The sequence below is a fragment of the Kitasatospora sp. NPDC050543 genome (assembly GCF_044457565.1).
GTDB lineage: Bacteria > Actinomycetota > Actinomycetes > Streptomycetales > Streptomycetaceae > Kitasatospora.
The window spans coordinates 1-115,343 of the sequence record NZ_JBITGZ010000022.1 but is presented as its reverse complement, the minus strand read 5'-3'; the positions used below and the strand labels follow the sequence as shown (position 1 = coordinate 115,343).

99 protein-coding genes, 1 tRNA gene, 1 rRNA gene and 3 pseudogenes (1 of these 104 running past the window's edge) are annotated in these 115,343 nt (G+C 71.4%); 20 read left to right on the top strand and 84 right to left on the bottom strand.

Going from position 1 to position 115,343, the window contains the following annotated elements; translation table 11 throughout:
* The 28 genes from ACIBH3_RS24990 to ACIBH3_RS24855 form a co-directional block, all read right to left on the bottom strand.
* Nucleotides 1–742 carry the 5' portion of a hypothetical protein gene (locus ACIBH3_RS24990; RefSeq protein ID WP_396314293.1) on the bottom strand. The gene continues 335 nt to the left of window position 1, outside the view, so the window shows 742 of its 1,077 coding nt (coding positions 1–742); it begins with the start codon at nt 740–742; its stop codon lies off the left edge, out of view.
* A gap of 102 nt (nt 743–844) precedes the next feature.
* Complete coding sequence (locus ACIBH3_RS24985; protein WP_396314292.1) at nt 845–1,429, bottom strand: hypothetical protein; 585 nt, start codon at nt 1,427–1,429, stop codon at nt 845–847.
* Between the two features lie 417 nt (nt 1,430–1,846).
* Nucleotides 1,847–2,320 (bottom strand): hypothetical protein, encoded by a 474-nt coding sequence (locus ACIBH3_RS24980; protein ID WP_396314291.1) that lies wholly within the window; start codon nt 2,318–2,320, stop codon nt 1,847–1,849.
* A gap of 102 nt (nt 2,321–2,422) precedes the next feature.
* The gene (gene folE, locus ACIBH3_RS24975) at nt 2,423–3,025 is read right to left on the bottom strand and encodes a GTP cyclohydrolase I (protein WP_396314290.1); all 603 of its coding nucleotides are present in this window, start codon (nt 3,023–3,025) and stop codon (nt 2,423–2,425) included.
* Nucleotides 3,022–3,753 carry a 7-carboxy-7-deazaguanine synthase QueE gene (locus tag ACIBH3_RS24970; RefSeq protein WP_396314289.1) on the bottom strand — a complete coding sequence of 244 codons (732 nt, stop codon included), beginning with the start codon at nt 3,751–3,753 and terminating at the stop codon, nt 3,022–3,024. Before ACIBH3_RS24970 ends, folE begins: the two co-directional genes overlap by 4 nt.
* Nucleotides 3,750–4,250, bottom strand: a complete 501-nt coding sequence (locus tag ACIBH3_RS24965; protein ID WP_396314288.1) for a 6-pyruvoyl trahydropterin synthase family protein — start codon at nt 4,248–4,250, stop codon at nt 3,750–3,752. Before ACIBH3_RS24965 ends, ACIBH3_RS24970 begins: the two co-directional genes overlap by 4 nt.
* On the bottom strand, nt 4,247–4,618 hold the full coding sequence (locus tag ACIBH3_RS24960) for a hypothetical protein (RefSeq protein ID WP_396314287.1): 372 nt from the start codon (nt 4,616–4,618) through the stop codon (nt 4,247–4,249). The genes ACIBH3_RS24965 and ACIBH3_RS24960 overlap by 4 nt, the downstream gene beginning before the upstream one ends.
* On the bottom strand, nt 4,615–5,520 hold the full coding sequence (locus ACIBH3_RS24955) for a hypothetical protein (RefSeq protein ID WP_396314286.1): 906 nt from the start codon (nt 5,518–5,520) through the stop codon (nt 4,615–4,617). The genes ACIBH3_RS24960 and ACIBH3_RS24955 overlap by 4 nt, the downstream gene beginning before the upstream one ends.
* A gap of 23 nt (nt 5,521–5,543) precedes the next feature.
* Nucleotides 5,544–6,446, bottom strand: a complete 903-nt coding sequence (locus tag ACIBH3_RS24950; protein WP_396314285.1) for a hypothetical protein — start codon at nt 6,444–6,446, stop codon at nt 5,544–5,546.
* Entirely contained in the window at nt 6,443–7,288 is an 846-nt protein-coding gene (locus ACIBH3_RS24945; RefSeq protein WP_396314284.1) for a hypothetical protein, read from the bottom strand. The genes ACIBH3_RS24950 and ACIBH3_RS24945 overlap by 4 nt, the downstream gene beginning before the upstream one ends.
* 70 nt (nt 7,289–7,358) lie before the next feature.
* Nucleotides 7,359–7,613: a hypothetical protein gene (locus ACIBH3_RS24940; protein ID WP_396314283.1), complete on the bottom strand. Its 255-nt coding sequence runs from the start codon at nt 7,611–7,613 to the stop codon at nt 7,359–7,361.
* A gap of 150 nt (nt 7,614–7,763) precedes the next feature.
* Nucleotides 7,764–8,555 carry a hypothetical protein gene (locus ACIBH3_RS24935; RefSeq protein WP_396314282.1) on the bottom strand — a complete coding sequence of 264 codons (792 nt, stop codon included), beginning with the start codon at nt 8,553–8,555 and terminating at the stop codon, nt 7,764–7,766.
* A gap of 548 nt (nt 8,556–9,103) precedes the next feature.
* Nucleotides 9,104–10,366 carry a recombinase RecT gene (locus ACIBH3_RS24930; RefSeq protein WP_396314281.1) on the bottom strand — a complete coding sequence of 421 codons (1,263 nt, stop codon included), beginning with the start codon at nt 10,364–10,366 and terminating at the stop codon, nt 9,104–9,106.
* Between the two features lie 305 nt (nt 10,367–10,671).
* Nucleotides 10,672–10,983, bottom strand: coding sequence for a hypothetical protein (locus tag ACIBH3_RS24925; RefSeq protein WP_396314280.1), 312 nt, complete (start codon nt 10,981–10,983; stop codon nt 10,672–10,674).
* 138 nt (nt 10,984–11,121) lie between these two features.
* Nucleotides 11,122–11,364 carry a hypothetical protein gene (locus ACIBH3_RS24920; protein WP_396314279.1) on the bottom strand — a complete coding sequence of 81 codons (243 nt, stop codon included), beginning with the start codon at nt 11,362–11,364 and terminating at the stop codon, nt 11,122–11,124.
* Nucleotides 11,365–11,392: 28 nt separating this feature from the next.
* The gene (locus tag ACIBH3_RS24915; RefSeq protein ID WP_396314278.1) at nt 11,393–11,611 is read right to left on the bottom strand and encodes a hypothetical protein; all 219 of its coding nucleotides are present in this window, start codon (nt 11,609–11,611) and stop codon (nt 11,393–11,395) included.
* Between the two features lie 379 nt (nt 11,612–11,990).
* On the bottom strand, nt 11,991–12,698 hold the full coding sequence (locus ACIBH3_RS24910; protein ID WP_396314277.1) for a hypothetical protein: 708 nt from the start codon (nt 12,696–12,698) through the stop codon (nt 11,991–11,993).
* Nucleotides 12,699–12,715: 17 nt separating this feature from the next.
* Nucleotides 12,716–16,192: a hypothetical protein gene (locus ACIBH3_RS24905; RefSeq protein ID WP_396314276.1), complete on the bottom strand. Its 3,477-nt coding sequence runs from the start codon at nt 16,190–16,192 to the stop codon at nt 12,716–12,718.
* A 14-nt stretch (nt 16,193–16,206) separates the two neighbouring features.
* A complete protein-coding gene (locus ACIBH3_RS24900; RefSeq protein WP_396314275.1) occupies nt 16,207–17,040 on the bottom strand; it encodes a hypothetical protein in 834 nt (277 codons plus the stop codon).
* Nucleotides 17,040–20,744: a hypothetical protein gene (locus ACIBH3_RS24895; RefSeq protein ID WP_396314274.1), complete on the bottom strand. Its 3,705-nt coding sequence runs from the start codon at nt 20,742–20,744 to the stop codon at nt 17,040–17,042. The genes ACIBH3_RS24900 and ACIBH3_RS24895 overlap by 1 nt, the downstream gene beginning before the upstream one ends.
* A complete protein-coding gene (locus ACIBH3_RS24890; protein ID WP_396314273.1) occupies nt 20,734–21,003 on the bottom strand; it encodes a hypothetical protein in 270 nt (89 codons plus the stop codon). Before ACIBH3_RS24890 ends, ACIBH3_RS24895 begins: the two co-directional genes overlap by 11 nt.
* A 5-nt stretch (nt 21,004–21,008) precedes the next feature.
* Nucleotides 21,009–21,602: a hypothetical protein gene (locus ACIBH3_RS24885; protein ID WP_396314272.1), complete on the bottom strand. Its 594-nt coding sequence runs from the start codon at nt 21,600–21,602 to the stop codon at nt 21,009–21,011.
* A 770-nt stretch (nt 21,603–22,372) separates the two neighbouring features.
* Nucleotides 22,373–22,939: a hypothetical protein gene (locus ACIBH3_RS24880; RefSeq protein WP_371500304.1), complete on the bottom strand. Its 567-nt coding sequence runs from the start codon at nt 22,937–22,939 to the stop codon at nt 22,373–22,375.
* A 144-nt stretch (nt 22,940–23,083) separates the two neighbouring features.
* On the bottom strand, nt 23,084–23,512 hold the full coding sequence (locus tag ACIBH3_RS24875; RefSeq protein ID WP_396314271.1) for a hypothetical protein: 429 nt from the start codon (nt 23,510–23,512) through the stop codon (nt 23,084–23,086).
* Nucleotides 23,505–23,750, bottom strand: coding sequence for a hypothetical protein (locus ACIBH3_RS24870; protein ID WP_396314270.1), 246 nt, complete (start codon nt 23,748–23,750; stop codon nt 23,505–23,507). Before ACIBH3_RS24870 ends, ACIBH3_RS24875 begins: the two co-directional genes overlap by 8 nt.
* A gap of 110 nt (nt 23,751–23,860) precedes the next feature.
* Complete coding sequence (locus ACIBH3_RS24865; RefSeq protein WP_396314269.1) at nt 23,861–24,331, bottom strand: hypothetical protein; 471 nt, start codon at nt 24,329–24,331, stop codon at nt 23,861–23,863.
* Entirely contained in the window at nt 24,331–24,672 is a 342-nt protein-coding gene (locus ACIBH3_RS24860; RefSeq protein ID WP_396314268.1) for a hypothetical protein, read from the bottom strand. Before ACIBH3_RS24860 ends, ACIBH3_RS24865 begins: the two co-directional genes overlap by 1 nt.
* A complete protein-coding gene (locus ACIBH3_RS24855) occupies nt 24,672–25,214 on the bottom strand; it encodes a hypothetical protein (protein ID WP_396314267.1) in 543 nt (180 codons plus the stop codon). Before ACIBH3_RS24855 ends, ACIBH3_RS24860 begins: the two co-directional genes overlap by 1 nt.
* 2,815 nt (nt 25,215–28,029) lie before the next feature.
* On the opposite strand from ACIBH3_RS24855, the gene ACIBH3_RS24850 reads away from it, so the two are divergent.
* Together ACIBH3_RS24850 and ACIBH3_RS24845 are read left to right on the top strand one after the other, a co-directional pair.
* Nucleotides 28,030–31,020, top strand: a complete 2,991-nt coding sequence (locus tag ACIBH3_RS24850) for a CHAT domain-containing protein (RefSeq protein WP_396314266.1) — start codon at nt 28,030–28,032, stop codon at nt 31,018–31,020.
* A 41-nt stretch (nt 31,021–31,061) separates the two neighbouring features.
* Nucleotides 31,062–31,499, top strand: a complete 438-nt coding sequence (locus ACIBH3_RS24845) for a hypothetical protein (RefSeq protein ID WP_396314265.1) — start codon at nt 31,062–31,064, stop codon at nt 31,497–31,499.
* A 355-nt stretch (nt 31,500–31,854) separates the two neighbouring features.
* Here the strand turns inward: ACIBH3_RS24845 and ACIBH3_RS24840 are convergent, their stop codons facing one another.
* The 11 genes and pseudogenes from ACIBH3_RS24840 to ACIBH3_RS24790 form a co-directional block, all read right to left on the bottom strand.
* Nucleotides 31,855–32,001: an FxLD family lanthipeptide gene (locus tag ACIBH3_RS24840; protein WP_148643543.1), complete on the bottom strand. Its 147-nt coding sequence runs from the start codon at nt 31,999–32,001 to the stop codon at nt 31,855–31,857.
* Between the two features lie 68 nt (nt 32,002–32,069).
* Nucleotides 32,070–33,311 (bottom strand): methyltransferase, FxLD system, encoded by a 1,242-nt coding sequence (gene fxlM, locus ACIBH3_RS24835; RefSeq protein WP_396314314.1) that lies wholly within the window; start codon nt 33,309–33,311, stop codon nt 32,070–32,072.
* Between the two features lie 210 nt (nt 33,312–33,521).
* Nucleotides 33,522–34,070: pseudogene (locus ACIBH3_RS24830) on the bottom strand (glycosyltransferase); the annotation flags it as partial.
* 302 nt (nt 34,071–34,372) lie between these two features.
* The gene (locus tag ACIBH3_RS24825; protein WP_396314264.1) at nt 34,373–34,882 is read right to left on the bottom strand and encodes a hypothetical protein; all 510 of its coding nucleotides are present in this window, start codon (nt 34,880–34,882) and stop codon (nt 34,373–34,375) included.
* A 19-nt stretch (nt 34,883–34,901) separates the two neighbouring features.
* Nucleotides 34,902–35,267 (bottom strand): hypothetical protein, encoded by a 366-nt coding sequence (locus ACIBH3_RS24820; RefSeq protein ID WP_396314263.1) that lies wholly within the window; start codon nt 35,265–35,267, stop codon nt 34,902–34,904.
* A 265-nt stretch (nt 35,268–35,532) separates the two neighbouring features.
* Nucleotides 35,533–36,159 carry an ATP-binding protein gene (locus ACIBH3_RS24815; protein WP_396314262.1) on the bottom strand — a complete coding sequence of 209 codons (627 nt, stop codon included), beginning with the start codon at nt 36,157–36,159 and terminating at the stop codon, nt 35,533–35,535.
* Nucleotides 36,160–36,283: 124 nt separating this feature from the next.
* Complete coding sequence (locus ACIBH3_RS24810) at nt 36,284–36,727, bottom strand: hypothetical protein (protein ID WP_396314261.1); 444 nt, start codon at nt 36,725–36,727, stop codon at nt 36,284–36,286.
* 134 nt (nt 36,728–36,861) lie between these two features.
* Nucleotides 36,862–37,512 (bottom strand): HAD-IA family hydrolase, encoded by a 651-nt coding sequence (locus ACIBH3_RS24805; protein WP_396314260.1) that lies wholly within the window; start codon nt 37,510–37,512, stop codon nt 36,862–36,864.
* Nucleotides 37,513–37,537: 25 nt separating this feature from the next.
* Nucleotides 37,538–38,740, bottom strand: coding sequence for an XRE family transcriptional regulator (locus ACIBH3_RS24800; RefSeq protein ID WP_396314259.1), 1,203 nt, complete (start codon nt 38,738–38,740; stop codon nt 37,538–37,540).
* Nucleotides 38,741–38,921: 181 nt separating this feature from the next.
* Nucleotides 38,922–39,353 (bottom strand): hypothetical protein, encoded by a 432-nt coding sequence (locus tag ACIBH3_RS24795; protein ID WP_396314258.1) that lies wholly within the window; start codon nt 39,351–39,353, stop codon nt 38,922–38,924.
* Nucleotides 39,353–40,666, bottom strand: coding sequence for a phage major capsid protein (locus ACIBH3_RS24790; RefSeq protein ID WP_396314257.1), 1,314 nt, complete (start codon nt 40,664–40,666; stop codon nt 39,353–39,355). Before ACIBH3_RS24790 ends, ACIBH3_RS24795 begins: the two co-directional genes overlap by 1 nt.
* 547 nt (nt 40,667–41,213) lie before the next feature.
* Between ACIBH3_RS24790 and ACIBH3_RS24785 the strand changes: the two genes are divergently transcribed.
* Entirely contained in the window at nt 41,214–41,705 is a 492-nt protein-coding gene (locus tag ACIBH3_RS24785; protein WP_396314256.1) for a hypothetical protein, read from the top strand.
* A 66-nt stretch (nt 41,706–41,771) separates the two neighbouring features.
* Here ACIBH3_RS24785 and ACIBH3_RS24780 read toward each other — a convergent pair whose 3' ends face one another.
* The 8 genes from ACIBH3_RS24780 to ACIBH3_RS24745 all read right to left on the bottom strand — a co-directional run bounded on the left by ACIBH3_RS24780 (nt 41,772) and on the right by ACIBH3_RS24745 (nt 51,441).
* The gene (locus tag ACIBH3_RS24780) at nt 41,772–42,596 is read right to left on the bottom strand and encodes an N-acetylmuramoyl-L-alanine amidase (RefSeq protein ID WP_396314255.1); all 825 of its coding nucleotides are present in this window, start codon (nt 42,594–42,596) and stop codon (nt 41,772–41,774) included.
* 104 nt (nt 42,597–42,700) lie between these two features.
* Nucleotides 42,701–43,861: an HK97 family phage prohead protease gene (locus ACIBH3_RS24775; RefSeq protein ID WP_396314254.1), complete on the bottom strand. Its 1,161-nt coding sequence runs from the start codon at nt 43,859–43,861 to the stop codon at nt 42,701–42,703.
* A gap of 68 nt (nt 43,862–43,929) precedes the next feature.
* Nucleotides 43,930–44,961 carry a hypothetical protein gene (locus ACIBH3_RS24770; RefSeq protein WP_396314253.1) on the bottom strand — a complete coding sequence of 344 codons (1,032 nt, stop codon included), beginning with the start codon at nt 44,959–44,961 and terminating at the stop codon, nt 43,930–43,932.
* Nucleotides 44,962–45,051: 90 nt separating this feature from the next.
* A complete protein-coding gene (locus tag ACIBH3_RS24765; RefSeq protein WP_396314252.1) occupies nt 45,052–45,861 on the bottom strand; it encodes a hypothetical protein in 810 nt (269 codons plus the stop codon).
* Nucleotides 45,862–46,199: 338 nt separating this feature from the next.
* Nucleotides 46,200–46,445, bottom strand: coding sequence for a hypothetical protein (locus ACIBH3_RS24760; protein ID WP_396314251.1), 246 nt, complete (start codon nt 46,443–46,445; stop codon nt 46,200–46,202).
* A gap of 63 nt (nt 46,446–46,508) precedes the next feature.
* Nucleotides 46,509–48,578 (bottom strand): phage portal protein, encoded by a 2,070-nt coding sequence (locus tag ACIBH3_RS24755; RefSeq protein ID WP_396314250.1) that lies wholly within the window; start codon nt 48,576–48,578, stop codon nt 46,509–46,511.
* A gap of 362 nt (nt 48,579–48,940) precedes the next feature.
* Entirely contained in the window at nt 48,941–49,309 is a 369-nt protein-coding gene (locus ACIBH3_RS24750; RefSeq protein WP_396314249.1) for a hypothetical protein, read from the bottom strand.
* Nucleotides 49,310–49,734: 425 nt separating this feature from the next.
* Nucleotides 49,735–51,441, bottom strand: a complete 1,707-nt coding sequence (locus ACIBH3_RS24745; RefSeq protein WP_396314248.1) for a DEAD/DEAH box helicase family protein — start codon at nt 51,439–51,441, stop codon at nt 49,735–49,737.
* Between the two features lie 187 nt (nt 51,442–51,628).
* Between ACIBH3_RS24745 and ACIBH3_RS24740 the strand changes: the two genes are divergently transcribed.
* Entirely contained in the window at nt 51,629–52,126 is a 498-nt protein-coding gene (locus ACIBH3_RS24740; RefSeq protein WP_396314247.1) for a hypothetical protein, read from the top strand.
* A gap of 43 nt (nt 52,127–52,169) precedes the next feature.
* On the opposite strand, the gene ACIBH3_RS24735 is transcribed toward ACIBH3_RS24740, so the two are convergent.
* The 3 genes from ACIBH3_RS24735 to ACIBH3_RS24725 form a co-directional block, all read right to left on the bottom strand.
* Nucleotides 52,170–53,354, bottom strand: a complete 1,185-nt coding sequence (locus ACIBH3_RS24735) for an AAA family ATPase (RefSeq protein ID WP_396314246.1) — start codon at nt 53,352–53,354, stop codon at nt 52,170–52,172.
* Nucleotides 53,355–53,799: 445 nt separating this feature from the next.
* On the bottom strand, nt 53,800–54,948 hold the full coding sequence (locus ACIBH3_RS24730) for a hypothetical protein (protein WP_396314245.1): 1,149 nt from the start codon (nt 54,946–54,948) through the stop codon (nt 53,800–53,802).
* Between the two features lie 71 nt (nt 54,949–55,019).
* Entirely contained in the window at nt 55,020–55,250 is a 231-nt protein-coding gene (locus tag ACIBH3_RS24725) for a helix-turn-helix domain-containing protein (RefSeq protein ID WP_396314244.1), read from the bottom strand.
* A 481-nt stretch (nt 55,251–55,731) separates the two neighbouring features.
* On the opposite strand from ACIBH3_RS24725, the gene ACIBH3_RS24720 reads away from it, so the two are divergent.
* Together ACIBH3_RS24720 and ACIBH3_RS24715 are read left to right on the top strand one after the other, a co-directional pair.
* Entirely contained in the window at nt 55,732–56,703 is a 972-nt protein-coding gene (locus ACIBH3_RS24720; RefSeq protein WP_396314243.1) for a hypothetical protein, read from the top strand.
* Between the two features lie 33 nt (nt 56,704–56,736).
* Complete coding sequence (locus ACIBH3_RS24715) at nt 56,737–57,078, top strand: hypothetical protein (RefSeq protein WP_396314242.1); 342 nt, start codon at nt 56,737–56,739, stop codon at nt 57,076–57,078.
* Between the two features lie 93 nt (nt 57,079–57,171).
* Here ACIBH3_RS24715 and ACIBH3_RS24710 read toward each other — a convergent pair whose 3' ends face one another.
* The 3 genes and pseudogenes from ACIBH3_RS24710 to ACIBH3_RS24700 form a co-directional block, all read right to left on the bottom strand.
* A complete protein-coding gene (locus tag ACIBH3_RS24710; RefSeq protein WP_396314241.1) occupies nt 57,172–58,230 on the bottom strand; it encodes an HNH endonuclease in 1,059 nt (352 codons plus the stop codon).
* Nucleotides 58,231–58,681: 451 nt separating this feature from the next.
* Nucleotides 58,682–59,241, bottom strand: a pseudogene (locus ACIBH3_RS24705) (dihydrofolate reductase family protein).
* Nucleotides 59,242–59,439: 198 nt separating this feature from the next.
* On the bottom strand, nt 59,440–61,791 hold the full coding sequence (locus tag ACIBH3_RS24700) for a hypothetical protein (RefSeq protein ID WP_396314240.1): 2,352 nt from the start codon (nt 61,789–61,791) through the stop codon (nt 59,440–59,442).
* Between the two features lie 212 nt (nt 61,792–62,003).
* Here ACIBH3_RS24700 and ACIBH3_RS24695 point away from each other — a divergent pair, with 212 nt between their 5' ends.
* From ACIBH3_RS24695 to ACIBH3_RS24675, 5 genes are all read left to right on the top strand, one after another.
* Nucleotides 62,004–62,585, top strand: a complete 582-nt coding sequence (locus ACIBH3_RS24695; protein ID WP_396314239.1) for a GNAT family N-acetyltransferase — start codon at nt 62,004–62,006, stop codon at nt 62,583–62,585.
* 828 nt (nt 62,586–63,413) lie between these two features.
* Complete coding sequence (locus ACIBH3_RS24690; RefSeq protein ID WP_396314238.1) at nt 63,414–63,722, top strand: helix-turn-helix domain-containing protein; 309 nt, start codon at nt 63,414–63,416, stop codon at nt 63,720–63,722.
* Complete coding sequence (locus tag ACIBH3_RS24685) at nt 63,723–64,985, top strand: tyrosine-type recombinase/integrase (protein ID WP_396314237.1); 1,263 nt, start codon at nt 63,723–63,725, stop codon at nt 64,983–64,985.
* A 96-nt stretch (nt 64,986–65,081) separates the two neighbouring features.
* Nucleotides 65,082–65,255: a hypothetical protein gene (locus ACIBH3_RS24680; RefSeq protein ID WP_396314236.1), complete on the top strand. Its 174-nt coding sequence runs from the start codon at nt 65,082–65,084 to the stop codon at nt 65,253–65,255.
* 330 nt (nt 65,256–65,585) lie between these two features.
* Entirely contained in the window at nt 65,586–66,947 is a 1,362-nt protein-coding gene (locus ACIBH3_RS24675; protein ID WP_396314235.1) for a restriction endonuclease, read from the top strand.
* A gap of 183 nt (nt 66,948–67,130) precedes the next feature.
* Here ACIBH3_RS24675 and ACIBH3_RS24670 read toward each other — a convergent pair.
* The 6 genes from ACIBH3_RS24670 to ACIBH3_RS24645 all read right to left on the bottom strand — a co-directional run bounded on the left by ACIBH3_RS24670 (nt 67,131) and on the right by ACIBH3_RS24645 (nt 72,966).
* Nucleotides 67,131–67,204: transfer RNA gene (locus ACIBH3_RS24670), tRNA-Pro, on the bottom strand.
* 139 nt (nt 67,205–67,343) lie between these two features.
* Entirely contained in the window at nt 67,344–68,630 is a 1,287-nt protein-coding gene (locus ACIBH3_RS24665; protein WP_396314313.1) for an MFS transporter, read from the bottom strand.
* Between the two features lie 231 nt (nt 68,631–68,861).
* The gene (locus ACIBH3_RS24660) at nt 68,862–69,677 is read right to left on the bottom strand and encodes a DUF1684 domain-containing protein (RefSeq protein WP_396314234.1); all 816 of its coding nucleotides are present in this window, start codon (nt 69,675–69,677) and stop codon (nt 68,862–68,864) included.
* A gap of 202 nt (nt 69,678–69,879) precedes the next feature.
* Nucleotides 69,880–70,734: an acyl-CoA thioesterase gene (locus ACIBH3_RS24655; protein ID WP_396314233.1), complete on the bottom strand. Its 855-nt coding sequence runs from the start codon at nt 70,732–70,734 to the stop codon at nt 69,880–69,882.
* 282 nt (nt 70,735–71,016) lie between these two features.
* Nucleotides 71,017–71,685 (bottom strand): alpha-ketoglutarate-dependent dioxygenase AlkB family protein, encoded by a 669-nt coding sequence (locus ACIBH3_RS24650; RefSeq protein ID WP_396314232.1) that lies wholly within the window; start codon nt 71,683–71,685, stop codon nt 71,017–71,019.
* Nucleotides 71,686–72,201: 516 nt separating this feature from the next.
* Nucleotides 72,202–72,966: a transglycosylase family protein gene (locus tag ACIBH3_RS24645; RefSeq protein ID WP_396314231.1), complete on the bottom strand. Its 765-nt coding sequence runs from the start codon at nt 72,964–72,966 to the stop codon at nt 72,202–72,204.
* Nucleotides 72,967–73,573: 607 nt separating this feature from the next.
* Here ACIBH3_RS24645 and ACIBH3_RS24640 point away from each other — a divergent pair.
* A complete protein-coding gene (locus ACIBH3_RS24640; RefSeq protein WP_396314230.1) occupies nt 73,574–74,521 on the top strand; it encodes a hypothetical protein in 948 nt (315 codons plus the stop codon).
* A gap of 195 nt (nt 74,522–74,716) precedes the next feature.
* Nucleotides 74,717–75,262 carry a hypothetical protein gene (locus ACIBH3_RS24635; RefSeq protein WP_396314229.1) on the top strand — a complete coding sequence of 182 codons (546 nt, stop codon included), beginning with the start codon at nt 74,717–74,719 and terminating at the stop codon, nt 75,260–75,262.
* Nucleotides 75,263–75,454: 192 nt separating this feature from the next.
* Here ACIBH3_RS24635 and der read toward each other — a convergent pair whose 3' ends face one another.
* From der to ACIBH3_RS24620, 3 genes are all read right to left on the bottom strand, one after another.
* Entirely contained in the window at nt 75,455–76,897 is a 1,443-nt protein-coding gene (der, locus tag ACIBH3_RS24630) for a ribosome biogenesis GTPase Der (protein ID WP_396314228.1), read from the bottom strand.
* Between the two features lie 202 nt (nt 76,898–77,099).
* The gene (gene cmk / locus ACIBH3_RS24625; RefSeq protein ID WP_396314227.1) at nt 77,100–77,813 is read right to left on the bottom strand and encodes a (d)CMP kinase; all 714 of its coding nucleotides are present in this window, start codon (nt 77,811–77,813) and stop codon (nt 77,100–77,102) included.
* Between the two features lie 215 nt (nt 77,814–78,028).
* Complete coding sequence (locus ACIBH3_RS24620) at nt 78,029–79,114, bottom strand: prephenate dehydrogenase (RefSeq protein WP_396314226.1); 1,086 nt, start codon at nt 79,112–79,114, stop codon at nt 78,029–78,031.
* Nucleotides 79,115–79,454: 340 nt separating this feature from the next.
* On the opposite strand from ACIBH3_RS24620, the gene ACIBH3_RS24615 reads away from it, so the two are divergent.
* From ACIBH3_RS24615 to ACIBH3_RS24605, 3 genes are all read left to right on the top strand, one after another.
* Entirely contained in the window at nt 79,455–81,635 is a 2,181-nt protein-coding gene (locus tag ACIBH3_RS24615; protein ID WP_396314225.1) for a DUF4139 domain-containing protein, read from the top strand.
* Nucleotides 81,636–81,638: 3 nt separating this feature from the next.
* Complete coding sequence (locus tag ACIBH3_RS24610; protein WP_396314224.1) at nt 81,639–83,183, top strand: mucoidy inhibitor MuiA family protein; 1,545 nt, start codon at nt 81,639–81,641, stop codon at nt 83,181–83,183.
* Between the two features lie 189 nt (nt 83,184–83,372).
* Complete coding sequence (locus tag ACIBH3_RS24605) at nt 83,373–83,735, top strand: DUF952 domain-containing protein (RefSeq protein ID WP_396314223.1); 363 nt, start codon at nt 83,373–83,375, stop codon at nt 83,733–83,735.
* A 73-nt stretch (nt 83,736–83,808) separates the two neighbouring features.
* Here ACIBH3_RS24605 and ACIBH3_RS24600 read toward each other — a convergent pair whose 3' ends face one another.
* The 10 genes from ACIBH3_RS24600 to ACIBH3_RS24555 form a co-directional block, all read right to left on the bottom strand.
* Nucleotides 83,809–84,789, bottom strand: a complete 981-nt coding sequence (locus tag ACIBH3_RS24600; RefSeq protein ID WP_396314222.1) for a helix-turn-helix domain-containing protein — start codon at nt 84,787–84,789, stop codon at nt 83,809–83,811.
* Nucleotides 84,790–84,983: 194 nt separating this feature from the next.
* On the bottom strand, nt 84,984–86,378 hold the full coding sequence (locus ACIBH3_RS24595; RefSeq protein WP_396314221.1) for a pseudouridine synthase: 1,395 nt from the start codon (nt 86,376–86,378) through the stop codon (nt 84,984–84,986).
* Between the two features lie 64 nt (nt 86,379–86,442).
* On the bottom strand, nt 86,443–87,036 hold the full coding sequence (gene scpB, locus ACIBH3_RS24590; protein WP_396314312.1) for an SMC-Scp complex subunit ScpB: 594 nt from the start codon (nt 87,034–87,036) through the stop codon (nt 86,443–86,445).
* Nucleotides 87,037–87,512: 476 nt separating this feature from the next.
* A complete protein-coding gene (locus tag ACIBH3_RS24585) occupies nt 87,513–88,358 on the bottom strand; it encodes a segregation and condensation protein A (protein WP_396314220.1) in 846 nt (281 codons plus the stop codon).
* Between the two features lie 287 nt (nt 88,359–88,645).
* Nucleotides 88,646–89,179: a hypothetical protein gene (locus tag ACIBH3_RS24580; protein WP_396314219.1), complete on the bottom strand. Its 534-nt coding sequence runs from the start codon at nt 89,177–89,179 to the stop codon at nt 88,646–88,648.
* A complete protein-coding gene (locus ACIBH3_RS24575; protein ID WP_396314218.1) occupies nt 89,176–90,363 on the bottom strand; it encodes a ParA family protein in 1,188 nt (395 codons plus the stop codon). The genes ACIBH3_RS24580 and ACIBH3_RS24575 overlap by 4 nt, the downstream gene beginning before the upstream one ends.
* Nucleotides 90,364–90,693: 330 nt before the next feature.
* Nucleotides 90,694–91,809: an alanine dehydrogenase gene (gene ald, locus ACIBH3_RS24570; RefSeq protein WP_396314217.1), complete on the bottom strand. Its 1,116-nt coding sequence runs from the start codon at nt 91,807–91,809 to the stop codon at nt 90,694–90,696.
* 261 nt (nt 91,810–92,070) lie between these two features.
* Nucleotides 92,071–94,410: a tetratricopeptide repeat protein gene (locus ACIBH3_RS24565; RefSeq protein ID WP_396314216.1), complete on the bottom strand. Its 2,340-nt coding sequence runs from the start codon at nt 94,408–94,410 to the stop codon at nt 92,071–92,073.
* A gap of 173 nt (nt 94,411–94,583) precedes the next feature.
* Nucleotides 94,584–95,246 carry an NUDIX domain-containing protein gene (locus tag ACIBH3_RS24560; protein WP_396314215.1) on the bottom strand — a complete coding sequence of 221 codons (663 nt, stop codon included), beginning with the start codon at nt 95,244–95,246 and terminating at the stop codon, nt 94,584–94,586.
* A gap of 121 nt (nt 95,247–95,367) precedes the next feature.
* Nucleotides 95,368–97,041 carry a CTP synthase gene (locus ACIBH3_RS24555; RefSeq protein WP_396314214.1) on the bottom strand — a complete coding sequence of 558 codons (1,674 nt, stop codon included), beginning with the start codon at nt 97,039–97,041 and terminating at the stop codon, nt 95,368–95,370.
* A gap of 684 nt (nt 97,042–97,725) precedes the next feature.
* Between ACIBH3_RS24555 and ACIBH3_RS24550 the strand changes: the two genes are divergently transcribed.
* A complete protein-coding gene (locus ACIBH3_RS24550) occupies nt 97,726–99,744 on the top strand; it encodes a glycoside hydrolase family 15 protein (protein WP_396314213.1) in 2,019 nt (672 codons plus the stop codon).
* 37 nt (nt 99,745–99,781) lie between these two features.
* Here the strand turns inward: ACIBH3_RS24550 and ACIBH3_RS24545 are convergent, their stop codons facing one another.
* The 3 genes from ACIBH3_RS24545 to ACIBH3_RS24535 all read right to left on the bottom strand — a co-directional run bounded on the left by ACIBH3_RS24545 (nt 99,782) and on the right by ACIBH3_RS24535 (nt 103,816).
* Nucleotides 99,782–100,948 carry a glycosyltransferase family 4 protein gene (locus ACIBH3_RS24545; RefSeq protein WP_396314212.1) on the bottom strand — a complete coding sequence of 389 codons (1,167 nt, stop codon included), beginning with the start codon at nt 100,946–100,948 and terminating at the stop codon, nt 99,782–99,784.
* Between the two features lie 306 nt (nt 100,949–101,254).
* A complete protein-coding gene (gene recN, locus ACIBH3_RS24540; RefSeq protein ID WP_396314311.1) occupies nt 101,255–102,988 on the bottom strand; it encodes a DNA repair protein RecN in 1,734 nt (577 codons plus the stop codon).
* 78 nt (nt 102,989–103,066) lie between these two features.
* Nucleotides 103,067–103,816 (bottom strand): YitT family protein, encoded by a 750-nt coding sequence (locus ACIBH3_RS24535; protein ID WP_396314211.1) that lies wholly within the window; start codon nt 103,814–103,816, stop codon nt 103,067–103,069.
* A 129-nt stretch (nt 103,817–103,945) separates the two neighbouring features.
* Here ACIBH3_RS24535 and ACIBH3_RS24530 point away from each other — a divergent pair, with 129 nt between their 5' ends.
* On the top strand, nt 103,946–105,484 hold the full coding sequence (locus ACIBH3_RS24530; RefSeq protein ID WP_396314210.1) for a PLP-dependent aminotransferase family protein: 1,539 nt from the start codon (nt 103,946–103,948) through the stop codon (nt 105,482–105,484).
* A gap of 194 nt (nt 105,485–105,678) precedes the next feature.
* On the opposite strand, the gene ACIBH3_RS24525 is transcribed toward ACIBH3_RS24530, so the two are convergent.
* The 4 genes from ACIBH3_RS24525 to ACIBH3_RS24510 all read right to left on the bottom strand — a co-directional run bounded on the left by ACIBH3_RS24525 (nt 105,679) and on the right by ACIBH3_RS24510 (nt 108,737).
* Nucleotides 105,679–106,581: an NAD kinase gene (locus ACIBH3_RS24525; RefSeq protein WP_396314209.1), complete on the bottom strand. Its 903-nt coding sequence runs from the start codon at nt 106,579–106,581 to the stop codon at nt 105,679–105,681.
* A gap of 159 nt (nt 106,582–106,740) precedes the next feature.
* Nucleotides 106,741–107,547 carry a TlyA family RNA methyltransferase gene (locus ACIBH3_RS24520; protein ID WP_396314310.1) on the bottom strand — a complete coding sequence of 269 codons (807 nt, stop codon included), beginning with the start codon at nt 107,545–107,547 and terminating at the stop codon, nt 106,741–106,743.
* Between the two features lie 160 nt (nt 107,548–107,707).
* Nucleotides 107,708–107,914, bottom strand: coding sequence for a hypothetical protein (locus ACIBH3_RS24515; RefSeq protein ID WP_396314208.1), 207 nt, complete (start codon nt 107,912–107,914; stop codon nt 107,708–107,710).
* Nucleotides 107,907–108,737, bottom strand: a complete 831-nt coding sequence (locus ACIBH3_RS24510) for a hypothetical protein (RefSeq protein WP_396314207.1) — start codon at nt 108,735–108,737, stop codon at nt 107,907–107,909. Before ACIBH3_RS24510 ends, ACIBH3_RS24515 begins: the two co-directional genes overlap by 8 nt.
* Before the next feature lie 166 nt (nt 108,738–108,903).
* Between ACIBH3_RS24510 and ACIBH3_RS24505 the strand changes: the two genes are divergently transcribed.
* Nucleotides 108,904–109,251, top strand: a complete 348-nt coding sequence (locus ACIBH3_RS24505; protein ID WP_396314206.1) for an SCP2 sterol-binding domain-containing protein — start codon at nt 108,904–108,906, stop codon at nt 109,249–109,251.
* A 101-nt stretch (nt 109,252–109,352) separates the two neighbouring features.
* On the opposite strand, the gene ACIBH3_RS24500 is transcribed toward ACIBH3_RS24505, so the two are convergent.
* Nucleotides 109,353–110,396, bottom strand: coding sequence for an HAD-IIA family hydrolase (locus ACIBH3_RS24500; protein WP_396314205.1), 1,044 nt, complete (start codon nt 110,394–110,396; stop codon nt 109,353–109,355).
* Nucleotides 110,393–111,073, bottom strand: coding sequence for a tetratricopeptide repeat protein (locus ACIBH3_RS24495; RefSeq protein ID WP_396314204.1), 681 nt, complete (start codon nt 111,071–111,073; stop codon nt 110,393–110,395). The genes ACIBH3_RS24500 and ACIBH3_RS24495 overlap by 4 nt, the downstream gene beginning before the upstream one ends.
* Nucleotides 111,074–111,167: 94 nt before the next feature.
* Here ACIBH3_RS24495 and ACIBH3_RS24490 point away from each other — a divergent pair, with 94 nt between their 5' ends.
* On the top strand, nt 111,168–112,625 hold the full coding sequence (locus ACIBH3_RS24490; protein ID WP_396314203.1) for a DUF1015 family protein: 1,458 nt from the start codon (nt 111,168–111,170) through the stop codon (nt 112,623–112,625).
* A gap of 113 nt (nt 112,626–112,738) precedes the next feature.
* Here ACIBH3_RS24490 and ACIBH3_RS24485 read toward each other — a convergent pair whose 3' ends face one another.
* From ACIBH3_RS24485 to rrf, 3 genes and pseudogenes are all read right to left on the bottom strand, one after another.
* Nucleotides 112,739–113,560: a hypothetical protein gene (locus ACIBH3_RS24485; RefSeq protein ID WP_396314309.1), complete on the bottom strand. Its 822-nt coding sequence runs from the start codon at nt 113,558–113,560 to the stop codon at nt 112,739–112,741.
* A gap of 441 nt (nt 113,561–114,001) precedes the next feature.
* Nucleotides 114,002–114,610, bottom strand: a pseudogene (locus ACIBH3_RS24480) (RNA helicase); the annotation flags it as partial.
* A gap of 647 nt (nt 114,611–115,257) precedes the next feature.
* A 5S ribosomal RNA gene (gene rrf, locus ACIBH3_RS24475) occupies nt 115,258–115,343 on the bottom strand; the annotation flags it as partial.

Below are 115,343 nucleotides of genomic sequence, written 5' to 3'. Positions count from 1 at the left end.
CCGCGCCCTTCGACGTGACCTGGGAGGCCTCCTGAATGTCCGCCTTGGACGAGCACAGGTACATGGCGAGCCGCAGAACGTGCCCGATGAAGCTCACCTCACACTCCGTCGGCTCCTCGCGGCCAACCTTCCGCGCGTTGCGCAGTGCCAGGTCGCGCACGGTGAACCGCGCCTCCGAGTCCGTCGGGATAGAGCAGTACAGGTAATCCAGCCCGACCGCACCCCGTTCCTCGCTCCGGTACTCGACCACCGCCACGGCGGCCAGCTCGCCCATGCGCGGATCGGTGGTGTGGCACAGCAAGGTGCTGTCCTGCACCCGTCCGCACAGCATCACGGCCAGCAGCAGGCCAGGCCCGCCGTCCAGCGCCACGCACGGCCACGGCTCGGCGAGGACGAGCATCGGGTTGTTCGGTCGCCGCAGCCGCCGGAACACACCTCCGGCCATCATGCCGACCGCGTAGCTCTGGAGTTCCGACCCCATGGCGGGGTGCACGGCATACACGCACTTCTCCCGGCCCCACAGCCTCCACATCGCCGAGAGGGTCGTCATGTTCCTGATCTCGTGCACGCCCAAGTCACCAGCAGACCCGGCAGCGATCATGGCGCCGCCCTCGATCGCCTGCTGGGGCAGTAGCCCGAGTCCTATGCGGCGCAGGATGCGGTCTGCGGTCTGCATCTCCCACTCCACCCGCTCCGCTGCCGCGGCCACCATGCGGCCGACCATCACGTCCTTGCTGGCCATCTCGACCCTCCACCCCCCAGGCCCCGTTGGCCCGACGTCCCCCACACTCACCAGCCAGGGCAAAGGCGGACAACAGCCTTATATGGCACCAGACTTGGGAATTCACGACTCCGGGCCTTCGACGAGCTCGGCCTCGACAACCTGCGCGTCCTCCTCCAGCTCCGTGGCGAACTCCTCGCGGATCTGCGCCAGCCGGTCCGCCAGCCGGTCGATGTCCTCACCCGCCCCGCTCGCCGCCGGCAGCTCACCCCCACCCGCCGGCGCCAGCTCGATACGGGCCTGCGCCGCGCGGCCGAACGTCTCCGGCGCCAGGCACGCCAGCAGGAACTGCGCGGCCCTCCAGTCCGGCTGCGCGAAGTCCCGCTCCGTCTGTACGACCTGCTGGCCACTGTCGGGATCACGCACCATACGGGTCCGCTCCCGCAGCACGTGCCCGCCCTGCGCCGCCTTCCGCACCAGCAGCACCAGCTGCGCCTTGCCCTCGCTACGCGCGCGCATGAACCTGTCGCGAAACTCGCGAAACTGCCGCTCCCCCGACTTCGCCCGCTGCCCCGCCTCGATGCGCTGCTGCTCCTGCTCCCCCCGCTCCAGCCACCGGTACACCGTGCTGGCGTGCACGCCAGCCATCGGCGCCGCATCGCTCACCGGCACGCCGGCGCGCACCGCATCGAGCAGCCTCTTCTCCACCTCCGGTTCGAGGGCTGGGCGGCGGCCACGGCGGCCGGAGTGAGGGGTATCCACAGTGGGGGACCGTACGTCGAAGGGCCGGTCAAGGGCGCTCCGACGACCATGCCCGGCAGGGCCCGGGGACGGCCGTCAGAGACCCACGGTCAGCCCGTCGGGCGGGAGCGGCCAGCAAGGCGCTGACGTAGGCGGGCACGGAGCTGTTCCTGGCTCGGGCGGGTCCAGGCGTGCCAGCGCCCATCTTCGGTCCACTGGCGGGCATGCCCGCGCTCCGGGATTCCGCAGTACCGGCAGCCGCCAGGCGCGACAGCATCGGCCGGAGAGAGTTCGACGTTCATGGGTTCCTTGCCTGGTGCGGCTCGACAGTCCGGACAGAGCTGCGCCCGGCACCGATCGGTGCCGGGCGCAGCTGCGGGGCTTCTACTCCCAGCCGAGGTTGTAGACGAGCTCGTCGTAGGCGTAGCCGGTAGCGCCGCTTACGACCTGGGGCAGGGCGACCGCACGCACGCTGACGCCCGACACCTCGTCCACGTAGTCCGTCTCCACCGGCCAGCCGATGGTGGACTGCCGGGGGCCGTCCGAGGTCTCCCAGAGGGCCACGAGCAGGGCATCGGCGGGCAGGCCCGCAAGTCGGCCGTGAAGGAACGAGACGCGCATGGCGGCCGTGTCCGAGACATGGAGCTGCGGAAGGGCGACAATGGGAACGCGTCGGCCGGACTCGTCGCGCACCGGGGCCTGCATCGGCCAGCCCAGCAGACTGCGGCCGCCGCCCTCGGGGTCGTGGTGGTCGGCGACGACCAGGTAGTCGTCCGGCAGCTGGGCGAGCTGCGCCCGCAGATCACCGACTCGGATGGCGGTCTCGGGTACATCGAGGGGAACCCTCAGCAACATCATGGCGGTCTCCTTGACCGGTAGGCGGCCGGGATTCGCGGTCCCGACCTGGCTCTGCCATCCTCCATCGGGAGCGTGCGTCTTGGGCACAACTGGCCTACGGGTTCAGGACGGTGACGGCATCAGGGCGAGGACTTCGGCGCGCCGGGCCAGGTCGGTGTCCAGCGCGCCGGTGAGGTGGGTCGTGACCATGGCGGCGTCGTGCGCGCGGGCACCGCGCAGAGTCATGCAGGCATGCTGGGAGCGGATCAGGCACGCTGCGCCTTGGACGTCCAAGTGGGAGTCGAGGGCTTCCACCACCTGCCGGCCGAGGCGCTCTTGCACCTGCGGACGGGCGGCGTATTCCTGGACGAGGCGGGCCAGCTTGGACAGGCCCACGATCCGGGCGCCTGGCTTGGGCAGATAGGCAACCGTCGCGCGCCCAGGGAACGGCAGGACGTGGTGCTCGCACAGCGCCACGAACGGCACCTGGACGGCGGCGATGATGCCGGGCCGCTCGTCCTCGGGCGGGAAGGTCACCTTCAGGTGCCGGGCCGGATCGAGGTGTACGCCGGCTGTCAGCTCGGCCAGGGCCTTCGCCATGCGGCGAGGCGTGTCGGCGGTGGACTCGCTGTCGCACGGGATGCCGAGGGCAGAGAGCAGGCCGGCGGCGTGCGCCGTTGCGGCGGCCAGGTCCAGGCCTTCGGGAACGGGGGTTGTGGTGGTCATCGGTTGCGCTCTCCAGGCCACAGCAGCACGTGCTGCCGCATCGACAGGTTCCAGTTGTGGCCGATCACGTGCTCGGCCAGGGAGCGCGCCACGTCGGTGGTGCGCTCGCCGGTCGTTCCTTCTGGCATCACCCACACGGCCTGCGGGGGGATGTGGAAGCGCTCGACCAGGGCGGCGATCTCCTCGAGGTCGTCCGGGCCGGTGGCGACGAACTTGAACCGGGCCCGGTCTCGGTGGCTGAGGTCTGCGAACGCCTCCAGAGCGTCGGGGATGATCCGCCGGTCCTCCGCGACGCCGGAGTTCTCGAGCTTCGGGGAGACGTTGAAGCTCAGCCGCGGTACCCCGAGGCTTACCGGCTTCGGCATGATGGTGCCGTTGGTCTCGATCTCGACGCGGCGGGTGGTGTGGCGCAGCACGGCCATCCAGGACCGCCAGGCGTCAGTGCCCTGGTGCAGCAGGGTCTCACCGCCGGTCAGCACGATGATCGCGTGCGGGTGCTCGGCGGCCCATTCGGCGAGGTCGACCACCGGCACGCGGGTGATCTCCTTGCGCAGGTCGAACCTCTTGCCGTCCCAGGAGTACGGGGTGTCGCACCAGCTGCAGGTGAGATTGCAGCCGCCCAGGCGCAGGAACAGGGCCAGCCGGCCTGCGGACGGCCCTTCCCCCTGCAGCGTGGGGCCGAACTTCTCCACCACGGGCAGGCTGGCCGGCAGGACGAGGGCGCTCACTGCTGCGCCGCCGTCCACGACGCGGCGTTGACCGCGGTCTCGGACACACGCACGTGGGAGACGACGGCGTCGGCGGCCCTGGGCAGGGTGTGCAGGGCGTCGGTGGCGACCCTGCCCAGGAGCTCCGCGACGGCTTCTACGCTCGGCCAGCCAAGGTCGGCGGCGTGCTGCTCCTGCTCGGTCGGGTCGTCCGCGCCGAACCGGAACAGCTTGCTACCGTGCCCGGCGAGGACGGGCACGAGCGGGTCAGTGTGGCCGAGCATGGCGCCGTGGTCGAGGAAGATGTCGATCCACTCGCGCAGGGCCCGCTTGAACCCTCCGAACTCCACGACGGTGCCGGCCGCGAGGTTGGGTGAGGTGACGGTGATCTCGGCCCACCAGCTGTGGCCGTGAAGGTTCTCGCACTTGCCGGCGAGATGGGGAAGCCTGTGGGCGGTCTCGAAGTTGTGCCGCACAGTGACGGCGTGCCGCACGGTGAGGGCGTTGCTGTCGCTCACTCCTTGTCTCCCTTCGACAGGCGGACAACGGCGCCGGCCTCTCCGTCCTCGGAGACGGCCACCTCGTCCAGGCGCAGGCCCATCGCGGTCAGGTGCTCGGCGAGAGCGCGGGCCAGGGTCTCGCATGAGGCGGGTCCGCACTCGCGGTCGCCGGGGCCCCACCAGGCGCGGATGTGGTCGGCGAGGTCGTGGAACTCGGTGTCGCGGTCGTCGTGGACGACGTGGACGGCGGCGCGGAGGTGGAACAGGTGGCGGTGCCGGGCGCGCAGGTAGGCGCGGTGCTCGGGAGCGGCCGGCCAGTGGTGGAAGCCGGGCAGCCGGACCTCCGCCCACACGGTCGCGCTCGGCGCACCGGGGCTCATGATCATGGTGTCTCCTTGTCGGTGACGGACGGGTAGGACTGTTGGCCGAGCAGTTGCTCCCTGGTGGTCCGCGCAAGGCTCCACACGGTGGTGGTGGCTTCGACGGTCTGCGCGCACATGAGGCAGCAGGCCGTGCGGCCTCGTGTCGGGTGGGCCGGCTGGTCGAGGTCGTAGCTGAACCCGCGGTTGATGACGCCGACCTTGCGCAGCAGCGCGGAGTCGATCCGCACGTCCGGCCAGCGCAGCGGGCCAAGCCAGGTAGAGGAGTCGCAGGAGTCCGGCGGCACGGCCAGGCACCATTCGTTGACCGTGAGGCCAAGGACGTGCACCCACAGATCGGGATACCGGCGGTGCCGCTCCCACAGGGTGTGCAGGAGCCTCAACCGCACCGGGGTGGGGGCCTGGACGACGTTGCCGAAGCAGATCCGGTCGTACTGCTGCGCCAGCTCGTCGAAGTACTCCCAGCCGTCCACCAGCGGGTGGTACACCGGGATCGGGGCGAGCCCTTCGCCCTCCAGCCGGGCACGGGTTCGGATCTTGTTGTCGCGGCCGCCCTGGTCGAGTTCGATGTAGCCCCACAGCCGGTCGCCGTGGCGTTGTACGAGCTCGACGTAGCGGGTGTACAGGTTCTCGAAGCCGTCGATCTGCTCGGGTGCCAGGCGCAGCGCCTCGTCCATGGAGACGCCCGGGTTCGCTCGCTTGTACTGGTTGGTTAGCCAGAAGATCCCCGAGTCGAGGAGCACCTTGTGGCCGGCATCCAGCAGCTCGACCAGTCGGCGTTCGTGGCCGGCGGTCAGGAGGTCGTTGGTGGCGAGCAGCACGTACGACGGGTAGTGCTCGGAGTCGCCCGCGGCGAAGTAGATGTGCCGGTTGGCCGGGTCGAAGGCGCCACCGCCAGTCTTCCTCACCGCAGTCTTCTTGGCGCGGGCGGTCATCGCAGCGCCCCTTCCTGGTCAGTGCGCGCGGGGGTCGGACCGGTCAGGTCCTCCATGCGGTGCGCGGCGTGGTGCCAGCTGCGCCCGAGGGCGGCGGCGGCATCCACGCAGATACAGGCGGCGGCCTCGTAGGAGGTGGTGTCGCCGGGGGCGTAGCGGAAGCCGGCGGGCAGGTTGCCGACCCGGCGCAGCATGGCGGTCTCGATGCGCTGGTGGTTCCAGCGCAGCGGCGCCAGCCAGGACGAGGAGTCGCAAGAGTCCGGCGCGAGGGGTAGGCACCACTCGTTGGCGGTCAGGCCGAGCGCGTGCATCCACAGGTGTGGATAAGCGCGGCGGCGCTCCCAGAGCGTGTGCAGGATCCGCAGCCTGACCGGCGCCGACGCCTGGACGATGTTGCCGACGCAGATCCGGTCGTACTGCGAGGCCAGCTCATCGAAGTAGTCCCAGCCGTCCACCAGCGGGTGGTAGACCGGGATCGGCGACAGGCCAAGCTCCCGGAGGCTGGCACGCTGCGCACGCTTGTGGACCAGGCCGCCCTGGTCCAGCTCGATGTACCCCCACAGCCGGTCCCCGTATGTCCGAGCAAGGTAGACGTACCGCTCTCGCAGCTCCTCGAAGCCGTCGATGTTCTCGGGCGGCAGCGCCAGGGCCTCGTCCATCGACACCCCGTGGGCGCGCCGGTGCCGGTTGGTCAGCCAGAAGATCCCCGAGTCCACGAGCACTCGGGTCCCGGCATCCAGGAGGCCGCGCAACCGCTGCTCCTCGGCATCGCCCATCAGCTCGTTGACCGCGGTCAGCACGTACGGGCCGGCGTTGTACTCCCCTCCGCCGGCCGTGAAGTAGATCGGCCGCTCGGCCGGGTCGAAGGTGCCCCCTGCGGTCGGCAGGACCGCCGTCACGACTCGTCGTCCACGAGAACGGGCTCCTGCCCGCTGATCCGCGCCCACTTGTCGAGGAGGTGACCGGCCAGGTACCGCTCGGGCTGCACCATCACCAGCCGCCGCCCCGCCGCACGGTCGGCGAACGGCGCCAGCGGGGTCGGGTAGGGCAGGAAGAGGCTGTCCTCGATGAGCAGGGGCGACCAGGCCGGCCAACCGTCGAAGACCTCGGCGACCACGAGGCGGTGTTCGCCCAGCTCCCACACCTGGCCCTTCTCGACCTGGTGCTCGGGTTCGCCGACCGTCACGCCGGCCAGGGCGAGCAGGTCACCACGGGCGGGTTCTTCCGGCGCCTCTTCCGGCCCCTCCTGAACGCCGGTCTCGTCCTCCGCCCCACCGGTTTCCAGATCCGCGAGAAGTGCGTCGAGCTGCCCGCGGTCGAAGCCGGTGGCGGCGAACAGGTCAGCGTCGAGGTCCTCCAGGCCGCTCAGCATGTCTGCCAGGTCCGCGTCGTCCCAGCCGCCCTTGGTGGTCAGGTGGTTGGAGGCGATCAGGTACGCCTCGGCGTGTGCGTCGTCTCGGGATGCCCAGCCGCGCACCACCGGGACGGTCCACGTCCCGTCACCGCTGACCACGACGCCGTCCGGCGCGGGCTTGTCCGCGTTCCGGCGGCGGGCGAGCGTGTCGTACCGGCCATGGCCAGCAACGAGGCGGCCGGTGCGCTCGTCGAGAAGGCCGGGCTCGGTGAAGTCGAACTGATCTACGGACGCATCCAGCCCGCCGTTGTCGTGCCCCTTGGGGTTGCGTTCGGCGGGCCGGATGTCGTCCAGCGGCATGTAGTCGATGTAGCGAGGGGCAGCCATGAGCGGGGAACCTAGGCGGCCCCCACCTGTTAGGTCGCGTCGAGCGAACTACCTGACTGCCTGTGAGGGTTCACCGCTCCGTGGTGCCCGCTGCGGGGCGGGCCAGGCGCGCCCGGGTGGGACCCAGGCGGCTGAACGGGTCTCCGAAAGCCGCCACGAGTCCGTCGTAGATCGGCGTGCCGGCGTCGCGCGCGCTGTTGGCCGTCGCGGTGGGCGCGCGCACGGGGACAACGACCGGAGCGCCGGGCGGTACGGGTGACAGGACGGGCTGGGACGCGAACCATGGGGAGGACTGCGCATCAGCCACAGGCTCGGGGCTGGTCATGAGGACAACGTTCCTTTCAACTCAACTGTTGGTTACGGACGTTAGGAATGGCGATGGGCTTGGTCGCGGCGGGCCGGGGCGGCAGGTGCCGGCAGGGGGTGCACGGGCCAGGCCGCAGAGGCCCGACCGCGCGCGCCGCGTTTGGCGTTCTTACGTGCCCTTGCTGCCGCGCTGCGCCGCCCGGACACGCCGGACCTCATCGCGGCCGCCGGTCCGGCCCTGCTTTGTCGGGTAGTCCAGCTCGTCGAGGGAGGGGCGCTCACCGGGCGGGTTGTCCCAGAACGCCTCCAGCTGCCGCACGCGGGCCGTCAGGTCCGGCTCCGGGTCCTTGAGACGCCCGCCCGTCCGGACGTACTCGTACTCGCCGTAGGTGCCGTAGGGCACGCCCTGCAGCAGGGTCTTGGCGATGGACTGCTGCTTGTCGGCGTCGGACTTCGCGGCCCGGTGCCGGTCGTAGTCCGCCAACGCCCACTCGATGTCGGCTTTGTCGGCGATGAGTGTGTAGGACTCCGGGGACCGGCCTGCCTTCTCCGCGCCGGCCATGTTCCAGCAGTGGATGCGGGCTGGGCAGTACCGCCGGCAGATCGGGTCGTTGCTCGGGCCGGATCGGTCGCGGGGCAGCTCGGTGCCGAGGTCGAGGGCCGTGGCGATGGCGGTCAGCCTGGCCAGCGCGCGCCTGGCCGCGTTCTCGTCGTAGGGCCTCGCGAACTCCTCGTCCGCGCCGCTCTTGCGCTCGAAGTAGATGATCCGCACCTCCCGGACCAACTCGCCTGCCAAGACCAGGGCGAGGGCGTACAGCTGCGCCTGGTCCCAGACCTCCTCGGCCGGGCCCTTCTCACCGACCTGGGACCACTGCCAGTCCCCGGCGGTCTTGAAGTCGTACAGGATGCCGGTGATCGGGTCGTACTCGTCGTAGCGGCTCGGCCGGTCGAGTCCCGGCAAGGTGACGCGCTGCTCGTACAGCCGCCACGGGTAGAGCGCGCGGCGCCGTGCGGCAACCGAGTCGTGGATGAGGGTCCCGGCGGTCGCCGCGCGCCGGTCGGTGGGCGCCGGAGTGTAGCCGGGGGGCGGGTTCTCCCGGTACCAGATAGCCCTGCGACAGGACGTGGTGTCGGAGGCCCCGATCGACCAGTGCCCCTTCGGCCGGGGGGCGCGGCGCCTACGCCGACGTGTGCGGTCGTACTCGGCGAGATCCTGTCCGAGGCTGCGCCCGGTACCGGCTTGCGCGCGTTCCCGCAGGAGGTCCGCCGGATCGCGGCGGTACCGTCCGCATGCGGTCGGGGCGTGGCCGCCGGAGCGTTTCCTACCTCGGTGGACGTGGCGAGGGGCTCCGCAGCGGCAGGGCAGCATGCGGGGGCCGATGGTGGTGGCAGCGGCTGCAAGTTCGCGGGCACGCTGGATGAGCGAGGGGTCCAAGGCGATTCCCGAAGGTGGGCAGGCCGGCCAGCCGCGCGAGGGCGACTGGCCGGCCTGCGGGTAGGTGGTGGCGCTCAGGCCTGATCGGCGGCGCGGCGACCCCACGCGCGGTGGTCGGGGTTCTGGCGAACGAGCATGCCGCCGTCGGCGAGGTACTGCGCGGCGTCCTCGTTGTGTTCACGAAGCGCGGCGACGGCGTGGTCTCGAAGCCCGTCGAGGAGCTGGCTCAGTTCTTCGGGTGTGGCTTCGGTGGTGTTCTTGCCGTTGGATTCGCGCCAGCGCCGGGTGATCTGGGTGACGTTCCTGCCGAGGGCAGCCGCGTAGGCCCGCAATTCCGCGCGGAGCTCTTCGAGTGTCGGCGGCCCGGCGGTGTCGTCTTGCGCCGGACTCGGCTGCTGGTCCCCGTCCGGGTCGGCTCCTGGGGCGCTGTCCGCTGTTGTGCTCTCCACCACGGTGCCTCGGATGACCACCGGGCCGGGCTGGGACGCCTCCGAGCGGGCAGCGCGTCGGCGCGCTGCGCCTTCGTCACGGGCAAGCTCTCGCTGCTCGGCGTCCGCCCGGCCCATCTCGTCGTGTTCGTAGATACCGGTCAGCTCACGGGGGAACGCGACACGCCACGCCTGGGCTTCGGCGACCTTGCCGATCATGTGGGTGCCCATCACCGGCCAGAGTCCGGAGAGGATCTTGTTGCCGGTCTTCGCGCCATCGCCGGAGAACGGATCCCTGGTCCACTCGTCCTTGGTGACGGCGAACTCCTTGAACAGGGCGACAGCCTGAGAGACTGTCCGGTCGCCCGCGATGCTGTAGTGCTCAATGCGGCACATGGCGGCGGCCGGGTGCTCTTCACCGAGCCACACATCGACCCACCGGCGGCGGTTGATGCCGTCCTCGCCCTCGGTCCACCACTTCGGGTCATCCTCGGGACCGGTCCAGAACGGGCCCTGGCGGCGAATGAAGCGCTTGGTCCGCTGGCCGATGTGCCGGAACCCGTCGATGCCGGTCTGGGCAGTGAAGATCAGCTCGTCGGGCTTGTTGTACACCTTGCGGGTGCGCCCGATGTAGTAGATCTCGCGGCGGAACGGGTCCAGGCCCGTGCTCTTGCAGATGTGGAAGAACGCGACCTTCTCGTGGGTGGGCGCGTTCGCGAGTCCGATTGAGGCGAGGGCCGATCGCTGCGCCTTGGTCCAGAACCGCTGATCGGCGGTGATCTCCAGGACCTGGTCGGCGCTCTGGATGGCCATCTCGGCACGGTTGTCGTTCAGCGGCGTGATCGGCTCGGGCGGGGCCGGCGCATCCTGCCGGACGGCAGCAGGCTTTTCCTGCTGGGTAGTTGTCACCGTGAGGTGCCTTCCTTGTCTCCGTGGCGGCACCGGGGTTCGCGGGCCCCGGTGTGGCTGCCTGCGTCTACCCTCCCGCCCCGGGGACGCCCGTGGGAACACCTCACCACGTGGCCAAATCAGCTGCGGAGACTGGAGATTAGGAAGAGTGGCCGCCGAGCCCGCGGGGTGCGAATCCCGCCCGGTTCCTCGCGCTCCCCTGATAAGGAGACAGCCCCGAAGGGTTGGTTGCCGGAGCACGAGGCCGGTCGGCCCGGCGGCCACATCTTCACTCTAGGGTACGGCCGGCGCCGGCCGAAGGCCGATTACCAACCGGAACGGCGGTCCGGAGCGGTGGCCCGCTCCAGCGCACCGGCCCCGGCATGCTGCCACAGGCCGTCGTAGAACGTCTTGGACGCCACGACGGCCAGCGCCACGGTGGTCAATGCGGTCTGGGCGTGCGCGATGTCACCGCGGGCCAGCACGGTGACGATGCCGACGATGGCGGAGGCCACGGCGCCGACCACGGTGCGTACCGGCTTGGTCCAGTGCGGCTGCTGGATGAGGGCGGTTGCCCAGGGGGTGATGGCGCCGAGCAGTAGGCCCCACGCCTCGGTGTCGTTGAGGAGGTCGTTCACGGTCGTGTCTCCCGGGTGCTGGTGGTGTGCGGGTCGGGTTTGGCGGTCATAGCGGCCAGGTGGCAATCAGGGCGACGGCGGCGCCGGCCAGGTAGCGGCTGGTGAACCGGTAGCGGGCCACGAGGCTTGCCGGTTCGGTTACTCGCGGGGCGGCCGTTCGTCCCTTGACAGCGCGGCGGGCAGGCCGGACAAGGTCAGGCCCGTGACGATCACGCTCGGGTCCGCCGGAGGGGTCCACACCTCCCGGACGATCACGGCCATGCCGAGCAGGAACAGCACCGCGTCCCGCAGTGTCGTCAGCCCGGTGATCTGGCGCCATCTGGTCCTCCGTCGGTGTCGTCGGCCAGCTGCGGGCTGCTGGCCGTCCGGGGGCTGTTCCACAGCCGGGGACGGTAGGACGGGGCGGTGCTTACGGTCGCGTCGAGATGTTCTGCAGCTCGGCGAGAGCGGCCTCGAGCTCCATGATTCGCTGGTCCTTGACGGCTTCGCGGGCGGCCCGGACGGCGTTCTCCTCGCGGGCGAGCGCGAGCTCGGCTTGGGCCTTGCCCCATGCCTCGGTCAGCTGGGCGCCGAGGCGGGCGATGTAGGGCTCGGCGTCGACCGTGATCGGGTCAGTGGCGCGGTCCATCGGGGGCGTCCCCTTCATGAGGTGGGGCGTGGGGTGTTGGCTGGGCATTCCGGGTGGCAGGCGCAGGTCTCCTCCCAGCGGATGCGGACAGGCAGCGCCTGAGCGGTGGGGCAGGGTGTCGGTTCCTGGCAGTCGGCGCAGCGACCGGTGGGGAGTCCGGCGAGGGTCTGCGGGCGGTGGAGTGCCCGAGCGCGGTCGGCTTCCGGGGTGCGGCTCGCGGCCTGGTGGAGCCAATGCCGGGCCCATGCCTCGGCTCCGGCCGCTTGCTCGCGCAGCTGCCGGACGCCAGCGCGTAGCCTGGCTGCCTCCATGGGGCTCAGGCGGCGGCTCTCGGCGTGCCCGAGCAGGTGGTCCAGCTGGTCGGGGGTCGGCCTTTCGCTCATGCCGGGTTCTCTCCGCTGCTGTCTCGGTGGGCCTCGTTGCGCCGGGGCACGGCAGCGTCCCACATGGGGGTGCCGAAGGTCTCGGGGAAGCTCGAGGGCGTGCCGGGCGCGGGCGGGGTGTCGGCCAAGGGCGTCGCGAGTTGCTGGCGGGCCTGCTCGACCATGGCCCTTTTGGCGGCGACTCCTTCGCAGGTGATGCCGTGGTCGGCGCGGATCACGGCGAGCGGGTCGGGGGCCGACCGTGCTGCGGCTTGTCCTGTGTTGTGCTTGCCTCGGGGCGGGATGGGCGCGATGACGTGGACGCGGGTGCGTTTGGCGTGCTCGATCCGTTCCAGGTGCGCGGCGCGGGCGGCGGCCCGGTCGGGGGCATTGTGCAGAGTGATGGGGGCTTCGTCGCCGATTCTCAGGCCGTGGATCGCTTGGGTGGAGGGGGCGGTCAGGCCCTTGGCGGCGGCGGGGTCCTGGGCGCGGTGCTCGATCGGGTCCGGGAGGAAGGGTTCGTGCAGGACGATGTCGAGGATCTGGTTGAGGCCGGCCTCGGTGGTGTGGTCGAGGTCGTACTCGGCTGCTCGCCATTCCAGCGTGGCGGCCGGGAAGACGGTGACGTGGTGCTCGCCGTCCGTCCGTCGCTGCCGCACCTGCCAGCAATCGGTCGGCCCGATACGGGTCCGGGTCGCTTCGATGATCTCGTACTGCTCGGGCATGTCGTCTCCTTCGTCTGTCAGATGCGGTAGCACCAGAACCCGAGGCTCCCGTCTCCGCTGGTCGAGTTGAGGCCTACGGTGAAGCCAGTACGGGTGTTCGCGACGACTTGCCACTGGCGCAGTGCCTGCGAGTCGCGGAAGGTCGCGATCGGAACCATGTCCGAGCGCATCGTTGGGCCGTACGCGAGCGACATGGCCGCCCAGTTGTTCATCTGCACGGTGCCTGTGAACAGGCCGTAGTCGTCGCCGGCTGCCCAGTAGTTCGCCCAGGTACCGCGGTACTGCACGGCGGAGTTGTCGATCCAGAACTCGCTGTAGGAGTCGTCGTCGTTGCGCCGGCCGAGCCAGGCCCCGCGATCGGTGACGTAGACGTAGCCGTGCCGGGTGTTCTCCGTCAGATAGACGAGGGCAGCACCGTCCCCTGACATGCGCAGGGCTCCGCCCCAGGGTGTCTGGTTGTCGGTGCGGATGGTTTCCAGGGTGGATACGTAGTCGGTCAGGTAGAGACGGAACGCGGCGTCCTGGTCGCGGAGCCGGAAGGTGCCGCTGTTCAGTCCGATGTAGGCGCTCCCGTTGTTGCCGCCGATGGCGTTGATGAAGGCGTAGTCGGTACCACTGGTCGGGAAGAAGCGGATCTCGGGCAGACCGCCGCCGGGGTTGATCTCGATTCGCTGGCCGCTCACGCCGCTCGACAGGCCACCGACGATCTTCACGGAGCCGTCGCCCGCCGCGATGGAGACGGTCTGCACGCCGGCCGCGTTCCACGCCCCGATGCCACTGGAGTTCAGTTCGACCCTCGCGCCGCTCTCGGCCGTCTTGATGCGGGCGGAGACCGTGACGTCGGCCTTGAGCTGGCCGACCGTCAGCTTGCTCGCGGAGACGGTGCCGATGTTCGCGTCCTGGATGGTCGCCAGCGCGATTTTCGCGCCAACGATCGTGGCGTCAGCGATCTGAACGGCGCCGATGATGTTCGGCGGGAACTCAAGCGCCTCGACGGTCAGCATGTCGACTTCGGTGGTGGCTGCCGTACCGCCGTCGAGGTTCAGGAGCATGTGCGGCCGGACGTAGCGCACGTTCGGGTGCAATGTGGTGGGCTTCTGCGGGTCGGGCTGGGTGTTCCAGAACGGACCGGCCAGCGGCCCGTAGCCCTTGAGGAACCCGGTGAGTGTCACCCAGCCACCGCCCGGCACAAGGACCGTGTTGTTCGCGGCGATGTAGAACGCGAGATCTGGGGTGTTCGCGCCAGCCGTGTTGATGCGGGTGGTGCCGTCGGCCGCGATTCCCGTCACCCCTGCGGAGACCTTGCTTGCGGTGCCGGCGGTCTGCCGCACGCGCACCGAGACGCGGTAGAGGATGTTCGGGTCGAGGAGTAGGTTCTCCGACCACTCCAGGCGGACCACCTTGCGGGCTTCCAGTGCCCGGGCCCCGGTGGGCGCATCCGCCCGGGCGATGGTGCTCCATGTCGCGGTGGCGTCGCCGGCGGTCTTCACCCACCGGGGGTCATCGGAGGCGAACCCGGTGAAGAAGCTGGTCTGAAGACTGGCACGTTCGACGTCGGCCCACTTACCTGCGGTGAGGATCTTGTCGGCGAGGTCGGAGCCGATCACCGTGTCCGGGATCGCGGAGACCTCGGCGGATGGCGCGGAGGCGTTGCCCGCCCGGTCGACGGCGCGGAACTTCAGGTAGTAGGTGGTGCCGTAGGCGAGGCCGGTGATCGGTGCGGCGGCCGCGCCGGTCAGCCGGTCCACCACGGTCGCTACCGTGGGTGTGAAGCCGGCGGCGGTGGAGGCATGGACCTCGAGAGCGGCAAAGTCGGCCGGCATCTGCTCACCCTGCGCGCCGAGGCCGTCCCAGGTGGCGCGGATGCCGCCGATCAGCCGGGCCAGGATGGGCTTGGACGGCACCGGCGGAGGCGTGGTGTCGGTGGCGAGGATGATCTCCTCGGACTCCTGCCAGCCGGAGGAGTTCCCGGAGGCGTCCACGGTGCGCACCCGGGCCCGGACGCGCTGGCCTGCGGGCAGCTGGTCGTAGTGCGCGACGGTGCCGTTGACGGCCTGCTCCGGGGACCACTCAGCGACGGTGCCGTTGACGGCCTGCTCCGGGGACCACTCAGCGACACGGCCGCCGATCGGCAGGCCTGGCAGCAGGTAGGAGACGTAGTAGTTCCCGGCGTCGTCGTAGACGGTGCCGTCGGCGTTCTCGGTGACCTTCGGCCAGGACACGGCCAGGGCGGCCTGCTGCTGGCCTTCCGCGTCCAGGTAGGCCCAGGAGCCGACCAGCACGGCGGCCGGTGGCTTAGGGGCGACGGTGTCGTTGCGGTCGCCGAGTGGCGGCAGCGGGGTGCGGGAGGCGGACGCGGCGCCGTTGGTGAGGGCGTCCAGGCGGCGCTGGATGCGGATGCGCTGCTCCACGAACACGTCGTTCAGCTCCAGGGAGCTGGTCGGCTGGCCGCCCTCGTCGTAGGTGGTGGCGATGGTCCGCACCCGCAGGGGCTCCAGCGTGACCGGGTCGGTGCGCCGCTGGTCGTACCGGATGTAGTCGCCGGGCTGGTAGTCGATGCCGGGGTGGTGCTGGGTGGCGGCCGGGTCGAGTTCGATGGTGAAGCCCTCGGCGGCCGTGGTGAGGCCGCCGAGGGTGACGCGGGCGAGTTCGGCGAGGGTGGCGGCGTCGGTGACGCCTCCGCGTCCGTCGAACGCCTCTCGGCGGCCGTAGCGGGCGGCAGCGGTCGCGTCGACCACCTCGGCGAGGGCGCCTCCGTCGCCGGCGGCCAGCAGGTGGGATCGGACGGCGCGTCGGGAGCGCTGGCGGGGGCCCTTGAGGACGTCACGGCCCAGGTAGAGCACGATGCCGGGGTGGTCGGTGGCGCAGACCGTGTCAGGCACGTAGGCGCGCAGCCGGTAGCCCTCCATGCGCACGTCTGCCCAGCCTGCGCCGGTGATGGCCGAGAGGGTCTTGAGCAGGTCGCCGCCGGCGTCGTACTGCGCGGTGTAGGTGGTGGGCCAGGGCCGCCCAGCGCTGTCAACCGCGGAGGTGAAGTCCCATGACACCTCGGGCAGCGTGCCGCGTGCCTGGGCGCGCTGCAGGAGCGTGGCGAGGATCGCGCCGGGGCTGGCGTTGACGAACGGGAAGTGCGGGTCGAGGCCGATGACGGACGCGCCCGGGGTGTGCCCGACCGGGTAGATCAGAGCGCGTTCCAGCAGTGCGAGGGCGCCGCGGCAGCCGATCTGGATGGGCCGGGCCTCGCCTCCGCCGTCGGCCGGGTCGTCGCCGTCGTCCTCCAGGAGGTAGCGCTCCGGCCGTTCGGTGCCGTTGATGACGAGCGCGATGCGCGGGTCGTCGCCGGACAGCAGCGCGGCCCCGGGGGCGTTGCGGGCGTAGGAGAAGGCCAGGCTGCCGGGCCCGTTGTGCTCGGACTGGACCTTGAGGTCGCTCGGGTAGGGCAGCAGCCCGAGCAGGGGCCCGCTCGGGCTGTAGACGCGCAGGTGGACGGCCACGGTGTGCTCCGGTATCAGGTCAGGTAGGTGCGGCGGCCAGTGACGGTCAGTTGGGTGCCGGCTCCGGCGTTGGTTCCGGACAGGCGCACGCTCGGCGGGCTGCCGGGCCTGCCGGGGGCGAGGCGCAGGAACGCGGGCCCGGAGTTGGTAAGCCGGGCGGGGTCGGGAACGAGGCCGCCGGCGCCGGTCAGCTGCCACGTGGCAGAGTCCACAGTGAGCGACTGGTCGGCGGCGATCTGCCCGGTGTAGGTGAAGGAGTCGCCGTAGCGGCCGGGCCCGTCGGTGGTGTCGGTGACGGTGGGCGCGGTGATCGGCCCGGTGATGCGGTAGGCGAGCTGTTCCATGGGGGCGGTGGCGTCCGCGAACGGCGTGAGGGTGAGGTCCTGCGGCAGGGCCGCTCCGGGGACGGTGGCCTCGAACGCCACGTCGGCGGACTCCCAGTAGCCGGCGGGCACGTTCACCTCCACACCGAGCCGCATGCCGCCTTGGCCGAGCGGGGTGGGTGCCAGCGAGGACAACACCTCGCCCTGGCAGCGGCGGATCTGCCCGGCGGCGGTGTGCCGCTCGAAGGTGAGCAGCCGGTGCGGGCGCACCAGCGCACGGAGCAGGTCCTCCCAGGCGCGCTCGACGTCGGCCCAGCCGCCGGAGGCTGGCGCGAGCCACAGGGCGAGGGTGAACTTGCCGGGGCCGTGGTGCTTGGGCCTCCACAGTTCCCCGATGCGGTTGGGCACGGCGGCGTTCGCGCCAACAACGGCGGGGGTCGTGGACAGGCCAGTGCGGTACTCCACGTCCCGCACCAGCCCGTCGGTGAGCTCGTAGCCGTCCACCAGCCAGCGTTCCCGGGCCATCAGGCGCTCTCCTTATCGAACAGGCCGAACGAGGCAAGGGCCCGCAGCCGATTGTTGACGGTCTCCCCGGGGCTCTCGGGCGCCGGGTTGGTGATGTACTGGACGATCGCTCCGGGCGAGATGACGGTGCCGATCCGGTCGCCCTGCCCGCCGTCGGCGAGCTGCCCGCGGGCGGCGTTGATCGCGCCGACCGCGGAGCTGCCGCCGAGGCCCCGTACGGCCTGCGGGGTGAGCACTCCTTCCCCAGGGGACAGCCGAGCCAGGGTGGAGTCCTGACCTGGGGCGTACCCGGGCACGACGCCGCCGGTGGCGTAGCCGCGCACGAAGGACAGCACCCCGTCGACGGCCCGGTTGACCATGCCGCGAAGCATGTCGCCCCACGCGTTGTCGGGCATCCAGTTGAACCAGCTGCGGATCGGGTTGAGCGCCTTGGCTAGAGCGCCCGCGGCCCAGCCGCGCAGCCGGTCGGAGACGGAGTCGACGATGCCGCCCAGACCGAACCCCTGCGTTGGGGCGCCGGCCTGCTGAAGGCGTCCGGCGCGCGCGGCGTCGTTGAGCGCGGTGATGCCGCCTTCGCCGCCGAGCTGTCGCACGGCCTGCGGGATCAGCACGCCTTCGCCGGGCGAGAGCATGGCGGGCACGGTGTCGCGGCCTGGGGCGTAGCCGGGCACGACTCCGCCTCGGGCGAAGCCGACGGTGAAGCTGGGCAGCTTGCCCAGGCCGAAGCTGTCTGCGATCCAGTTCCACAGCTTGCGGATCCCGCCGTCGTAGACGGTGTTCACCCAGAAGCGGATCGGCGTGGCGAAGATCCCCGACAAGGTGGGCCAGATCCACTTGACGAAGCCGACCAGGCCATCGATCGCGAAGCGGATACCGTCGACCAGGCCGCCGATGGCGCCGTTGACGACGTTCCTGAACCACTCGGACTTCTGGTAGGCCGTCACGAAGGCCAGCACCAGGGCAGCGACGGCCGCGACGATCAGCATCACGGGGTTCGCCGAGAGGGCGAGCATCGCGATGCGGACGGCACCGATGGCGTTCGAGACAGCCGTGATCCCGGCTGCGACGCCGGCCATCGTCAGCAGCGCGGACACGAACGCGCCCATGCCGGGGATCGACAGCAGTACCTGGACGGCGGACGCGACGGCCTGTATGACGAACAGGAACCCGGACAGGGTGTTGCCGAGGCCGCCCAGTTCGGCGGCGATGTTCGCCACTGACGTGATCAGGCTGAGCAGTTGGCCCCACAGCTGGCCGTTGCCGAGCGCCCCTGCGAGCTGCATGACCGCGGGCAGGAACTCGGTGCGCAGCCGGGCGATCAGCGGCGCCAGGCTGGGGTTGTTCGTGAAGTTGAACCAGGCGACGCCGACGGCCGCGACCAGGCGGCCGAGCTCCTGGACGACGGGGACGGTGTTGGCGAAGTACCCGGCGAGCTTGGCCTGTGTCTCTCCCTCGCCGGTCAGCGTGCGGAAGCTGCTGGCAGCGCTGGCCAGGGAGGTGAGCAGGGCTTGGCCGGCGGGGGCGGCGGCCTGGCCGATGTGGAAGACACCGACCGCGATGTCCCGCAGGATGCCCCACAGCTGCGCGCCGGTGTCCCCGGCGCGCTGGAAGAACGCGCCGAGCTGGCCGCCGTCCCGGCCGGCCTGCACGAAGGCGGCAGCGGCGGCCATGCCGCGTTCGGCGGCGCCGGCCAGGCGCTCCAGCAGCGGGCCGGCCGCGACCGTGATGTTTCGAAGGACATCGGCCGCGCTCAGGCCGGCGGTGGCGAGCGAGGCGATGACCCGCGTGTTGGTCGCGGCGATATGTGCCAGGTCCGCGCGCCAAGGCCCGGAGGTGACCATCTCTGCGCCCCGGATTGCGACCTGGCCGAGTACCTGTCCGGTCTGGGCGAGAGCGCTGTTGAAGATCGGCAGCAGCTGCATGCCGCGGGTGATGGCCGTCTCCAGCGGCGGCAGGAGCGCTTCCTGCGCGGTGTCCCGCAGCCCGCGCAGGGCCGGTTGGACGGTGCCCTGGAGGAATCGGGCGAATCGCTGCCCGGCCGGGGACAGCTTGTCGAGCGCGGCGGCGGCCGCGTTGGCCGCCGTGCCGCCGGCAGTCAGCGCCTGAGTCTGGTCCCGCAGAGCCCGCGCGACGTCCCGCTGAGCGTCCGCTATCTGCTCGGCGGAACGTTTCTGCTGGCGTTCCGCATCGCGAAGGGTGCGGTCAAGCTCGGTGTGGGCGTCCTGGACTTCCCGGACGGCCTCGACGCGGGCGCGGGCTGCCTGCTGCTCCGCGTCCTGGACGCCCCGGACGGCGTCCTGCTCCGCCTCCTGGGCTCGGGTCAGCTCCTGCTTGGCGGCGGTGACCTGGTCGCTGCCCTCGACGCCTTCCTGGTTCGCCTTCTTGACGTCCTCGGCGAGCCGCTGATTGCGGACCCGGACGTCCTCGAGCTGGTTGGTGGCCTCCTGGAAGGCAATCTGCGCCTCGCGCCGGTCGGTCTCGGACGCGAACGGCGAGGTGTTGACCTCGTTGAGCCGGGAGCGGGCACGCTCCAGGCTGAGCAGGGTCTTCTGCTCCTCCAGCGGGCCGCGGGCGGCGTCCCGGTTCAGGTCCTCCAGAGAGCGCTGAGCATCGCGGCGGGCGTCGTTCAGCGCCTCCTGCGCGCGGGTGGCCGCCTGGTGGGCGCGGGTGACCGTCAGCTCGGCGGCCGCCAGCTGCCGGTCGGCGGCGGCCACAGCGGCGGCAGCCTGCTCCTGGACGTCCGCGAGGCGGCGGCGCGCCTGCGCGACCTGCTCGGCTCCGCTCAGGGCCTGATCGTCGGCGTCACGCTGCGCCGCGCCGAGGCGGCGCTGGGCGTCGGCAACACGGTCGGCGGCGGCCTGCCGTGCCTGCGCGGCGGCGCTGGAGGCTCCGGCAGACTGGGTGTCCGCCTGCCCGAGAGCCTTCACCGCGGCGCCGATTCCGCTGAACGCGGCCAGGATGGTGCCGGCGCCCTGGGCGGCGGCGCTCATCGCGACGGGGAGCGCGCCGAGCAGTCCGACCGCGGGGGCGGCGGCCGATCCCATGGCGAAGAGGCCGGCGGCGGCCTGGGTGAGGGCTTGGCCGAGCGCGAGCGCGCCGGATGCCATGGCGGGCAGGCGCATCAGCCCGGCGATGGTGGAGCCCAGTCCCTCGGCTGCCTGGGCGAGGCCTCCGCCCGCGCCGCCTCCGCCGGTGTTGATCGGGATGTCCAGCGGGCGGCCCGCCGTCGTGCGGAACGCGGCGACGCGCGCGGCTGCGGCGGTCGTGTCGACCTCGACCCGGACGTTGACGGACAGGCCGGCCAGCGCAGCCCGCACGCGGGAGCGCAGCCCGGTGGTGTCGACGTCGAGGCCGACCTTGACCGTGTTGGTGGCAGCTTCGACGGCCACCTCGACTCGGCGGCGCAGGTTGCCGGTGTCGAACGCGACGCCCACCCGCACGTAGGCGGCGCGGGCGGTCGCGGCCCGGATCTTCTCGGCCAGGCCCGAGGTGTCGGCATCGACCGCGACCTTGATCCGGGCGCGGGCAGCCTGGGCGGCGGCCTGCACCCGCTGGCGCAGCCCGGTGGTGTCGGGCTCCAGCCGCACCCGCGCGCGCAGGTTGCGCGTCGCCGCATCCACTCGGGCCCGCGCGTCCTGCGCGAACCCGGATGAATCAGCGGCGACCTGAACGACCAGGCGACCGGAGTCGATCTCATCCGCCACCGCGGGGCGCCTTCCTGGTAGTGCCGCGCAGGACAGCGACCGCACGGGCAATCCCGTCCGCGTCGTGTCCCTGCGTGTGGCCGGCCCTCAGTTGGGCCGGACGGGGCAGCTCGACCGGCTGCCGCAGACGGCGCTCCGCCGCCATCACCGAAATCAGCTCGACGGCCTGCGCAAGGAGTTCCTGTGTCAGGCCCCAACGATCGGAGCCGACTTCGCCGGCGTCACGGCGCAGCAGCGCCTCAGCCGGCAGTCCCCGCATCAGGGTCAGGAGGCGGCGGGTGCCGAGGAATCCAGGGTCACCGGGCCGTCGCCAGACGCCCCGGGCGTCGAGGTGGTAGAAGCGCTGGAGGTCGGCTTCGAGGTCGTCCCAGCGTTCGAAGGCGTCTCGGACGGCCCGATGAGTTCCCCCAGGCCGACACCCCCGCCCATGTACTTCGTCCAGGAGTAGCGCACCAGCTCCAGCACATCGGAGTGGCTCGGCCGCTCGGCCATCAGCCGGCCGTAGCCGTCCTCACCAAGCAGGCGGCGGCCCATCTCCCCCGCAGCGGCGATCAGGTCGGACGGAAGGCCGGGCTCGGAGCCGAGCACATCCACGATCAGGCCGGCGGCCTCCGCCTGCTGCTCGCCCTTCGACTGGGCGGCCTCCACCAGCTTGCGCAGCAGCAGCGGCAGGTACGGGATGCCGACCAGAGGCTGCCACACCTCCAGGGGCAGTTCGGCCGGCAGGACGGCCACCTGGGCGCCGCCGAGGAGGATCGGCTCCTCCCCGACGGTGTACTCGGCCTTCGCAGCGCGCGCCTTGTCGGCGGCGGCGGCCAGACGGCGCTTGCGTGCGGCGTCCAGATCGATCCCGGGCATTCAGGGCTCCTCGGTCTGTCGGGCGAGTGATCGCCGCAGACGCTAGGAGCGGGCCGGGGTTAGCGTCGCCCCGAGACGCTGGCCGGGTACGGGACGAGGCGGCCGGTGAACGCGGCGGAGGGGGCCACGCCTGGCGTGACCCCCTCCCGGGTGCAGATCGGCCGCTGACAGCGGCCTACGCGGGCTTCAGGGCCGGCTACTCGGTGCGCAGCCACTCCAGCGCGGCTCCCAGCGCTTCGGACTGCGTGGGGTACAGCCGCTCCCGCCACTCGTCCCTCCCGGCCCACCCGTCGGTCTCCGAGTACCACCGCCAGCCGGGGCCGCACGGCCCCACTCGCACATGCACGACTCGGTGTAGAAGACCCTCACCCGCCGTCGGGCCCACGGCCGGATCCGTGCGCTTCCGAGCGCGATCGCCTCGACCCGGCCGCCCGGGCGCTGCTGGATGCCGTACCAGCCCGGCGCAAGCTGCATGAACGTGCCGAACCGGGTGTACCCGGCCTCCTCGTCCAGCCGGACGAACGTCCCTTCCGGGTAGGGCAGTTCCATAATTCCTCTCCATGCCTGTTGTGGTCCGGCCCGCCTCAGGGGCGGCGGCCGGTGCTGGGCACAGCGAAGCCCCGGCCGGGGGGTGGGCCGGGGCTTCGCGGAATCCAGCCAGGCCCACCCTGGGGGGGTAGGGCGGCCGGGCTGACACACACCACAGTAGGTGTACGAGCCGCCTATGGGCACAGCAGCAAGAACGCCAACTTCGTTGGCAGGAAGGACGGTCAGGCCGCCGGGGCGAACCCGGGATCGTCGGTGAGGTCGTACCAGGGGTCGCCGACGGCGCCGCCAATGACCTTGAGCTCCAGCGGCAGCGTGGACTCCGCGTCGTTGGGGAACTTCTGGTTCACCGAGGCCACCTGCTCGCACAGCGGCACGATCCGCCGGTAGTGCTTGGCCCCGTCGATCAGCTCGATCACCGCAGCGAACTGGTTACGGCCGCCCACGGCGGGCGGCGTGTACCGGTAGAACGTCTTCCCGCCCGCAGTGACGCTGGTGACCGCGCCACCGCCGTACACCGCGACGATGTTGGTGGCGTTCCACTCCTGCAGCTCGACCTTGGCCGTCGCCGCGTCCTCAGTCTGGATGGTGCGGGCCGCGTACCGAAGCTGGTGAGACTTGATCTCCTCGAACTTCGGATCGGTGTTCCACTCCAGCGACCCGGGCTTGAACAAGCCCACGTCCTTCCAGGCGGCCGGCATGGCCACGATCGGATCGGCGGGCGCGACGGTACCCGGCACCGCCAGGTACAGCCGCGCCATCTGGGCGACGAACATGCTCTCCGTAGGCACGAACGATCTCTCCTCGGGGCGGACCGGTAGGTGTGCCGGACCGTAGGCGCCCGCCGGCCGTAGCGTCGCGCCGTCCCCGCCTCGACTGGGCGGCCCCTTGCCCGCGCGCGTAGGGCTGTCGCAGAACTCGCGAAATCCCGTGATTCAGCCGGCGGCGGGATGGGCCGTCAGCGCCACCACTCCGAGGTACCGGCCCTGCCCGGTCGGCTCGGGCAGCCACCCGCCGGTCGACAGGGCCTGCACGGCGGTCACCACCGGCTGTCCCGGCAACGCGGGCCGCACGGTCAGTTCGTGCAACGCCTTCACCGCCGTGCTGAACGCCAGACGCAGCGCGGGCCGGCCCGTGGAGCGGTCGAGATCGCCCAGGGCCTCCACCTGAATGTGGAACGTCCCGAGCCAGCGCCAGCCGGCGGCGGCGCCGCCGGGGATCTGCGTGATGCGGATACGCGGGTAGGGCGGTGCGTTGCGCGCCCCGACCCGACCCTTACCGCCCAGCACGCCCGTCATCGCCTCGTGGTTGGACAGCCAGTCCACCACGAGGAGTTCGGCGTCGAGGGAGGCGAGATCACGCACTCGGCTTGGCCTCGGCCTTGTCCGCCGGAGGCTTAGCGGCGAGCTGCTTGCGGGACGGCTCGGGCGCCAGGGCCTTCGCTACGGCCTCCGGGTCGGACGGGTCGGCGCCAGCCACGTACCCCGAGGCGATGAGCTGCCTGGCCTCGTGGTGCGGCACCTCGATCTCGTCGCCGGGGGCCAGGTCCGCGCCGCCGCGGGTCAGGTGGTGGGCGAGGGTGATCCGGACGTTGCTGGCCATGGGGGCTCCTTCAGGACGGGACGGGATGACCCGCCGAAGGAAAGCAAGCCGAGACGGCTACCGTCCCGCCGTGCCGGATGAGGCACGGCCGTCGGGCCTTGCGGGTGCGGTCAGCGGTGGCGGGTGGCGACCTGCGCGGCGGCCCTGCTCATGAAGTGCGTTCCCTCGCCCTGCGCGAACTCGGCATCGGCGGCACCCAGGAAGTCGCAAACGACCTGGACCTCGGCACGCGAGCCGCGAATGGCGGCCTTGCCCGCGTTGATGGACGCGGCGACGGCCTCCGGGTCCTCGGTGACGGTGCATCGGCAGCCGGCAGTCTCCTCGATCGGCCCGCTCGGGTCACGGGGGCCAGCGAGCACGGCATCGCCGACCTTGAACGGCACCGGAGCAGGCCGGGTCTGGCCGTCAGCGTCCCGGTGACTGGGCCGCGCCTGCCCGTCTTCACGTGTGTGCCAGGTCTTCGCGGCAGGCGCCAGCCGCCGGGCTTCGACGGCCACCTCTTCCGCCAGGCGCTCGGCGTGCCGGGCCAGGAGTGGGGCCAGCTGGTCCGCAATGTCGGCGGGGAGTTCGAGCCGTGCCATCAGGGGTGTCCTTCCGGTCGGGTGCCGTCTGCGGCCCGCGGCCGGGCCGTCACCCGCACGTAGGTGAGCTCGGGGTCCTCCGCGTTGCGCAGCTCGTCGGCCGTCAGCACGGTCCACGAGGCGCCGGTGGCCGGCTCCGCCACGATGTCTCCGACGAGCAGGAGTCCCGCCCGCGGGTCCACGGCCAGGAGCCAGGTGTCGTCGGTGTGGGGCTGAGCGCGGCCGGGCCAGGGCCCGCGCAGGGCCCCGGGCGGCCCGGTCGTCTCGTCTCCGTAGGCGTCGAGCACGGGCGTGCCGCGGGTTCGCACGCCGAGCTGCCGGTCTGCGAGCAGGACGGCCATCACAGGCCGCCCGTGCCGGGAATGCCGGGGACCGTGAGTCCGGGCGGGGTGGGCCGTACGGGGGCCTGGTAGACCCGGCGGCCGCGCAGGCGCCATCGGTCCGTCGTGGCCAAGTCTGGGGGCGCGAGCAGGGCGGGCGGTTCAGCGGCGGTGTCGTAGGTGACGGACTGGCCCTCGACGGAGGCGGAGGAGATGCGGCGCTGGCGGGTGGGTGCGTCGGCCAGCAGCGGGTGGTGGCACGCAGTGGCGCGCAGCCACAGGCGCAGCGGGGCGGTTTCCGGCATGGAGCGGGCGTCGATACCTGCCAGGTACCGGACGGTGTAGATGGGCGTGCTGAACGGGCCGGGGAGAGAGCCGAATTCCAGGGTCGCGGACAGGACGGTAACGACGGGGGCGTGGCGCAAGATCCAGCCGTCGGGGCCAGTGTGCACACCGGTCTCGGTGTATTCGGTGGGTATCAGCGCGCGACCAAGGTGGGCTACGAGGGCGTCCTGCGCGTCTTCGACGGCGATCTCGACCCGTCGGCGGACCTCCGAAGTCATGGGCACCGGGTAACCGAGGCGCTGGGCTACGCTCTCCGCCGTAACAAGCAGCTCCACCGTCATCCTCCTTCATCGGCTTCCGGGCGGTGTGGAGAGCACCGACGTTAGGTAGCGCGGGGACTTGTGTCGTCCCGACCGGCCACCGCCCCTCTCACAGACCAGCCACGCGGGTCCCTCCCGCGCCCGTCTCGCCCTGCTGGCTCGCCTCCACCAAAGCCCGCCGGAGCGCGGGGCTTACGACTACTAATTTCCGGAGCCGGGGAGCTCCATGAAGACCTATTTAGCCTTTCCTGGAATTCTGTCAGCGTCACATTGAGGGCGGCAGCCCAAAATTGCCAGTTCGACTCCGCCCCAGGTCTCCTGGCGTCCTGCAGGTTTGCTGAACTAGTTCCGCCGCTAGGCTTTTCATCTTATCTGGCCCAACCATTCCGACTCTGGCACCAGCCCCGTAAAGCTTGTGAACCATGGAGGCAACCGGTCCGCCAACACCGCTCTTTACCGTATCGCGGACGTCCGCATGCGGCATGACCATCGCGCCCGCGAGTACGTCGCCCGGCGCTCCACATAGAGCACAGAATAAGGACATCATCCACCGCCTCACACGCTACGTAGCCTGCAAGGAATGCAGGGCCTTGACCTGAATAAACATCACAAAGAGCGACCTTGCCCCGACCACTGGACAGGAGATAGGAGCTTCGCTGGCAGTACGAGACTTGGTAAGGCCACCCCGTTCAACCGGGGCTTCGTTGCATTCGCTACTGGCTGACCCGCGCTCATCACCCCGCCGCGACCTCCGGAAGCATACGCTCATCGGGACTTTGAAACAGCCCTAGTCAAACCGCAGAGTGAAACCTCAGTTCATTCGCACACTCTCTGCACCAATAACATCTATCCGAGGCCAAAGCTCCTAAGATCGGATGCCTCACAAAGCGGATCACACCATTGCTCAAGGAGTCCGAAAGTTTGGATGATGGCCTGCCGATCCTCTCCAGATGTACTGCGTTACAGCAGCTCCCGTTGCTGGTTCGTCCGCGGGTGTACGAGGCGGTGGCCAGAGCAGCGCATCGTAGAGCGTGCGGCGGTGCACGTGGACGACCGCTTCCAAGACGGTCGCGTATAGACGCGCACGATTCGGCAATACCAGCAGCCAGATTGCTGCAGCAAGAGCAGCTGAGACTGGCGCGGCTGGCCATGCGAGGGGTGTCCAGCACAGGATTAGCAGAGACCAGATGAGGGACCGAACTCCTGAATCCAGGGAAGCTCGTGCTGTTGTGAGTTCGCCTCGTGGGTGGTCAGGCAGGGCCATCCAGAGCGCCCCCCAGCAATGCACGACGTCCAATCCGTAGTGAGTCACCGGTCGGAGCTCAGCGGCGCGAAGAATATTGCCGAGCCTGGTGGGGAGTAGCCGGGCCGTATCAGCTGGATACTCCCGCAAGTACCGCTCAAGAGCCAACGCTCTATCCACTTGCGACGGGGAGGCTGTTCCAGATTGCACCGCTTGCTGAAGCTGCTGCCACTCGCTGTCCCAGTCGGTGACGCGGGTGCTCTGCCTTGAGACGAAGAAGGCGTGTACGGGAGCCGCCAGGCTCGGCCAGTAGCCCTCAAGGAAACGCAAGAAGGGGTTGCTGAGCTGAGCAACGAGGATGGCAGTCGCAGTGACCGCCGCAAGAATCGCTACGATGATGATGATCTGCACCAGCACAGGCCGTGCATCGAACCAACGCGCAGCCCGCTGCACGGCCCTGGTGTCGCCTTGCGCCCATGCGTAGGCTGCAAGTCCTGTCAGCCAGAAGAGGACGGCAGGGGTGGCCAATCCGAGGAACCGATCAGCTAACCTCCCGCCGATGCCCTTCCACAGCTCGGTCAGCACGGACCAAGCTCAAGATTATGAGTACGGCATTCAGGTACTCGTTGCCCCACTGAACGTTGATACCAGACCAGGTCTCCCAGGGGACAGCAAAACCGCGTAGCTCGTACCGGCTCCCCCAGGCCTGGCGGTCCACCTCCCCCCACCGGCGGTGCGCCGGCCCCCGCCGGACTGCCAGACGCACGGGTGGCTACCAGGTCCGGTGGAATGCCGTGACTCAGGAACCCGAGAAACCAGCCCCGAGTCTCCACTTGCGAGAGAAGGAGATCACGTAGTTCTTCTTTGACCTCCGCGCCAGCGCCTGAGGCCGACAGCAATGCAGCAAGCCGCTCATCAAGCGCAACCGCTTCGGGGTGCTGCTCAAGTGGACCAAACACGCCCTCCAGGTCACCACGTAGCGCTCGCGCCGCGTCGAGGACTCTGTCACGGACTACGTCATCGGTCATGCTGCCGATCCTCAAGCACCCATTGGATAGGACCATGTCCCAGGATTGTGTGCAATCGAAGGGCTTTCCCGAAGGTCAGAGATGACGCGCCGTGCAGGTAGCCCGTTCGGCCGGACAACGTTGGACGGGTGACCTTCGAGGGACAATTCAGGGGCCAGCACGAACAGGAGCAACGCTCGCTTCTGCCGGCATAGGGGTCTCCGCTCATGGAGGGTCGATCCCCTCGGCCCAGTGGCCAACACGTGATCACTGCGGTCGCACACCTACGGCCCATGGGCACGGGAAGATCTGAAGAAGACGCAACCCTGCCGCACTACGACTCGCATCCGGGCAACCCCGAGTTGCGGCTAGCTAGGGTGAAACTACTCTAGAAGTGGATCACTAGCGCATATAGGTCGGTGGCGCCGCGACACTGCCGGCTGACGATGGGTGGCGGACCAACCCGCACACACACGCCGTTAAGCCCTCCCCCTCCACCGGGGCTGCAATCTCGGAGGTGGACATGACTACCAACGGCGAGGGTGCGGGTGAGCACCCGCTGGATGTGACCCGCCTATACCGGCTGATGGCGCGCGGTGGGCAACCACCTCGGGATCGCGGCATGGCGCTGATCAAGCTGTCGTACGAGCTGTACGAGGCTGGTCGCAGTCTGGATACGGCTGCTCAGGCTGCGGCTGCGGCACTTCCGCTTTTCCGTGACCTCCCAGGACATCAGGCATACGTGCATCAACAGCTCGCATCCCTGGCCGACTTGCGAGGAGACCTCGCGCGCGCACAGGCACATGCAGAGCGGGCTCTAATGCTTGCTGAACTGGCCAAAGACCAGGCCGGCCAGAGTCTTGCCCACCGGGTGCTGGGGCACCTGGCTCATCAACGAGGGAATCTGGCGCGCGCACAACGTCACGCAGAGGAGGCGCTCAGGCTGGGAGACGGTTCTGACATATTGCGAGGGCAGGCGCTCCTACTTCTTGGCTGGCTAGCCATGCAGCGGGGAGACATGGATCAGGCCTCGCGGCTCCTTGAAGATTCCCTTCAGATAGGAACCGCGAATGGAGACCTGTTCCAGCAAGGTAACGCCCACTATCTACTGGGTGACTGGGCTTTGCAACGTGGAGATCACGAGCTTGCGTTAGAGCACCTGCAGCAGTCACTTGAGCTGGCTGAAGCAAACGGCGACCTACTAGGCCAACAAAATGCCCACTACATGCTCGGCCAGGTCTCACACGGCCGTAGCGATTTCCGCGCTGCGCACGCCCACGCCAACCAGTCCCTCGCACTTGCCGAGGCGACAGGCAATGTGCAGGGACAGGGACGTGTAAACTACCTGATTGGCCAGCTCGCGGAAGGGGAGGGCAATCTCCGCCTCGCGCACGATCACGCCACGCAGGCACTTCTTCTGGCGGAGCGAGCTGAGGACGTCGAGGGCCAGGGACGCAGCCTCCACCTTCTCGGCGAGATAGCTCTCGAGCGAGGCGATGACGCCGAGTCCCGACGCTGGCTGCTGTTAGCCGCAGAACGGGCTGAGACGGCCGAATCATTGAGCGTGCAAGGCCGCATCCACCTTCTTCTGGGCGTTCTGGCCGACCGAAATGGGGATTCGCAAGAGGCTCGGTCGCACATGGAACGAGCCCAGGCGGTTGCCGCAGCCTTGGAGGACCCTCAGGCCCTCGGTGTTGCCCACTTCCTAATAGGTGATTTGGTGGGTACGGGCAACGCTCAGGAAGCCCGTTGGCACTGCGGTCGGGGCTTAGCGTTTGCCGAGGCATCCGATGATCTCGTGACGCAGGCAAACCTCCACCATCTACTTGGTGAGCTTGCGCTTGAAGAGAATCCGGAAGAGGCCTATCACTTTGCTCAGCGGGCACTGCGGCTAGCCAAGGGGGCAGGGAGCGTACCGACTGTAGCATCAGCCCACATGCTCGCTGCTAAGGCCATCATGGCTGGGCCACGGGAGCAATGGCCAGCGGCACTGGAACCGGCACTGGAGGCTATACGGGCCCGAGAATATCTTCGGGTTCGCCTTGGTAGTGCCGCATACCGTGCCCGCTACCTTGCCGGGACTGGCAGTTGGGATCGGCTAGCGCTCTCCCTGGCCTCCTTGCGCCAGGACGGGTATGCGGGACTAGAGATTGCTGAGATCGGGCGGGGGGAGGCTATATCCGCACTGCTACATCTCCACACCACGGAGAAAGAGGCACCTGTCCACGTGCGCCAGGTGTTGGCCGAACTGGAGGATGTGCAAGCGGCCGCCGCCGCTGTCTTCGATCCGCCGCCAGAAGGTCTGAGCGGGATGCCAGTTCCGGACCCGGCCGAACTGGAAGATGCTCGCGAGAAATACGTGCGGAGAATCAAGGGACTCTACGCGGACTTGGCGACACTGGTTGGTAACGCCTTCCGGCAGGCATTCGCCCCCGATCCAGTTGATGTTCATAAGCTGCGGAGCCGTTTGCCAGCGCACGCCCACGCGCTCGTGCTTAGTTTGTTCCACTACGAGGGCGAAGGTCCGGGCGGCAGAATGTTGGCGACGGTGTGGGTCCCGCCAGATGCCGCCATGGCTCCACAGATAGAACTTCACACACTGGAACGAAGGCAGGTGGAATGGCTCACTGCCTTGACAGCTTCGGAAGGCGACCAGGGTGCGGGGCAACTTCTGCTGCTTGACCCTTCGCATCCATGGCGAACGGAGTTGGGTGAGCGACTGATGCCAGCTGGGCTGCGCGCTTACCTGGCCAGCATTGACCCAGACGGCGATGAGCCACCACCAACTCTCTTCATCGTGCCCTCGCGAGAGCTATGGGGGCTGCCGTTCGCGGCTCTCGCCCTCGGTGACCGATTTCTGATCGACTACGCCGCGCTTAGCCTGCTCCCATCCTTGCGCATGATCCAGTCGAGCGTCGGTATCGAGGAAACGGTCGAAGATGACAGCCCTAGCCGTGCCATCATCTATCTGCATGGCATTGAGGGCGCGGATCTCGAGCGGAGACAACTCATCGGAGACTATCCAGCGGGGCGTCTGGACGAAGAGACTGACCCCAAAGAGCTGGTGAGCAAGCTCAGAAATGGCCAGAAATACCGCCTGGGAGTGCTTTCCGCACACGGGGACGGTCAATCAGGATTGGCCCACAGTCTATGGCTCACATCGACGTTTCCACTGTCAGCCGCCGGGCTGCTCAATCTTCGCATGCCCCCAAGTGTGGTTCTTGGGGCGTGCTGGGCGGGACATCTCGAATTCGCCCCTGGAGAGGAACCGATTGGGCTACCGACGGTAGCTCTCACTCGGGGTGCCACTTCAATTATTGCGGCGCTATATTCGGTGCCAAGTTACGCCACGGGTGCACTCCTTGCTTCATGCTACCGCAATATGGCTACGGGAAAGGCAGCATCCCACTCGCTACGGGAGGCGCAACGGGGTTATATTCGCACTCACGCCCCAGACGATCAGGGCACTCCCTGGCACTGGGCCGGTTTGACGACTCTCGCAACTGCGCCATAGCGTTTCCGGCGCCTTCCTGTCTCGGGCCAGGTGAATGATGGGTGGAGGAACAACCGATGCTCCTTGGGGATCACTGGAAGGAAATGGTAACCAAATGGGCAGGAGGGGAGAATTATCACCTGCACACAGAGGATGACGGTGCATTGTATTTCCATTTCGGGGGGGCCGATCGCGTTGTTCAAATCAAACTGGCTCCCGAGGGGCGATGGATAAATCTCACAGCCACTGACGACCGCTACCTCCAGGAGGAGCACATACCGCGAGCTATTGGCGCCGCAAATGCATGGAACTTCCGGTTTCGACGACCTGCCGCCGCCGTAGTGCTCCCGGATGGCGATGCACCCGCATGGCTATCATGGTCCTTTGATATGGATGGCCATGCCGAATACACAGAAGAAGCATTCGCTACTTTGATAGAGACGGCGATAAGTGTCCTTCTGAAAGCCTTTAGTTGGCTTGGCAAGGAACACGACCTGTAGCCGTGGGCCCGCTAAAGACGGACCGCCGCATCCGTCGGTTTTGACACGACGCCCTCGGGGTTCTTCTGTGCGACTGGGATCGAAATAATTGTTCAAAGTCCCGATGAGCGCATGAGCCCGCAGGTCACGGCGGGGTGAGGAGCACGGGTCGGCCAGCCACCGCTGCCACGCGGCGCCGTCCGGCGGGTCTTCGCCGCTCAGGTCCGGCCATGGCCCGGCGGTCGTCTCGCTGTTGGCGGCGGCTCGCAGCAGAACCGCGTCTACGGCCCGGAACATCCCTACCCCCATGTTCTACGTCGGATGGTCGGATCACCCGGAGTGCCGGGGCCCGGCTGGGCCTCGGCACTCCGCTCGGTCAGGCGACGCAGGTGCTGTTCGAGCAGGCGCTCGCGCAGGTCTGCCCGCAGCCGTCGTCGGTGCTGCTCATCAGCTCGGCGATGACCGGGCCCTGCTCGACGAGCGTGACGTCCAGCTCGAAGTCGTTGATCTGCGTGTTCTTCATGTGCGATTCCTCCTTGTGGAGTTGACGGAATGACGGGTGGTGCCAACCTGGCCCTTGGCCTTGCCGGTCTACGGCTGCTTGCCGGGCCAGGAAATCGTGATGCGGGTGTGGGTCTTGTCGACCACGCGGCCCGCCGGGAGTCGGTCGTCGGGTGTGCCGGCGGGGTGGACCTCGATGCGGGCGCCGGGGCCGCCCCGGTGGTCCTGGTCCCAGGAGCGGATCTCCTTCACCAGCCCGGCGGCGGCTGCGGCGGCGGCCGGGCCGTGGCCAAACGCCCCGAGCTCGAAGCGGGTCCGGCTCTCGTCCACGGCTCGCACGGTGCGGTAGGCGAAGGTGCTGCCGGCCACGAGCGTGGCGAGATCGAGGGGCGAGGCGGACGCGACGAGGCCCTTGTCGCGCGCGCCGACGGTGGCGGTCAGCCGGGCGTGACCATCCAGGGCGGCGGCCAGCCACAGGTCGAGGTCGTCGATCGGCTCCTCTCCGCCGACCGTGACCCCCGACCACACCTCCTGGCGGGGTGAGGACAGCGCCGCGCGCAGAGCCTCGACATCGACCTGGTCGCCGTTGTCCAAGCGCAGCCCGACCTCCTCGTTCGGCACGTCGTGCAGCAGCACCAGGCGCTCGCGCTGCTCCCCGGCGCCCTGCATCGGCACGAAGCCGCACAGCTCGTAGCCGCGGCTGACCAGGTGGTCGCCTTCGCGGACCAGGACGAAGGAGCGCATCAGGCCGCGGACACGCAGCGGGACGACGATCCGCCCGCCGGGCGTCAGCTGCTCCAACCAGGCCGGCGGGATGTCGGGCACGCCGACCGTGACCTCGATCAGATCGAACGGGGCCCGGTCCGGGACGCCGAACTCGCCGTCGGTGGTGACGACGTGGACCCGCTCGTAGCCGGCCTCCGCAAGGAGCCGCCGGGCCCGGTCGGTGACCTCAGGGTCGATGTCGATGCTGGTCACGGTGCCGTCGGGGCCGACGAGTTCGGCGAGGTAGGCGGCGTTCATACCGCCGGAGCCGATCTCCAGCACCTTCTCGCCCGGCTGCGGGTTCGCCTGCTCGAGCATGAACGCCTGCACGTCGGCGGCCGAGACGGAGCTGAGCGCCAGCCCATCCCGGTCTCGCTTGGTGACCACGGCGCGCTTCGGGTCGTAGGCGTCGGCAAGCTGCGCCTCGGGGGCGAACAGCTCCCGGGGAACCAGGCCGATGACGTCGGCGACCCGGTCGGTGCGGATCGCGCCCTGGTCGCGCAGCTGCTTGACGAGGCCGGCGCGCAGGGCCTGCGGGGAGTCAGAATCGGGCGGAGTGGTGTTCAAGAGGGGCTCCCCTTCGTGTCGGTACGCGCCGGGTTCAACGAGCCTGGCTGGGCGGGGCCTCGTGCTGCTGCCCGAACGGGCGGGCCCCCTCGATCCCCACGCTCTGCCGCTGCCGAACCGGGCAGTTGGACGCGGCGAGGACAAGGAAGTCTGGGAGGGCTGGCCGTTGCTGTCGCGCCGGGCCTGGCTGCGGATTTGTTCGGCGGCTGCCGTGCCGCGTCGCATCCGCTCGGGCCGGTACAGACACGCCTGAACGATCGCGCGGGCGAGGGCATTGGGGTCCCCTCGGTCCGCGAGCCAGCCGTTCGCATCGTGGCCGCCGGTCGTGATCTCCCGTTCCAGGCTTCCACCGGTTGTGCCGATCACTGGCAGGGCGGTGGCCATTGCCTCATGGACCGCGCGGGTGGTCTCCGCTGAGCTGGCGAGGAACAGATCGGCGGCCGCGAGCAGGACCGGCCGCTCCTCGAGGTCGCACGCCGACGCCACGATCACGTCGCTTTCGGCGTGCAACCAGAGCGGGGAAGCGCTGGTGGGCAGGCACAGCACGAGCACGGGCGCGAGGTGTTCAGGCAGACGTGGTGGTCCGACCTGAAGGAACCCGTCGAGGAGGCTGGGGAGGAACTGCAGCTCGCTCTCCTCGGGGACGGCAATGATGACCGGTCGCAGTTGCACGTCCTTGGTCCACAGCGTCGGTAGTCCGCGGCTGGAGACCACGTTGTGCCGGCCCCGCGCGTTCGCCCCTGCCTGTCCGGGTTTCATCGCCGCCTGTGCGAGGACTCGGGCCCGCTCGGCGGGGAGCAGTGCTCGTGGTCGGAACGACGTGGTGTCAACGAGCATGGTCTCTGTCCTTGGGCCTATCGGGATGGTTGAAGGAGTGGGGCCGGCGGGTCCCCGGGGGGGCGCTGCGTGTTTCGCGGGCGCGCGCTCGCGCCCGGGGACCGCCGGCTGCGGGTCGGCCTGTCGGAGTTGGCCAGGCCCGCCCCCGGTCCTCGGGGGTTGTGGGGACCGGGGTGCAGCCCCGTCCCGGCCAGTGGAGCCGCCAACTGGTCGGGACGGGGGATTCAGGGACGCCGTGCGGGGGGCCGTCGCAGCTGGGTGCGGGCTCGGCGTAGCGCGTTGGCGAGGTTGTGCGGGTGGGTCAGGAACTGGCGGCCGTCGGGCGGGACCAGCCAGGTTCTGCCCTGAGTACGGGGCAGGCCCGGGGCGGGCATCGCTACCGTGACCGCCGGCGAACCGTCCACGGCTCGTGCGATCAGCTCCAAGTCCCGCATCTGCCAGTGCTCACCCTGGCGCAGGGCGATCAGAAACTCGACAGCGTGCCGAGGGCGGTTGAGCAGGACGGGGCCGACCACGACGCCGGCCAGCTGCATGTCCTGGAGCGCCGCAATACCGAGGCGCTGGTCGGTGACGCGAACGACGTTGAACCGGCGGCCGGTCTCGATCGCCGCCAACTGGCCGGCGCGCCATTCCGTGAACGCGGTAGCGGCCTGCCGGTTGGCCGATGCGAGCCAACGCGCGCCAAGGACGTGGGCGGGCGCAGGGTGGGGGCGCCGAGGGGCTGTCGTGAGCATCGCGCTCGTCCTTCCTGGGTCAGGCGGGGCAGGGGACTCCGCGACCGGGCAGGCGTTGCTCCGTGCCGTCGCTGGTGGCAGCCGTGAGGACGTAGGTCACGTGGCCGTGGGTGAAGGTGACGGCGTGGCTGCGGCCGGCAGCCAAGTCGTCCATCGTTCGGCCGGCGCTCGCATGGCTCCCGAGCCACGCCACCGGCGCGCTGTCGTCGGGCAGTTCGAGCTGAGCTACCAGGCGTTCGACCTGCCTCCGCAACTCACGCGTGGCCAGGCGCACGTCCGGGGCTCCGCCGCTCCACAGCCGTAAAGGGTGCCCTGAGCTGTAGTAGGCGGTCACGGTGCACCAGAACGGCTCGGTGGGTACCCAGGGCCGCTGGCGCGTGAACACGCTCGGGTTGGGCTGTCGGGTGGCCCGGGGCCCCGGGGGGGGGCCCCCCGGGGGCCCCCCCCGGCCGGGGGGGGGGGGGGGCCCCCCCGGGGGCCCCCCGGCCGGGGCGAACCCCGCCGGGGGGGGGGCGCCCGGGGGGGGGGGGGCGGCCCGCGGGGGGGGGGGGGGGGGGGGGGCCCCCCCCGGCCCCCCCCCGGCCCCCGGGGGGGCCCCCCCCCCCCGGGCCCCCCGGGCCGTAAACGCCGGATGACCCTCGTGATGGCCCTCATGCCGCGCTCTGGGATAGCGCGGGTGTCAGGCCCAGACGACGGCCGAACGCAGTCCTCCTGCGGATCGACTGGCGGCCCGGACCGTGGCCGGCGACAAGCCCCGTAAGCAGTCGCAGAACCTGGGGCAGTTGTTCGGCCGCATTCGTCTCCCCCTCGAGCCGACTGACCGCGCCCTCACCATCGGGGGCGAGCGAGGAGGCAGCTATCTCAAACCAGACGACCTTGGCACTCGTTGGGGCCTCATCGATCGGTCCGGGCTGCCATCCGAGGCCGTCGGACATGCTGTCGACGAGGGCGAGGCCACGGCCGCTCGTGGCGTTCGGACCGGCTTTCGTCGGGTGCGGCAGGCCGGGGCCGGGGTCGGCGACCCAGAACCTGATCCGGCCGGCCTTCGGCAGGATCCGCACGCCGTACGTGATCGCGGCGCTCTCATCCTGTGCCTCGCCGCCGCAGCCGTGAAGGACGGCGTTGGCGATGAGCTCAGAGAGGCAGGCTTCGACGGTGGACGCCTCGCCGGTCTCAAGGGTGATGCCGAGGTCCTTCACGAGCTGCACGATCTCTCGGCGGGCTTGCCCGACTGCGCAGAATCTCGCGGCGATCACCTGCGTGCTGGTTGTGCGCATGACAGTTCCTCCGAGGCCGTGGACTTGGGATGAAGCGGGTGCTAGGGCAGTAGGGCCAGATGGCCGTTGACCACGGTCATCCAAGGCGTGGGCTAGGGGACGGCGCGGTTCACTGGTCGACCACTCACAGCGGGTCGTCGGCCGGCCCCGGGCTGCGGCCGCGTCGCGGCCTGGACGGCGGAAGCCTGTGAACCCCGCCGGTGTAGAGCCGTTGGCCCGGGGTGTCGAGCGAGCCGGAGGCGAGGAAGGAGCCGCGGTCCGCGATGAGCTCCGTCAGGTGCTTCCACGCTTCCGGGGTGTGCGCCACCATCGACCGGGTCCACGTCACGATGCCGCTCGCTCGCCCCGCCGGCAGCAAGGCGGTGACGCCCTGCCAGCCCGGGCGCTCGTCCAGGTCGCCGAACAGGCCGGCGTCACTGAAGGATGCGGCAATGACCCATTCACGGGCGTCGGCGTACTGGCGGCAGTGGTTCGCCAGTTCCCCGCCCGGGTCACCGTCGGCAGCCGCGATGTAGAGCGCGACCGAGACACGGCCCGGAGATCGAGGCTGAGGCACTTCCGAAGACATGCCCCTACTGTCACGGGTCCATCGCGTTCAGTGAACCTGCGGCCCGTACGACTTCCAGAGATCACGCAGGCCCGAAGTCATACGGCGCGTAAGAGTCCCGCAACCTTCCGTCAACTGTCCTTTGTGGGTCGCCTCTACGAGGTTGCGGCGGCAGCCCATTCAACGGGGTCGAGGTCGAGCATGCGTGCGACTCTTCCTGCAATCTCCGGTCCGTCGGCGAACACCGTGGCGATGCCCAGCCCTTCGGCCGGCACAAGGTTCGCCGGGTGGTCGTCAACGAAGATGCAGTCCCCGGCGGGCAGATCCATCCTGTCCAGAGCACGCTGGTATATCGCGACGTCGGGCTTTGCGATGCCTTCTTCGCCGCTGATGACTCGCACGTCGAACAGGTCCCATACCCCGGTCTCGACGTACGGGTTGTAGGGGTCGAAGCCGTAGGAGTTCGACAGCAGGGCCACCACGATTCCAGCGTCCCGGGCCCTTTGAACCAGCTCGACCATCGCAGGGACGGCCCGCACCTTGGAGTGCGCCCGCCCCATCAGGTTGTCGGGCTCCACTCCCATGATCGCCGCAGTCCCCCGGTTCCACTCTGCCTGCGGCATCCGGCCGAGCTCCAGCTCCACGTACAGCGCGCGCCCCACCGGGTCGTCCTCCAGGGTGCTGCGCCACGTGTCCGCAGGCAGCCCCTCGCGAGCGCACCAGGCCCGGGACGACTGCCCAATGGGAGTGGTCATCACTCCCGCGAAGTCGAGGATCAGGCCGCGGTAGGACAACGTGCGCTCCAATGCAGGTGGTTCAGAGACCGAGGGACTAGCGGACGGTTGGAGAGGTGCCCAGGATGGCGGACAACTTCCGGATACGGCTCGTGCTGGCGTGGCCAACCCTCTGGATGATGACACCTGGGATCGCCTGGTGGCGCGACCACTCCGGGTGAGCCGAACACACCTCGAGGAGGGTGTCCAGTGAGGTGTCCCACTGCCGCGCGTCACACTGCGCGAGGGCGACGTCGAGCATCATTCGGTTGTGCGCTGCCTGGGTAAGCCCGCTCGGGTCGAACCGTCCGGCGATCTCCAGCGCGCGTCCCGCGTTGCCCAGTGACACGTTCACACTGACGGCCTGGGCGCCGGCGTACGAGGGGCCGAACTGCATCCCGTTTCTGTAGATGTCCCGGCCAAGGCGGGCGGCCACAGCGTGGGCCTGGGACAGAAGGTCTGCCGCGCGGGCGGAGTCGCCGAGCCGTGAGGCGGCGACGGCGGCGAAGGTGATGTTCTTCCCGTAGGCCGCCAGAAGCGCCGACCCCTGCTCGGAGAAGGTCGGCTCGTTCCGGGCGGCCGCGCCCTCCGCTTCGCGCAGGGCTTGATCTACTCGGGCGTCCCGCAGGAGGACACGAGCACGAGCCGAGCCCAGCATCGAGCTCCGCACAGGGTCGGCCGCCAGGTCGGCGTAGCGGATGGCGTGGCCGATTGCGGCATAGGCCAGGTCCCGCGCGCCGAGGAAGTTGGCGATCAGGCCGGCTGCCCGGTACCCATCGGACAGGAGCGCGCTTGCTGCTGCCTGCTGGTCCGCTGGAGCGGCATGGGCGTAAAGCGCTACCGAGCGGAGGAATGGCGCGGCGAGGGCACCGGCGTCGGTGTAGGCCCCCCGCCAGTACACCCTCCACATCCGGGAGGCGGCCTCGGCGAGGTCTGCAGGGCCGGGTGCGACGCCTTCGGCAGGGTCCATCAGGATGCCGGCCGCAGTGTCGTGGACGGTTCGGGACAGCTCGCGGAGCATTGCCCGGTCGTCCGGGCTCATGCCCCGCCGTGGAGATTGCTGGCCGAGGATCACGGCGACGTCGGTGTGGTAGGCCTCAGCCAGCCGCAGGAGGGTCGGCAGCGACACGTTGCCGTTCTGCTCTGCCTTCCGGACGGTGTGCAGGGACAGCATGCTGCGCGCCGCCACGCTGTCCTGTGTCTCTTTGCCCCTGAGCACCTTGAGGCGTTCGCCCGTCGTAAAGTCCTGCCACTGGCCCATCTCGCCCCTCCTCTGGTTTCTCCTCGGAAGGTACCTTCCTGGCGCGGCCAGCGGACCTGGTTCAACACGGAAGACTGTTCGGAAGACGCCAAGTTGACCTTGGGTCACAACAAGAGGCTCGCGCCTTTCGCATGCCTGAGCCCGCCCCCTTGCTAGAGAGCGGGCTCAGGCTTTCGGCAGGTCAGTCCCAGCCAAGGGCCATCCGAAGCTGGTCAAACTCAGCCCGGGGGATGGACTGGGCGGGGGTGTAGAGAAGCTGGGTGACGGTCCGCTGACTGCCGGTGTAGGTGCGGCGCTGGTAGATCCGCAGGCGCGGGTAGACGACGGTCCACTCGGGGTGGGTCAGGTCGAACAGCTCGGCGAGGTCGTGCGGCAGCTCGCTGCCGTCCTCGCCCACGAGCTCCATGTGGTCGATGACCAGGGGCTGGTGGGCGGTGATCCCGGTCTGCGTCGGCGGCTCGGGATTGGGCGCGGGCTCCGACGCGTGGGCCGCCGCCGGCGGTTCGAGCGGGGCGGCGGCCGACAGCTCCATGCCGGGCGGGCTGGCCTCGGGGGTGTCCTGCGGCTTGGCCGTGCTGGCGGCCGCCTTCACGGGCGGCTTGCGGGCGGCCATCAGGGGGTCGCCTTGAAGGTGCCGTAGACGAAGGACTCGGGGCGGGGCACCTCGAGGCCGACGCGCTCGGAGCCGCGCACGGTCACCACGCCCCGCTCGAAGTTGTCGCGGTTCTCGGTGGAGATCTGGACGGAGACCTGCTCGCGGTCGTAGAGCCGGGCGCCGAGCCCGAACGAGCCGATGAGGAACTTGCCCTCGTTGATCGCCATGGAGTCCACGACGGCGAGCCGCCAGACGACCTTCTGCGCGCCGACCGCGACGTTGACTGCGACACGGTAGGCGCCCTGGTTGTCGGTCTCCAGCTCCAAGTCCTCGAAGTCGAAGGGGTGGAGGACGATGCCGGTCGGCGGAAAGTAGGCGAGGAACGCGCGGGTTGCGGCTCGCCGGATGGCGGCGGACTGCTTGTCCGGGTCCACCTGGGCGTAGGTCTGGACGCCCTGGGTGTTGACGATGCCGGTGATCCTCTCGTCGCCGCCCGGGCCGTAGAGGATCTCGTTGTCCTCGGCCATCTTCACGCCGTCGACCATCTCGCTGTCGATCAGGTCGCGCAGCCGTGGTTCGTCGGCCAGCGTGTTCTTGTGGATCGGCATGGTGTGCGCGATCTCGGCGACCGGGTAGGTGACCGTCTTGAAGGTCAGGTTGGACTGGCCGGCCCGCGCGAACACCTCCACCGCCGCTCCGCCGCCGGGCGGCACCTCCATGGCGCGCTCGGGGATGATGCCGGCCGCGTTGGTGAAGCCGGTGACCCGCACGCCGTACAGCAGGTTCGCGGTGGTGGTCTGCGAGGGGAAGAGGTCGCGGACGCGCCCGGGCCGGACGGCGCGGGGGACGATATCCAGGCGCTCGGGGGTGCCGAGGCCGAGGACGGAGGCGGTGCCGGCGGACCGGCTGAAGATGTCCTTGCTGAGCTGGTCGAGGGCGTGGCCGTCGACGGTCACCATCTCGTCGAACGAGCCGCGGAAGCCGGCCGCGCTGAGCGCCTTGAACTCGTCGGAGTCGAGGAAGCGCTGGCCGAGGCTCTTGGCCTGTCCGGCGCCGAGGCGGGCGGCGAGTGCGGCGTCCTGGGGGGCGTAGGGCTGGCTGGCGGGCTCGTTGAGGAAGGTCTCGATGCTGGCGGCGCCCTCGAGGTCGGCGATCAGCTGCTTGATCGCCTGGGCCTCGCCGAGGGTCTTTCGGAAGGCGGCGGCCTTCTCGGTGGAGACGGTGACTCCGCCGTCCTCGATCGTGAAGGCGTTGCTGATGGTGTCGAGCTCGGCGGCCTTGGTGCGCAGCGCGGCGTTGAGTTCCTTGAGCCGGTTCTTGTCGGCGGTCACGAGGTGACGCTCCTTGGGGTTGGGCCGTGCCGTCCCGCCAGTGCGGGGCGAAGGGGTGTCACGTCGTGCGCCCGGTCAGCACCGGTGCGCCACGGCGATCGGCACACCGTAGGAGCGTCCCGCCCTTAGTGTCGCGTCGAGCCGCTGCCTGTTGGCGGGCATCGCCTTCCGCCCCGCTCTTTCGCCGCAACTCTTGCGCCGGTAAGCGAAGTTGGGTGTTCCCAGGGTGGGTCAGGTTGGTGACTGTGGAGAGCGGTCCCGCTGTGCGTTGGACCGGCTGGGCTAGGGCTCGGCCGATACCGATACCGATACCGACGATCGGAGTGCCGACGTGTATCCCTTCCCCCGTCCCGACCTACCGCAGGTTCCGGGAGACCTTGACCTGACTGCGGTGCCGGCCGGTCAGCCAGGCATCGAACTGGCTGTGGCTGGGGCCCGATACCAGGTGCTCTCCTCGGTCGCGGGCTGGGTGCTGCGCGTTGCCGGGCCGGGTGGAAAGACGGCGCTGCACGGGCCATGCGCGGTGGAAGGGCGAGCGGAGGCGTGGATGCACCAGCTCGCTGCGTGGTCGCTGTGGCCGAGGGCGCAGGTGCGTGGGGCGTGGGGCTGCCTGGCTCGAACGGAAGAGGGCTGGTTCACGGCCCTGGCCTTCCCGCTCCTCACGCCGCAGGTGCAAATCCATGCGGACGTTCGGGCCGCCGAGGAGCACGCCGCCGGCCACCTGATCGCTCCGGCCGTCTGGTCGGACAGCACGGACTCGGGTCTGCCGGATGCGGTGCGGCGGGTCGAGGAGCAGTTCTGGGTGCGTGAGGGCTACCGGGTCCTGGCCACATGGGCGACCAGCTCGCTGGGAGAGCTGACCCGGGAGGCGTATCGGGGCCGGGTGCTGGCTCGGGGGAACTTCCCGAGCGCGGACCTCGCCGAGCGTCTTGGGGTGTCCGTCGCCACGATCTCCGGCGCCACGACCGGGCGGAGCTGGGATCCGCCGATCAACCGGGCGCGCGGGGTACTCGCGAGCGGCAGGCGGCACGCCTGGTAGCCGCGTCGCTTCCGTGTTCGCAACCCCGCAGCGCCCCCACCGTTCTGGTGGGGGCGCTGCGGCGTTTCAGCGGGTGACGGGCCGGTCCCACAGGGCCGCCCAGGTGAGCGGTCCGATCTCGCCGTCGTCGTCCAGTGGCCAGCCGTTGGCCGTGGAGTCCTGCTGGAAGGCGACGACGGTGGATCGGGTGTGCTCCCCGTACCAGCCGTCCGCGCCGTCGGGGCCGACGTTCCAGGTGCGTTCGATCAGCCGGGTCTGCGCGGTTTGCACGTCGGAGCCGTGCAGCATCGGTTCGGCGAGGCGCAGGATCCGGCCGGGGAAGGGCGGAGCGGCCGACGGGCCGGACGGCGGCACCGGCGCCGGCTCCGCTCCCGAGCCGCCAGGCCTGGGCGCGCCCTGCTGGATCCATGCGTACAGGTCGTCGCCGGGGCAGTCGGTGACGTACCCGTCTCGGTGGCCCCGGACTTCGCTGCCGGCGCCGCCTTCGCTGCGGCAGTACTCGATGGCGTCGACCAGCCCGTCGAGCATCGCGTCGGTTGGCGATGTGATGCCGGAGGTGCCGACCATGGCGCACACCGCGTAGTGGCCCGCGTTCAGGGGCCCGTTTCCGTTCGCGCCGTTCTTGCGGTGGAGGCCGCGTCCCTCGTGCACGTAGCCGTGCGGGCAGACGACGAACGAGTACGCGATGTCGATCCATCCCTCGTCCCGGTTCGCCATGTGCGAGGACTGGATGTCCCGGACGTGGCCGGCGCAGCGGCCGTGGTCGCTGGCGAGGGCGCCCGGGACGGCGGACCCCTCGTAGTGGATCTTCACGCCCTTGGTGGAGCTGACAGGAATGTAGGAGCCGGTGGGCCGCGCCGCGCCCCACTCGGAACGGGAGACGAGCTTCATCGGTCCGCCCCCGGCTCGCTCCAATGCCTCTTTCGCACGGTGTCCTCCCGGTCTAGTGCTTGGTGCCGGGAAGCTAGGCCGGGGCTGTGGCTAAGGTCGCGTCGTCACTTGGCCGCGTTGGCGCCCTCGTGGGCATCGGCGAACAGGGCCAGGGCCGCGCTGATCTCGCTCAGCTGGAGGGTCGTGGCGGCCTGCTTGCTCTGCGGCGGCGGGTCGTCGTCCGTCTGCTGCCAGGAGATGCCGGCGGAGTCGAGTACGGCGACGAGGTGCTGCACCGCGGTGGCCAGGCGGCCGGCGTTCTCGCCGGACAGGGCCCGGCCTTCCTTGCTCTCCACCGTGGTGAGGGTCTTGAGGTGGGACACGACCCGTTCCAGATCCGGTACCAGCGGCGCGACTGCGGCGTCCGCGCTGCCTTCGACGTCCAGGATCAGGTGCACCGGACGCGGTGGCCCCGCGGTCGGCTGGCCGTCGCCGTCCAGGGTGTACGGCACCTCCCAGGTGGTGGCACCGAAGCCGCCCTCGGTGTACTTCCACAGGGAGGCGATCACCCGGTCCGGGTAGGTGCCGATGATCTGAAGAGTTCCGCCGCCGAACTCGTCGGTGTTGGCCGGCAGAAGCCGCTGCTGCACGACGGCGGTGATCGCGTCGATGCACTCTTCCAGTGTCCCGGCGAGCGGCGCGAGTTCGACCTCGGCCTCACGCAGCAGTCCGCGGGCCTTGGCGTCCGGGTGGCGCTTGAGGTCGAGGGTCGAGGTGTACGGGTTCGCGCCGAACAGGACCGGGCTGTACTCGTACAGGTCGAGGTCGGTGATGTGCCGGGCGCCCTTGCTGCGCTTGGCGGTGCGGACCTTGTAGCCGATCGACCACTGAACCTGGTCGCTGAAGAACTGCAGGTTGGCGTACATGTCCTGCCCGGCCTGCGTGGCGAGGTTGCAGCGGCCCTTGACGAGCAGCGCGCCCGCCCCGGGGGGCCACGGCTGCCCGTCCGGGAGGGTGGCGGGCAGACGCGCGTCGCCGGGCAGCAGTTCCTCAATGTGCTCGGTGCGGGCCGTCCACACGTTCCAGTCGTGCGACCACACCCCCTTGGGGGTGAGCTCGGCCAGGGTACGGGCGTAGGCGCCCGGCTCGATGACGTCGCCGTCGTGGTCCAGGAGACCGGTGACGGACACGAGCGTGGTGAACGCGCCCTGCTCGTCGTCGGTCTCCAGGACGCCGAGGGTCGCCTGCTTGTGGTCCAGCGTGCCGCTGGCTGTGCGTGCTCCCACCGTGTCGCTCCTCCGAGGTTGGTGCCGGCCACCGTAGGCGCCGGTGGGGTGTTGGGTCGCGCCTGGCCTCAGTCGAAGTAGTCGTCCGCCTCATCGGGGTACACCTCGTAGACGTGCCACTCCCCGGGGCCGGCCAGGACGACGACCTCGTTCTCGTCCAGGCAGCCGATCCCGGTCCCTGGGACGGCCAGGATGCGGGTGACCGGCACGTCGCCGCTCATGACGTAGCCGGACACCTCGCCGCCTTGCGTGGCGAAGTTCTCCGCCATGTGGTCCTCGGTGGAGAACGAGGAGAGCGGCCGGAGCGGGAGGTCTGTGACGGTGCCGGACTCGTCGATCTCCCTGGTGTGGGTGTCGTCGTAGTCGTCGGTGAAGCCGCGGTGCACGGTGACGTGGTCGATTCCCAGGGTGGCGAAGTGCTCCTGAGTGGTCTCCCACATGGCGATGAGGAAGGCGTCCAGCACGTGGCCGTCTTCGGCGAGAACCTGTTGTGTCTCGGCTTCCAGGTCCTCGTGGCCATGGTCCCAGGGCAGCGAGTCGGCGAGATTGAAGCGGCGGCGGGCTGTCTCCTGTAGCGCGAGGGCGTTGGGGTCGTGATCGTTGGCGGTGGAGGCCCAGCCGGCCACCAGGTGGGAGACGGCCTCGGCGCGGGCGAAGTCGCGGTACTCGTCGCCGGTCATCCGTGTGTAGCCCCACGGCTCTTGGCGGGCTCTGCTGTCCAGGTCGGCCTGGTCGACGTACTCGGCGTACCCGTTGGCACCGTACTCGTGTTGGTAGGCAGCGAGTTGCCCGGCTCGTACTCGGGCGAGGCGGTCGCGCTGCCGGTCGGAAAGCAGTTGCTCGTCCGTGATGGCGCTCATGCGCTGGGCAAGCGAACCGCACATGGCGGCCTTGACCTTCCCGGCCGGGCGTTGGCCGCTGCCGAGCAGCTGCGCGTCGGTGGCGTGCTGGCCGGAGGTTCGGGTGTGCGGGAGAGCGACGGGGGCAGTTCCGGCGTGCTCGGCGAAGCGCCCGCGGTTGTCTCGACGATGGCGGTGTTCGTCCCACGGGCGAGTCTTGGCCCGCAGGCGCAGGGTGACAGTGGTGGGCTCGGCGTACACCGTGCTGCTTTCTGCCGGGTGGTGTGGGTCACGGCAGGCTGGCAGCGGAAGGGGCGCAGCGTCGCGCCGAGCGCATGCCCTGAGCAGGCGTCAGTCGGCGGGCTGCCAGTGCCAGGTGCCAGGGCCGGCCAGGACGACGACCTCGGATTCGTCCAGGCAGCCGATCCCGGTGGCCGGGGTCGCGATGATGCGCCCGGCGGGCACGATGGCGCTCATGACGATGCCGGGGCCCTCGTCGGTGGCGAACTGGTGGGCCACGTCGGGGTCGAGGGAGAACGCCGAGAGGGGGCGCAGGGCTGGGTTGTTGAGGGTATTGCTGTCGGCTGCCCACCCGGCGGGCAGTTTGCCGTCGGGGGTGCTCATGCCACGGAACACCGTGAGGGAGCCGAGGTTGGCTTCGGCGAGGTGGGTCTGGGTGCGGTCCCACATGGCGGTGAGGAACGCTTCGAGAGCGAACCGGTGGGCGGCCTGGTGGTCGGCGGTGGCCTGCGTGAGGTGGTCGACGCTCGGCCAGTCGGCGGCCGGCTGCAGGCCGAAGTGGTCGCGGGCGGTTGCTTGAAGCGCGAGGGCGGCTGGGTCCTCGTCGTTGGAGGTCATCGCCCAGGTCGCGACCATGCGGTTCGCGGCTTCCGATCGCAGGAGGTCGCGGGCCTTTTCCGGGCTGACCTGCGTCCACGAGGGGTGTGGGGGCGGGCTGCCGGGGCCGGTGGTGCGCAGCTGCCCGGTCTCCGGGTCCTGGTGTGCGGTGGCGTAGCCGTTCTGGACGTTGGCCAGGCGGGTGCGGTCGTTCTCTGCGAGGAGCGCATCGTCTGGTACGTCCTTTAGGTCCTGGGTCAGGCCGGCGACGACGTTGGCCTTGTATGCCTGCGCTACGCGCTCGCTGTCGCCGTCCCGGAACACCAGGCCGTGTTCCTCCTCGTCGAACCGCGGCTGCGAGCGTGGACCGCGGGCGGGCCGAGCTGCGGCGGCCCGGATGCGCTCGAGTAGCGGGTCGGTGCTGGCGCCTGGCGTGTGCGCGAAGCGCCCCTGGCCATCCCGAGGGTGCAGACTTTCGCGGAAGGGCTGCTGCTTCACGCGGAGGCGCAGGTGGATGGCAGGAACGACAGGGTTCGGCACGGCACTCCCTCGGCAGCGCTGGGGCAGAGGGGTCACAGTGCCAAGAAGTCACCGATAGCGTCGCTGCGTCGCAGGACCGCCGATCCGTGTTCTGGCCTACGCAGTTCGGCGAGGGCGCGGGATCAGGAGGACGGGTCGGCTGCGGGCTCCTGATGGGCCTCGCCCAGCAGCTCCTGGGGGGCGGCCTTCCCGAAGGGCTGGGTCAGGACGCGGCGGGCCGCCTCGCGCCGATCGATGCCGAGCACTTCAGCGAGGCCGTCGAGCGTGGTCACGGGGTTGCCGTTGGCGTAGCGGATGTCCCAGCGTCGGCTGCGGATCCAGTCCTCGTTGAGCTGCTGCCGATCGCTGGGTGGGGTTCCGGTGCTCATGCTCCATCCTCACACGTGCCCGCCACGGGCCCTGGGCGGGTGCGTGGCAGGCTTGACGGGGGGTCAGTACTGGATCCGCCATGCCAGGCGGCATCGGCAGTTCAGGGCCTGTCCCGGGGGTGCCTGGGGGTCGCCGGGGTGGCGCAGCAGGTCCTGTCCGACGGCGAAGGGCTGTCCGAGCGGTTGGGTCTGGCCATCGGCGGCTTCGTGCTCGGGTCGGGTCCGGCCGTCGTCGTGGGCGACCCAGCGGCGAACGAGGCCGGCGCGGGCGGTCGCGGCGGCGGCCTGGTCTCGGGCGATCTCGATGGTGGCGGTGGCCAGGCGGTTGGCCGTGCTGGTGGCCCAGGCCGCGAGTGAGCGCCCCCAGTCTCGGGTGGTGTCGGTGATGCCGGTGAGGTTCTTCCCTGCGCGGTCGGCTTGTCGTACTTCCTCGGCGAGGACGCTGGCCTGTTTGGCGAGCCAGTCGGTGAGCAGCGGGGCGAGTGCGGGCCAGACGGTGACCGTACTGGTGCCGGTTGAGCCGAGGGCGGCGTTCAGTTCGTTCGCTGCGGCGTCGGAGGCGTGCTCGATGAGGGGCTGGAGGGCCTGGGTCGCTTCCTGCTGCCACGTCGCTACGTCGATGACCTGCTCGACGGGTAGGTCCTTGCTGCCGGCCCGGGTGTCCTCGGTACCGCGGTCGTCCCAGTGCCGGGTGCCCTTGCGGTGCCGTGGGGCGCTGAGCCGGGCGACGGTACGTTCGGTCCAGCGGACAGTGAGGGTCTGGAGCGCGTCGTCCAGGCGGGTGTGAAGGGTCTCGGCGGCGGTCTGGTCGAGCGACAGGTCGGTGGTGGTGTCGAGGGCCTTGGCCGTACGTGGTGGCTGGCTGGTGGGCGGCGTGGCGGCCGGGGTGAAGGCCTGGGCGTCGGCGGCGCGGGCGGGGACCGGGGTACGGCCGGAGGTGAGCCACAGGGCGCGGGTCGCCGGGGTGTCGTCGACCTCATCGGAGTAGCCGGCGAGTTCGGCGTAGGAGCGGACGGACCGGACGCCGGCGGCGACCTCCTCGCGGGCCTCGGTCAGGCGCTTGGAGCGGGCGTTGCGCAGCACGTCGATGTCGGAGGTGTCGAAGTAGACCTCGTTGCCGTCGCCGGCGTCCTCCTGGAAGCCGGCGGCGAGCAGCGACAGGTGCGGCGGCATGGTGACTTCCCAGAACTGCAGCTTCTCGGCCTGGGCGTTGTCGTAGGTGCGGCCGCTGGCGTTGCCGAGCTGGGATTCGGGGACGCCGAATGCGGCGAGGAGCTCGACCTTGGAGTTGAGGGACACGGTCTCGTAGGCCATGTCCCGTGGGGTGGTGGAGGTGTCGGTGACGGTGATGTTGCCGCCGGTCAGCACGGTCCAGGCACCGGCAGCTGACGGCCCGCCGCCGAACTTGGCGCGCAGCAGGCGCAGTTCGCTATCGTCCATGTCGCCGTCGATGCCGATGACACCGCCGGGCCGGGCGTCGTTGTGGACGAAGCTGAGGTTGTAGTGGCGGGTGAAGAAGTCGAGGTCGGCGGACAGGCCGGCGGCCTCCAGCGGGGTGATGCCGGAGTAGGGGTCGAGGGGGTGGGGGTTGCGGATCCATCGCACCCGGTCCACGTCGAGCGTGCGCAGTTCGCCGGTCGGCGTGACGGTTTCGAAGTGGGAGACGAGGTCCGCACCCTTGCCGGGGACTGGCCTGGTGCGCCCAGGGGGCAGGAGGTCGATACGCAGGAGGTCGCCGCCCCGGCTGAACGTCGGCTCGAGGAAGACGCCGCGTTTGCTGAGCAGGAGCTGCATGCTCGCCCGCTTCTTGAGGATCCAGGCGACCTCGAGGGGGTTGGCCTTGACGTTCATCGCCTGGTACAGCGGGTGGTCGGCGAGCGGCGGCAGGGGCTCATCGGAGCTGTCACTGCGTGGGCGCACACGCAGGAGCCGGTCGGCGGCGTGGTTGGCGATGGTGTCCACGGCCTTGTAGATCCACACGGCGCGTTCCATGCCGTCCTGGACGGCTCGTTCAACGGACCACGGCCGGGCCCGGTCGATGCCGGCGGGCGACCAGTTGAGGGTGTAGTTCGGCTCGCTCTTGGTGTCCGGCGGCGGAGTGCTGCGCAGGGTGGGGAACCATCGGCGGGACATGGGCGGGGCTCCTCCTACTGCTGCTCGTCGTCGCGCCCGAGGATGGTGGCGACGGTGAGCGCGCACAGGCTGGTGCAGGCCGTGCCGAGCCGCGGGTCCGTGGTGTAGGCGGCGGCGTTGAGGCCCGCCGCGCCGAGGGCGAACAGGACTACGGCGGCGATGTCGCGGGCCCCGGGGGGGGGCGGGGGGGGGGGGGGGGCCCGGGGGGGGGGTGGGGGGTGGGGGGGGGGGGGGGCCGCCCCGGGGGGGGGGGGCCGCCCCCCGGCGGGGGGGGGGGCCCCCCCCCGGGGGGGGGCGCGGGCCCCGCGACGTCGTTCTTGGTGCGCGGGCTGGGCCTGCTGGGTGTCGTCACGGCACGCAGGCTAGGCAGCCCCGCTGCTTAGCGTCCCGGTGTGGCTGGCGGCGGGGGTGCGCCGCGCACCCGAGGTGCTGGCGAGGCGGACGGCGGGCGCGGCGGGGGTGCCGGCGGGGTGCGCCTCGGGGGTGCGTCGCTTCCGGGTTCCGACGGGGCCGCCGTGGAGGGTGGGGTCGGAGCCGGGGCACTCGGTGTGCAGGGCCTCGTCGTAGGGCTTGCGGCAGTGAATGCACATCACCTCGGCGGAGGAGACCTTGGTGGTGGCCGGAACGCGGTAGACACCGCGTCGGCGTGCATATGCAGCGCCCTGTGCGTCCACGGGGACGTAGGCGGCGATAACCCATTCATGCGAGAGCTTCTCAGCGGCCGTGGTCATTTGGAAGCTCCTTTCCGAGCGGCCCGGCGGGGACAGGCCTCGTAGCGCATGAACTGATTTGTGAGCACTGATTCATCCTTTTCTCGCCAGGGGCGGTAGCACTTCCGACGTGGGGGTGGAAGCACTCCCGTCTCGACCTAGTTATCCGAGTAAGGAGAAATAGAGGAGCACGGTGAGCGTGGTCCAGATATTTGACACGCCCCCGCCAAAACTCCTGCATCCCCCGACGCCGTCTGGCATATGCAGTACGGCTCGTAAGCGATTCAATAACCGTCAATGCCGCCCCCGCCACTTCTTTTAATGTGACGTCCATCACATAGTTTGACATGCAACCTTTGGGTTCGCCCCCCGTCTAACAGGTGGGATCTGCATGCGCGAATTAGATGGGTCGTCTAACAACTCCCGGCATGCATTCCATAGGTGTCCTATGCGACAAGTCGGACCTTTCGGCGGCGCGCCTGCGGCTCGTACAGAGCAAGCAGCAGGGCCTCCGCCCGGTCCGGAGAACTCACTCCTCTCGCCTTCATCGACCGCTTGGACTCGATCACCGTCCGCCCGGTCGCGCTCGTGCCGAGCTTGGGTGCGGACAGCTGGGCCTGAGTTCGCCGGTCCACGTGCAGGCGTAGCGCCGACGCGGCCGGCGAGACCAGCGCCCGGGTCGCCAGCCACATCTCGTCGCGCTGGGTCGCAGGGCGCAGCGTCGCCGCCTCGTCGTCCCGGCCCGGTGCCTCACTGACGACGACCGACACGATCTCCGCCTCATGCAGCCCTTCCCGTCGCCACGACTCCAGGAGGCCGGCCACACCCCAGCCGACCCCGACCCCGTCGACCTTGACCCGGACCGGGAGGCGGGTGCCGATCGCTCGCGCGAGGACCTGAGCCGCCAGGATCTCGCGCAGCACCACGCCGGCGACCGCGACGGGGTCGGCGTTGTCCTGGCCTGCGGTGGCGTGGCGCAGCTCCACGAGGTCGCCGACCGCGCGGGCGATCACCATCTCGTCGCCGCCGCCGGCAGCGACATCGACGCCCAGGCGCACCCACGCGCCGGCCTTCACCCGGTACGGGGAGGTCTCGCCGTCCAGGCCGAGGCCCTTGAGCACGTGGAAGTCTTCACCGTCCGGCTCGGCGGCGTCGGTTGCGGCCTCGATCCAGGACGCCGGGATCGCCCGGGCCTGGCCGCCGCGCGGGAACTGGGCGTGCACCTTGGCCTGGACGAACGGGGCATCCTCCCCGTGGTCCCGGATCGTGTCCCGCACCCACTCGGGGTCCACAAGGTGGGAGGCGAGCAGGTGCGCCGGCGCCTGCGGAGGGCAGGATCGGCAGCGCCGCGTTCGCTCGCCCGACATCAGCGGGGTGTCGTCGACGCTGATCGGCAGCACATGCACGGCCGGATCGGCGCAGGTCTGCTCGAACCAGCTGCCCTCGTCGTCGGTCGGTGGGTTGCCGATCAGCAGGGCCCGGGTGTGCTCGCCGGTGAGCACACCGCGCATGGCCGCACCGATGATCCGGCCGATACCGCCGGCCTCGTCCACGATGAACATCAACCGCGGTGCGTGGATGCCCTGAACGGCGGACTCGTCGTGGTCAGGAGCCGAGAAGCCGTACGCCACCACGACGTCCGAGCCGTGGGAGTCCGGCATCTTCCACTGAGTGACGCCCACCTCTCCGGGCAGGCCTGCCCGGGCGACGATCTGCCGGATGTGGGGCCACATCTGACGCTGCACCTGCCGGGCACGGGTGGCGGTGGTGACCGTCAGAGCGGTGCCGGGCGGGTGGACGACCGAGGACCAGACGGCCGCTCTCGCCGCGATGTGGGTCTTACCGGAGCCGAAGCACGAGGGGACAGCGACCCGGCGGTGGCCCACCAGCGCTTCCAGGATCTCGCGCTGGCGGCTCCACTGGGATTCGCCGAGGACGTCCTCGACGAAGCCGACGGGGTCGTCGGCCCACAGGGCGTACGGGGTGCCAGCGTCGGCCTTGGCGGCGGCGAGGACCTGGGCCCAGTCCCCGACCGCCAAGCCGTCGTAGAAGCGGCGGCGGAGGGCTGGAGGCGAGGCCGCGAGGTCGGCGTATAGGCGGCGGCCGGCCTTGCCGGGGCGAGGCACGGGCAGGGCTGGCAGGGGCTGCTTCACGGGCTCCCCCACGGGTCGGGATCGATCGACAGGCCACAGTGCATGGCCGTCGGCGGTGTGTCGCGCCGAGCCTCGGGAAAGAAAACTTACGCAAGTCTTCTTTGTAGACTCAGGTCCACTTCTCTGCGAGGCTGGTCCTGCCAGCCGGGGACCGCGAACCCCCGGCCCACACACAAGGAGACCAACCATGGCACTGACCAGCCGGATCACCGCCCGCCACGCGGCCATCGCCTTCGCCGTAGCCGCCGCCTTCACCACCGGAACCACCCTCGCGCCCCGCCCGGACTCCGCCCCGGCCGCTCCCCTCACCCCGACCGCCCCGACGTCCGCGTTCCTGAGCCCCACCCCGGCGCAGCCCGTGATCGCCCCCTCCGCTCCGACCGCCCCGGTCCTGCCGACCTGCCCCGCCCCGGCCGCCGACGCCCCCGGCCTCGCCACCGCCACCCTGACCACTCCCGTTCCCACCATCACCACCCCGGCCGCCCCGGCCACCGTCACTGAGCCCGCCCCGACCGTCACCGTGACGGTCACCGCCACCGCCACCCAGGTGGTCACCGCCCCGACCTCGGCCGCACCCGGCACCAACAGCCCCGCAACGATCCTTCCGACCGCCCCGCAGCCCCCGAGCCCGACCGTCACCCGTAGCCCGCTGCAGCCCACCAACAGCCCGCAGCCGACGCGCTGACCGCCGATCCGGGCCCTTCCTGGACGGGAAGGGCCCGGCTCGTTCACCGGCCCACGTGCTGCGGCGGAAGAGACAGCACCCACCCCTGGGCCGTCTTCGTCGCCACGACACCGAGCTGCGTACGCGCCCGCTGAACTGTGCGCGGCGCCAAGCCCACGTCCGCGGCGGCCACCGTCACGTCCCGGGCCGGTACGGGCCCCTCGGCCAGGAGCTCCTCCAGGAACCTGTAGGCCCCGGTGCTCGCCGGGCGCCGACGGCACAGGTCCGCGCTCGCGATTGCCCGGTCCGTACCGCGCGAGAAGCGGGAGTTCCACACCACCGGCCGATCACTGCCGGCCTGACGGAACTTCAAGCCGCCCATCACCTTCCACGACTCGCAGGAAACCGGTACCAGCGCCATCGAGCTCTCGGGCCCGTTCACAGCCATGTGCACCGCCGCCGTGCTCCCCAGCTCCGCAGCCTCCTGCGCACGGCGCGAAGCCAGCCAGCCCGCCCGTTTGGACGCTTCCCTCACCGCCAGCACGGCCATCCCGAGATGCTCCGACACCTCGCCCAGCGCCCGCAGTGCCCTCTCCGCGGGTACCCGGTAGGGGCACACCAGCATCACGTCCACCACCAGCAGCTCCACGCCCCGTCCGCGCAGCAGTCCCTCCACCTGCGCCACATCCGCCGGCAGCCGCAGCCCCCGCTGACCCCCACGCCCGCCCAGGACCTCAATCACTTCGGTCCGCTCGACATCCGCACCCGAGGCTGACAGCAGCCGCCGTACGTCCGCCGTGGTGTGCGGCGCCGTCAGCACCACCACACCCCGGCCCGTGGGCGGGTGCTGGCCGTCCGGCAGGACAGACCCGGCAGAAGCCCGAGCAGCCACATCCAGCGCCACCGTCAGGGTGTTGACGCCGTCCTCCCCATCGATCAGCGTCAGGCCGACCGATGGAAGGTAGCCCGGCCAGATCCAGCCCGGACCGTCCTCGAACGCCGGCGGCGGTACCACCACGTACTGCGCGCCGATCCTCAGAGCCGCCGCCACGTCCTGCGGGTCGCAACCCGCACCCAGGCAGTCCAACTCGACTCGGCCATCGCCGGCAGCAAGCACGAGAAGCGAGCCTTGCCGGTCATCGTGGGCTGGGCACCTCGCCAGCCATCCCCCCTCGGTCAGCCTCACGTTCCCCCAGCGGCGCAGCGCTTCCCGCACCACCTCGTAAGAGCTATCCGACAACACGATCATTCTCCCTTCGTTCAATCGGCGAGCATCGCGTCGCTTCGCAGCGATGCGACCCCGCGCCCTCTGTCAACATGCCAACCAGGCAAGCAAGCTGACGCCACAACAGCTCGTGAATACAGGACGTCCCAGCTGGCAGGCGGTTGCGCCAAACCGAGTAGCCTATCCCCGCCCCGGGCCCGGGCCACAGGCCCCGAAGTCCCTGTTCGCTGGGCCAGGCGGGCACGTCGCCATGTGCGGCACAAAGAGCCGCTCGTACGGCAGCAACGGCAGCTCCCGGGTGGGCCGGCGTGAGCGAACCGTCCCGACGCCATCCCGGTAGACCTCGGTGTTCCCCCCGGCGGGAAGGCTGAGGATCGATGGCCAGACGCGCCCCCGAGTCGGTCACCGTCCAGTGCACCGGGCGCCGGAACCTCCGACACCTCGACAGCCCTCGACGCGGCAACACGGCTCACACCCCGCCGGTCGCCGGATACGGGACGGCAAGGAGCGCAGCCACCTGCCGCCAGCCGTACATCGCCACCGCGTTCGCCTGACCGTGCTCGGCGATCGCCTCCAGAACAGCCACCGGATCCACCGCTCCTTGGCCGCCTCCGGGCAGCGCCGCCATCAGTGGACGCTGCCCGGGCATGACCGTCGACGCCGGGCGCCTCCCGCCAGCAGGCGGCGCGTCCACAAGCGACAGCGTCCTCGGTCCGGCTGCTGGCGAGCCCTCTTCCAGCGCGATCCGCCGCTCGATGCCCGCGAACCGCTCGGCCACCGACACCTGCGCCGCATCCGCCACCCCCCGGTGCTGTGCCGGACGGGACCGGCGATCCGGGGCCTGCACCGCAGGCGCCCCCGGCTGAACCCGCTGCTCCCGCACCCACTTGCGCCACATCGCCGGCCAGTCGGCGCCCTGCGTGCCACGACCACGGTGCCAGTCCACGAACGCCTCCGTCGTGGCTGCCAGACCCTCCCGACCGCCGAGCCGGTCGAGGTGCCCCTCGGCAGACGCCCACAACAGGGCCGCCTCGTCGGGTTCGAAGCTGTCCGGAAGTGGGTGCCGGCGCGCCGGCCCCAACGGACGTACAGGCTCTCCACACACATCAACCCCCTCCCTTCGGGAGGGGAGGGCAGGGGCCGGGCGCGCGCGAGGATCATTCCGGTCCCCGGGGGACTCAGGTTCCTGAGCTGCACCGTTACCGCCAGCGGGCTCGCGATTGGGTGCTCGGCTGTCCGGCGAGGCGTCATCATCGGCGGGCGGATGACCGCCGCCGCGCTGCTGGCGCTTCTTCTCCGCCGCGCGGCGGCGGCGCTCCTGCACCTGCCGGCGGCTGGGGTTGGCGTCCAGGTAGTCGTGCATCACGAAGTCGCCCTCGCGGACCTGCGGGCACTTCGGGCAGGTGTGCCGTGCCGCGTGCCACAGCCCGGCCGCCACGAGCTTCCGGATCTGCGAGGCGGTGCCGTTCTTCGCGGCGACCGCTCCGGGGATCACGCCGTCGGTCAGGTGGGCGCTGGCGTAGGCGCCGCAGCGCAGCCATAGCCCCATGGCGGCGTTGCCCGCCGCAAGGGTCTTGAAGTGGTCGTCGGTGCTGTCTCCAACAGCGAACCAGGACATGCCGGTGTCTCCTACCAGGGTCGTGTGCCGGGGCCGCAGTCCGGCAGGTGAGTAATCGGGCGCTGGACCGTTCAGGCCGCCGCGTCCGTGGTGGCCGCCGCGTCGATGCCGAGCAGGGCGCGCAGCTTGGCGGTGGGAACGAGGAGCCGCCGGCCGACCGAGATCGTCGGGATCTCGCCGCGCCGGGCCGCGTTGTAGCTCGCGGCCTTCTGGAGGCCGAAGAGCCGGCCGGCCTCCGGCACCGTCATGGTCGGCTGAACCCGCGGGTCGGGCAGGACGGGAATGTCGTGTGTCGTCGTCATGACCGCACCCTGTCCCGGCCCGGGCCTTTTCGTCCTGCCGTCCACCTCCAGCACCATCTGTCTCGGCACATCTCACCAGGCACACGCGCGGTACAGGCGAGACCACATTCGTGCAGGTCAAAGGGCATGCACACCGCAGATGGCGTTCTTGGCGCGAACGAGCTGACACAGGGCCACCTAAGTACTGGGGGCCTTTGACCTGCCGAAACTCCCTGTCTCACCTGCCAGTTGTTCGCCTGTTGTCCACGCCCGTATCTGCGCGCCGCCGCCAGGGCCACCACTGTCCAAGCTCGACGCGACCCAAGAGCGCCCGCGCGCATACGGTCACGCCAACTCCTCCACCGTCCCTCGGGTCTGCGCCCCAAGAAGCCCAGGTCCGTGACTGTGGGGCACGCCCTGCACGCCGGCCCACCACGGGCCCGAGCACCGGATGAGAGGCCATGACCACGTACCACCCGCACCACCGGCTGGAGGCGATCCGATGAGCAGCAACGGCTCGGTGTACCGCCGATGCACCTGCCGCGAACCCGTCCGCGACGAGAACGGAAACCAGGTCCTCGATGCCGGCGGCAAGCCCAAGACGCGGGAGCTCGGCTCGAAGTGCCCCAAGCTCAAGGGCAAGAAGGATCACGGCACCTGGTGGGACTACCTGCCCCTCAAGCCTGGCCCCGATGGCAAGCCCCGGCGCGACCACAAAGGCGGATACGAGGACAAGGACAAGGCCCAGGAGGCGCTGAGCAAGGCCATCGGGAAGACCGACCGCGGCGAGGTGATAGATCACCGCACGACCGTGGCCCAGTTCCTGACCAAGTGGCTGGAGGGCAGGAGAACCCTCGAGCCCACGACTGCCAGCTCCTACAGCAGCCACATCCGCAACTACCTGATCCCCGCGCTCGGCGACATCAAGCTGGAAGACCTGACAGTCGGCCCGATCCGCGACATGTTCGACGAGATCGAGGCGCGCAACCTGGTGATCCAGTACGAGGTCGCGTTGGTCGCCAAGGCACGGGCGGAGTACGCCGAGTGGAAGGCCGTCTACGGCCGCAAGCCCGACCGGCCGAAGGCCAACGCTGAGCCGCCCGCCGTCCCGCCCCCCGTGATACCCAAGCGCGAGCCGCACCCGCAGATGCGGGTTGTGGCTCCCGCGACGATGCAGCGCATCCGCGCGACGCTTCGGTACGCCCTCACCCAGTCGATCCGGGAACTGCGGATCACCACGAACTGGGCGAAGCTTGTCGAGCTGTCCTCCGGCGAGCGGCCGAAAGCCTTGCTGTGGACACCTGAGCGCGTCGCGGAGTGGCGGCGGACCGGCGAGAAGCCGTCGAGGGTGATGGTCTGGACGCCCGAGCAAGCGGGACAGTTCCTCGACGCGATCGAGAACGACTGGCTCCGCGCCTTCTGGCACCTCGCGATCTTCCGAGGCCTCCGGCGTGGCGAGGGAGCCGGGCTGTAATGGGCCAAGACCAGCCTCGACACCGCAATCACCGTGGACTGGCAGATCGTGACGGTGGACGGCAAGCCGATCGGCAAGGCCCCGAAGCAGGACAGCGTCCGCACGATCGCCCTCGACAGCCACACCCTCCAGGAGCTTCGGGACCACCGCGACCGCATGGATGAAGCCCGGAAGAAAGCCGCCGACGCCGGCCTACCGTGGCCCGAGCACGGCAGCGTCTTCGTCCGCGAGGGCGGCGCCCCGATCAACCCGGACTACCTCACCGACCGCTTCGACCTTCCAGAGCCTAATTCGGGACGAAGTGGCTGTGGGTTCATTCCTGCCCGCTGCGACTCGATGGGTGCCGCAGCGGGCAGGATCAACGGCTGCAGGTAGGTGTAGGCGCCCGGGGTAGTGGAGTACCGCTGAGTGGCCATGTTGCGTCGCGTCAGAAGCAGCCTGGCAGGTGCTGAGCCGCCTCATCGCATTTCAGGTGGCCGCCCTGTCTCGACTCTCAATGTCGGGTCGCTGGCCTGGCAGCTGCGGCGTGGCGCTGCGGGCCTGCTCCTGCACCAGCGCTCGGAGCTTGGCCGGTGTGGGCCAGGGAGCGCTGCGGTGAATCATGCGGTGACAGTTCGAGCAGATAAGCGCAAGGTCGGCAAGCTTCGTCGTGCTCTCTCCTGCCTCGTGCAGCGGTACCACGTGATGGCACTCGATGTAGCCCGCACCACGCTCGCCGTAGATCTGGCCGAAGTCGAAGCCGCAGGCTTCGCAAGCCAGCGTGCCGCCCTTCTTGAGCACCGAAGCGATCTTCTTCTTGCGGAGACCCTTGTTGCGCTCACGCGTGCGGTGGCGCCGGTAGAGCACACGGCCTTCCGGGGCGCTCGACTCTTCGTCGTCCTCTTCCTCGTCCTCGGGAAGCACCGGCTCAAGGGTGCCATCTCGGAGTCCGTCGCGCAGGAGCTGTGCTGCCTGCGCCATTTCCGCTGGACGATTGAGGAAGTCTTGCAGCACCTCCCGGTCCAGTTGACCGCCGTTCGTCGGATTGCCCTGGTAGTCAGGGTGGAAGCTGGCGATGTTGAGGGTCTTGTACGCGGCGCCGTTGCGGTTGCGGTACTCGACCGCCCGCTGCTCGGGTGGGTAGGCGGCAAGGCGCTGCAGGAGGTCGGATAGCTCTGCGATGCGAGGATCCGAGGCCGAGAGGCCTTGCCAGCCGTTTCGGGCGACTACGTCGCAGGCCAGGATCAGCTCATCGCGGGTCCACTTCGGGCTGCGAGACGCGCCGATCCGGAAGCCCTCGCGCTTGAGCCAATCCACGGCACGACCCAGGCCACCGTGCAACTCGTCGAAGGCGAGCGGCCGGCCGTGCTGGTGCTTGTGGGCAACTCCTGCAACGGCCTTGGAGTCGTACTCCTTACCGTCGTGTAGAACCAGGTACTTGCGGGCTTCCTTGTAGCCGTACAGGTCGAGGAAGGCTTGGCGCCCCAACTCTTCATACTCCTGCAGGGTCTTGAGGATGTCGTCCCGCGAAATGGCTCCCTTTTCCATGGCCAGAGCTTACGGGTCCGGTCGGACACTCTCCCGTACCGTTCTGTGGACTGAGCGGCATTGGGGGCTCCTGGATTCCGCTGACGGCAGATCCTGACGGCAACACCGACGTACATGAGACGGCAAGGAAGGCTGCCGGCGCCCGGCTGCCGGGAGGGGCGTGCGGCTTCGCCGTGCCTGTCCGAGAGGTCGAACGAGCTTACAAGCAGATGTCGGCGGTTCGAAACCGTCCGCACCCACTTTGGACGACCACGGGTCGTCAGCACGAAGAGCCAGTTCGGAGGCATGATCCTCACGAACTGGCCCTCACTCGTTCCCGGCGTCGGCGAGGCGCTCAGTCCGGTCGTGCCATCCCCGTGCCAGCTCCGGCCGGTGGATCTTGCTTCCCCAGGGCCATCCTGACCGCTTCGCCCATCCGGTTCGGCGATGCCCGGTCACGGTTGCGAGCCGGCTAGCGCGCCACGCGGGAGCGGAGGTAGACGACTCTCGAGCTGAAGGTGCGGGTCTCGACGAGCTTGAGATTCACCCGGCGCTCGCGCTGGGGAAAGAACGGAGTGCCACCGCCAACCAGCAGCGGGCAGACCCTGGCCCGGTACTCGTCGATCAGCCCCAACGCGGCCACCTCGGCGGCGAGAGTCGCACCGCCGATCGCGATGTCGCCCCTCCCCGGCTCGGCTCGCAACCGCTCGATCTCCTCCGCAGGCCGCCGGAGGCCAGGCGGGCATTGCCCTGCACCGCCGACAGCGTGGTGGAGAACACCACCTTTGGGGGCTTCCAGATCGCGGCCCACTCGAGCACCGAGTCGTCGAGCGATGGATCCTGGTCGGCGGTCTCCCAGTACAACATCGTCTCGTACAGCCGTCGTCCCAACAGGTGGACACCGACCTCTCGTATCTCGTCGGTGACGAAGCGAAAGACCTCCTCGTCGGGCGCCGTCCAGTCGAAGTCGCCGTCCGGCCCGACGATGTAGCCGTCAAGCGAGACGCTCATCGAATAGGTCACGCTGCGCATCAGAAGTCCTCCTCGGTGGTTCCACAGTACGACCGCCGGACGCCGCAGGACTCATCGCGGCTCGCGGGATCCCCTCGGCCGAGTCACCTCACGAGATCATTTCGTTGAGAAAACCTCAGTGGGGTGCCCTGCCGGGTTGCAGGCTGGGCACCCCGGCGATCGGCTCGCGCTATCGACTGTTCGTCAGCCACAGGCTTGCTAGACGGAGTCCAGGTCATCGAAGATGGATCGGCTCCCCGGGGTATCGCCGTCGACCTCTTCCTCCGCTTCATCCAAGTCGCCACCGCACAGGCCTGGCGAGTACAGGCGTCTCCGGATTGCGTCACCGGTCCATTCGAGTTCAGCAAATGCCTCTGGGCGATCCTCGAAGGCAATGCGATATGCCTCGACCGCAGCCTCGTAGCGCTGGGCGACGCTAAGCCAATCCCCCTCATCGGATTCACCCCATTCAATGCACTCACCCGAACCGTCTAGCACGTCCACCAGCTCAGGGATGATTTCACGGAAGACTCGATCACGGAGTTCTTGATATTCGTCGGCCGTGGCCAGCTCCGCAGTCGCCGAGGTCTCCGCCCAGTAGAATTCGAAGTCCAGATCGACACTAAGGGATGTCGATGTATCGAAGATTTCAGAAACGGCAGCCCCCCGCACCTCTTCCGAGAGAAGACCTGTCCTGTACAGTCGCGCCAAGAGCTGAATTCCGCTTGCCCCGAAGCGAAGCGTTCGCGTATCAGCGAACTTGCCAACGATACTCTCGCCCAAGTCTGCGAGCCTCAGCAGGAAAGCGTCATTGCAGCAAGAGATCAGAAACTCTACGAACGCGGGCGACTCGCATAGAGGCTGACGATCATGGAGTGCGGAGATTCGATCGACAAGGAGGCCGTAGCACGCCTCCGGGATAGTGACTGTCTCACTTTCAGCATTTTGACTGATTCCGCAGTCGACAATGCTGAGCAAGTCCCTTTTGGTAAGTCCAGAGATAAAGATCTCAACCAACTCGGGGTTCTCCCCGATGTGCTTTGCGAGAGCGTTGGCCAGGCTAGGGTGATAGAACTTCCATCGCGGGCTTGTTTGAGCGTCAACCCTCAGGAGGAACGAACCTTCCAAACGACCAATAGCTTGAGTCACTCCAGCCTTGGTACCGCCCAGGAGATCCAGTACTTCTACTTCCCTTGCCGTAAATGCGAGAGGTGACCTCAGCCCCCCGTCGGCCATGTACACCAGACATAGCGCCGAGAGTGAGTCTTGATCCAGTCCTCTCAGCACCTCACATTGATGATCAATTGGTTTTTCAAAGAAGTCCAACAGCAGCTGCTCTGATCCGCCATCGAGCCTGGATGACAGGTATGTATTTCCCAGCCTTCTGGCCTGCTCGGGGGAGAAGGAATTGGAACGGGCCACCGCAGGCAGGTGGGCCTTAATCTCTCCGAGGAAGCTTCTAGGCTGATCTCCATGCTTGAGGTGACTGTAGAGAATCTGCTCTCTCTCGTTCACCGCCAGAGCGCCAGGAGAAACAGTCACTCGGCAGTCGAAGAGCTCCCTTGCGCTTCCCTTGAATTCGCGCTCTGCGCCTTTAAGGACATAGTCGCGGCTAGTGAAGATGAAACGTGCGCCACTCTTGATCGCAGTTCGTATCAGACCATAGTTCCGATCCCACTTTTCGGCAGCCCCCACATCAAGCCTATAGGCACCAAACGCGTCATCAACCCAGAAGAGCTGGCCCGTTTCGTAAGGATTCCATGCATCCTTAAATTCCTCGGGCGAGTCAATCAAAGTGACAGCACAGCCATAAGCATCCACGGCGCCCATGACGAGGGCAGCTGAGCTAGCCGACTTTCCAGAGCCTGCCTTACCCTCCAGAATGACGAAACTGCGACTATCCAGATATGCCATGGCCTGTGCGTAGAATTTGGTCCGTACAAACGTAGCCAGGCTCTCGTCCCCTAGATGCGCCAGGAACGCATGGGCTTGACTGTACCGCCTTTCGTCGAGAATCTGAGTCAGGTCGCCCAGCCCATACAGCCGAGGAATGTTTCTACGCAGATTCACGCTACTGGCAATGACTTCCTGCATCCAGGTGCCGCTCAGCACAAGAACATGCGCGGCGCCAGCCGCACGAAGCCTCTCGCGCATCACCTTCTCACTCGTGGCTGTGACGCGCGCGTTAGTCATGAGAATATAGGTCGAGCAGATTTTGTCTGCCACGAGTTTTCGGACCTTCTTCACCTCACTGGCGATATCCGATGGCGTCAGCGTTTCCGATTCGTTCTGGGTAAACTTGCATTGAATGACGAAAGGCCCCGCCAGCCGGCTCGCCCCCGCGCCCCCGAACGGCGCCGGCGCCTTCGGATCAGGATCCCAATCACCATAGAAGGCGCCGTCCCGTCCACCGTCGCGGCCCTCGGTGAAGCTCACAACGGTCGGCCCCAGAATCTCTCGCATGACGGCCAACGCCAGATCCTCGAACGCTCGCCACCCAAGGGTATGCAGCCGATAGCTTGGGCGAGCGAACGCCTCTCCGGGATACCGAGTGGACTGTGAACTGGTCATGCACCCGAGGCTACTTGGTCATCCTGACGCAGATGCCAGAACGGCAGCCACCACGGCTCTTGGCCGCCGACCGGGGGACGGGGCCATGCCTGGTCAGTACGAACCCGTCCATCCCAGCCAGCGAGTCGAGCTCACGGCCAGCGCCAACTCACCGGGCAGCCACGCAAAGCCGGACGTAATCTCCTTGCCGCGGTTCCTGCGGCCCGTGAACGATGAGCGCCATGGAGCTGCCGAGTAGATCCGTTGACTGCGGAGACTTCGCCTTGCGGAGATGGAGAGCGGAGAGCGACTTCCGCCCTCTCTTCCAGCTGATCGAAGAGTCGCTCGACCACCTTCGGCCGTGGATGCCGTGGGTGGCCCGCCACAGCAGAGAGACGACCGCCAACTTCCTCGCCAGGTGCGATCCAGGGTGGGAGAGCGGCGACGCGTTCAGATACGCGATCACCCGAGATGGGACCTTGGCCGGCAGTATCTCCCTGTACCGCGCTGCCGATGGGCGAGGTCAGGTCATGGGGTACTGGCTGCACCCGGCCGCTACCGGGCGAGGGCTGGCGACCAGAGCAGCCTCTGCCCTGGTCACCGAGGCATTCGCCATGCCCGAAGTGGAGTACGTGGAGATCGTCCATGACCTGGCGAACAAGGCCAGCGGTGCTGTGCCAAAGCGCCTGGGCTTCTCTGAGGTGCGGCGCGAACCGGCCCAGCCTCCGTTGGCACCTTCAGACGCGGGTATCAATGTCGTCTGGCAGCTGAACCGCCCTGGACCCGCGAGAACAGCTGTCACCCGTGCGACCTAGGTAGCGGTAGGAACAGCTGCCACGCCGGGAGACGGGAGGAGCAACACGGGAGCCCGTCGAGGTGGTGGAGCGGCAGCGGAACCCTGCTACCAGTCGCTATCCGCTCCGTTCCGGGGACACCCCGGATGGCGTTCCGCAGCAGCAGTGGTCACGGAAAGCGATCCTGGCCTATGCCGGCTTGTGGGACCGGTGGTGCTCCGAGGGCAGTTCGGGGCCGATCGGGGGGAGCGCGGGGGCGGCGTCCCCGGCCCGTCCCCGGCGGTGGGCATTTCGGGCACGAGAGCCGCTCAGCAGTGCCCGCTCAGAATATGCTGGAAACCAAAAGAGACCAGGTCAGACGGTGTCTCACCTGGTCTCTCATCAAGTGGGCCGCCAGGGGCTCGAACCCTGAACCTACGGATTAAGTCCGCAGCTCTTGAGTTAGCCTCGGCTCGACGTAGGACGTCAACAGCCCTGGACCCTTACGTCGATCGCCTAGCGTAGCCGTTCCTCTTCATGCGGCCTGTTGCCTAGCCCTCCGGCCGCGACCCACCAGGCAAGAACGCCATCTGCTGCCTGCACCACGGCCCAGCGCCGACAAGCGACCCGCTGCTCTGGATGACCTGCGCAGACCCAGCCCGCAGCGGGCGCTCTTCAGCAATCACAGGCGTGAGGTCGCCAGCTACCCGGCACGCCCGCTGAATCTCGACGCGCTCTGAAGAACGCCATGTGCGTACGGTCTGCCTAATTCAGCACGCCGAACCCTGTTCCGCCCGTCCAGGTGGCCAGGTGACTGTGGGCGTGCCCGGCCGAGCCCAAGCGGCTCCACCACCCCGCCAGAGGGAGACCATGTACGCCCGACCCCGCGTTCCCGCCGTAAGCCGGCTCTCGGTTCCGGCCCCGGCCGTCGCCGCAGCCCCCGCGTACGAGGCCGATCCGGCAGCGGAGTTCGACCTCCTGCACAGCGGCTGGTACTCGACGGAGGAACTCGCCACGCTGCTGAAAGTCGACCCCTCAACCCTGCGACGCTGGCGCTCTGCCACTCCCCCGCAGGGACCGCCCTTCGTGCAGATCGCGCCCCGGCTCTACCTCTACAGCATCCCCGACACCCAGCTGTGGCTCGCCCAGAAGCGCACCGACCCATCCGAGGCAGCCTGAATGTCCGACCCCACCCAGCTCATCCCCATGGGTGTCGACCTCACCACCGACATCGAGCACCGCCCCGACCGCCGCCCGCAGTTCCGCTACCGCGCCCGCGTGCGCTGGACGGACCCCAACGGCGGCGGCCGCAAGTCGGCTTCCTCCTCCGTCCCCACGGAGACGGAAGCCGAGGCCTGGATTGCCCGCATGAAACGGGCCGCAGCACGCGGCATCACCCCCAAGACCCTGACCATGACCCTCGCCGAGTACGGCGACGAGAACTGGGACCTGGCGATGCGCGGCCTGGAGACCACCACCCTCGACCCCTACACAGCCGGCTGGAAGCTGCGCGTCACCCCGGTCCTCGGCCACATACCCGTCACCAACATCACCAACGGCATCACCGACCGGGCCCTCCACTCGTGGATCGCCGACGGACTCAGCATCTCCTCCGTCAAGAACAGCCTCGCCCCGCTCGTCCGCATCATGGAGCAAGCCGTCCGCGACGGCCTCATCGACTTCAACCCCTCACGCATGAGCGGCTGGCAACGCCTCTACAAGAAGGCCGAGGACGAACTCGACGACCCCCGCTCCCTCGCCCTCGCCGACTGGGACGCCCTCGACCAACTCGCCACTGCCCTCGTCGAACGCTCCCACAACCACTACCGCGGCTGGGGCGACATCGTCCGCTTCGCCGCCTGCACCGCCGCCCGCATCGGCGAAGTCTCCGGCGTCCGTGTCAAGGACATCAACCGCTTCGACTGGACCTGGGACCTGTGCCGCCAGACCACCACCGGCCCCGGCGGCCTCATCGACAAGGGCACCAAGGGCAAGCGGCGGCGCACCGTCCCCATCATCGAAGAGATCCGCGACCTCGTGAACTGGCGCATGAACGTGGTCGGCAACGACCCCATGGCCCGTCTGTTCACCGGGCCGCGCGGCGGCCGGATCACCACAGCCATCCTCCGCGACGCCACCCACTGGGACGAAGTCGTCGTCAGCCTCGGCTACGAGTACCTGCGCCGGCACGACCTCCGGCACACCGGCCTCACCTGGCTCGCCGACGCCGGCGTCCCCATCCACGTCCTCCAGAAGATCGCAGGACACGGACACATCACCACCACCCAGCGCTACCTCCACCCGGACAAAAGCTCCATCGAGAACGCCGGCCGAACCCTCAGCAGGCACTTGTCAGGAGACCGGACCACCCCGCAGACGGCGGCCTCCGCCCAGGCGGCATCGACAGAGGCGCCAGTTCGTCATCTGCGTCTCGTCCAATAGACGGCCGAAACGGGCAGCCTCCGGAAATTCTCCGCTGATCAGCTGCCCGAGCAGTGCGCCTGTCATCGTCAACCACCCTGCTGTAGAAGTGGACTTGTGGCAGACGATGAAGAAGGTGCGGAACCCTGGGTCCGGTTGCTGCGCCGCGAGCAGACGGCACGCAACATCCGAGCCTCTGGAATCACCGTGCCGCTGGATGCCGTCCTCGACCTGTGCAACCGCCCGGTGCGCACGCACGACGGTAACCCTTCTCCGCTCCCGCCCGAATGAGCGCTCCATCTCCTCGGCGGTGCCGGCACGTTGCGCCCCTGCACCGCTTGCTCCGTCCCCGCTCGGACCGCACGGCGGATTTCCGGCGGCCCCAGCCGGGTAGGGCTGCTGGCATATCGCGCGGGCAGCGCGGGCCCCACGCGGGTTCGCGCTGTCACGGACCAGGGGGTGGACTGGGTGGCACGCCGAAAGACTGTGGCGGAAATCCTCGCCGAGGCGTACCGCCTGAAGCAGCAGGCGCGAGCCGCAGAGGCACAGCGCGGGACGCAGCAGCCGACGACCCGCCAGGCCTCCGCACCGGCGGCTCAACCCCGCCCCAGGAAACGGAAGGTGGACCCCGCCGTCGAACATGCCCGGCTCCTGGCCGTCGGCGAAAAGCACCTCCAACGCGAGGAGGCCGCCCGCGCCAAGGAAGCCGCTCGCGTAGAGGCCGAGTTGGCCAAGCGCCAGACGGCCCGCCGCCGGGCGGAGGAAGCAAGGAAGCGCGAGGACGCCCAAGCCGAGAAGGAAGCCCAGCGGCAAACCCGGCAAGCGGATACGGCCCGGCTCAAAGCCCAGGCCGAGGCGGGCACCGCCGAGTGCAACCGGCGCCGCGAGGAACTGGAGACAGTCCTGCTCCTACGTCCCGAGGGCCTCGAGCTATGGCATCCGCACATCGAACAGGCATTCACCCACGAGGGTCCCCAGGGCGTCGCAGAGCTGGTCGAAGACCTGCTGCAGCGCTCCCCCGTGCCCCCGGGGTGCCGAACGGCAGCCCACGCGGTCTACGTCCCCGAGGCCCAGCAACTCCTGGTCGAAATCGAGCTTCCGAACCACGAGATCGTCCCCGCGGTGACCTCCTACCGCTACGTCGCCCAGCGGGCCGAGGTCGTCCCCCAACCCGCCAAGCAGGCCGAAGTCCACGACGCCTACGCCCGGCTGGTGTCCCGCCTGGCCCTCCGGGCACTGGACGAGGCGTTCACCGCCACACCGGCAGCATTCGTGGAGACCGTCATCCTCAACGGCCGCGTCAACGCCACGGATCCGACGACCGGCCAGGCCGTCCGGGCGTGCGTCGTCAGCGTCGTCGCCCAGCGCAAGGACTTCGCCGATCTCGTCCTGGACGAACCGCGTCTCGACCCGCAGCAGTGCCTCCACCGGCTCGGCGCCACCGTCTCCAAGCACCCTCACGACCTGGAACCGGTCACACCCATTGTCGAGGCGGACCTGTCCCGCTACCGCATCATCACCGACACGGCCGTGGTAGCCACCCTCGACAGCCGGCCCGACCTGCTCCGGATGAACCCTTACGACTTCGAACGCCTGGTCCGCGAACTCTTCGAAGCCATGGGCTACGAGACCTGGCGCACCCAGGGCTCCCGCGACGACGGTGTGGACGCCGTCGCGACATTGGCCGACCCGACCGGATCCACCATCTTCGCCATCCAGGCCAAACGCTCCAAGAACGTGGTCCCGGTGAACACCGTCCGCGCCATGTCGGGCGTCATGCAGGACAAGGATGCCGGCTACGGCATCGTCGTCACCACCTCGTGGTTCGGCAAGGACAGCTACGACTTCGCCCATCGCAACGGCCGCCTCCGCCTCATCGACGGCCGCAACCTCAAAGCCCTGCTCACCGAGCACCTGAACATCGACGCCCTGATCGGGCTGCCCAAGGTCCCCCCGGGCTGGCAGGCCGGCGACCTCGTGTAGGTGCGAACGCGCGGCCGCCGCACCGGGTTGCGGCGGGCCCTCAGCCGATGGCTGCGGTCCCCAGCCGGTCCCCAGCAAGATCGCAAAGCGGCGGCATCGCAGCCGCGCACCACCTGTCGGGCCATCAGCAAAAAAGCCGCTGGCCTGGGATTTCTCCCGGCCAACGGCCTTCCGACATCACTGTCGGGACGACAGGATTTGAACCTGCGACCCCTTGACCCCCAGTCAAGTGCGCTACCAAGCTGCGCCACGTCCCGTGGTCTCGGTGCCGTTGAGCGGGGCCTGGCGGCTTTGCTCTCTGGCTTCTCGACCCGTCCCCGGTGTCCCGGTGACGTGGAAAACAATACAGCACGTCGGGGGGTGCTCGCTGCCAGGTATCGGGGGGCGTGGTGCAGGTCAGGGTGTGGGGTGGCGGGCGTCGTAGCGGAGGAAGGCGGGGCGGCGGGCGGCGAGAAGGAGGACGGCCGCGACGCAGGCGAGGCCGCCGCTGACGACGGAGGCGGCGGGTGAGGCGAGGGAGGCGACGGCTCCGGACTCGAAGTCGCCTAGGCGGGGGCCGCCGGCGACGACCACGATGAAGATCCCCTGGAGGCGGCCGCGCATCTCGTCGGGGGCGGCGACCTGCATCATCGTGTTGCGGAAGATCATGCTGACGGTGTCGGCGCAGCCCGCGACGGCAAGCAGGAGGAGGCCGAGCCACAGGTGGCGGACGAGGCCGAAGGCGGCGATCGACAGGCCCCAGGCGGTCACGGCGGCGAGGACCGCGGCGCCGTGGCGATGGACGCGGGTGATCCAGCCGGAGAACAGGGCGCCGATCAGGGCGCCGACGGCCGGGGCGGAGACCAGCAGGCCCACGGTACGGGCGTCGCCACCGAAGAAGCCGACCGCGATGGCGGGGAAGAGGGCCCTGGGCATGCCGAAGATCATCGCGGCGAGGTCGGCCAGGAAGCTGGTGCGCAGGTTGGGCTGCTCGCGCAGGAAGCGCAGCCCGTCCAGGACGGAGGCCCGGCCCTTGCCCTCGCCGAGCGGGCGCATCGAGGGCAGCCGCCACATCGCGTAGAGGGTGGCGCTGAAGGCGAGGGTGTCCAGCAGGTACGCGGACTGTGCGCCGTAGGCGCCGATCAGGACGCCGCCGAACATCGGGCCGACGGTGAGGCCGAGGTTCATGCTGACGGTGTTGAGGGCGTTGGCGGCAGGCAGTTGATGACCCGGTACCAGCCTGGGGATCATGGCCGAGCGGGCCGGGGAGCTGACCGCGAAGAACCCGGCCTGGACGGCCACCGCCGCGTACAGCACCAGGACCTGGCCGAGGCCGATCAGTGCCTGGCTGGCCAGGACGGCGGAGACCACGGCCAGGCCGCCCGAGCCGATCAGGCCCAGCCGGCGGCGGTCGACGCTGTCAGCGATGGCGCCGCCGTACAGGCCGAAGGCGATCAGGGGGAACAGCGAGCAGAGTCCGACCAGGCCGGTGGCGAAGCTGGAGCCGGTGAGGTCGTAGACCTGGACCGAGACGGCGACGGCCGTCATCTGCTGCCCGATCGAGGAGACGGCCTGGCCGAACCAGATCCGGCGGTAGTCCGCGTTCTCGCGTAGCGGGCTCAGGTCGGCGAAGGCACCGCGTGCGGCGCGGCGGTACCAGCGCGGGCGGTCCTGCTCCGTGCCCGGCGGCGATGGCGCGGGCACCGGCGAGGCCGACGGGAGGGACGGGAGGGCGGCGGGGTCGGGTGTGGGGAGGTCGGTATCGGCGGCGGGGCCACCCGCGGCGGGTTCGTTGGTAGGCACAGTGATTCATGGTGGGCGCACCGCCGGGGCCGTCGGCCACCGGGGTCGGGGTTCGACGGCATCCGGCCGGGCGGCACCGCCTCCGCACCGCTCGGCCGGATGCCACCGCGCCGGCTACCGTGCTGCCGCGCGCTACCTCGTCAGCACCTGCTTCTCGCCCGCCTCGACGGCCAGCGGCAGCCGGTTGCCGGGCGGCGGGAAGGGGCAGATGTAGTGGTCCGCGAAGGCGCAGGGGGGCAGGTAGGCCCGGTTGAGGTCGAGCACGGTGCGGCCGTCGGTGTCCGGCGCCGGGAGGGTGATGAAGCGGAAGCGGTAGGTGTCGCGGCCGCTGGTCGCGTCGGCGATGACGCCGGTGAGGCGGTCGCCGGCCCGGCTGACGGTGAGGGTGTGGTGCTCACCGACCAGGGTGAAGGCGATCCGGCCGGTGACCTCCATCGGCCGCTCCCGGCCGTCGACATTGGGCACCACCACGGCCTGGTCGTCCGCGAACGGCGTGAAGACGGCCGGGACGGCCCACTCGGGCGAGTACGGGTACGCGGAGATGCCTGCGAAGGCGGCCCGCCCGGGCGCGGCCGGGTCGAAGACGCGCAGGGCGAGCTCACCTTCGCGCTCGATCGGGACCAGCCGGAGGTCACCGAGGGTGGCGACGTCGGCTGCCGGGTCGGTGTCGGGGCGCAGCAGCACCTCACCGTCCACCAGGCCGTCCGCGGCTGCGCCCGCACCCGCACCTACGCCCGCGCGCGCGATCACGATTCCGTCGGCTGCCACGGCCCGGAGGCGGATGCCCTCGGAGTCCGTCCACCAGCGGCCTGGCAGGCAGGGGAGCTCGCCGGGCTCGGGCTCCAGCCAGTGCGTGCCGGTGAGCGCGAGGTGGCCGTGCGGCGCGCTCACGGCCGCTGCCCGGCCGTCGCTCCAGTGCTTCCACTCCTCGGCGGCGGTTGCTGTCATCGGAACCCTCCAGTGCGGCGGATATCACAGGCGGATGTCACAGACGTCAACGCTCGGCCCGGGGCCGGATCATTCCCCGCAGGTCGGAGCGAAGGCCGCCTGCCCTGTCCCAGCGGGCCGGGTGAGGCAGGGCGGCGCCCCGCAGTAGGGGCCAGCAGGGGCCAGTAGGGGTAGGGCAGGCAGGGCAGGGCAGGGCAGGCCGTCACAGTGGGCGGAACAGCCCCTCCTGCATCACCGACACCACCAGGCGGCCGCTCCGGTCGAAGATCTGCCCCCGGGCCAGCCCGCGAGCGCCGTGCGCGATGGGCGACTCCTGCTGGTAGAGCAGCCACTCGTCGGCGCGGAAGGGGCGGTGGAACCACATCGCGTGGTCCAGCGAGGCCATGTCGAAGTGCCGGTGGCCCCAGAGCGGCTCGACCGGCGCGCGGACGGCGTCCAGCAGCGTCATGTCACTCGCGTAGGTGAGGGCGCAGACGTGGATCAGCGGGTCGTCGGGCAGGGCGCCGTTGGTGCGCAGCCAGACTCCGCTGCGTGGCTCGACGCCGGCCAGCTCCTCCTTGGTCCAGCGCAGCCGGTCGACGTAGCGGATGTCGAAGGGCTGACGGCGGCTGATGAACGGCGGCAGCTCACCGAGCTTGGAGCCGACCTCCTCCAGGGCGCTCGGCAGGTCCTCGGCGGCGGGCACGTCGGGCATCGCGTCCTGGTGCTCGATCCCGCCCTGCTCGGGGACGTGGAAGTCGGCGGTGAGCGCGAAGATCGAGCGGCCCTGCTGGATGCCGAGCACCCGGCGGGTGGTGAAGGAGCGGCCGTCCCTGATCCGGTCGACCTGGTAGACGATCGGGACACCGGGCACACCGGGGCGCAGGAAGTAGGCGTGCAGTGAGTGAACGGGGCGGTCGCCCTCCACTGTGCGCCCCGCCGCGACCAGCGCCTGACCGGCGACCTGGCCACCGAAGGTGCGCTGCAACTCCTCCTCGGGGCTGCGGCCGCGGAAGATGTTCAGCTCGATCTGCTCCAGGTCGAGCAGTTCGACGAGTTGGTCGACGGGGGTTCCCATGGGTGCGCTTCCTCTCGCCGGCGGCCCGGGCGAGGTCCTCCGCCCGGCTGCTGCCTTACGTCCAGTCGAATTCTCCTTCGACTCCGGGAATTCCCGCCGCCCGGGGTGGGCGCTCGGGGTATCCCGGCCGGCGGCCTCCGTACCAGGTCACCGGGATCGCACGGGTGACGCGGATGACCGGGATCACGTGGATCACACGGCTTACAGGGACGAGCGGGATCACGTGGATCGCCGGGACAGCGCGATCACCGGAAGCAGCGGGAACCAGCCGGATCAGCCGGATCAGCCCGGCAGGCCGGACTGCCGGACCGTGATATTGAGGCGGCCGACCAAACCCAGCTCCGGATCAGCGGTGCCCGCCAGGGTGCGGACGACCCCGTGGTACGCGTAGCGGGCGGGGCCTCCGAAGACCAGCAGATCGCCGCTGCGCAGTTCCAGGTCGGCCCAGGGGCGGGTACGGGTCTCGGTGTTGCCGAGCCTGAAGACGCAGCTGTCGCCGAGCGAGAGGGAGACCACGGGGGCGTTCGCCCGTTCGTCGCGGTCCTGGTGCAGGCCCATCTTCGCGCCGTACGGGTAGTGGTTGACCACGGCGACGTCCGGATCGTACGCGGCGGCGCCGGTGACGTCGGCGACCGCGTCGCCGTACGCCCGCGCCAGCGCCCGTTCTGCCAGCTCGCCCAGGAGGGGCGGGAAGGGCTTGACGGGGGTACCGTCGGCGGCGGTGCGGGAGTAGCCGTAGGGGTACCAGTGCCAGCCGAGGCTGACCATGTGGACGGACATCACGCCGCCGGTCGGCATCCGGACGGTGTGCATGCCGGCCGGTGGCCTGGCCCACTCCCGGCAGGCGGCGACCAGCCGCCGCTGCTCGGCCCGGTCGAGCCAGTCGGGCACGTGCACCACGCCGGGCGCCGGTTCGGACCGGGTACGGGGGAAGAGCTCTTCGTCCGCCACAGGACCATCCTGCCGTGCCGCCCGGCGGGCTGCGGGCCGCACTCCTGTTCCCGCGGGCCCTGCCCGCCCTCTCCCCCACCCGTGCCGGGGTCGCCGCCTCCGGTGTCGTCGCCCGGGAGCATGCCGAGGTATCGGGCACAAGCGGGCGAGGCGGGCGGGGCGGGCGGGCCGGACTGGTGTGGCGGAGGTTACTGAGGTGGTGCATGGGGCAACCGGAACATTGACCGAAGCACCCCTGCGTCGGCAACGCGGACGGCCGCCCTCTCGCGGTGAGCGAGAGGGCGGCCGTCCGAATGCGCGCCGGGTGGGCGTGCGCGGCATGAGCCGAGCCGAGCCGAGCCCGACCAAGCCGTCGCACGGGCCGGGCCGGAACCGAACCGGGCTACCGGCCGGCCACCGTCGGAAGCCGACGACCGTACGGGCACGATCGAGAACGTGCCGGCGGTCGAACAGATGACGGACAGACAGCTGACGTGCGAGCAGCCGAACGGCGGCCGACGGTCAGCCGGCTGACGATCAGACAGCCAGGGTCTGACCCGGGAAGATCAGGTTCGGGTTGCCGCCGACGACCTTGGCGTTGTCGTTGTACAGCGACTTCCAGTCGGTGCCGTTGGCAGCGGCGATGCTGCTCAGGGTGTCACCGGCCTTGACGGTGTAGTTGCCGGCGTCGCTCTTCGCGGCGGGCTTGGCCGGCTTGGCGGGCTTCTCGGCCTTGGCGGGCTTCGCCGGCGCGGCGGCCTTCGGGGCCGGGGCGGCGACGCTGTCCGAGGAGGTGGCGGCCGGCTTGGCGGCGCCCTTCGGGGCCGGGGCGGCGGCCGGGGCCTTGGCGGCGGGGGCAGCCGGGGCGGCGGGCTTGGCGGCCGGGGCGGCGGTGTCGACCTGGGCGGCGGCGCCACCGGCGGTCAGACCGGCCTTGACGGAGCAGACCGGCCAGGCGCCGGGGCCCTGCGAGGCGAGGACCTTCTCGGCGATGGAGATCTGCTGCGCCTTGGTGGCCAGATTGGCCTGCGAGGCGTACGCGGTGCCACCGAAGGCGGCCCAGGTGCTGGAGGTGAACTGCAGGCCGCCGTAGAAGCCGTTACCGGTGTTGATGGCCCAGTTGCCGCCGCTCTCGCACTGGGCGACCTTGTCCCAGGTCGCGACTGGGGCGGCGGAGGCCGAGGTGGCCGTGACGAGGCCGGCCACCGGCAGGGCGGCGACAGCGCCGGCCATGACGGCCATCCGAACGCGGTTGCGCTTGGCGGAGGTGGTGACAGCGGCGGTCTCGTTACGGAAGGTCATGAGGTTCCTCTCGACAGCCCCGGGCGGGCATGCGGAACCAGACCCTCGGGGGTCCGAAATCGCCTGCCTCGTCCGCTGGGCGGCCGTGCACGTGTCGGACGTGCCATGCCGCCCTGGCCACCTCCACTCACCGGCGACCTGTTCGAGCTGGTCGAGCCGGTGGGCACCATCCCTCCTCGCCAGGAGCGGCGCGGAGGGGACCTTGCCGGGGTGAGCCGGCGGGCCGTGCGTCGGGGGTGAACCCGGGTGGTGCTCGTTGCACCGAGAACGAAGCTACGAGTGCGCCGCCCGGGAGCCAAACAGGTTGGTGTCGTCCCAGCTCAGCCTGCTGTTACCCGGGGTAATGACCTTGGAGATGAACCCAAATTGTCCGTTATGCGCATCATTTCCTTGATCAAATAGCGCCCCGACATGGCCTACCTCACAGTTCGTCCACGCTCCGAATTCGTCCCACATCGACAGATTGTGATCGGACGACCACCCTCGGCACTCAGATCAGCGGCAAAACCCGCCAACCCCCGAACCCACCCGTGACCCCTGACACAGGGGTCCGTTGGAATTGGCGGCCGGGACGCCCGTGCCACCCCCGAACAAACGAGGAGTCTTCGTGCCCCGCATGCTCGATGTCAGCGACGAGGTCAGGTCAGAGATCGGCGACGACGAGGCCGACCGCCTGCTCCGTGGCGACCACGCGCCCGACAGCTACGAGTGCACGTCCTGCCGGACGCCGGGGTACTCGCAGCAGGAGCCCACCAGCACCGTCCTGTTCGTCGGGGACGAGACGGCGGTGCTGGCCTTCGCGCACTCCCGCTGCATCCCCTCCCAGGTGGTGTCGGTTTCGGAGGAGCAGCTGCTGGGCGCCGTACGCAGCATCAGCGAGTCCCAGACGGCCCAGACGGGCAGCCCGGCGACGCCGGCCCCCGCGCCCGCCGTCACCGTTCCCGCCCAGGGCGGCGCCTCAGGCTTCTCAGGTGCGTCGGGTGCCCCTGGTGCTCCTGGTGTCCCTGGTGCCTCGGGCCTCTCAGGTGTCACCGGCATCCCGGCCGCCGCTCCGGCCGCGCAGGCCGCCCCGCCCGCCGCCGGCCAGGCCGCCATTCTCGGCATCACCTGCGGCCTGGTGCTGCACGGCGCCACCGGGCACGCCGCGCTGGTGGTCGAACCGACCGGGCCGGTCGGCCGGCCGGGCAACACCTCGGGTTCGGACGAGTTCCTCGGGCTGCTCGAGGACGCAGGCTTCCACCCGACCGCCGACATCGACGTCGCGCCGCCCGTGCTGAGCGGCTGGTCGGTGCTGGTCGCCATGGGCAAGCTGCACGCGATCCTGCAGCCGGCAGCGGCCGGCGGCAGCACCGGCTGGTGGCAGGCGCACCAGCCGCTCCAGGTCACCGAGGCCTGGCGGATCGCGGCGGGCCAGCAGTCTCAGGTCAGCATGTACGCGGTGCCGGCAGGCACGGTGGGCCGCCAGCCGCGCGAGGACCTGCTGCGGCAGGCCCTGGAGAAGGCGGCCAAGCAGGGGCAGGTGGTGGCCGCGTCGCTGCCGCTCGCGGGGACCTGAGCCGACCTACAGCGCGACGCCGTCCCAACGGGGCTCCGGGGGGCGGGTGGCCCGGCACCCGGCGGAGCGCGGGGCGAGCCGCCCGGCCGCCCGCTCTCGCCCCCGGAGCGCCCGTCCCCGGACCGCCCGGGCAGGGGGCTCCAGCGGGGTGCCCCGACCCCGCATCTCCCGGCGGTCTCGCTCGTTGGCTGATACGTGTACAGCTACGACGTCGCCGCAGCCCACCGTCAGCCCACCAGCTCCCGCTCGATCCCGGGAATGCGCCCGTCGTACGACGCGGAACACCCGAACTCCACGACGCCGATCTACGACGAGCTGTACTCCGAGTACCGGCGGCTGTTCCGGGCCCTGCCCGGTGACCGTTCGGGTGAGGAGGACCTGCGGTTCACCGGCTTCGCCGTCCGCGACACGCACTCTGAGCGGGCCGACGCCCGTCCGCAGCCGCCGCAGTCACAGGCTTTCCACACCTACGCGGGGCAGGCGCTCGGCACCCCGCAGTTCACGCCCGGCCAGCACGGCCAGCAGGGCGGGTCCGGCGGCGGGTCCGGTGGTGGACAGGGCAGCGGGCAGAACAACGGGCAGCAGACCGGGCAACACCTCACGCACACCAGCGGCCAGTTCGCCAACGGTCAGGGCTGGGTCGCGGCCGGCTACCTCGGCTCGGTGCAGCCCGCCGAGGCGACCACCGGTGGACGGCACCGCAGCCTGCTGTCCCTCCCGCCCGGCCGTAGCGACTCCTGAGAGCGCACCGGGCCGGCCGGGCGACCGCCCGGGCAACCAGCCGGCGAACGGTCGGGCAGCCGGACACAGGAAGGCCCTGGTACCCCCGCGGGGGTACCAGGGCCTTCCTGGTTCAGCCGATCAGCTCAGCAGCCGATCAGCTCAGCAACTCAGCAACTCAGCAACTCAGCAACCGGGCAACTCGGCGGCGGATCACTTGCGGCGGCGCTTCTCGCGCACCCGCACGGAGATCGAGATCGGCGTCCCGACGAAGCCGAACTCCTCCCGCAGGCGGCGCTCGACGAAGCGGCGGTAGCCCGCCTCCAGGAAGCCGGACGCGAAGAGGATGAAGCGCGGCGGGCGGATGCCGGCCTGCGTACCGAACAGGATCCGCGGCTGCTTGCCACCGCGGATCGGGTGCGGGTGCGCGGCGACGAGCTCACCGAGGAAGGCGTTCAGGCGGGCGGTCGGGACGCGGGTCTCCCAGCCGGCCAGCGCGGTCTCGATCGCCGGGACGAGCTTCTCCATGTGGCGGCCGGTCAGCGCGGAGACGTTGACACGGGGCGCCCACTGCACCTGGACGAGATCCTTCTCGATCTCGCGCTCCAGGTAGTAGCGGCGCTCCTCGTCCAGCTGGTCCCACTTGTTGTACGCCACCACGACGGCGCGCCCGGCCTCGACGGCCATCGAGATGATCCGGGTGTCCTGCTCGGCGAGGGTCTCGCTGGCGTCGATCAGGACGACCGCGACCTCGGCCTTCTCCAGCGCCGCCGACGTCCGCAGCGAGGCGTAGAAGTCGGCGCCCGCGGTGAGGTGCACGCGGCGGCGGATACCGGCGGTGTCGACGAACTTCCAGGTCTTGCCGCCGAGTTCGATCAGCTCGTCGACCGGGTCACGGGTGGTGCCGGCCAGCTCGTTGACGACCACCCGCTCCTCGCCGGCGACCCTGTTCAGCAGGCTGGACTTGCCGACGTTGGGACGGCCGATCAGGGCGACCCGGCGCGGGCCGCCCGGCGCAACGCCGAAGGTCTGCGGCGGGGCCTCGGGCAGCGCGGCCATCACGGCGTCCAGCAGGTCGCCGGAGCCGCGGCCGTGCAGGGCCGAGACGGGGTACGGCTCGCCGAGGCCGAGCGACCACAGGTAGGCGGCCTCGGCCTCGGTGGACTGGCCGTCGACCTTGTTGGCGCAGAGCACGGTGGGCTTGCCGGCGCGGCGGATGAGCTTGATCAGCGCCTCGTCGGTGTCGGTCGCGCCGACGGTGGCGTCCACGACGAAGAGCACCGCGTCGGCGCTCTCGATGCCGAGCTCGGCCTGCGCGGCAACCATGGCGTCGATGCCGAGGACGTCGAGCTCCCAACCGCCGGTGTCGACCAGCTTGAACCGGCGGCCGTTCCAGGTCGCCTCGTAGGAGACGCGGTCACGGGTGACGCCGGGCTTGTCCTCGACGACCGCCTCACGGCGGCCGATGATGCGGTTCACCAGGGTCGACTTGCCGACGTTGGGGCGGCCGACGACGGCCAGCACCGGCAGCGGGCCGTGGCTGCCGTCACCGAGCATGTCATCGCCGTCGAAGCCCTCCTCGGCGGCGAGAGCCATGAACTCGGCGTAGTCGGCGGCGTCCAGCTCGCCGGGGCCGGCGGTGATCTCTTCGGTCATGTTCGTCTGTCCATTTCCCGGCACAGGCCCTTCCCAGGGACGTGCCGTGCGTACCTGCCCTCGTTGTGGGCAGCGCGAAATCTCGGTGTGGTGCCTGGGCGGGGTGCCCGGTCCACGAGGTGGTGCCGGCTGCGGTGGCGGTGCGAGCAACCCGGCGCCGCCTGCGGCGGGTGTTCCTCCCCGCCGAGGGCCGCCGCCTTGCTCAGACCGCGGACAGGCCCGCGCGCGCCTCGACCAGGCCGGTGATCGTGTCTATCACCTGGTCGAGGGTCAGCTCGCTGGTGTCCACCAGGACGGCGTCGGCCGCCTGGGTCAGCGGTGCCGTCTCCCGGGAGGAGTCGGCGGCGTCCCGGCGGGCGAGGTCGGCGGCCATCGCGGTGATGGTGGCCTCGTCCACGCCCTTGGCCCGCAGCTCGGCGGCCCGGCGCTGGGCGCGGGCCGCCTCGGAGGCGGTGAGGAAGATCTTGACGGTGGCGTCCGGGAACACCACGCTGCCCATGTCCCGTCCCTCGGCGACGATGCCGCGCTCGGCGACCTCGGCGCAGCCGCGCTGGAGCTCCACCAGCCGCGTCCGCACCTGCGGCACCGCGGCGACGGCGCTGACCTGGGCGGTCACCTCGGGGCCGCGGATCGGGCCGGAGACGTCCTGGCCGTCGACGGTGATCGTCGGCCCGGCGGCGTCGGTGCCGGAGACGATCACCGGCTTGGTGCAGGCGACGGCCACGGCCTCGGCGTCGTTCACGTCCACGTCGTTGGCGAGCATCCACCAGGTCATCGCGCGGTACATCGCGCCCGTGTCCAGGAAGCTCAGCCCGAGCCGGGCGGCGACCGACCGCGAGACGGTCGACTTGCCGGAACCGGAGGGTCCGTCGATGGCGACGACGACCGGGGCGTGCGCTCGGTCGGCAGTGTCCACGGGGCGAACCTCTCTCTAAACCTGGGGATCTCGAAGCGGGGAATGTCTCCCTCAAGGTTAGACGACCCGCGCAGTCCCCCGGCCCGCCCGTTTCCGGCCCCCGGATCCGGCCCCGAACCGGCTCGGCCGCGAGGTCTGCGCCCGGACCCGAGCCCGAACCCGCGCGCCGCGCCGCGCCGGCGGTGAGGCCGGTGAGGGCGGTGCGGGCAGCCGCGTCAGTCCCGGACGCTCCAGCCGTGGGCGCGCAGGGCGGCGGTCAGGGGCTTGACGGCCGTCGGGGCCACCGAGAGCTGGACGAAGCCGACCTGCTGGCCGCTGGAGTGCTCGATGGCGACGTCCTCGATGTTGACGCCGGCGGCGCCGACCTCGCCGAAGAGGCGGCCGAGCTCGCCGGGCTGGTCGCCCAGGACCACCGAGACCGTCTCGTAGCGGGTGGGCGGGGCGCCGTGCTTGCCGGGGATCCTGGCCTGGCCGCTGTTGCCGCGGCGGATGACGGCCTCGATCCCGGCGGCGCCGGCCCGGCGCTCGCCCTCCTCCGTGGCCTGGAGGGCGCGCAGCGCGGTGACGGTGTCGTCCAGGTCGGCGGCCAGCTCGGCCAGGATGTCGGCGACCACGCCCGCGTTGGCGGAGAGGATGTCCACCCACATCGCGGGGCTGGAGGCGGCGATCCGGGTGACGTCCCGCACGCCCTGGCCGGAGAGCCGGACGGCGGTCTCGTCGGCGTGCTCCAGACGGGCGGCGACCAGCGAGGACAGCAGCTGCGGGGCGTGCGAGACGAGTGCGACGGCCCGGTCGTGTGCGGCGGCGTCCATCACGATCGGCATCGCGCCGCACAGGGCGACCAGTTCGAGCGCGGCGTTGAGCGTCTCGGTGTCGGTGTCCGGGGTGGGGGTGAGCACCCAGGGGCGGCCCTCGAAGAGGTCGGCGCGGGCGGCCAGCGGGCCGGAGCGCTCCCGCCCGGCCATCGGGTGGCTGCCGATGTAGTGGACGGTGTCGCAGCCGAGCGCCGTCACGTCGGCCCGGGGTCCGGCCTTCACACTGGCCACGTCGGTGTACCAGCGGGCCAGGCCGCGCCGCTGGCAGTCGGCGACCACCTTGCCGACGAGCGCGGGCGGCACCGCGATGATCGCCAGGTCGACCTGACCGTCGGGGGCGTCCGTGATGCCGGCGCCGAGTGAGGCGGCCGTGCGGGCGGCGTCCGGGTCGGCGTCCTCCAGGTGCACGGTCAGCCCCCGGGAGGTGAGGGCGAGTGCGGCGGAGGTCCCGATCAGTCCGGTGCCGACGACGGCGACTGTGCGCATGGCTGGTACGTCTCCTGACGGGCTGGCCTGGTGCGGTTGCCCACCCATCCTCTCGTACCGCCGCGCCCGCCCGCGGCCCGGGGCCGCCCCCGGCGAGGTCCGGCGGGGGCGGCCCCGGGGACGTACCCGGCCCGTACGGACACCGGTCGGGCCGGGGGCGCACCCGGCCCGTACGGGACCGCACGGGCCGCGCCGGGCCCGGAACCGGAGCGAGTGCGGCGGCCGTCCCAGACGGCACACGCCCGGAGCGGCGGAAATCCGGGGACAGCACGCCCGGCGGGCGGCAGACTGGGCGCCCGGACAGGCGCCGGGCACCGGCACGGACGAAGGGGCTATCGGGGTGACGGCTGAGGCGGTCCAGAGCGGCACGGTCCAGAGCTGGGGGTCGGCACTCGACTCCGTGGTGGTGTACGCCGCGGGGGCGGTGTGCCGACGACGGGCCGACGGGCCCGTCCCACCGGACGGCCGGGTACGGCTGACCGGGCTGCCGCGGGTGCTGGACGGCAGATCGCTGCGCGCCAGAGTGGTCGGCGGGGCCACCGGCTGGAGCGTCACCGAGGCCCGGCTGGAGCCCGTGGCCGAGCTGCGCACCGCCGACGAGCTGCCCGAGCTGCGCCGGCGCGTGGACGAGGCGCGGGAGCGGGAGAGCGCCCTGCGCGAGCGCCACCGGCGGGCGGCGGCCCGGATCGAGGAGACGGCCGCTCTGCGGGCCGTCCCCCCGCCGCGCAGGCGCGAGGAGCCGCACCGTCGGACGCCGGCGGATGCCTGGCTGGAGCTCGCGGACTTCGTCGACGAGCGCCTCGCCGGGTTGCAGAGCCGGGCCGGGGAGCTTGCCAGGCAGCTGCGGCTAGCCGAGCACGAGACCGAGGTGCTCACCGAGCAGCTCGAACGCGCGTCCACCGCCGGGTCGGCGGAGCCGGTGGAGACCACCGCGACCGTCCTGCTGACCCTCGTCGGACCGGCCGCCGGGCCGGAATCGCCCCAGGACGCACCACCCGCGTCGCAACCCGCACCGCACCCCGGCGCCCGCCTGGAGATCGAGCTGGAGTACGGCGTCCCCGGCGCGCGCTGGGTACCCGGGTACCGGCTCGCCTACCGCCAGGGGTCCGACACCGGCAGCCTCGTCCTGCGGGCCTCGGTGGCGCAGCAGACCGGCGAGGACTGGACGGGCGTGCGGCTCGCGCTCTCCAGCGCCGACCTGGAGCGCCGCACCGATCTGCCCCGCCTGCGTTCGCTGCGGATCGGCCGCAGCCAGCCGGCCCCGCCGCCCTCGGGCTGGCGGGAGCCGCCGAGCGGCCTGGCCGACCTCTTCACGGGCTACGAGGCCGCCGGCCCGCGCCCGGAGCGCGCACTCCGTCCGCTCGCCGGGGCGGGCGGACGCGCCGGCGGCGCCCTGCCCGACGGTGGCGGAGCGAGCGAGGACTGGATGCTGGCCTCGCCCCCCGCGCCGCCCTCCGTCCCCCGGCCCCCGATGCCCGCGCCGCCCGGCGGACTGCGCTCGTTCGCGGGGTACGGCGCTCCGCCGCCCGCGCCGGGGGGCGCGCCCGCCCCGCAGGCGGCCGCCGCGCCGATGGCCGCAGCCCGGATGGCCGCCCCTCGGGGCGCCGGCTTCGGGGGCGCGCCGGAGGGTGCCAGGCCCGCGCCGCCCGCCGGCCCGCCGGTGCCCGACGCGGCGCTGCTCGACTACCCCGCGCTGACCCTGGCCGGCCCGGGTGAGTCCGCCGCCCGCCGGGGCCGGCTGCACCCGGCCGCCCCCGGGAGCCCGTACGGCTCCTCCGGCCCCTCCGACCCGTACGGCCCGTCCGGTGCGGCCGCCCTGGCCGGCCAGGTGGTCGCCGCGCTGCCGCTGCCCGCGCACGCCGTCCCGCCGCGCCGCTCGGCCGGCTCCTTCGACCACCGCTTCGACGCCGCGGCGCCCGCCGACATCCCCTCCGACGGCACCTGGCACACCGTCACGGTCGGCGAGATCCCGGTGAGCCTGCGGCCGGAGTACGTCTGCGTCCCGTCCGTCGAGGAGCGGGTGTACGGCACCCTGGTGCTCGCCAACGACACCACCCGGGCGCTGCTGGCCGGCCCGGTGGAGGTGACGGTGGACGGGGACTTCCTGCTCACCGCCGCGCTGGCCACGCTCGCCCCCGGCGGCACCCGCCGCCTGGGCCTCGGTGTGACCGAGAGCATCGAGGTGGCCCGCCGCACCGAGCTGCGCGAGTCCACCGCGGGGATGCTCAACAACACCACCGTGCTCGACCACCGGGTGCACGTGGAGCTCGCCAACCGGCTCGGCCACCCGGTCACCGTGGAGGTCCGCGAGCGTGTCCCGGTCGCCTCCGAGGCCGAGATCAGGATCGAGGAGCGTACCGGCGGCTGGCTGGCGCCCGGGGAGCCCACACCGGACTGCCCGCCCGGCACCCGCCTGTGGCGGGTCGAGCTGCCGGCCGGCGGCCGGGCCGAGCTCGACGGCGGCTACGAGATCCGCATCCCGGCCGGCAAGGCCATCGTCGGCGGAAACCGGAGGAACTGACCCATGCCCAGCACCATTCCGCTCCCGGTCACGGCGGTCACCTGCCTGGAGGACCGCAGCCAGCTGGAGCGCACCGCCCGGGTCGAACTCGCCGCCGGTGTGCAGCGGCTGCGACTGGGCCCGCTCACCGCGCTGGCCGTCGACCGGACCCTGCGCGCCGAGTGCGACCGCCCAGGCGTGCGCGTCCTGGATGCCCGGGTGGTGCGCGCCTGGACCCCGCGCGCGCCGCTGCCACCCGGCCCGGAGGACTCCGAGCTGCGCCGGCGAGTACACGAACTGGACGAGCTGCTGGAGGAGCTCGGCCGCGAGCGCGGCCGGCTCGATGCCCGGCTGGCGCTGCTCGCCCAGCTGGCGGCCGACCTGCTGCGGGAGATCGGCGAGGGCGCCGGCCGGGGCGAGATCGAACGGGCCCGCTGGGCTCGCGAACTGGACCGGGTGGACACCGAACGCGAGCGCTACGGCGAGGAGCTGCGCGTGGTGCACTCCCGGCTGCGCACGCTGGGGGCCGAGCGCGAGCAGGCCGACGCCGCCCTGGCACTGGCCGAGGAGGAGCCGGCCGAGCTGACCGCCCACCTGGAGGTCACCGTCGAGGCGGCGACGGCGGGGCCGGCCCGGCTGACCGTCAGCCATCTCGTCCCGTGCGCGCTGTGGCGGCCCTCCTACCGCGCGACGCTGGCGGACGGCGCGCTGCGACTGGAATCGGAGGCGGTGGTCTGGCAGCGCACCGGCGAGGACTGGCAGGGCGTACGGCTGACGCTCTCCACCGCCCGCTCCGCGCTCGCCACCGAGCCGCCCTCGCTCACCGAGGACCGGCTCTCGCTGCGCGAGCGCAGCGCCGAGGAGCGCCGCACGGTCGAGGTCGAGCTGCGCGAGGAGGCGGTCAGCACGCTCGGGCCCTCGGCCGCCGTCCCGGGCGTGGACGACGGCGGTGAGGTGCGGGTGCTGCCCGCGCCCGCCCCGGCGACGATCCCCTCCGACGGCCGGGCCCACCGGGTGCCGCTGGGCGCCTTCAGCACCTCGGCGAGCAGCGAGTACGCCTGCGCGCCCGAGCTGTCGCCGCTGGTCACCCAGGTGGTGCGGTTCCGCAACGGCGCCGGGCACGCGCTGCTGGCGGGGCCGGTGGAGCTGGTGCGCGGCAGTGGCTTCACCGGGCGCGGCGAACTGCGCTTCACCGCCGCCGGTGCCGACGCCGAGCTGGCGTTCGGCAGCTCGGACGGCTACCGGGTGGTCCGCGAGACCGGGGAGCACACCGCCACCACCGGCCTCACCCAGCGCACCGTCACCACGCGTACCGTCCGGCTGTACGTCTCGCGCTTCTCCGGGCCGGAGGAGCGGGACGAGCAGGTGGTCGTGGTGCGCGAGCGCGTCCCGGTCTCCGAGGTGTCGGCGGTGGAGGTGCGGCTGCGCAAGGAGGAGTGCTCGCCCGCCCCGGACGCCGTCGACGCCGAGGGCATCGTCCGGTGGGACCTCGCGCTCGCCCCGGGTGCCCGGCGGACGCTCACGCTGGTGTACGAGGTCTCGGCCTCGGCGAAGGTGGCGGGACTGTGAACCCCCGCCGCTGAGCGAGGGTGCCGCGCCCAGGCGCGGGTGCCGCGCCCGGTATCGCCCCCCGGGGCGATACCGCTACGGGCCGACCCCCGCCGTGCAGCCCGGGCACTGAACCGTCGCCCGCCGACCCGCCTGCGACCCCAGCGCCGCGGCACCGCGCCGTGACAGCCGGTCAGGTACAAAAGGAGCATGATCCTGCACCTCACTCCCCTGGACGACTGGCTCGCCGACCCGGGGCGGCCGTACGCCACCGCCTCGCTGCTGACCGACGGGTTCATCCACTGCTCGGCCGACGAGCAGACGTTGCTGGCGGTCGCCAACGCCTACTACGCCACCGCCCGCGAACCGCTGATGGCGCTGCTGATCGAGGAGGCACTGGTGGAGCCGATGGTCAAGTGGGAGGCACCGCACGGCGCCCCGCCGCCCGGTGCCACGCCGGGGGTGCTGTTCCCCCACATCTACGGGCGGCTGAACCGCACCGCGGTGGTCGGCCTGGAGAAGGTCGAGCGCGGCCCGGACGGCCGCTGGGCGGCCCTGTCGCCGTGGAGCTGAGGCAGCCGCGGCGACTGACGGAGCCGAGGCAGCCGAGGCACCCGGGGAACCGAGGGCGCGCGCGGCCGGCCGGCTAGAGCCAGCCCCGCTCCCGGGCCGCCATGCCCGCCTGGAAGCGGGTGGTGGCGCCGAGCTCGCGCATCAGGCTCTGCAGCCGGCGCTGGGTGGTCCGGGCGCTCCAGCCGAGCGAGCGGGCGATCGACTCGTCGGTGAGGCCGGCTGCGAGCAGCCCGAGCAACTTGCGATGGTCGGCTTCGGGCTCCAGCGAGCCGTCCCCGCTGCCGATCGCCGCCTGAAGCTGGACGGCGCGCTCCCACTCCGCCTCGAAGAGCGTGTCCAGCGCCTGGAGCAGGGCGGAGGGGTGGATCACGTAGGCGGCGTCCAGGACGCTGTCACCGACGCTGATCGGGACGATCGCCATCCGGTCGTCCGACATGATCATCTTCATCGGGAGGACGGGCCGCACCCGGGCCTCCTCGCCGTCCTCCACGCCGGGCAGGATGTCCTTCTCCAGCCGGCCGGGCCAGGCCACCGCCTCCCGGTCGTAGATCGTCCGGAAGTGCAGCCCCTCCTTCATCCGCCGGCGCTGGACCGGGATGTCCGACACCGGGTCCTGGATGTAGGGCGGGCAGTCGAAGCCGCGGACCTGGTACTGGCTGGTCTCGGTGATGTGCTCCAGCCGCTGGGCGATCGCCTCACCGCCGGTCAGCACCTCCACCGAGTGGGCGGGGTCGGTGTAGCGGGAGGCCTCGCGGAACGCGTCCATCAGCCGGTGCATCTCGGCGCGGGCGTGGCGCAGCTCGGACTCGCGGTGGCCGATCAGGGTGCCGATGGCGACGTCGGGGGCGACCGGCAGGAAGCGCTGGCGGTCCACCGGTGCCCGGGTGGCCATGCCGTGCTGGGCCAATCGGTCCAGGGCCCTGCCGCTCTGCTGGAGCGTCAGCCCACACGCGCCCGCCAGGTCCTCGGCGGTCGACTGCGGGCTGGCCACCAGCGCCGCGTAGACCCGCCCGTCCGGCTCGGCCAGTCCCAGCGCGCTGAGTGCTTCGGACACGACTCTGCTACCCCCTTCACCATGCGCCTTCTCGTTCTGGCGCAGTCCCGCCAACTCGCGAGACGTTCTCCGGTGGCAATCCTCTGCCACGGATCAGCGCGCTGACAAGGCGGTGCGGTCAGGCTCACAGCACTCCACCCGACAGACGTGAGGGCCTCCCCGCCGTTCGGCGGGGAGGCCCTCATCAGCTGGTATTACAGACCGACCTCGCGCATGAGCTGGCCGACCTCCGGGTTGGTCAGGCGGCGCAGCCAGCCCGACTTCTGGTCGCCCAGGGCGATCGGCCCGAAGTGGGTCCGGACCAGCTTCTCCACCGGGAAGCCCGCCTCGGAGAGCATCCGGCGCACGATGTGCTTGCGGCCCTCGTGCAGGGTCACCTCGACCAGGTAGTTCTTGCCGACGTTCGAGACCACCTTGAAGCTGTCGGCACGGGCGAAGCCGTCCTCCAGCTCGATGCCCTTGGCCAGCTGCTTGCCCAGGTCACGCGGGATCGGGCCCTGGATGGCGGCCAGGTAGGTCTTGGTCACGCCGTAGCGCGGGTGGGTCAGCCGGTGGGCCAGCTCACCGTGGTTGGTGAGCAGGATGATGCCCTCGGTCTCGGTGTCCAGGCGGCCGACGTGGAACAGCCGGGTCTCCCGGTTGGTCACGTAGTCGCCCAGGCACTGGCGGCCGTCGGGGTCCTCCATGGTGGAGACGACGCCGGCCGGCTTGTTCAGCGCGAAGAACAGGTACGACTGGGTGGCGACGGTCAGGCCGTCCACCTTGATCTCGTCGTTCTCCGGGTCCACCCGCTTGCCCTGCTCGGTGACGCGCTGGCCGTTGACCTCGACCCGGCCCTGCTCGATCAGCTCCTCGCAGGCCCGGCGGCTGCCGATGCCGGCGCGCGCCAGCACCTTCTGCAGGCGCTCGCCCTCGGGCTCGCCGAAGGTCTTGGGGAGCTTGACGGCCGGCTTGTCGTGCCGGGCGAGGACGGCGTCCTCGATCTTGGCCTGGAGCTCGCGCGAACGCTGCGGCTGGCGGCGCGGGTCACCCGGGGCGCCCTGGCCCTCACGGCGCGGGCGCGGGGCCGGCGACGGGCGGCGAGCGGCGTAGCCGCCACGGCTCGGGGTGGCGTTGGGGCCGCCGCCGAACTCGGGGCGGTCGTAGCGGCGCTCCTCGGGGCGCAGCGGACGGTCCGGGTACTGCGGGCGGTCGTCGCGCCGGTCGCTCCTGCGGTCGTCCCGGCGGTCGTACGAGCCCCCGCCGCCCTGGCCACCACGGCCGCCGCTGTACGAGCCCCCGCCGCCCTGGCCACCACGGCCGCCACTGTACGAACCGCCGCCGCCCTGGCCACCACGGCCGCCGCTGTACGAGCCACCACCGCCCTGGCCGCCACGGCCGCCACTGTACGAGCCGCCACCGGACGAGCCCGAGCCGCCGCGCGAGGACGAGCCCCCGCGGCCGCCCTGGCCACCGCCCTGCTGGCCGCCCCGGCCGCCGCCGTAGGAACCGCCGCCACCCCCGAAGGAGCTGCCGCCCCGGCCCCCGCCCTGTCCGCCACGACCGCTGCCGCCGCCGCTGCTGTTCCTGCCGTTGCCACTGCTACGCATCAAAAAGTCCGTACGTCGATTCCGTCTGGGATGTGCAAGTCGTTTCGGCCGACCTCACTGCCCCCTACCGATCAGGCACGGCCCGACCGGTCTCTCCGCTGCCGTCCGCGGTGTGCGCGGCAGCGGCGGCGACCGCCTCCGCGATCATCGTGCCTTCCAGGGACTCCGCTTCCACGTCGTCGACCTCAGGCAGGAAGGGCGCGAGCTCCGGCAGCTCGTCCAAGCCGCGGAGCCCCATCCGTTCCAGGAAGTAGCTCGTCGTCCGATACAGGATCGCACCTGTTTCGGGCTCGGACCCGGTCTCTTCCACCAGTCCTCGCTGTACCAGGGTACGCATCACACCGTCGCAGTTCACACCACGGACGGCCGATACCCGCGATCTGGACACCGGCTGCCGGTATGCGACGACCGCCAGCGTCTCCAGTGCGGCCTGCGTCAGACGGGCCCGCTGGCCGTCCAGCACGAACCGCTCGACCACCTCCGCGCAGTCCTCCCGGCTGTAGAACCGCCAGCCGCCGGCCACCAGCCGCAGGTCGAACCCGCGCCCCTGTGCCGTGTACTGCGCCGCCAGCTCCCGCAGTGCGGCCGCCACCTCGGCGCGGGGCCGTTCCAGCACCGCCGCCAGCTGCGCCTCGGCGGCCGGTTCGTCGACGACCATCAGGATCGCCTCCAGCCCCGCCTTCAGCGTGACGCCGGCCGCTCCCCCGCCGCCCCCACCCTCAACCTCACCATCACCGCCACCGCCTCCCTCAACCTCACCCTCACCGGAGCGGGAAGTCGGACCGGCCGACTTCTGGTGCACCAGGAGCGCGACGGGCTCGGGCCGTACGGGCGCCTGCGCCGCGTCCGGGCCCTGCTGCCGGGGCTCGTCCCGGCTCTCGTCCCGGCGGGGTGGCTGTGCGCCGGTGCGCGCCGGCGGGAGCGTCTCGGGCGCCCGGAGCACCGTGACGGGCGTGCGCGGGGGCGCCACCGGGTCCGCAGCCGACCCGGGCCACCGGGCCTCGGGCGGCCGGCCGGGGAGGCCCAGGGGGCGCCTGCGCGGCTTCGGACCGGACAACGGCCCGGAGAACGGCTCGGAGGGCGGCTCGGAGGCCGGGCCGGGGATCGGCGGCCGGGGGTGCTCCTCGGGCGTGGTCATCGCGGGTCTCCGTCCTGCTGGTCGAACTCGTCCGTCACCTCGACGCTGCGCCCGTCCTCCCCGGCCACCCACCGCACCAGCAGCTCGCCCAGCGCCTGCGGCTGCTCGAACTCCAGCACCCGCTCCCGGTACAGCTCCAGCAGCGCCAGGAAGCGGGCGACCACCACCAGGTTGTCCGGAGCGTCCGCCACCAGCTGCTGGAAGGTCGCCTCGCCGAGCGAGCCGAGCAGCTCGACCACCAGCGCGGCCTGCTCCCGCACGCTCACCGGCGGGGTGTGGATGTGGTCGACGTAGACCACGGGCTCGGGCCTCGGGGCCATCGCCTTGGCGGCGAGCTCGGCGAAGGCCCGCGTGCCGATGCTGATGACGACCTCGGGCAGCAGCTGCGCGTGCTGCGGCTCCAGTCCGACGGCGCGCGGGTGCCGCAGCAGCTCGGCGGCCCAGCGCTCGCCGAACACCGCCGCCGCCCGCTTGTAGGCGCGGTACTGCAGCAGCCGGGCGAAGAGCAGGTCCCGGGCCTCCAGCAGGGCGAGGTCCTCCTCGTCCGCGACCTCGGCCGCGGGCAGCAGCCGGGCGGCCTTGAGGTCGAGCAGGGTGGCGGCGACGACCAGGAACTCGGTGGCGGCGTCCAGGTCCCAGTCCGGGCCCATCGCGCGGATGTGGGCGACGAACTCGTCGGTGACCCGGGAGAGCGCGACCTCCGTCACATCCAGCTTGTGCTTGGCGATCAGGCCGAGCAGCAGGTCGAAGGGGCCCTCGAAGTTCTCCAGCCGCACCTGGAAGCCGCCGCGCTGCCTGCCGGCAGCCTCGGCGGCGCCTGGGGTTCCGGGGCTGCTGGGCATGACGGTCCATCTTCACCCGCACCGGCCGCACCACCCCCCGCGGGGGCGGCGACACGCCGCCTCAGCAGGCTCGCAACGCCGTCGGGCGGCCTGGAGCGGCCTCGATGGGCCCGCAGTCCGGCGGCACGGCCTCGGCGGCCCGCCCGGGGCGCGGCCGGCCGCGCAGACCCTCAACGTTCGCGGTGCGCCTCAGCGTGCGCGGTGCGCCCTCAGCGTCCCCGTGCGCCCTCAGGCACGCCCGGGGCGCCGCCGCGTGCGCCCGGCGCGGGCCCTGCCCGGGCGGACCCTCAGCGGCCGCGCAGCCGCCGGACCAGGATGCTGGCCTCGCCGCGCTGCTCCAGGTCCGCCAGGACGACCGCGATGGCCTCCCGGACGATCCGGCCCCGGTCCACGGCCAGGCCGTGCTCACCGCGCAGCACCAGGCGGGTGTGCTCAAGGTCCATCAGTTCCTCGGCGGAGACGTACACGGTGATCTTCTCGTCGTGCCGCTCACGGCCGCTGGGGCGCCGCGGGGCTCGGCCACGCGGCCGGGCGCGCCTGGCGGCGGGGTCACCCGCGCCGGGCTGGTCCTCCGGTGCGCCGTGCCGGGCGGCCGGCTGGCCGCCGCCCTGGCCGGAGGCCGGGGCGGGGACGGTGGCGGAGGCGCCGGTGCGCTGCTCCGCCTCGGAGCGGTCCGCGCGCGCGGCCCGCTCCGCCTCCTCGGTGCCGTTGACGGCCCGTGGGGTCTCCGCTCGGGGCGCCTCGGCCGGACGCGCGAGGGAGGGCGACAGCGCCATCCCGCCCGTGGTCCGGAACAGCTCGTCGGCCCCCGGGAGACTCACTCGGCGGGGCGGCACCGGTCGAGCACCTCCCTGGCGAGCTGGCGATAGGCGGCGGCACCGACCGAGTTGGTCGCGTACGTGGTGATCGGCTCCCCGGCGACGGTGGTCTCCGGGAAGCGCACGGTACGGCCGATGACGGTGTGGAAGACGTGGTCGCCGAAGGCCTCGACCACGCGGGCGAGCACCTCGCGGCTGTGCACCGTACGGGAGTCGTACATGGTGGCCAGGATGCCGTCCAGGCGCAGGTCGGGGTTGAGCCGTTCGCAGACCTTCTCGATGGTCTCGGTGAGCAGCGCGACCCCGCGCAGCGCGAAGAACTCGCACTCCAGCGGGACGATGACGCTGTGAGCGGCCGTCAGGGCATTGACCGTCAGCAGACCCAGCGAGGGCTGGCAGTCGATGATGACGTAGTCGTAGTCCGGCAGCAGCGGCTTCAGCGCCCGCGCCAGTGCGGACTCCCGCGCCACCTCGCTGACCAGCTGCACCTCGGCGGCCGACAGGTCGATGTTGGAGGGCAGCAGGTCCATCCCCGGCACCGCGGTCTTCAGCAGCACCTCATCGGCCGTCAGGCCCCGCTCCATGAGCAGGTTGTAGACCGTGACGTCGAGCTCCATCGGGTTGACCCCGAGGCCGACCGAGAGCGCGCCCTGCGGGTCGAAGTCGACCAGCAGGACCCGGCGGCCGTACTCGGCGAGCGCCGCGCCCAGGTTGATGGTCGACGTGGTCTTGCCGACGCCGCCCTTCTGGTTGCACATGGCGATGATCTGCGCGGGGCCGTGCTCGGCCAGCGGCGCGGGGATCGGGAAGTACGGCAGCGGGCGGCCGGTGGGGCCGACCCGCTCGCGGCGCTGGCGCGCGGCGTCCGGGGCCAGCGTGGCGGCGTACTCGGGGTCGGGCTCGTACTCGGCGTCCGGGTCGTCGTAGGCGCCGTAGGCGAACTCGCCGTAGGCCAGGCCGTGGGCCGGCAGGTCCGCGTCGTAGTCGGCCCCCAGCGCGGTGTGGGAGGCGGACGCCTGCTGGACGGCGGTGCTCTGGCGGGCCTCGAAGGTACGGACCGCGACCGAGCCGACCTCGACCGAGCCCACGGTGGCCTGCCGGGCCCCGGGCTCCTCACTCGGCTGTCCGGCGGCGTGCTCCGCCAGTCCTGGCTGACCACCCCCGGGAGCAAATGTCGACTCATTCACAAGTCGTCTTACCTCCTTGGGCATCCAGGACTCTATGTCGATTCGTCAGCGTGGCAGCATGCCGACGGTTTGCGACTCTAGGCCGTTCAAGGCGTTCGCAGCAACACAATCCACGGTTGTGGGCATGATGTGTCGACTATCGGGCCACCCGCTGTCAAGGGATGGGCGGGCAGTTGACCCCAACGTTTCTGTGGTCGGGTGACGTGACCCACAGAAATTGACGGCGGCGCGTCCGGCGGACTGCGGGCATGCCGAAGCCCCCGGCCCGAGGGGAGCGGGTCGGGGGCCTGCGGCCCGCCCCGAGCTGGGGCGGGCCGGGCTGAGCCGGTGTCAGGCGAGCACGCTGTCCAGCGAGATGGACTGCAGACCGAAGGCCTCGGCGACGGCGCCGTAGGTGATCTGGCCCTCGTGCACGTTCAGACCCTTGGCCAGGGCCTGGTCGCGACGCAGCGCCTCCTTCCAGCCACGGTTGGCCAGCTCCACGATGTAGGGCAGCGTGGCGTTGGTCAGCGCGTAGGTGGAGGTGTTCGGGACGGCACCCGGCATGTTCGCCACGCAGTAGAAGACCGAGTTGTGGACCTGGAAGGTCGGCTCGGCGTGCGTGGTGGCGCGGGAGTCCTCGAAGCAGCCGCCCTGGTCGATCGCGATGTCGACGAGCACGGAGCCCGGCTTCATCCGGGAGACCAGCTCGTTGGTGACCAGCTTGGGGGCCTTGGCGCCCGGGATCAGCACGGCGCCGATCACCAGGTCGGCGTCCAGGACGGCCTTCTCCAGCTCGAAGGAGTTGGAGGCGATGGCCTTGATCTTCGTGCCGAAGACCTTGTCGGCCTCGCGCAGCTTGTTGATGTCACGGTCGAGCAGGGTGACGTCGTAGCCCATGCCGATCGCGATGGTCGCCGCGTGCCAGCCGGAGACGCCGCCGCCGATGACGACGCACTTCGCCGGGTGGGTGCCGGGCACGCCGCCGGGCAGGGTGCCGCGGCCGCCGGCCGGACGCATCAGGTGGTAGGAACCGACCTGCGGGGCCAGCCGGCCCGCGACCTCGGACATCGGGGCGAGCAGCGGAAGGGCGCCGTTGGCGAGCTGCACGGTCTCGTACGCGATCGCGGTGGTGCCGGAGGCGACCAGGGCCTCGGTGCCGGCGCGGTCGGCCGCCAGGTGGAGGTAGGTGAAGAGGGTCTGGCCCTTGCGCAGACGGTGGTACTCCTGCGCGATGGGCTCCTTGACCTTCAGCAGCAGGTCGGCGGTGGCCCACACCTCGTCGGCGGTGGGGAGGATGGTGGCGCCGGCGGCCACGTACTCCTCGTTGGGGATCGAGGAGCCGACACCGGCGTTGTCCTCGATGTAGACCTCGTGTCCGTTGCGGACCAGCTCATGCACACCGGCAGGCGTGATGGCCACGCGGTACTCGTGGTTCTTGACCTCGCGGGGGATGCCGACCTTCACGGCTAAACACGTCCTCTTGCCATGGGGGTCCCTACCGGAGAAGACCGGCGGGCGGCGCGCACGGGGGGAAGCCTCCGGGGGGAGCCGGGGCACAGTTCGCTGCGCGACTAGCTTTGAGTGTAATGAAGCCCAGGCGGCCTGTCAGCCTTCCAAAGCGAACAAATCCGCCGGACGCATTGGCAGGTTCGTAGGCTTCCACCTCGATCACCCCGCCAAAGCCGCTCCAAATGGGCATCTACGACATTACTCCGAAGAGGGTGTCTACCACCCGCCGTCGACCTGTTCCCGCAGGTGCCGCAGGTCCTCGGCCACCACCGCGTACCCGCGCTCGTCGCCCAGCCGGCGCAGCACCGCCAGCGACGCCCGGTACTCCCGCTCGGCCTCCTCGAACCGGCGCTGGGCGGTGTGTGCCTCGGCGATCCGGGCCAGCAGCCGGGCCTCGGCCGACTGGTCCGCCATGCTCTGGCGCAGGCCGAGCGCCCGGCCGTAGGCATCGGCGGCGCGCACCGCGTCACCGAGCGCCCGGTGGCACCCGGCCAGCCCCTCCAGCGCCCGCGCGCAGGCGGGTTCGTCCCCGGCCTCACGGGCGTGGTCCAGCGCGGCCCGGTACCGCTTCGCGGCCCGCTCCCAGCGCCCGGCCGCCGCCTGGAGGTCCCCGAGGTTGAGCAGCGCGGCCGCCGCCCGCCGGGGCGCGGCGTTGCGCTCGGCCACCCGCAGCACCAGCTCGTGCAGCTGGTAGAGGTCGGCGGGGGCGGCGGCGCCGGTCAGTGGCAGGGCCCGCAGCAGCGCGGTGACCAGCCGGCCGGCTGAGCCGTCCAGGTCACCGTGGCCGATCGCGTCGGCCACCGCGCCCAGCAGCAGATCCCGCTCGCCCAGCAGCCATCGGCGGGCCTGGTCGGCGCTGCGCAGCCGCAGCGGCCCCGGCAGCGGCTCGGGCCCCGGGCCGCCCGCCGGGTCCAGCAGCGCCCGGGCCGAATCCACCAGCCGGACCAGGCGCTCCAGCAGCCGCGCCCGGGCGAGCTCGACCTCGGCGGGCCGGTCGGTGCTCTCCCGCAGCTTGACCAGGCGCGGGTAGAGCCGCCCGGGCACCCGGTAGCGCGGCGTGCCGTCGGCGGCCGGCGGCTCCTCGCCGAGCAGCTCGCGCTCGGCCAGCGCCTGCAACGCGGCCTGCGCCTCCGGCGCCGGGCAGCCGACCAGCGCGGAGGCCGTCCGGACGTCGGCGATCTGCGCCGGGGCGAGGGTCAGGGCCCGCAGCAGCCGCGCCTGGGCGGGTGACAGCGTGCCGTAGAGAAGGGTGAACGCGCCGATCAGCGGGTCGTTGTCGGGTACGGGTACGGGCTCCGCCGGGCCCGGCCCGGGCGGTACCCACGCGCCGGCCGGGCCGGTCGTCCCGGGGCCCCCGGTCCCGCCGGGGGCCGGGGCCGGGCCGTTCGCAGCGTCGGCCACGGGGGTGGTGCCGGGCGGCTGCCCGGCCCGGGCCCCGGTGCGGACCCCGGCCCCGGCACCAGCACCGCGGGCCTGGCCCTTCGCGCTCGCGCCGGTACGCCCCTCGGCCTCCGGCTCGGCGCCGCGCTCCACGCGCCCGGCCGACCGTCCGCCGCTCGGACCTGTGCCGATGCCGGTGCCGGTGCCGCCGCCCGTCGTGCCGGTGATCAGCGCCAGCTCCCGCGCCGCGTCCGTGACCGCGGCCTTGGGGCTGCTGCGCAGCCAGCCCGCCATCAGCCGCAGCGCGGCGGGCCGGGAGGCGCACGCCTCGGCCAGGTCCGCGCCGCCGACCGGATCGCAGCTGATCCGCGTCCCGCCGACGAGGTCGCCGAGCAGGCCCACCGAGGCCTGCTGCTCAAGGCCCCCGAGGATGACCGGGTCGATGTCCTCGATCCCGGTCAGCGGACCCGCCGTGGTCGCCAGCACCAGGCAGCCCGGTTCGTCCGCGAGCAGCGGCCACAGCTGCCCGGCGTCCCGTACGTCGTCGAGGACCAGCAGCACCCGCCGCCCGGCCAGCGCCGCCCGCAGGCCCGCGCAGGCCGGCTCGTCGCGGCCGTCCTCCTCGCCCCCGGGCAGCAGCACCGCGCCGCCGGCCGCGCCGAGCTGCTCCAGCAGCCGGCGGGCGACCTGCCCGGCCGGCACCCGGCCGCCGTCGGGGGCGCAGAGGCGGGCGAAGAAGACCCCGTCGGGGTAGTGGGGCGCGATCTCGGCGGCGAACCGGACGGCAAGGGTGGTACGGCCTGAGCCCGGTCGCCCGGCGAGCACCACCACGCGGCTGCGACTGTCGGCCCGGCGGGCCGCGGCGGCGCGCAGCGCGGCGAGCTCCGCGCGGCGGCCGGCGAAGACCCTGGGCCCTGCGGGCAGCTGGTCGAGGGCCGGGGCCGCGCTCTCGACGGCCGGCCCCGGGCCGGCGCCCGCCACCGGGCGCCCGGGCACGGCTTCGGCGGAGCGCGCGGCCCGCCGCGTGTTGGCCGTCGGCGCCCCGCCGTCCGTCACTCCGCCGTCCGCCGCTCCGGCGTCCGCCGCTCCCCTGGCTGCCGCCCCGCCGTCCGCTGGTCGCTGCTCGCTCTCGACGCCGGCGCGCCCTTCGGCTTCTGTCGCCGTCTTCCTCGCCACCCGCGCCACTCCCGACCAGTCACTCAGCGGAGCCGGCCCGTCATGGGCCCTGTTTGCGAAGCGTAGTTCGATCGGGCGCCGACCACGGGATGACATCCGGTCGTACGAACCGGTAAATCACTCCCGCGGATCAACCCCGCCGCGCCTGGTCGGCGCTCCGCCCGGGTTCCGGCTCAGCCCAGGTCGAAGGGGCGGGCGGGCCAGGGCGAGTCGGCGGGGCGCAGCGCGTCGAGCCCGCCGCCGCCGTTGAGCGCGGCGTGCAGGGCCAGCGTGCCGGTGATCAGCGTGGGGTTGTGCAACTCGCCCGCGAGAATGAGGCGGACCAGCTCGGGCAGCGGCACCCGGGCCACCTCCAGCTCCAGCTCCTCGCCGTGCGCGGCGTAGCGCTCGCCCTCCACCTCGGCGAGGTCGGTGGCGAGGAAGAGCCGCAGTGCCTCGTCGGTGCCGCCGGGCGAGGTGTAGAAGTCGACCAGCACCCGCCACTGCCCGGCCTTGCAGTGCGCCTCCTCGTACAGCTCACGCTGGGCGGCGTGCAGCGGGTTCTCACCCGGGACGTCCAGCAGCCCGGCGGGCAGCTCCCACAGACGCTGGCGGACGGGGTGGCGGTACTGGCGGACGATCAGCACCCGCTGCTGGTCGTCGAGGGCGAGGATGGACACCGAGCCGGGGTGGGTCTGGTAGTCGCGGCGGGCGACGGAGCCGTCGGGCATCTCCACCTGGTCGGTGCGTACACCGGTGACCCGGCCCTGGAACGGGGTCTCGGTGGCGAGCACCCGCCACTGCTCCGCCTCGTCCCGGATCTGCCGCCCCGCGTCCCGCTGCACTGCGTCCGTCATCTCACTCCCCTTGTCTGTGTGTCCCAACCTATGACAGCCGGGGAGCGACGACGGACGGCGGCCGCGCGCGTTCGCGTGGCCGCCGTCCGTGGTGACCGCTCTGCCGAGGAGCGGTCCCGCCCTACTGGGCGGTCTTGATCTCGATGGCCGCCGCCACCAGGCCCGCGAACAGCGGGTGCGGGCGGGTCGGGCGGCTCTTCAGCTCCGGGTGGGCCTGGGTGGCCACCAGGTAGGGGTGCACCTCACGCGGGTACTCGACGTACTCGACCAGGTCGCCCTTGGGGGACAGGCCCGAGAACTGCAGGCCGGTCTTCTCCAGGTCCGCGCGGTAGGCGTTGTTGACCTCGTAGCGGTGGCGGTGGCGCTCCTCGACGTACTGCTCGCCGCCGTAGACCTCGCGGACGATCGAGCCCTCCGCGAGCTTGGCCGGGTAGAGGCCCAGGCGCATGGTGCCGCCCAGGTCGCCCTTGCCGTCGACGATGGCCAGCTGCTCGGCCATGGTGGAGATGACGGGGTACTTGGCGGCGGCGTCGAACTCGGTGGAGTTGGCCTCCGGCAGGCCGGCCAGGTTGCGGGCGGCCTCGATGACCACGCACTGCAGGCCGAGGCAGAGCCCCAGCAGCGGGATGCGGTTCTCCCGGGCGTAGGTGATCGCGGAGACCTTGCCGTCCACACCGCGGTCGCCGAAGCCGCCGGGGATGCAGATCGCGTCCACGTCGCCGAGCTGCTCCTGGGCGCCCTCGGGCGTGGCGCAGTCGTCCGAGGTCACCCACTTGATCTCGACGCGCGCGTTGTTGGCGAACCCGCCGGCCCGCAGCGCCTCGGTGACGGACAGGTAGGCGTCCGGGAGGTCGATGTACTTGCCGACCAGCGCGACCTTGACGATGTGCTGCGGCTCGTGGACGCGGCGCAGCAGGTCGTCCCAGGTGGTCCAGTCGACGTCGCGGAAGGGCAGGTCCAGCCGGCGCACCACGTACGCGTCCAGGCCCTCGCCGTGCAGCACCTTGGGGATGTCGTAGATCGACTTGGCGTCGATGGCCGCGACCACGGCCTCCTCGTCCACGTCGCACATCAGCGAGATCTTGCGCTTGATGGCCTGCGGCACCTCACGGTCGGCGCGCAGCACGATGGCGTCGGGCTGGATGCCGATGTTGCGCAGCGCGGCCACCGAGTGCTGGGTGGGCTTGGTCTTCAGCTCGCCCGAGGGGCCGATGTACGGCAGCAGGGAGACGTGCACGAAGAAGACGTTGTCCCGGCCGACCTCGTGGCGGACCTGGCGGACGGCCTCCAGGAACGGCAGCGACTCGATGTCGCCGACGGTGCCGCCGACCTCGGTGATCACCACGTCGACGTCGTCGGTCGCCATCCGGCGGATCCGGGACTTGATCTCATTGGTGATGTGCGGGATGACCTGGACGGTGTCGCCCAGGTACTCGCCGCGGCGCTCCTTGGCGATGACGGTCGAGTACACCTGGCCGGTGGTGACGTTCGCCGAGCCGTGCAGGTTGGTGTCCAGGAACCGCTCGTAGTGGCCGACGTCCAGGTCGGTCTCGGCGCCGTCGTCGGTGACGAAGACCTCACCGTGCTGGAACGGGTTCATGGTGCCCGGGTCCACGTTGAGGTACGGGTCGAGCTTCTGCATCGTCACGCGCAGCCCGCGGGCCTTCAGCAGGGCGCCGAGGCTGGAGGCGGTCAGGCCCTTGCCGAGCGAGGACGCGACACCCCCGGTGACGAAGAGGTGCTTGGTCGTCACGGCGCGGCCGTTCGATGCCTTGCCGGAATGGGGCTGTGCCAAGAGGGGGCTCCCGTGGGTCGCGTGTCGAAGAGGCTCGGGTGGAGGGCCTTCGGCTCGCCTGCCGACGGGGAGCGGATGCTCTGTGAGCGTGCTCTTCCGCAGGGCCCGGAGAGGCTGCTGCGGGGTCGTCGGTCGGCTGGCCGGGGCGTTTGATCCCACCAGTCCACGGGATACCAGGGTATCAGTGCGCCGACCGGCGTGCGTTCCGGGCCACACCCGGGGCTGCTGGGGCAGGTGTGGCGCACGTGCTCGGACGGGCCAGTCGTACCGGCCCGGATGGACTAGCGGCATCCCCTCCGTCCGGACCATCCTGGAGGGGCATCCGCCGATCACGGGGCATTTCACCCGGAATATGCCACCGGACGGGCCTGCCTCCGCGTGCTTCGCCCCATTCGTCCGACGTAAGCTGCACGGACGCATCGCCGACAGCAGAGCACGCGGAGGGCGAGGGAGGGTCACGACGCCTCTCGGTCCCGGATGCGCGACCGGACCTCCCCGTCACCCCTTGTACCTCCCCCACCCTCTCCCGGGGCCCATCACAGCCCCGCGCGGACACCCGGCCGGCCCCGCCCCACCCCGGCGGTCCGGAGGAAGGGGCCCGGGGTGGACGGCCCCGGCGCGCAGTGCCCGCTCGCTCGAAGCCGTCGTCGATCGTCGTGCCCACATTGCGAACTGGAGATCCACGTGGCCGGCCGTATCGAGGACTACGCACTCATCGGGGACATGCAGACCGCCGCCCTGGTCAGCAGGGACGGAGCGGTCGACTGGCTGTGCCTGCCCAGATTCGACTCCCCGGCCGTCTTCGCCGGCCTGCTGGGCACCGATGAACACGGGTTCTGGCGGATCGGCCCCGCCGAGGCGACCCCAGGCTCCCCCGCACCCTCCGAGGCCCCCGCGCCGACCCCCGCCGCGCCCGCGGCGCCCGCCCCTCGTGGCCCGTTCACCGATACGGGTGATCTTCGTGTGCCGCCGCCGACCGCCTCCGCCCCCGCCGTCCCGGCCGACCGCAGGAGCTACCGGGGCGACTCGCTGATCCTGGAGCAGGAGTGGGACACCAAGGGCGGCAGCGTCCGGGTGATCGACTTCATGCCGCCGCGCCCGCTGGCCGGCCGCGACGCCGTCCCGCAGATCATCCGGATCGTCGAGGGCCTGACCGGCCAGGTCCGGATGCGCTCCGCGCTGCGGATGCGCTTCAGCTACGGCCGGGTGGTGCCCTGGGTGCACCGCGTCGAGCAGCCCGACGGCGGCCACCGCACGGTCGCCGTGGCCGGGCCCGACTCCGTCTGGCTGGACGGCGAGTCCGAGACGTACGGCCGCAACCTCACCACGTACGCCGACTTCACCGTCCGCGCCGGTGAGCGGATCGCCTTCGCGCTCACCTGGCAGGCCTCCCACCTGGAGCCGCCCAGCACCCCCGACGCCGAGGCGATGCTCGACGCCACCGAGGACTTCTGGCGCGACTGGGCCGGCCAGTGCACCTACCAGGGCCCCTACCGCGAGGCCGTGATCCGCTCGCTGATCACCCTCAAGGCGCTCACCTACGCCCCCACCGGCGGCATCGTCGCCGCCCCCACCACCTCGCTGCCCGAGGACATCGGCGGCGAGCGCAACTGGGACTACCGCTACACCTGGCTGCGCGACGCCGCCATCACCCTCTCCTCGCTGCTGCGCACCGGCTACCGGGACGAAGCCCGCGCCTGGCGCGAGTGGCTGCTGCGCGCGGTGGCCGGCGACCCCGAGAACCTGCAGATCATGTACGGCATCGCGGGCGAGCGCGAGCTCACCGAGTCCTCGCTGGACTGGCTGCCCGGGTACGAGGGCTCACTGCCCGTCCGGGTCGGCAACGGCGCCGCCGGCCAGCTCCAGCTGGACGTCTACGGCGAGGTCGTCGAGGCGCTGCACCTGGCCCACATGACCGGCCTCACCCGCAACGACCACGCGCACCACCTCCAGCTGAAGCTGATCAGCTACCTGGAGGAGCACTGGATGGAGCCCGACGAGGGCATCTGGGAGGTGCGCGGCCCCCGGCGGCACTTCGTGCACTCCAAGGTGATGGCCTGGGTCGCCGTGGACCGCACCATCAAGCTGCTGGAACAGATGCCGGAGGACGCCCCCGCCGACGGCGAGCTGGAGCGCTGGCGCGAGCTGCGCGACACCATCCACCGGGACGTCTGCGAGCGGGGCTACGACAGCGAGCGCAACACCTTCACCCAGTACTACGGCGGCCGCGAGCTGGACGCCTCGCTGCTGCTGATCCCCCAGGTCGGCTTCCTGCCGCCGGACGACAAGCGGGTGATCGGCACCATCGAGGCGATCCAGCGCGAGCTCTCCACCGAGGACGGCTTCGTCCTGCGCTACCCGACGCACGACGACCAGGGCAACAACGTCGACGGGCTCTCCGGGCACGAGGGCGCGTTCCTGGCCTGCTCGTTCTGGCTCGCCGACGACCTGGCGATGATCGGCCGGGTCAGCGAGGCCCGGGAGCTGTTCGAGAAGCTGCTGGCGCTGCGCAACGACATCGGGCTGCTCGCGGAGGAGTGGGATCCGCGGCTCAAGCGCCAGGTCGGGAACTTCCCGCAGGCCTTCAGCCACGTGCCGCTGATCGACACCGCGCTGCGGCTCACCGCGTGCGGCGGCGCCTACCTCTCCGCCCAGCCGGACGGGCGCGGCGCAGCCGACCGCAGCGAGCAGGCCACGGTCTGACGGGCCGCGCCGCGACCGCCGGGGACACCCCCGGCGGTCAGGCCCGCTGGACCAGCTCGTCGTAGGTGCTCAGCACCTGGGCCACGGTCGCGGCCTCGTCCGGCCAGGTCTCGCTCTGCTGGCGGCCGGCCTCGGCGAGCTGCTCGCACCGCCGCGGGTCGGCCAGCAGCTCGCGTACGGCCGTGCCCAGCGCCGCCGCGTCACCGGACGGGACGAGCACCGCGGCGTCGCCTACCAGCTCGGGAATCCCGCCGACGGCCGTGGCCACCACCGGGACGCCGGCCCGCATCGCCTCCTGCACCACCAGCGAGCGCGCCTCCCAGCGGCTGCTGACCACCACCACGTCGGCCGCCGTGAGCAGGTCGGATACGTCGGTACGGAATCCCAGCAGCTCGGCCGGCAGCCGCTCGGCGGCGATCCGCTCACGCAGCGGGCCGGCCTCCGGGCCCTCGCCGGCGATCAGCACCAGCGGCTGCGGCCGGACGCCGGCCAGCTCCCGGGAGGCGTCCAGCAGCAGCCCGAAGGCCTTCTGCCGGACCAGCCGCCCGACGGCCAGCAGCAGCGGCCGGTCCGGCCCGTCCCCGAGCAGGGCGGCACGGGCGGCGGGGCGGTCCAGCTCGCCGGGCGGCATCGGCGGAGCGGCGACCGGGCCGAGCCTGGCGTCGGTGGCGCCGAGCTCCCTGGCACGGGCGACCAGATCGGAGGACGCGCCCAGCACCAGGTCGGCGGCGCGCGCGACCCGGCGCTCCATCAGCCGCTGGAGCCGGCGCTCCATGCCGGTGGCCAGCATCGCCTGGTGCGAGGTGACCACCAGCGGGGTCTGCGGCCGAAGGCCCGGGAAGCGGCCGGCCGTACGCAGCGCCAGGTCGGACAGCAGCCCGGCGCGCAGGCCGTGGGCGTGCACCACGTCCGCACCGGTGAACGCGCGGCGCAGCTCGCCGATCGCGGCCGCGTCGCTGCGGGCGCCCGCGGTGGGGGTGATGTCGACCAGGTGGAATCTGGCGCCCGAACGGGAGAAGCCGAACAGCGCGTCCGTCCCCGCGGGCGCGCAGACCGTCACGGTCACTCCGTGTGCGACCAGGCCCTGTGCCAGGGACCGCACATGCGCGCCGATGCCGCCGGTGCTGGCGGCCAGGACGAGTACCACGTGCAGCTGCCCCGGTTCGGGGGCGGCCACGGTGGCCCGGGCGGCGGAATGGTCCACGTCGTCTCGCTCCGACTCGATCAGGAACTCACGCCGCCTGCGGGTTCCCGCTCCCCCGCGGTGGCGGCTGGGAGGTGCCCCGGCCCGCTGACGGGCAGGGAGGGCGGGTGGCCCGTGGGCGGCACTCGGGAATGGGGTAGCCAGTGTCCAGCCGCCACGATGCCAGGTCGGCGGCCCTCTTGGACAGTCGGCACCACGGCGGGGCGCGTCGTTCCCCCTCCCCGGGCATGAGTTCGGCACTGCGCGGCCGGGTCGGGGTCCGTCCCGGGCGCGGTCCGCGGACGGCGCCCGGGACGGGTCGGAAGACTACCGCCCGCGCGGCGCCCTGGCGGCGGCCAGCAGCTCCTCGGCGTGTGCGCGGCCGAGCTCGGAGTCCTCCAGGCCGGCCAGCATCCGAGACAGCTCCCGGACCCGCTCCTCGTCGTTCAGCACCTTGACGCCGCTGCGGGTGACGGTGCCGTCGTTGGTCTTCTCCACCACCAGGTGCCGGTCGGCGAACGCCGCGACCTGCGGGAGGTGGGTGACGACCACGACCTGCGCGGACTCGGCCAGCTTCGCCAGCCGGCGGCCGATCTCCACCGCCGCCTTGCCGCCGACGCCCGCGTCGACCTCGTCGAAGAGGTACGTGGGCACCGGGTCCGCACCGGCGAAGACGACCTCCACCGCGAGCATCACCCGCGAGAGCTCGCCACCGGAGGCGCCCTTGGCGATCGGACGCGGCGCCGCGCCCGGGTGCGGGGCGAGCAGCACCTCGACCTCGTCCACTCCGTGCGCACCGTACGCGACGGTACGGCCGTCGAGCTCGATGCCCGCCAGATCGTCGACCCGGCTGATCTCGAAGCTCACCCGGGCGTGCGGCATGGCCAGTTCGGCGAGCTCCGCGGAGACGGCCTCGGCGAAGCGGCCGGCCGCCGCGTGCCTGGCCGCCGAGACCTCGGCGGCCAGCTCGGCCAACTCGGCGCGCAGCTCGGTCTCCTGGGCGCCGAGCTCGTCGATCCGGTCGTCGTCGCCGTCCAGCTCGGCGAGCCGCGCGGCGCCGGCCTCGGCCCAGGAGAGCACCTCGGCCAGCGAGTTGTCCGCGCCGCCGTACTTGCGCAGCAGGTGGGCGAGGACGGAGCGGCGCTCCTCGACCGCCGCCAGGCGGACGGGGTCGGCGTCCAGGTCGTCCGCGTAGCCGGCCAGGTCGCCGGCGACGTCGGCGAGCAGGTACCCGACCTCGTTGAGGCGGTCGGCCAGGGCGGCGAGCCGCTCGTCGTGGTGGCGCACCCCGTCCAGGGCCCGGCGGGCCTGGGCGATCAGGGTGCCCGCGTCCAGCGAGTCGGGCTCGGCCGGGTCGCCGGCCAGCGCGGCGTGAGCCAGGGTGGCGGCGGAGGAGAGGGCGTCGGCGTGGCCCAGGCGCTCGGCTTCGGCGCCCAGGTCGGTGTCCTCCCCGGCGACCGGCTCGGCGGCGGCGATCTCGTCCAGGCCGAAGCGCAGCAGATCGGCCTCCTGGGCGCGCTCGCGGGCCCGGGTGGTCAGCTCCTCCAGCGTCGCCGAGACCTCGCGCAGCCTGCGGTAGACCTCCCGGTAGCGGGCCAGCGGGCCGGCGACGGCCTCGCCCGCGTACCGGTCCAGCGCACCGCGCTGGCGGGAGGGGCGCAGCAGCCGCTGCTGGTCGGTCTGGCCGTGCACGGCGATCAGGTCCTCGCCCAGCTCCGCGAGCAGCCCGACCGGCACGGCCCGGCCGCCGACGAACGCCCGGGAGCGCCCCTCGGCGGAGACCGTACGGCTGATCAGCAGCGCGCCCTCGTCCAGCTCGGCGCCGGCCTCCAGGGCCCGGGCGGCGGCCGGGGAGCCGGCGGGGAGTTCCAGACGGCCCTCGACCACCGCCCGGCCGGCACCCGAGCGCACCAGGCCCGGATCGGCCCGGCCGCCGAGCAGCAGGCCGAGGCTGGTCACCACCATGGTCTTGCCGGCGCCGGTCTCGCCGGTCACGGCCGTGAACCCCGGTGCCAGTTCGACCACGGCGTCATCGATGACACCAAGATCTCGTATCCGCATCTCGTCCAACACGGAGACGACCTTACGAGGTTCCGGCCCCGCCGCGCGACGAGTGACAACCCCGGGCGCCGAAGTTCATCACTTCCGGGCGGCTTCCGGCACGGTGCACCAGCGCAGGAAGAACTGTGCCAGCGGGCCGATGGCCAGCGCGTATGCCACCGTGCCGACCCCGAAGGTGCCGCCCAGCAGGATGCCGATCGCGAGCACGGTGAGCTCGATGCCGGTCCGGATCAGCCGCAGCGAGCGGCCGGTACGCCGGTGCAGGCCGGTCATCAGACCGTCGCGCGGGCCGGGGCCGAGCCGGGCGCCGATGTAGAGGCCGGTGGCCAGGCCGTTGAGGACGATTCCGGTGACGAGCAGGGCGACCCGGGCCGCGAGCGCGTGCGGGGCCGAGACCGCGCCGAGGGTGAGGTCCATCGCGACGCCGAGCACCAGCACGTTGCCGACGGTGCCGATGCCCGGGCGCTGGCGCAGCGGGATCCAGAGCAGCAGCACCGCGGCGCCGGTGATGGTGACCCAGCTGCCGAGGCTCAGCCCGAGGTGACGGACCAGGCCCTGGTGGAACACGTCCCAGGAGTTGGCGCCGAGCGAGGCCCGCAGCATCAGCGCCATGCTCGACCCGTAGAGGAAGAGGCCGACCAGCAGCTGCGGCAGTCGGCGGCCGAGCGCGTGGGTGTCGCCGACCAGGCGGACCGCCAGGGAGCGCCGCCCGGGCGCGGCGGCCGGGGCTTCGGCGGCGGGTGCGGTGTCGGTGACGGATGTGCCGGTGGTGGATGTGCCGGTGGTGGCGGATGTCCGGTTGGTGGCGGGCGTGGCGGCGGTGGCCATCGACTCTCCTCGGTGTGCTGCACCGCCCCTCCTTGGCGGGCGGTGGCGGACTCGACGGCCGCGCTGCCATGATGAAGGGGCCAACCGGGCCTGTTCCAGGTCCAATCCGAACCAGGTGGACTGTTCGTCGTGACCGAATGGCACAGCACCGTCACTCCCCCCGCCCTCGCGCGTCTGCTCGACACCGCCGCGAGGCTCCCCCAGCCGACCGGCCGCCGGCCCACCTACCGCCGGCTCGCCGACCAGGTCCGCACCCTGGTCTCCGAGGGCCGGCTGCCGGTCGGCGCCCGGCTGCCCGCCGAACGCGAGCTGGCCGCCGCCCTCGCCCTGAGCCGCACCACCGTGGCCACGGCGTACGAGGCCCTGCGCGCCGACGGCTACCTGCGCAGCCGCCGGGGCGCCGGCAGCTGGACCACCCTGCCCGAAGGCGCCCCGCCGCCCGGCGACGCCCTGCACCCCGTACCGCCCGACGAGCAGGGCCACACCCTGGACCTCGGGGTCGCCGCCCTCCCCGCGCCGCAGCCCTACCTCGGCGAGGCGGCCGCCCGGGCCGTCGAGCAGCTGCCCGCGTACGCCGCCGGACACGGCTGCTACCCGACCGGCGTCCCCGTCCTGCGCGAGGCCGTCGCCCGGCGCTTCACCCAGCGCGGCCTGCCGACCACCCCGGACCAGATCCTGATCACCACGGGCGCGATGGGCGCGCTGCACCTGCTGCACCGGGCACTGGTCGGGCCCGGCGACCGGGTCGCCGTCGAGGGACCGAGCTACCCCCACACCCTCCAGGCGCTGCGCCGCTCCGGCGCCCGGCTGGTGCCCGTCCCGCACGCCTGGCCCGGCGGCCCCGAGCTGATGCCGAGCTGGGACCTGCCCGAGTGGCAGCGCGTCCTGCGCGGTGCCGCCCCCAAGCTCGCGTACGTCATGCCGGACTTCCACAACCCCACCGGGGCGCTGATCGAGGAGGAGCAGCGCCGCGAGCTGCTCGCCGCCGCCCGGGCCTCGGGCACCATCGTGCTGGCCGACGAGACCACCGCCGAACTCGGCTGGGGCCTGGAGCGGGCCGCCGGCGCGCCCACGCCGGCGGCCCCGGCAGCCTTCCCGCGGCCGATGGCCGCCCTGGACCGGGGCGCCCAGGTGGTCACCGTCGGTTCGGCCAGCAAGCTGCTCTGGGGCGGCCTGCGGATCGGGTGGGTCCGCGCGACGCCCGCGCTGGTACGCCGACTGGCCACCGACCGGGTGTACAGCGACGTGGGCACGCCCGTGCTGGACCAGCTGATCGCGGCCGTCCTGATCGGCGAGCGGCTGGAGGAGGTCCGCACCCACCAGCTCGAACGCCTGCGGGCCAGCGCGGGCGCCCTCTCGGCGGCGCTGCGCGAGCAGCTGCCCGGCTGGCGCTTCGCCGAGCCGCCCGGTGGGCTCTGCCTGTGGCTCGCCACCGACGGCCTGTCCGGCACCGCGCTCGCCCAGGCCGGCGAACGGGGGCGGGTGCGGATCGCGGCGGGCACCCGCTTCGGTGCGGACGGCGCCTTCGAGAACTTCATCCGGATCCCGCTGACCGTCCCCGCCCCGGCCGCCCACGCGGCCGTCGAGCGCCTCGCCGCGGTGGCCGAGCAGGCCGCCACCGGCGACCGCTGGCCGACCGCCGACGGGGGCTCGCCCCTAGTCGCCTGACCCGCGCCGAGCCGCACCTGCCGTCGGCGGGCCCGGCCCGACTGGGCCCGGCCCGGCTCGTCGAGCAACTCGGCGGGGATCAGGCGCGCACATGACGCATGCTCGGCCGACCGGGATCCCGGAGCCACCGGGGAGCGGTGCCACGACGGTCACCCAGGCGGGCGTCCCCCACCGCCCCGAGCCCCGCCCACAGCTCAGTGGGCGTCCGAGCGCCCCCGCCAACCAGCCACCGGCAGCGCGAACTTGGCCACCAGCCGGTCGGTGAACGGTGCCCGGTGCAGCCGCGCCAGCCGTACCGGGGTCTGGCCCCGCCGGACCTCCACCCGGGCTCCGGCCGGGAGTTCGACCGACCGCCGCCCGTCGCACCACAGCACACCGTGCGGCGTCTTCGGCTGAACCTCCACCGCCAGCACCGACTTGGGCGAGGCCACCAGCGGCCGGGCGAACAGCGCGTGCGCGCTGATCGGCACCATCAGCAGCGCCTCCACCTCCGGCCACACCACCGGGCCGCCGCCCGAGAACGCGTACGCGGTGGAGCCGGTCGGCGTCGCACAGACAACGCCGTCGCAGCCGAAGTTGGAGACCGGGCGGCCGTCCACCTCGGTCACCACCTCCAGCATCCGCTCCCGGGAGGCCTTCTCGATCGACGCCTCGTTCAACGCCCAGTCATAGTGCAGCACATCGCCGTTGGTGCGGACCAGCACATCGAGGGTCATCCGCTCCTCGACCTCGTAGTCGGCGTCGACCACCCGATCCACCACCACCGCCAGGTCATCACGCTCGGCCTCCGCGAGGAAGCCGACCCGGCCCAGGTTGATGCCGAGCATCGGCAGCCCGTGGTCGCGGGCCAGTTCGGCGCCACGCAGCAGCGTGCCGTCCCCGCCCGCGACCAGGATCAACTCGCAGCCGTCCGCCGCCCCCTGCCCGCCGGCCACCCGCTCCACGCCGTCTGGCAGATCCAGGCCCACCGCCTCGGCGGCCAGCAGCCGGATCTTGATGCCAGCCTTCAACAGGCCGTGCACCAGCGCCTCGACGCTGCGCAGCGCGGCCTCACGGCCGGTGTGCGCAATCAGGAAGACCGTACGTTCCTCGCTCATGCTGCTGCCCTCTCCCTACGCCCGCCAAGTCGCCCTTGGCCCGGTGCGGCCGCACTACCGTCCTGCTGTCCTGCTGTCCTGCCTTCTTGCCTTCGTGCCGTCCTGCCGCCCTCCGCCCTGCCACCCCTCAGGATGACGATCGGACGTCTGCGGAGCACCCTATCCGGGGCCCTCCGCGACGGCCCGGTCCGCCTGCGCGGGGTCCAGCTGCGGGGCGTCCCTGCGCAGCCAGAGGAAGTACTCGACGTTCCCCGACGGCCCAGGCAGCGGGCTCGCCGTGACCGCCCGTACGCCGAGGCCGAGCGCCCAGGCCTGGGCGGCGACCTGACGTACCATCTCGGCGCGCAGCTGCGGACTGCGGACCACGCCGCCGCTGCCGAGCCGTTCCTTGCCGATCTCGAACTGCGGCTTGACCATCAGCACCAGGTCCGCGTCCTCGGCGCAGCAGCCCGCCAGCGCGGGCAGCACCAGGCCGAGCGAGATGAAGGACAGGTCGCCGACGACCAGGTCGACGGGGGTGCCGCCGATCTGCTCCAGGGTGAGCTCGCGGACATTGGTCCGGTCCATCACGGTGACCCGGTCGTCACTCTGCAGCGACCAGGCCAGCTGCCCGTAGCCCACGTCGACGGCCAGCACGCCAGCCACCCCCGCGCGCAGCAGCACATCGGTGAATCCCCCGGTGGACGCCCCGGCGTCCAGCGCCCGCCGCCCCTCGACGACCAGGCCCTGCGGGACGAACGCCGCGAACGCCCCGGCCAGCTTGTGGCCGCCGCGCGAGACGTAGTCGGGGTCGTTGTCGTCCTCGGCGACCACCACGGCGGCGGAGGTCTCCACCTGGGTCGCGGGCTTGGTCGCGGTGCTGCCGCCGACGGTCACCCGGCCGGCCGCGATCAGCTCGCTCGCGTGCTCACGCGAACGGGCCAGCTTACGGCGGACCAGCTCCGCGTCGAGTCGGCGTCGTGCCACTGCCACTGGTGCTTCAGCTCCTACTGCTCACTGCTTCGGTCACTGCTCCGGTCACTGCTCCGGGCGACAGCTGTGGGCTGCCGCTCCGGCTACTTCTCACGGCGATGCACCGCTTGGCCACCGCTCCGGTCACCGCGGGGTCACCGCGGGTCACTGCCGGTCACCGCTCCGGGTCGTCGAGCTCGGCGAGGGTCTCGGTGAGCCGCTGGTGAACATCTTCGTACACCGGGACATGCGCCTCGGTCGGCACCCCGCCCAGCGTCTCCAGGCCGGCCAGCGCCTCGTCCACCCCGGGGTGCCCGGTGGGCGCGAACTCCACGCCGAGCGGCGCGGTCTCCGGGGGCCGGATCCCGCCGCCCTCAGTCATCGCCGCCCTTGCCGCTCGTGCTCCGGCGGACGGTGGTCTTCTTCGCCGCCGCCCGCTTACCCGCCGGCTTGCCGGACGGCTGCTCGGCGGTGGCCTTCTTCGTGACCACGGTCTTGCGAGCGGGGGTCTTCTTGGCCGCCGCCTTCTTGGCCTGCGACTTGCCCGTGCCGGCCTCACCGGCGCGCGCCTTCGCGGCCGGCGCCTTGCGGGCCCGTGCTTCCTTAGCGGGGGCCTCTTCGACAGGCTCCTTCGCGGCGGGGGCTGGCTCGGCCGGGGTGCGCGCTGCGCGCGTTGGCTCGGCGGCCGCCTTCCTGGACCTCGCCGGGGCCGGCGCCGGGGCCGGCGAGTCTTCGTCGGCCTCGTCCACCTCGACGCGCTCCGCCACTATCGGCTCGGCGCCACCCTCGCCGTGCTCCCAGCCGTCGCCGAACAGCCCGTCGGCCCTCGCTCCGGCCGCCGACCGCCCGGCCGGAGGCACGGCCTCCTCCTCGACCTCACGCAGCTTGCTCTCCAGGTAGGCCAGCACGACGCCCACCTTGGTCACCTGGTCGCCGACCCGCTCGAAGGCCTTCTCCACCTCGCTGCGCGCCACCCCGACCGCGACGTCCACCCCGGCCCGGCCGGCCGTCACCGCCTCGCCGGCCAGCGTCTGGATCGACTTCACCGAGGGCGGGAACTGCCCGCCCAGCCTCCGCTCGACCTCCGACAGGTCCACCCCGCTGCGTTCCAGCAGCTCGGCGGCGGTACCGACAACCCGCTTGCCGACCTCGTCCGCGAGCTCGGAGGCGAGCTCGACACAGCCCTGCACCGTCCTGCGAAGCATCCGGGTTCCTCCTGCGTGCATCGCCCTACGCCCGACGACGCCCGGTCCGGCCGGGCGTCCACTGACGACGCTACCCGTAACCAGGCCCACCCGGCGGCAGCCGATCCCCCCTTAGGGCTGCGCTAACGTGGGGCTGAGGACCGCAGAAGGGAAGTGGACGACCGATATGGCCGACGCCGAGGAGTGCCGCGAGGCGCTGGAACAGCTCAGCCGCAACCTGTCGCGCTCCAACGGCGACGTCCGCAAGGCCGCCGCCCTCGACCGCTCCCTCACCTGCTGGATCACCGACCTGGACGTCACCTTCACGGGCCGTCTGCGCGACGGCAGCATCCAGGACGTCACCGAAGCCCCCGGCCCGCCGGACGCCAAGGCCGAGATCCGGCTCGCGATGAGCAGCGACGACCTGGTCGCCATGGTCGGCGGGAGGCTCAACTTCGCCTCTGCCTGGGCTGCCGGCCGGGTCAAGCTCGAAGCCGGCTTCCGCGACCTGCTCCGGCTGCGCACCCTGCTCTGAAGGAGCCGAGGCCCTGAACGGCACCGGCTGCCCGCCTCCTCGGCGCGAGCGAGGCAGACAGCCGGGGTACGTCACGGGCCCACGCGTCACGGGCCCGGACGTCACAGCCCCAGATCCGCCAGCGCCTTCCGCCCGTCGGCCGGCTCGCCGTCCGTGTCCAGCGCCGTCCAGGCCGCCGCGCACAGCGCACGCAGCCCGTCGTAGCGGTCCTCGCCCTCGCCCTCCAGCCGCAGGACGCCGTCCTCCGCCACGGCCACCCAGCCACCGCAGCCGAACCCGCCGTCACCGGCGGCCGTCACCTCGGGCTGCGCCCGCAGCAGACCGCGCAGGTCGGACGCCAGGTACGTCGGCCGGTGCTCGACGGGGGCGGCCAGCAGCTGCGCCGGCGTCGTCACCCCGGTGAAGACCAGCAGGCTGTCCACACCGCCGTTGAACGCGCCCTCGATGTCGGTGTCCAGCCGGTCGCCGACCACCAGCGGCCGGACGGCGCCCGTACGCAGCACCGTCTCGCGGTGCATCGGCGGCAGCGGCTTGCCCGCCACCTCCGGCTCCACCCCGGTCGCCGCCCGGACGGCCGCCACCAGCGTGCCGTTCCCGGGCGCGATGCCCCGCGCGGTCGGAACGGTCAGGTCGGTGTTGGACGCCACCCAGGGCAGGCCCTGCTGCACGGCGTACGAGGCCTCCGCCAGATGCTGCCAGCCCACCGAGGGGTCGTACCCCTGGACCACGGCCGCCGGACCGTCCGCCAGCGAGCGCACCGCGACCAGCCCGCGCTCGGCCAGCGCCTCCTCCAGCCCCGCTCCGCCGACCACCAGCACCTTGGCCCCGGCCGGCACCTTCTCGGCTACCACCCGGGCCGCCGCCTGCGCGGAGTTGATCACATCGGCCTCGTCGGCCGGGACACCCAGCTCGGTCAGATGCTCGGCCACCACCCGGGGCGGACGCGAGGCGTTGTTGGTCACGTACGCCAGCCGCATACCGGCCGCCCGCGCCGTGTCCAGCGACTCCACCGCGTACTCGATCGCGTCCGGGCCGGCGTAGACCACCCCGTCGAGATCGAGCAGCGCCGTGTCGTACGCCTCGGTCAGCGGGCGGTCGCTGCCGCCCGGCATGATCCGCCGCGGGGTGGTTGCCGTGTCGCTCATTCCTGCTTCTTCCCGTCGTCCACTTCATCGTCCGCGCCACCGGCGACGCCGTTCCCGGCACCGCCCGTGCCGCCGTCCGCACCGGCCGTCACGCCGTTGTCCGTGCCGGTGCTTGTGCTGGTGCTGGTGCCGCCCTGCGGGCCGTCCCCGCGCTCCGGTTCCTCCTCGGACTGCCGCGGCGGAGCGAGATACCCCGGTGCCCCCGGCAGCAGCGGACCGAACGCGCCGGCCCGGGCGGCCAGCGTCGCCCTGGTCTGCCGCAGCGCGGCCCGGTAGTGCTCCGCCTCCGGCCGCATGGCCACCGCCAGCGCCAGGTGCTTGGCGGACGCCTCGAAGTCGCCCAGCCTGGCCGCCGAGACGCCCCAGCCGAACTGAGCGTAGTCGTCCGACGGATCGGCCTGCGCCACCAGCTTGAAGTTCTCCAGCGCCGCCGCGTACGAACCCGTGTCGAACTGGGCTCTCGCCAGCGCCTCCCGGATGCTGTGCGACTGCGGCTCGGCCGCCGCCGCCCTGGCCAGCAGCTGCTCCGCCGCCGCCGGATTGCCCTCCGCGAGCAGCCTGCCCCCACGGCGGAACCAGTCGTAGACGTCACCGGCCGGCTCGCCCGCCCGGCCCGGTCCGAAAGCGCCTCCGCCGTCCGTGCCGCCGCCGCCCACCCGCTCCTGCCCACCGCTCATGCCGTACCTCGCTCCCGGTCCGGGCACCCTCACCGGCCCACCCGGCCGGGGGTTCTGATCTCTGAACAACGCGTACCCGATTACGATGCCCAGAATGAGTGCACCCAGTGCAGAAAGCGGAGCGGAGTCTCCGCAGGGCGGCCCCGGCGACCCCGGGCACGTCGCCACCGCAGGGCTGTCCCTGTCCCCCTTCCGAGGCCTGCGATACGTCCCCGACCGGGTCGGCGCGCTGGCCTCCGTCACCTCGCCGCCGTACGACGTCGTGGACCCGGGCCGTCGGCTCGACCTCGAAACCGCGGACCCGTACAACGTGGTGCGGCTGATCCTGCCGCGCCCGGAACCCGAGGACGCCGGCGACCGCCCCGACCGCGACACCCGCTACCGGCACGCCGCCCGGCTGCTGCGCGACTGGCAGCGCGAGGGTGTCCTCGCCGCCGACGCCGAGCCCGCGCTGTACGTCTACGAGCAGCGCGTCCAGGACCGTGGCACGGCCGCGGGATCGTCCGACCCGGGATCGTCCGGCGCGGACTCAGGATCCGGATCCGGCTCCGGCTCCGGCTCCGGCTCCGGCTCCGGCTCCGGCGAGCTGTTGCAGCGCGGGCTGATCGGCGCCCTCGCGGTCAGCGGCCGGGAGTCCGGCGTGGTCCTGCCGCACGAGGACGTGATGCCCAAGCCGGTCGCCGACCGGGTCGGCCTGATGCGCACCACCCGGGCCAACCTCGAACCCCTGCTGCTGACCTACCGGGGCAGTGGCGGCGCGGCCGCCGTCATCGAGCGCGCCGTCCAAGGCGAACCGCTGCTCACCACGACCACCACCGACGGCACCCACCACCGGCTGTGGGCCGTCACCGACCACAGCGAGATCGCCGAGGTCAGCCGCGACCTCGCGACCTGCCGCGCGCTGATCGCCGACGGCCACCACCGCTGGGAGATGTACCTCCGCCTCCAGCGCGAGCACCGACACCTGCCCCGCAGCCCGTGGGACCGCGGCATGGTCCTGCTGGTGGACACCGCCCGCTACCCCCTGCGGGTACGCGCGATCCACCGCGTGCTGTACCGCCTGCCGATCGCCACCGCGCTTGAGCTGCTCGGCGGCCACTGGCTGGTCAAGGAGGTACCAGGCCCGCTGGAGACCGCGCTCCAGGCCCTGGCGGAGTTCAAACGGCACGGGGTCAACGGCTTCGTCCTCACCGGCGGGGACGGCACCTACTGGCTGATCGGCGAACCCGCCGAGGAGATCCTGGACGAGACCGTGCCGCAGGACATGCCGCAGGAGTGGCGCCGTCTCGACGCCACCGTGCTGCACGCCACACTGCTGGACCACGTCTGGCGCGTCCCGGACAGCCCGGACGACATCGGCTACCTGCACACCGCCCTCGCCGCCGAGCGCGAGGCCGCCCGCAGCGGCGGCACCGCCGTGCTGCTGCACCCGGTCAGGGAGAGCGTGGTTCGGCGGCTGGCCGAGCAGGGCGTGACGATGCCCCGGAAGTCCACGTCCTTCGGGCCCAAGCCCGCCACCGGGCTGGTGCTGCGCAACCTCGAACTCGGCTGAGCCGGCCCGGACATGCCGAAGGCCCTGCCCACCCCCTAGGGGGTGGGCAGGGCCTTCGGCATGTCCGACGTGATCAGCGGTCAGTGATCACCGACCGGCCTGCACCGGCCCGCTCAGCGGTCGTCGCGCTGCTCGGCCCGCTTCGGCTCGTCCTCGTCGTAGTCCTCGTCGATCTCGAGGTCATCCTCGTCGTAGTACTCCTCGACGTCTTCCTCGTCCTCGAAGATCTCCCGGTCGTCCGGCGTCTCGCCACCGGCGGCCGGCGCCACGGACTCGGCGGCGGCCTCGTCCTCCAGCTCCGGGTCCAGCGCGTCGACGAACTCCAGACCGTCGATCTCCGCGAGCCGCTCCTCCGCGTTGGTCGTGCCGTCGGTGTCGGCGTCGGCCGCCTTGGCGAACCACTCCCGCGCCTCGTCCGCACGGCCGGCCGCGATCAGCGCGTCGGCGTAGGCGTAACGCAGGCGGGCCGTCCACGGCTGGACGGAGTTGGAGGCCAGCTCCGGGCTCTGCAGCGTCACCACGGCGGCGTCGAACTGCTCCATGTCGCCACGCGCACCGGCCGCGACCAGGCGCATCTCGACCTGGCCGGCCTTGTCCAGCTGCTTCACCTCGGGCTCGCCGGCCATCGCCAGCGCGCGCTCGGGGCGGCCCAGGCCGCGCTCGCAGTCGGCCATGACGGGCCACAGGTCCGCCCGGCCGGTCATCCGCCGAGCGGCCCGGAACTCGGTCAGCGCCTCGGAGTAACGCTGCGTCATGTACGAGGCGAAACCGGCCGCCTCACGGACGGCAGCGACGCGGGACGCCAGCCGCAGAGCGACGCGGGAGTACTGGTACGCCTCCTCCGGCTCGCTGTCCAGCAGGCGGGCGACCATCACCAGGTTGCGCGCGACATCGTCCGCGAGAGTCTTCGGCAGGCTCTTGAGCTCCTGGCGCACATCGGCGTCGATCTCGAAGCCGGTGACGTCCTCGGGGATCGGCAGCCGCTTGACGGGCTCGTAGTTGCCCCGCCGGTCGTCGTAGTCACGGCGGTCGTCGCGGCGGTAGTCGTCCCGACGCTCGTCCCGACGGCCCTCGAAGCGGCCACCACGGTCGCGGTCCCCGTAGGAGCGGCCGCCGCTCGGGCGGTCGTCGCGACGGAAGCCACCACGGTCGTCACGGTCACGGTTGAAACCGCCACCGGAGGGGCGGTCGTCACGACGGAAGCCACCGCCGGAGGGGCGGTCGTCACGACGCGGACCACGGTCGTCGCGGTCACGGTTGAAACCACTCGGGCGGTCGTCACGACGCGGACCGCGGTCGTCACGGTCGCGGTTGAAACCGCCACCGGAGGGGCGGTCATCGCGACGCGGACCACGGTCATCGCGGTTGAAACCACCCGGACGGTCATCACGACGGAACCCACCACCGCCCGACGGACGGTCATCCCGACGGAAGCCACCACGGTCGTCACGGTCACGGTTGAAACCGCCACCGGAGGGGCGGTCGTCACGACGCGGACCACGGTCATCGCGGTTGAAACCACCCGGACGGTCATCACGACGGAACCCACCACCGCCCGACGGACGGTCATCCCGACGGAAACCGCCACGGTCGTCACGGTCACGGTTGAAACCGCCACCGGAGGGACGGTCGTCACGACGGAACCCGCCACCGGAGGGACGGTCGTCACGACGCGGACCACGGTCGTCACGGTCACGGTTGAAACCGCCACCGGAGGGGCGGTCATCGCGACGCGGACCACGGTCATCGCGGTTGAAACCACCCGGACGGTCATCACGACGGAACCCACCACCGCCCGACGGACGGTCATCCCGACGGAAGCCACCACGGTCGTCACGGTCACGGTTGAAACCGCCACCGGAGGGGCGGTCGTCACGACGCGGACCACGGTCATCGCGGTTGAAACCACCCGGACGGTCATCACGACGGAACCCACCACCGCCCGACGGACGGTCATCCCGACGGAAACCGCCACGGTCGTCACGGTCACGGTTGAAACCGCCACCGGAGGGGCGGTCGTCACGACGCGGACCACGGTCATCGCGGTTGTAGCCGCCACCGGAGGGGCGGTCATCGCGACGCGGACCACGGTCATCGCGGTTGTAGCCGCCACCGGAGGGGCGGTCATCGCGACGCGGACCACGGTCATCGCGGTTGTAACCACCACCGGAGGGGCGGTCATCGCGACGCGGACCACGGTCATCGCGGTTGTAACCACCACCGGAGGGGCGGTCATCGCGACGCGGACCACGGTCATCGCGGTTGTAACCACCACCGGAGGGGCGGTCATCGCGACGCGGACCACGGTCGTCACGGTTGTAGCCGCCGCGAGACCGGGGCTCGTAGCCGCGGCCGTCGTCCGATCGACGCTCGGGGCGGTCGGGGCGGTCCTGGGGCGGGTTCGACATCGTGGTGACTCCTTCTGCTTAAGCTCCACCGCAGCCTGGCGACACCAGCGCCCCACCACGGTTCGATGCCGGCCTCGTGGCCGCGCATCATCTCCATTGTCCGGCATCCGGGACCACCCCGCGTCTGGGCGGGGACGGCTCCGGGCCGGTCGTACTGCATACGTTCAGGAAAACAAAAAGGCCGCGGCCCCAGCGAATCGCTGGGGCCGCGGCCTTGAATGATTGTTCGGCGGCGTCCTACTCTCCCACAGGGTCCCCCCTGCAGTACCATCGGCGCTGTGAGGCTTAGCTTCCGGGTTCGGAATGTAAC

Excerpts from the sequence above, each read along its gene's own strand:
- ACIBH3_RS24900 (WP_396314275.1), bottom strand. The coding sequence starts at position 17,040 with ATGGCCCGGGAACGCTGGCTGGTGGACGGCTACGAGCTCACCGACGGG.
- ACIBH3_RS24595 (WP_396314221.1), bottom strand. The coding sequence starts at position 86,378 with ATGCGTAGCAGTGGCAACGGCAGGAACAGCAGCGGCGGCGGCAGCGGT.
- ACIBH3_RS24750 (WP_396314249.1), bottom strand. The coding sequence starts at position 49,309 with ATGACCACGGCCGCTGAGAAGCTCTCGCATGAATGGGTTATCGCCGCC.
- ACIBH3_RS24960 (WP_396314287.1), bottom strand. The coding sequence starts at position 4,618 with ATGATCATGAGCCCCGGTGCGCCGAGCGCGACCGTGTGGGCGGAGGTC.
- ACIBH3_RS24850 (WP_396314266.1), top strand. The coding sequence starts at position 28,030 with ATGACTACCAACGGCGAGGGTGCGGGTGAGCACCCGCTGGATGTGACC.
- ACIBH3_RS24870 (WP_396314270.1), bottom strand. The coding sequence starts at position 23,750 with ATGGCCAGCAACGTCCGGATCACCCTCGCCCACCACCTGACCCGCGGC.
- ACIBH3_RS24865 (WP_396314269.1), bottom strand. The coding sequence starts at position 24,331 with ATGGCACGGCTCGAACTCCCCGCCGACATTGCGGACCAGCTGGCCCCA.
- ACIBH3_RS24660 (WP_396314234.1), bottom strand. The coding sequence starts at position 69,677 with ATGACAGCAACCGCCGCCGAGGAGTGGAAGCACTGGAGCGACGGCCGG.
- ACIBH3_RS24500 (WP_396314205.1), bottom strand. The coding sequence starts at position 110,396 with ATGAGCGACACGGCAACCACCCCGCGGCGGATCATGCCGGGCGGCAGC.
- ACIBH3_RS24860 (WP_396314268.1), bottom strand. The coding sequence starts at position 24,672 with ATGGCCGTCCTGCTCGCAGACCGGCAGCTCGGCGTGCGAACCCGCGGC.
- ACIBH3_RS24840 (WP_148643543.1), bottom strand. The coding sequence starts at position 32,001 with ATGAAGAACACGCAGATCAACGACTTCGAGCTGGACGTCACGCTCGTC.
- ACIBH3_RS24525 (WP_396314209.1), bottom strand. The coding sequence starts at position 106,581 with ATGAGCGAGGAACGTACGGTCTTCCTGATTGCGCACACCGGCCGTGAG.
- ACIBH3_RS24915 (WP_396314278.1), bottom strand. The coding sequence starts at position 11,611 with ATGGACCGCGCCACTGACCCGATCACGGTCGACGCCGAGCCCTACATC.
- ACIBH3_RS24945 (WP_396314284.1), bottom strand. The coding sequence starts at position 7,288 with ATGGCTGCCCCTCGCTACATCGACTACATGCCGCTGGACGACATCCGG.
- folE (WP_396314290.1), bottom strand. The coding sequence starts at position 3,025 with ATGACCACCACAACCCCCGTTCCCGAAGGCCTGGACCTGGCCGCCGCA.
- scpB (WP_396314312.1), bottom strand. The coding sequence starts at position 87,036 with ATGGTCGTCGACGAACCGGCCGCCGAGGCGCAGCTGGCGGCGGTGCTG.
- ACIBH3_RS24730 (WP_396314245.1), bottom strand. The coding sequence starts at position 54,948 with ATGTCCTGGTTCGCTGTTGGAGACAGCACCGACGACCACTTCAAGACC.
- ACIBH3_RS24980 (WP_396314291.1), bottom strand. The coding sequence starts at position 2,320 with ATGATGTTGCTGAGGGTTCCCCTCGATGTACCCGAGACCGCCATCCGA.
- ACIBH3_RS24620 (WP_396314226.1), bottom strand. The coding sequence starts at position 79,114 with ATGCGCACAGTCGCCGTCGTCGGCACCGGACTGATCGGGACCTCCGCC.
- ACIBH3_RS24700 (WP_396314240.1), bottom strand. The coding sequence starts at position 61,791 with ATGACCAGTTCACAGTCCACTCGGTATCCCGGAGAGGCGTTCGCTCGC.
- recN (WP_396314311.1), bottom strand. The coding sequence starts at position 102,988 with ATGCGGATACGAGATCTTGGTGTCATCGATGACGCCGTGGTCGAACTG.
- ACIBH3_RS24760 (WP_396314251.1), bottom strand. The coding sequence starts at position 46,445 with ATGAGCACCGGAACCCCACCCAGCGATCGGCAGCAGCTCAACGAGGAC.
- ACIBH3_RS24785 (WP_396314256.1), top strand. The coding sequence starts at position 41,214 with ATGCACCAGCTCGCTGCGTGGTCGCTGTGGCCGAGGGCGCAGGTGCGT.
- ACIBH3_RS24585 (WP_396314220.1), bottom strand. The coding sequence starts at position 88,358 with ATGCCCAGCAGCCCCGGAACCCCAGGCGCCGCCGAGGCTGCCGGCAGG.
- ACIBH3_RS24720 (WP_396314243.1), top strand. The coding sequence starts at position 55,732 with ATGAGCAGCAACGGCTCGGTGTACCGCCGATGCACCTGCCGCGAACCC.
- ACIBH3_RS24645 (WP_396314231.1), bottom strand. The coding sequence starts at position 72,966 with ATGACCTTCCGTAACGAGACCGCCGCTGTCACCACCTCCGCCAAGCGC.
- ACIBH3_RS24780 (WP_396314255.1), bottom strand. The coding sequence starts at position 42,596 with ATGAAGCTCGTCTCCCGTTCCGAGTGGGGCGCGGCGCGGCCCACCGGC.
- ACIBH3_RS24825 (WP_396314264.1), bottom strand. The coding sequence starts at position 34,882 with ATGCTCACGACAGCCCCTCGGCGCCCCCACCCTGCGCCCGCCCACGTC.
- ACIBH3_RS24505 (WP_396314206.1), top strand. The coding sequence starts at position 108,904 with ATGGCCGACGCCGAGGAGTGCCGCGAGGCGCTGGAACAGCTCAGCCGC.
- ACIBH3_RS24605 (WP_396314223.1), top strand. The coding sequence starts at position 83,373 with ATGATCCTGCACCTCACTCCCCTGGACGACTGGCTCGCCGACCCGGGG.
- ACIBH3_RS24610 (WP_396314224.1), top strand. The coding sequence starts at position 81,639 with ATGCCCAGCACCATTCCGCTCCCGGTCACGGCGGTCACCTGCCTGGAG.
- ACIBH3_RS24495 (WP_396314204.1), bottom strand. The coding sequence starts at position 111,073 with ATGAGCGGTGGGCAGGAGCGGGTGGGCGGCGGCGGCACGGACGGCGGA.
- ACIBH3_RS24535 (WP_396314211.1), bottom strand. The coding sequence starts at position 103,816 with ATGGCCACCGCCGCCACGCCCGCCACCAACCGGACATCCGCCACCACC.
- ACIBH3_RS24515 (WP_396314208.1), bottom strand. The coding sequence starts at position 107,914 with ATGACTGAGGGCGGCGGGATCCGGCCCCCGGAGACCGCGCCGCTCGGC.
- der (WP_396314228.1), bottom strand. The coding sequence starts at position 76,897 with ATGACCGAAGAGATCACCGCCGGCCCCGGCGAGCTGGACGCCGCCGAC.
- ACIBH3_RS24940 (WP_396314283.1), bottom strand. The coding sequence starts at position 7,613 with ATGACCAGCCCCGAGCCTGTGGCTGATGCGCAGTCCTCCCCATGGTTC.
- ACIBH3_RS24885 (WP_396314272.1), bottom strand. The coding sequence starts at position 21,602 with ATGCCCGGGATCGATCTGGACGCCGCACGCAAGCGCCGTCTGGCCGCC.
- ACIBH3_RS24810 (WP_396314261.1), bottom strand. The coding sequence starts at position 36,727 with ATGTCTTCGGAAGTGCCTCAGCCTCGATCTCCGGGCCGTGTCTCGGTC.
- ACIBH3_RS24490 (WP_396314203.1), top strand. The coding sequence starts at position 111,168 with ATGAGTGCACCCAGTGCAGAAAGCGGAGCGGAGTCTCCGCAGGGCGGC.
- ACIBH3_RS24795 (WP_396314258.1), bottom strand. The coding sequence starts at position 39,353 with ATGGCCGCCCGCAAGCCGCCCGTGAAGGCGGCCGCCAGCACGGCCAAG.
- ACIBH3_RS24725 (WP_396314244.1), bottom strand. The coding sequence starts at position 55,250 with ATGACGACGACACACGACATTCCCGTCCTGCCCGACCCGCGGGTTCAG.
- ACIBH3_RS24510 (WP_396314207.1), bottom strand. The coding sequence starts at position 108,737 with ATGCTTCGCAGGACGGTGCAGGGCTGTGTCGAGCTCGCCTCCGAGCTC.
- ACIBH3_RS24710 (WP_396314241.1), bottom strand. The coding sequence starts at position 58,230 with ATGGAAAAGGGAGCCATTTCGCGGGACGACATCCTCAAGACCCTGCAG.
- ACIBH3_RS24800 (WP_396314259.1), bottom strand. The coding sequence starts at position 38,740 with ATGGGCCAGTGGCAGGACTTTACGACGGGCGAACGCCTCAAGGTGCTC.
- ACIBH3_RS24685 (WP_396314237.1), top strand. The coding sequence starts at position 63,723 with ATGTCCGACCCCACCCAGCTCATCCCCATGGGTGTCGACCTCACCACC.
- ACIBH3_RS24755 (WP_396314250.1), bottom strand. The coding sequence starts at position 48,578 with ATGTCCCGCCGATGGTTCCCCACCCTGCGCAGCACTCCGCCGCCGGAC.
- ACIBH3_RS24560 (WP_396314215.1), bottom strand. The coding sequence starts at position 95,246 with ATGACGGACGCAGTGCAGCGGGACGCGGGGCGGCAGATCCGGGACGAG.
- ACIBH3_RS24655 (WP_396314233.1), bottom strand. The coding sequence starts at position 70,734 with ATGGGAACCCCCGTCGACCAACTCGTCGAACTGCTCGACCTGGAGCAG.
- ACIBH3_RS24855 (WP_396314267.1), bottom strand. The coding sequence starts at position 25,214 with ATGACTTCGGAGGTCCGCCGACGGGTCGAGATCGCCGTCGAAGACGCG.
- ACIBH3_RS24815 (WP_396314262.1), bottom strand. The coding sequence starts at position 36,159 with ATGCGCACAACCAGCACGCAGGTGATCGCCGCGAGATTCTGCGCAGTC.
- ACIBH3_RS24890 (WP_396314273.1), bottom strand. The coding sequence starts at position 21,003 with ATGCGGGGACTGCCGGCTGAGGCGCTGCTGCGCCGTGACGCCGGCGAA.
- ACIBH3_RS24910 (WP_396314277.1), bottom strand. The coding sequence starts at position 12,698 with ATGCCCGAGCAGTACGAGATCATCGAAGCGACCCGGACCCGTATCGGG.
- ACIBH3_RS24735 (WP_396314246.1), bottom strand. The coding sequence starts at position 53,354 with ATGATCGTGTTGTCGGATAGCTCTTACGAGGTGGTGCGGGAAGCGCTG.
- ACIBH3_RS24740 (WP_396314247.1), top strand. The coding sequence starts at position 51,629 with ATGGCACTGACCAGCCGGATCACCGCCCGCCACGCGGCCATCGCCTTC.
- ACIBH3_RS24695 (WP_396314239.1), top strand. The coding sequence starts at position 62,004 with ATGAGCGCCATGGAGCTGCCGAGTAGATCCGTTGACTGCGGAGACTTC.
- ACIBH3_RS24690 (WP_396314238.1), top strand. The coding sequence starts at position 63,414 with ATGTACGCCCGACCCCGCGTTCCCGCCGTAAGCCGGCTCTCGGTTCCG.